The sequence below is a fragment of the Paraburkholderia caffeinilytica genome (assembly GCF_003368325.1).
In the GTDB taxonomy this organism is placed as follows: domain Bacteria; phylum Pseudomonadota; class Gammaproteobacteria; order Burkholderiales; family Burkholderiaceae; genus Paraburkholderia; species Paraburkholderia caffeinilytica.
This window is the reverse complement of sequence record NZ_CP031466.1, coordinates 1,089,057-1,202,757: the sequence shown is the minus strand read 5'-3', so window position 1 is coordinate 1,202,757 and position 113,701 is coordinate 1,089,057. Positions and strand designations below refer to the sequence as shown.

Below are 113,701 nucleotides of genomic sequence, written 5' to 3'. Positions count from 1 at the left end.
CGCTTGCCGAGCTTGCCGGCATCGAACGATTCGCCTTCCTTGCCGGCAATCGTTCCCGAAGAAAGCGCCGCTGCCGCATAGGCCGCCAGATAGCCGAGCTGATTCGGGTCCCACAACTGGAACGCCTTGACGGTCCCGTTCTTCACGAACGCACGCATCTGATTCGGCGTGCCCAAGCCGGTCACCTGCACCTTGCCCTTGCTCGACGACGAAGATATATAACGCGCCGCCGCTGCAATGCCCACTGTCGTCGGCGCCACGATCGCCTTCAGATTCGGATACGCCTGCAGCAAACCCTGCGTCTCGACGAATGACTTCTGGTCGTCATCGTTGCCGTACGCGATTTTCACGAGCTTGATTTTCGAGTACTCGGGCTTTTTCAACTCCTCCTGCATCCACTTGATCCACGTATTCTGATTCGTCGCGTTAGGTGTGGCCGACAGCACGGCGAACTCGCCCTCGCCGCCCATCAGTTTCGCGACCAGCTGGATCTGTCCCCGCCCGATGCCCTCGGCGTTCGCCTGGTTGACGAAAAGCTGACGGCCTTCAGGCGCCGTGTCGGAATCGAAAGTCACGACCTTGATGCCTTGCGACATCGCTTTCTTCAGATAGGGCACGACCGCGTTCGCGTCATTGGCCGCGATCACGATCGCGTCCTGCCGCTGCGTGATCAGCGTGTTGATGTATTGCACTTGCGACGATGCGCCCGCATCCGACGGCCCCACCACCTTGCCCACACCGCTGAACTCCTTGATCGCGGCCAGGCCGCCGTCGTCGGCAATCACTTCATAGGGGTTGTTGATCTGCTTCGGCACGAAGGCAATCTTCAGACCGCTTTTCAGTCCCGCCGCGGACGCGGCGCAACTGATCGCGACTAAGGCAATGCAGAGTGCAGTCTTGCCGGTCTGGCCTAGAGGATTGAACATGAGGTGTCTCCTGACTTGTTGTTGGACGACATGCTGTCCGGGTTGTCGGTATTGGGTGTTGGATATTGGGTATTTCTTGTCGAGCCGGTTTTAAGGGAACGTTATAAAGAAGAAGCGGACTTCGCGATGAAACGCCGGTCGCGCGCCGCACGCCAGCGCGCGACCAGATTGGGAATCAGCACCGATGCCAGCAGCAGCACGCCGGTGACAATCGTCAACGTCTCGCTCGACACATCGTCGAGCGTCAGCGCGTTTTTCAGCACGCCGATAATCAGCAGCGAAAGCAGAACGCCAAACATCGAACCGCGTCCGCCGAAAATACTCACACCGCCGAACAGCACCGCCGCGATCACGGACAATTCGAAGCCTTCGCCGTTGTCGCCGCGCGCGCTGGTGAACCGCAGCGTGTAGACAACGCCCGCCAGCGCGCTCATCGCGCCGGACAGCACGAATAACCGCAGCCTGATCTTCGCGACTTCGATACCGGAGAAAGCCGCCGCCGTCGGATTCGCACCGATTGCATAGAGACTGCGGCCGAATGCGGTGGACTGCAGCAGCACGGTAAACAGCACCGCGCCGACGATCACGATCGCAAAAGGCAAGGGAATGAAGGTCGCGCCGACCGTGTCCATGCCGAAGGCGGTGTACCCCGCCGGAAAATCCGCGACTGCCTGGTCGCCGAGCAGCACATAGGCGAGGCCACGAAACAGCGCCAGCGTGCCGATCGTGACCGCGAGCGAAGGCAGATTGAGCTTGACGATCACGAGGCCGTTCAGCAGCCCCGCCAGCGCACCGGCGATCAACACCAGCACGATCACGACCGGCATCGGCAGGCCCATGTGCCACAGCACGCCCATCAGCGCGCTGGACGCCCCCAACACCGATGCCACCGACAGGTCGATTTCCGCGGCGACGATGATCAGTGTCATGGGCAGTGCCATCAGCGCGATCTCGGTCAGATCGGCGAGGATGTTGCTGACATTCGCACCAGTGAGAAACACCGGCGACAACAAGCGCCCGAGCGCGAGCGACAGAGCCAGCACGACGACCAGCAACACTTCCCATTGCAGCGGCGTTTCGCGTTTGCGCGTGAGCAGCGCGGAATCGGGTTTAGCCATGATCGCGTTTCCTCATCATGCGTTTGGCGACGGAGCGGGCCAGCAAGGTGTCGGCGGTAATCGCGGCGACGATCAGCGCGCCCTGAATCGCCTGCTCCCAGAACGGCGAGACGTGCAACACGACCAGCGCGATACTGATCACGCCCAGCACGAGCGCGCCGAGCGTGGCGCCGAGGATGGTGCCCACACCGCCGGTGATCGCCACGCTGCCCACCACGGCGGCGGCAACGACCTGCAATTCGATGCCCTTCGCGGTGCTGGCATCGACCGTCCCGAAGCGCGCCAGCCACAATGCGCCCGCGAAACCGGCAATCGCACCGGACAGCAGAAAACCCGCCATCACGCGACGTTCGACGTTCACGCCGGCCAGCCGCGCCGCCTCCGGATTCGAGCCGATCGCATAGTGCTCGCGCCCGCCGCGAAACTGCTTCAGATAGACAGCCAGACCGGCCAGCGCGACGATCGCGATCAGCGCGAGCGTCGGTATGCCGAAGAACGTGCCGGTGGCAAGGCGGGAAAACGCATCGGGCAAACTGGTTGCGTTGATCTGGCCGCCGTGCACCCACGCGTAATCCGCGCCGCGAAAAATGTAGAGCGTGGAGAGTGTCGCCACCAGCGACGGCACGCGCCCCACGGCCACGAGCAACGCATTGATGCTGCCCGCAACCAGACCGATCGCCAGACCGGCCAGCAGCGCCACGATCACCGGCATATGCGGAAACGCAACGTACAGACTGCCGACCGCATACGCGCTGATGCCGACGGTCGACCCCACCGACAGATCGATATGCCGCATCAGGATCACCACGGTCATGCCGGCTGTCAGCAAGCTGATGATCGACACATTGAGCAGCACGTCACGCAGATTCTGCAGATTCAGAAACTGCGGTTTCGCGAGCCCCGTGCCCACGATCAGCAGAAGCAGCACGACAAAGAGGGTCGTCTCGCGGCTCTTGGCAATGCCCGCGACAAAGCCGCCCGGTGCGCTGCCTGCGCGCTTGGGGACCGACGCCTGAACCGGCGCGGGATGGGTCGAAGAATGGCGCATCATGCGGCGTTCCCCAACGGTGGAATCGGTTGGCCGAGCGCGGCGCCCATGATGCGCTCTTCGTCGGCTTCGGCGCGCGCTATGTCCGCGCTGATACGTCCCTCGTGCATGACCAGTACCCGATCGGCCATGCCAAGCACTTCCGGCAGTTCGCTCGAAATCATCAGCACGGCCATGCCGTCGCGCACCAGCTCCGCCAGCGCGCCATAGACCTCGGCCTTCGCGCCGACGTCGATGCCGCGCGTGGGTTCGTCGATGATCAGGACCTTTGGATTGGTGGCGAGCCACTTGCCCAGCACGACCTTCTGCTGATTGCCGCCGGAAAGCGTGCCGACCGGCGCATTCGGGTCGCCCGCCTTGAGGCGCAGACGCGTGCCCCACTGATTGGCGAGCTGCGTTTCGCTTCGCGTGGAGATCAGGCCATGTTTGACCAGGCGCCCGAGCACCGTCATCGCGGCATTGCGCGCGATGCTCAACTCCAGTGCCAGCCCTTGCTGGCGGCGGTCCTCCGGCACCAGCGCGAGACCCGCGCGCACCGCGGCGGCCGGACTGCCGGCGGCGAGCCGCTTGCCGCCAATCGAAATCTCCCCCGAGTCGAGCGGGTCGATGCCGAAAATCGCGCGTGCGACCTCGCTGCGGCCCGCGCCGACGAGCCCCGCCAGCGCGACGATCTCGCCGGCGCGGACGTCGAAGGAAATGTCCTTGAAAACGCCCACGCGCGTGAGTCCTCGCACTGACAGGCGCACTTCGCCCGGTGGCCGGTCGGCCTTGGGATAGAACGTTTCCAGATCGCGGCCCACCATCTTCGCGACGACGGATTCGGTGGTGAGATCGGCGGTGAGCCCATCGAAAACTTTTGCGCCGTCGCGCATGATCGTCACGCGCTGCGTCAATGTGAACACTTCGTCGAGACGGTGCGTGATGAACAGAATCGCCACATCGCGTTCGCGCAGCTTGCGCACGATCGCAAAGAGCCGCTCCACCTCGGGCAGCGACAAGGCGGCGGTCGGCTCGTCCATGATCAGCACGTTCGCGTTCAACGACAGCGCCTTCGCAATTTCGATCACCTGCTGATCGGCAATCGACAGACCGCGCACCAGTCGATCGGCGCGCAGATCCACCCCGAGCGAGGCCAGCAAACCGTCCACCTCGCGGCGCATGGCGTCGTACTGAATACGGCCGATCCGGTCGACCGGCTGCCGTCCCATGAAGATGTTCTCCGCGATCGAAAGATCGAAGAACAGCGTCGGCTCCTGATAGATCACCGCCAGGCCCGCGTCGCGCGCTTCGGCCGGCGTTGCGAAGCGGCGCGCCACGCCATCGACCAGCAGCTCGCCGGTATCCGGCTGATGCACGCCCGCGAGGATCTTCACGACCGTCGATTTGCCCGCGCCGTTTTCGCCGAGCAACGCATGCACTTCGCCCGGCCACAACGCGAGATCGCCGTCGGACAATGCACGGACCCGGCCGAATGACTTGCTCGCGTGCCGCAGTTCGAGCCTGGGCACAGCGGATGGGGATTGCTGCACTACGTGTCTCCTTCTTTTTTGCTGTCGGGAATGCCTCAGGTGCGAGATGTCAGATGCGATAGAAGCGCTCCGCGTTACGGCAGAACAGCGCTTCTTTTTCAGCATCGCTCGCGCCGTCGACGATCGACGCATACGCGCGCCACAAATCCTGGTAAGAGCCGAACAACCGATCCACCGGAAAGTTCGACGCGAACATCGCGCGTTCGACGCCAAACGTATCGATCGTCTCAAGCACATACGGCCGCAGGCTTTCGACCGTCCACCGATGATCGAACATGGCGAGTCCGCTGATCTTCACCGCGACGTTCCTGCAACCGGCGAGCATTCGCATGCCGTCACGCCACGCGCGATATCCGGCAACGCTGCTGCGGTCCACGAACATACCCGCATGGTTGACGATGAAAATCGTATCGCCGTGCGCGCGCGCCAACGCAGCCGCCTCCTCCATCTGCGACGGATACAGTTGCAGATCGAACGACATGTCGTAACGCCGCAGCAATGCAAAATGTTCGCGCCACCGTGGCTCGCGCATGAAATGACGGCCCACGTAATCGAACAACGTGTTCTCGTGCACGTTCAGGATCTGCCTGATGCCACGCGTATTGGCAAACGACGCATGCGCCTCGAGCAGTTCCGGTGCGTTCGCCGCGGAGAGGTCCACGCCCGCGACAATCGCATTCGGCATGCCGCGCGACGCCGGACGATCCGCAATGGATTGCAACCAGCGGGTTTCCTCGACCGGATCGGCGGGGTCGTGATTCGCTTCCACGTGCACCAGTTTCAGCACGTCGATATCGCCCGCCTCGCCGAGCAGATCGTCGAGCAGATAGTCGTGCTTCAAATCGCGCGCGTCGCCCACGAACGACACGCCCGGGTTCTCCAGCCACGGATAGCGATGCGTCTTCAGATCCCACAGATGGATATGCGAATCGACAACCTGCATGCGACACCCTCCGCCCATTGGGCAAGCACAGTCAGCAACGTCAGAGCAACATCAGCCGCTCAATGAACCAGGCGAATTCAGATGACTCAGATGAAAGAGCGGCTCCAGCGGTTGCTGAAGCGGCGTATGGTCAGGGGCCGTCTGCATGATGTCGGCCATGTACACCCACCATTTGCGCATCACGTCGAGTTGCGGCAGCGCGTTCATCGTGTGATTCGTGGTCCGCGTCAGAATGGCGAAAAGGTGATGCGATTCGGCGTCGAAGTAGATTCGGTAGTCACGCACGCCGGCGTTGTGCAATGCATCAACCAGCTCGGGCCAGATTTGCGCATGACGTCGTTCGTATTCCTCGCGCATGCCGGGGTTGAGCACCATCCGGAAAGCGATTGTTTCCATTGCGGCCTGTCTCCCGTCGTATCGGAGCGCTTTCCAGAGAAGCGTCTGATACGACTATAATTCCTGCGTCGATAGCATCTCAATCCGTTGTTGGGATTGGGCGATCCACAAACCGAATCGCACTGGAACCATGAGCCAACATTCAGCTGCCGTCGCACTCGTCAACCGGCTCAAGTTCAAACACCTCGCATTGCTCGTCGCGCTCGACGACGCGCGCAATCTCCATCAAGCCGCCGAAGCGATCAACGTCGCGCAACCCAGCGCGAGCCGCATGCTAGGCGACATCGAGGAAGCGTTCGGCTTCCTGCTGTTCGAGCGCAACGCACGCGGCATGACGCCGACGCCGCTCGGCGTGGTCACGCTGGCGTATGCGCGGCGCGCACTCGCCGAGTTGACCCGTTTTGCCGAAGACCTCGACGTCAAACGCCGCGGCGGCCATGGACAGTTGACCGTCGGCGCCATCATGGGCGCCGCCCCCGATCTGCTGGCCATGGCGGTCGCCGCCCTGAAAACCGAAAGCCCTCTGCTGAACGTGCGCATTCTTGGCGAAACCAGCGACCAGGTCGTGCAATTGCTGCATCGCCGCGAGATCGATCTCGCGCTGGGACGACTGACCAGTCCGTTGCAACACAACGATTTCAGTTTCGAGCCGCTCGCACGCGAAACGTTGCTGCTGGTGGTGCGTTCGGTGCATCCGCTGGCGCAGCGCGAGCGCATCACGTTGTGGGAGCTGATCGGCTGGCCGTGGGTGGCGCAGCCGGTTACCAGTCCGGCGCGCGTGCTGTTCGAAGAGGAACTCGCGCGTGCGGGTCTCGCGACGCCGGTCAACCTGACCGAATGCGCGTCGATCTTCGCCACGCTGCAATTGCTCGAGAATTACGACGCCGTGGCCATGCTGCCCGAGTCGGTGGTACGCGATCATGTGCGCGGCAAGCTGCTGGTCGCGCTGCCGCTCGAAATCGGCAAGAGCCTCGCCGGCTTTGGCATTCTCACGCGCAAGGAAGAAGCCCTCGCCGAACCCGCGCTGCGTTTTATCGATTTGCTGCGCGGCTTCTCGCGCAAGCTCGCACGCGACGATTCCGCCTCGATGGCGACAGTGCCTGTGATCGTATCCGCGCCGGTTAGTTGATGGCACCATCGTGACGTAGGCATCGCGCGTTACTGCAAGTTGACGAACAGGCCGCCGTCCACCAGCAGCGCGGCGCCTGTTACATACCGCGCGCGATCGGAGGCAAGGAATACCACACCGTCGGCAACGTCTTCGGGGCGGCCCAGCCTGCCCAACGGAATGCGCTTTTCGAAGTAGGCCTTTTTCGCTTCGTCGGCGAGATCTTCGGCGTTGAGGTCGGTCGCGATCGTGCCGGGCATCACCGAATTGCAGCGAATGCCGTACGGCCCCAACGCCACCGCGCATGACTGCATCAGCGAATGCACACCGGCTTTGGTCGGCGTGTAGTGGGTTTGCATGCCGCCGCCCACCAGGGCGCTGATCGAGCTCGTCGCCACGATCGCGCCACCCGTGCCCTGCGCTTTCATCTGCTGCGCGGCGGCCTGCGTGACATAGAACGCGCCGTTCAGATTGACGGCCACCGTCGACTCCAGTACGTCGGGCGGCATGTCGAGAAACGCGTGAAACGGGCAGATGCCGGCATTGCTCGCGAGCACGTCGACTTTACCGAAGGCTTCGACGGCGTGGCGAACGAGGTCCTGGCCAGTCTCTCGCGCGGCGACGTTGCCCTCGATCGCGATCACGCGCCGCCCCAGCGCCTCGATCTCGGCGACCACTTCCGCGACGGCCGAACGGCGCCCATACGATGCGTCGTTGTCGCCCCAGTAGTTGATCGCCACGTCCGCGCCTTCGGTTGCGCACGCAACGGCTATCGCACGGCCGATGCCACGCGAGCCGCCGGTCACGATCACGACCTTGTCCTTGAGCAGCACGTCATTCTCCTGTTGGCTGGATCGATACGATGTGTTGCGGCTCGAGTCCGCCCTTACCTGACCTTCAAAGCGTATTCAGCGCGGATAAGGCCGCACCAGCGCGCATTCCGGATTGAGCCGCACACCGAAGCCCGGCGTGTCCGGCACTTTCATCCGTCCATTCACGGGAACCGGTTCATCGAGCAGCAGTGGCGTGAACATCGGCACGACTTCATCCGCCTTTGGCGCCATCATCAGAAACTCGGCGAACGGCGAGTTGTGCCGTGTGACGACGAAGTGGTAGCTATACACCGACGAACCGTGCGGCACCACCAACACATTGTGGGCGTCGGCGAGCGCGGAGATCTTGATGAGTTCGGTGATGCCGCCGCACCAGCCCACATCCGGCTGAATCAGATCGCAGCACTGCATCTCCAGCAGCATGCGAAAACCCCAGCGCGTCGCTTCATGCTCGCCGGTCGACACCATCATGCCGCGCGGCACGTTACGGCGCAGTTCGGCGTAACCCCAGTAGTCGTCCGGCGGCAGGCACTCTTCGACCCACTTCAGACCGTATTCGTGCGCCGCCTGCGCGAGCCGAGTTGCATACGGTACGTCGAGACTCATCCAGCAGTCATACATCAGCCAGAAGTCGTCGCCAACACGGCTACGCATCTCGGCGAGCTTCTCCAGATTTTTCCTGAGACCCGCTTCGCCTTCAGCGGGACCATGCTGCAACGGCAATTTGCCGCCGATAAATCCCATGTCCTTCGCGAGATCCGGACGCGCGCCAGTTGCATAGAACACGAGTTCGTCACGCACCGGGCCGCCCAATAGCTGGTACACCGGCTCCTTGCGGACTTTCGCGAGCAAATCCCATAGGGCGAGATCGACGCCCGAGATCGTATTCAGCACCACGCCTTTGCGACCGTAGTACAGCGTCGAGAAATACATCTGATCCCACATCTTCTCGATGTCGGTAACGAGCTGACCTTCGAGAAAGCGTGCGAGATGTTTCTCGACGATGAACGCGCCGATCTCGCCACCCGTCGTCACCGCGAAACCGACCGTGCCGTCGCTCGCTTCGATCTCCACGACCAACGTGCCGAGCACATTGATACCGAACGACTGGCGGCTCTGGCGATACTCCGGATAACGCGCCATCGGCGTGGCAATGTGATCGTCGATCCAGTGTCCGCCGGGTTGATCGTGATAGTCCGCACCGCCGCCGCGGACGATGAAGGCACGCACGTGCCGGATAGTAGGCATGGCCATGAAAAGGGCTCCGTTATGGGTGCATCGAGCGTGCAGCCAGAAATGCGCCTGGCGGGCGCGGTGCGTGGCGACTCAGTAGGTGGCGCGGCCGCCGGACAGATCGAATACTGAACCGGTGCTGAACGCGCAGTCTTCGGAGGAGAGCCAGAGAATCAGCGACGCCGCTTCTTCCGGCAACAGGAACCGGTTCATTGGAATCTTCGAGAGCATGTAGTCGATATGCTGCTGCGACATCGAATCGAAAATCTCCGTTTTGGCCGCTGCGGGCGTGACCGCATTGACGAGGATGTTCTTCGTCGCAAGTTCTTTGCCGAGGGATTTGGTCAAGCCGATAAGCCCGGCTTTGGAGGCGCTGTAGTGCGAGGCGTTCGGGTTGCCCTCCTTGCCCGCCACCGACGCGATATTGACGATCCGGCCATAGCCCCGCTCGAGCATGTGCGGCACGACCGCGCGGCAGGTGAGATACGGGCCGATCAGATTCACGTCGATCACGCGGCGCCAGACTTCGGGGTCCAGTTCCCACGTCGTGCCGTTGCCGCCGGTGATGCCGGCGCAGTTGATCAGCACGTCGATCGCGCCATGGGCGGCGACCGTTTGCGCCACCGCCTGAGCCACTGAGGCTTCCTGGGTGAGTTCGACCGTAACGGCCGTTACCTTGCCCAGTTCGCTGAGTTCGCGCTCGCTGCGCGCGAGGCGCTCGGCATCGATGTCCCATAGCGCGACCGACGCGCCCGAGTTCAACGCCCGTTGAGCCACGGCGTAGCCAATGCCGCGCGCACCGCCGGTAATGGCGACAACGCGCCCCTCCAGATCGATTCGATTCATCGCTGTGCTCCTGTGGCAGGCCGAAGCGGCTTGCCTTTCAGTTGTTGTATTTCTGCTGTCCGTGCTTTCGTTCAGCAAATATACGAGCGGTGCGATGCGCTAACAATCCGTGTATTGGAGGGGTCGATAACAAAAGCGGATCGGCATGCGTGACGCTCGATCGGTTAGCCGGCTGTGGGACTGCGCGATAGACCGGCCTTCAGTCGCTCGACCTCTGTGCCGATATGTTCAATGTGACAAAATGCGCAACCCGTGCCGGTACCGGGCCGGGAGCAGGAGCCGATCGCGCATGGCAGTCGCAGCATCCTCAAGCAACGCCGGCAACCGTCCCTCAAGGGCAATATGAACAACAAGAAATTGCGCAGTATTGGAATGTTTGTCTGCTCGGCGATTCTCGCGTTGTGGCGTTGTCCGGCAACCGCGGCGGAGTCAGACGCCGTAGCGACTGACTTGCATGAGACCGTCGTGGCGGTGCCGATGACGGAGAAAGGATTCTTCGGTACCAGCCAGCGTGACATCGTCGCGACGACCTACATGCCTGATGGCGCCGGCCCGTTTCCCCTCATCGTCCTCAGTCACGGCAACCCACCCAACGCGCATGACCGGGTAAAGGTCGGCCGTTATCGCAAGCTGACGCAGATTCGCGAGTTTGTACGGCTGGGTTTCGCCGTTATCGTTCCGATCCGGCGGGGATATGGTGCGACCGGCGGTGCGTTCGCCGAAGACACGGGCTCATGCAAACGACCTGACTTCGTGGCCGCGGGTAGTGCGGCCGCCGAGGACCTGCTCGCGACGATCGCCTTCGCGGACAAGCTTCCGCAAATCGACAAGGACCGTGTGATCCTGGTGGGTCAATCCGCTGGCGGATTCGCGTCGCTTGCGGCCGCCAGCTACGCTCCCAAGGGCGTCATCGCTGTCGTCAATTTCTCGGGCGGACGTGGCGGACGTCCCGCCACAAACCCGGGCGACCCTTGCGCGCCTGAACGAATGTCCGAAGCGATAGGCCACTTCGCGTCTACCACTCACATTCCGGTCCTTTGGCACTACGTCCAGAACGATATGTATTTTTCCCCGGATGTCGTTCGAACGTGGTTCAGCGCTTTTCAGGCTGCGGGTGGTCAGGGACAACTGGTTATTGAACAGCCGTTTGGACGAGACGGACACGGAATGTTCGCCGTCGACAGTGCAATTCCAATCTGGGAGCCAGGTTTCCAGACTTTTACATCCTCGGTCCTGTATCCAGCGAACGGTGTGAACGAAGGTGCGCAGGGCTCCCCTGCCGTTGCCCGTTAGGCGGACACTGAATGCCATGCTCGGCGGCAAATGGAAGAAAGTAGGCAAGAACCCGCCCTTGAAGTTCGGCGTGACACGCCAGTTCGCGCAGTGGTCCTGCGACCCCCGAGTCACCGCGTCTGCCTCCCCATGCACGCCGATGACTGCGGAAGCGTATGCTTCTTCAAATCATCGGGAGACGACCATGAGCCTTGCTGGCAAGACACTTTTCATGTCCGGTGGCAGTCGCGGCATCGGACTTGCGATTGCACTTAGAGCCGCACGCGACGGCGCAAATGTCGTGATTGCCGCAAAGACGGCCGACCCGGACCCGCGTCTCGAGGGGACGATTTATACGGCGGCTGCCGCTGTTGAAGCTGCGGGTGGCAAAGCGCTCCCGCTCGTCGTGGATATTCGCGACGAAGAGCGTGTGAAAGCGGCCGTTGCCGAGACTGTTGACCGGTTTGGCGGCATCGATATTCTGGTGAACAATGCCAGCGCCATTCGACTGACTGGCACGCTCGACACACCCGTCAAGCGGTATGACCTGATGCACGGGGTCAACGGCAGAGGCACGTTCGTGTGCGCGCAGGCGTGCCTGCCGCACCTCCTCAACTCGCCGAACCCGCACATCCTCACGCTGTCGCCGCCATTGGTCCAGGACGCAAAATGGTTCAGCGACTTTCCGGCATACGCCATTGCAAAATACACGATGAGCCTGTTCACCCTTGCGCTAGCCGGCGAGTTTAAAGAGCGCGGTATCGCCGTCAATTCACTATGGCCTCGAACGGCTATCGCGACCGACGCCGTGCGAAACGAGATTGGCGGTAAGGAAATGATTGCAGCGTGCCGCACGCCCGAGATCGTCGCCGACGCGGCCCACCATATCCTGACGCGCCCTGCCAAAACGTGTTCGGGAAACTTCTTCCTCGACGACGAAGTTCTGCTGGCAGCCGGTGTGCGCGACTTTGCACAGTACGACGTGCAGGCCGGGGCTGCCTTGCAGGCGGACTTCTTCGTGGAGGCCTTGCCGGGCATGTTACCGGCGGACAATATGACGAAGCATGCATCCCGCTCCGCTGAAAGTCAGGATGTGCGGAAACGGACGCACTGACGCCGGACCAATCAAATCGCGGACCGCAAATCATGAATGAAAAACAGGCGGTATTGGCCTGCTCATGATTGCGATCGGGAAATGCAGCGGGTGAAAACCTGAATGGAATACGCCTTAACGTCGGATTAAGTCTCCGGCTGGCGGCCCCGTAAAATTGCAGTCGGGCGTGTGGGTATTTCAATCGGGGGGCAGCGGCGCGGCTGGAGTTCGAGGCGGTGAGTTCTGCTCCCCCACCGCCTGCTGAACCGCGGGTCGGCTATTGGCCAAAATAGATTCTGCATTGCACGCCGGCGGCGCACGGCCGCTCCTGTCGGCCTCCCGCATCCGTCGCGCCTGCCGTCACCCCGCCATAGGAAACGTTCTGCATCGGTTGCCCAGCCGGCATCGCGGTCCGCACGCTGTCACCAAACGACATGTCGGTGGTGTCCTGCACTGATTCGTTTGCGTTCTGCATGAGCGTCCGGCCCGACACGGCGCTCCCCTGCTGGCTGTCCAGTGCGCCGGCCGTGCTCGGCGCCAGAATCAGAGCGGCGCTTGCCAACGCCGTCAATAAACGTAGTTTCATGTCCAGACTCCTCGAATCCGGCGCAGCAGCGCTCATCTCCTTCAAAAAGAAGTAATCCGCGAAAAAACGTCGTGTCATCAAATCGAACTGACGGACGGGCGAATGCCTATGCGGGACTGCTGCGGCGAGTCACCGAACTAAACGAGTAAATAGTTGCCAGCCCTGAAACCGATGTCGGGCGCGCATGGGCGGCTTGCCGGAACCGGTCGCCACCAGGCTGGAAACGCAGATTGTTGCTCTGCTGTTTCGTTATAGGTCGGACGCTCAGGATTTCAATCCCGGCAGTGCGGGCGGCGTGAGCGGAGCCGGTCGCCGCCCGATCCGGACCATGCGGCAACAAAATCACCCGGGCCGGTGCGTGCGTTGCCCGAACAGTGCGCTATGATGCTGACATAACGCACAAAAATCGGCCCCGCGCGAGAAACCGGCGAGAGACGGAGCGTGGTGGACATGAGACCGACTGTTCGCAATCATTGCATTGTCATCACCGTTTTTTCCATTGCGGCCGTAGGGCTTATCCAGCCGTACCTGCCGCGCGGCGGAGCGCTTGAATATTCACTGATTGGCACAGTCAGCCTTATGAGCGGCCTTGTTGGGCATGTGCTGTACTGCAATAGTTGGGGCGACGTTTTTTTGACGCTGTCACTGGAATTTCCTTCGATCAATAACCCTACCGCGAGCGGGCCCCATCGACATGGGTTCAATGCTTTCGCGGCTTCCCCTTGCAATCTGTAATTGACAGAACGCCGGACGCTTTAGAAGGACGAATATCTTATGGACGAAAGGAAGCGAGATAGCATGATTGCGTATCTCCGCCACCGCATGGAAGAGTTTGGTATCAAACCAGAAGACCTCGCCGCCGCGCTGGCGGCCGAACCGAAGGGGCAAAAGGCTGAACGCTACCGCAGCGCAACGGGAGATAGCTGGGATGGCCAGGGTGAAATGCCCCAATGGCTTAAACAGGCAATTAGCGCAGGGCAATCAATCGACCACTTCGAATTATCGGCCACGCCGGCACCCGCCCCGCAGCCGAGAAAACAGGTGGATTGGTTAAACGACCCGTTCGCGGGAAGTCCGCTTGCGCGCTCGAACAACCGCTAAACCGTCTGATTGCCGAACTGCCAGCGTAAAGACATAAACCCAGCCATAAGCCCAGGCATAGCCCCGAGGCTTCACTCCGTACTTTTCTGGTGGCAACAACCGTTTCGACACGTTCGTCGATGCGGGCCCGCACGCGCCGCTCACGCTGGCGAAGGGCACTCGTGCGCCAACGGTTTGCATCCGGACGCCTGAACTCACCGTATATCCGGTCAAGCAACGCAATCACGCGTTGTGTTTGTGGAGACCGGTCATGAAAGGGAAATTGTTTTTTGCCGCCGCGGCTTTGTCGATTGCCGCCTCCTGCGCATTCGCTGCAGGTGAAACGGTCGTCGTCGGCGGACAGGCGATGTACCCCAGCAAGGACATCGTCGACAACGCGGTCAATTCCGCGGATCACACCACGCTCGTCGCCGCGGTCAAAGCGGCGGGCCTCGTCGATACGCTCAAGGGTGCGGGCCCGTTCACCGTTTTCGCGCCGACCAACGAAGCGTTTGCGGCATTGCCGGCCGGCACGGTCGACACGCTCGTCAAGCCTGAAAACAAGGCGACGCTCACCAGCATCCTCACCTATCACGTGCTCCCGGGCCGTTACGACTTCAACAAACTGGACTCGGCGATCAAGGCCGGTGGCGGCAAGGCGTCAATCAGGACCGTCAACGGCGCGATGCTCACCTTCACGGAAAACGGACCGCGCAATATCGTCGTCGCCGACGCGGCGGGCCACACCGCTGACATCTCCACCTACGACGTCTACCAAAGCAACGGCGTGATCATGGTGGTCGACAAGGTGCTGATGCCGAAATAGCGGGCACCGACCTGAATGCCTGATGCACCCGATGCCGTCCAACGGCGCAATGAAGCCCCCGAAAGCCGCGCAGTGAATCGCCCCCCGCATCGCGCGTCAGGCGTCGCTCAGCCGGTTGATGCGCCGGGGGTCATTCACACGTTGCACTGTATGGCAGGGATCGTTTCGCTCATCGATGCGCACGATGCGTCGCCGGTGCGAGCCGGCGGCGCCGCGTACTGCGGCAATTCGATAAACATGCTCACCTGCCGGACGATTTGCCAGAACACCTTTTCAAACAAACGCACTCGCTCCGGCTCGAGCATGCCGTCTGCGAGCGGATCGGCAAAGATCCAGCGACACAACGAAGGTTCTCCGGGAAAGCGCGGCGCATGATGCCCGGCGACGCACTCGTCCATCGCGATGACGAGATCCATGCGCGGCGCCCATTCGCCGGTGAATTCCAGCCAGCTTTTCGGACTGAGCACGCCCAGATCCGAGATACCGGGTTGCAGTTGCGCGATCGCAATGGGATGGACGCGCGTGGCCGGCTCCGGCCCCGCGCTGAACGCTTCGAACCGGTGTCCAGCCAGTTCGCGCAGTAAAGCTTCGGCAATGATGCTGCGTGCTGAATTCTCGCGACAGAGAAACAGCACCTTGTATTTTCTGGTCACGCTCACCCCGTGTTTTTATCGCTTTCTATGCTATCTGCAATTTTGCCGGCCCAGTCTTGCGCCTTGGTGACACTACGATGACGTAATTTGTTGCGCCACAAGAATTTGCACGAGGACCGTCAAGCCACGGGTATCGCGCGCCGAATTGGCGGGAAAGTGTAGCAGCGTCAGGCCAAATCTTTCAACATGCTGACAGCTGGGCCCCGGCGTCTCATCAGACGGAAGCCTGACTGTCGCGCGGCTCGGACACGATCCGGTTCGCGGCGTCGCTCGCACTGCCGGATGCCGCCGGTGAAGTTTCGAACAGCATCGCCGCGGGTTGCGCGCTGATTGCCTTGACGCCGTTCGCAATGCCGGGCGCTGCGACGTACGGGATAAACGCCGCCACCGCAACGACAAAAATGAAAGTAACCATGGCCGTCGTGCCTCTCGGAACTGCAGCGTGGAGGTCAAGCGAAGCGGGTCTTTCGCGGGGAAAGAAAAGTCAGCGACAAGGAGAGGAGCAGCGGGCACACGTGCAAGCCTGTGCCCGACATGCTGATGCGTCCGCCACCCGCAGGCGCGGCAATGAAGAGCCGTCACTTCACTTCGACGCTCGAACGACACATGTCACGGACCTGTTTTGATTCTAGAAGCGGATATCCCCACGCTGAAGGCCGCTCTCTATATCAATTCGGTCTACGTCTCGGGTCTACCGGCCATAACCTTCTGCTCAAAACCGCAAGCCGTTGAGAAACTGGAACCAGAGTCCGCCCAGCACGCCGGCCGGATGCGCGTCGCCGGCACTTTCTTCGCGCTTGCCGGGGTTGCCGGGGTTGCCGTGCTGGCCTGGCGCGCCGTGGCTGGCGGCACCGTTGTTCGCGGTCGCCGCCTCCGCTTTCGCTGAAACGTCGGGGACGTCCACCGCTTCTGTCGCCGCCTCGGCGTCGGCCTCCGCCTTCTCAGCCGCTCGCCGCGACGCCTGCAGGGCCGCGACGCTATCGGCGATCTGCGCGGCCCGCTGCGCCTCGCATCGACGTCCTAGCAGCACACCGAACAGGACGTCGCGATTGTGGCCCTCGTCGGCGAAACGCATGGCGAGCGACACCATCTCGGCATAGGCCGCTTCGTCCGCGGCACGCGCCGCCGCCTCGCGTTCGGCCTGGGCTTTTTGCCGGCGCGCGTGCTGCGCTTCCCAGCCGCGCATCTGCTCGGCATAGACCGCGTCATAGACCTTGCGCTGCGCGGCGTCGGAGAGGATCGCGTACGCGTCCTTGATTTCCTGGAAGGTGGCACGCGCCACTTCCTCGGCGCCGCTGTTGCGATCCGGATGCCATTTCATCGCGGCCTTGCGGTAGGCCCGCTTGATTTCTTCGTCCGTGGCGTGCGTGTGCACGCCGAGCGTGTCATATAGGGTTGCCATTGCTTGTTCGCCTCGCCGTGAATCGCGTCGCGGACCATCGTAGCATGCAACAAACGGCTTGATCGTGAAGCGGCGAGCGCCTGCGCCACTGAAAGGACCAGACGAAAAAAAGGCCCCGCCACTGTCGTAGCGAGGCCGAGTCCCATGTCAAGGAGATGTCATGGAGGAGACGACTCGATCATAGCCGCGTGTCGTCGCGCCCCCAAACAATGGTTCGCCATATGCTTATCCGGCGCCGCCTCAACTGCATTGCACAGGGCGGCCTGCTGGTTTCGAAGGTGTCGAGGGTTTCGAAACATCCGCCGGACAGCCCGCCGGGCCGCCGATAACCTCGCGCGGTTATATCGTTAGAACAAAAAGTCGCTTCGCCCGGGTCGCGGCGGTCATTAAGATGACACTTCAAAGTCCGGTTCGCCCCGGTTCGTCTCTCGCGCAACCCCGCGCCAGCGTTCCGTGAGCCGCTACCGAAGGAGCATTTCGTTGACCAGTTTCGATCATCACCGCCGCCCGCTTGTCATCGGCATCGGCGGCACGACACGCGCGGCCTCGTCGACCGAGCGCGCGCTCGGCTTTGCGCTGCGCGGCGCGGAAGCCGCGGGCGCGACTACCCGGCTGTTCGGCGGCACCTTCCTGCATAGCCTGCCCCACTACGCGCCGGAAAACCCTCAACGCACCGCCGAGCAGCTGGAACTGATCGAGGCCGTGCGCCATGCGGACGCGCTGATCATCGCGACGCCCGGCTATCACGGCGGCGTCTCGGGCCTCGTCAAGAACGCGCTCGACACGCTCGAGGAGCTGCGCGCCGACGAACGGCCGTATCTGGATGGCCGCGCGGTCGGCTGCATCGTCACCGCTTATGGCTGGCAGGCGGCCGGCTCGGTGCTGACTTCGCTGCGCTCGATCGTCCACGCATTGCGCGGCTGGCCGACGCCGTTCGGCGCCGGGATCAACACGCTGGAAACGCGTTTCGACACCGTCGACACCTGTTCCGACGCCAAGGTCGTCGATCAGCTCGCCACGGTCGGCCATCAGGCCGCGCAATTCGCCCTGGCGTTCAACGCGCATCGCACGCCGACGGCCGCGCCGATCGGCAATGCAGTCAAGGAAGCGCAACCCGCCCGATTGCTGCACGCGGTTTAGCGGTTTAGCGGTTAGCGCCTTCGCATACGGCGCCGGGGATCCGCTCTTGCGGTCCCCGACGCACCCGCGCCCGCACAGAGGCGGCAAGCATCCCGCTGCCTCGCCGAACCATCCGGCGCACAGATGCGCCTACCCCGGTTCCGTGTCAACCGCAGCATCCCCGAAAGATACTTTCAAGGCCGACCCAAGCCCCGCCGTGCGCGTTCGAACGCGCTCGCGCGTCCGCTCGCCCAAACCGTGCGCCACACAACAGACCATTCGCCCGCAACGCCGGATAGTGTGTTCGAACGCTGCGACTATGGTCCGATCCGGCCTCCTGAAGACCGTTCCCGAACCTCGCTGATTTGCTTACGACGAAAGATTGGTTCACCCGCTGCGTGGCGCGGCCTACGCTTGATCCTGCCCGCTCACCCACCGGTTGCCCGACGCACAGGGTTGTGTCCCGCGCACCGGCTCTTTAGCAACACACGCGGGCATACTCACTGCCACGATCATGAATCCACATATCCGCTACAAGGGCTACGAAGTCGCACCGGCTGCACAACGACTGCCCAACGGCCTGTTCGCCGCCAACCTGACTATCGAGAAAACGTCTGCAAGCCAGGGCCAGGCCTACTCATTCGACGCACTCGATTACTTCTTCGACGAAGAGCACGCGCTCGCCTATGCGTTCCGTTGGGGACGCATGTGGATCGACAGCCGCAAGTAACGCCGGCAGGCCGGTCCGATCGCGCCCAGGCGGTCACGCCGGTCGCGCGCGCAACGCCCCAACACGCTGATCGCGCTGCGTCGGCAACCCGGCGAACGCGGGCCACCTTGCGCCACCCGGCGTCGATACTTAGGCGGCTGTGCCAGAATAGGCGACACCTCAGCTCAAGGAGACGCCCGCGATGACATGGACCGTCGATCAACAGTTGGCCCTAACCGCAACGGAAGCGGTCGCCGCGATCCAGTCCGGACGCCTCAAGGCCGCCGACTATATGGCCACGCTGCTGGCACGCGCGGCGTCGCTCTCGAGCCTCAATGCGCTCACCACGCTCGACCTCGACGGCGCGCTGGCCGCCGCGCAGCGCATCGATGCGTTGCCGCCCGCAGCAAAAGCGCCATTGCCGCTCGCCGGTTTGCCCATCGTCGTGAAGGACAACATCAACACGGCCGGCTTGCAGACCTCGGCGGGCACGCCTGCTTTGGAAGGTTTCGTGCCGGCGACGAACGCGCCTTCGGTACAACGGCTTCTCGATGCCGGCGCGATCGTCCTCGGCAAAGCCAACATGCACGAACTCGCGTTCGGCATCACCAGCACGAACTTCGCCACGCACGCCGGGCCGGTGCGCAACCCGTACGACCCCACACTGATTCCCGGCGGCTCGTCCGGCGGCACCGCCGCCGCGATCGCCGCGCGCATCGTGCCCGCGGGCCTGGGCACCGACACCGGCGGCTCGACTCGCATTCCGGCCGCGTTGACCGGTATCGCGGGGTTTCGTCCGTCAGTCGGTAACGGTGGCGCCGAACGGCGCTATCACGACCCGGACGCCGTCGTGCCGATCAGCCATACGCGTGACACGGTGGGGCCGATGGCGCGCACGGTCGCCGATATCGCTTTGCTCGACGGCGTGATCACCGGTGCAGGACCGTTACCCGCGCTCGCGCTGAGCGGCTTGCGTATCGGCCTTCCCGAACCGCTCTGGGAAGGCCTCGAAAAGCAGGTCGAAGACGTCGCGCGTGCCGCCTTGCGCCGCCTCGAACAGGCGGGCGTCACCTTCGTGCCGGTCGCGATGAGCGAGCTGGAGACCTTGAACGGACTGGTCGGCGGCCCGATCGCGATCCATGAGGCGCGCGCGGACGTCCTCGCCTGGCTCGTCGCCAACAATGCGCCGGTCAAGACGGTCAGCGAAATGGCGGCCCGCATCGCGAGCCCGGACGTGCGCGCGATCTACGACGACATCCTCGCCGACGTGCTCGGCGCCCAATACGACGCAGCGCTGAAGCAATGGCGGCCGCGCTTGCAGCAGTATGTCGCAGCGACTTTCGCGGATGAGCGTCTGGATGCGCTGCTGTTTCCGACCACGCGCCTCGCCGCGGTGCCGATCGACGACCTGCACGGCTCGTCGACGGTATCGATCGATGGCGCCGCGCCGCTCGATACGATGGAGGCGTTCCTGCGCAATACCGACCCGGCCAGCACGTCCGGCATTCCGGGCTTGTCGCTGGCGGCGGGAATGACCGCTGGCGGCTTGCCGGTCGGGCTGGAACTGGATGGCCCGCTCGGCGAGGACCGGCGGCTGCTGGCGATCGGCGTGGCCGTCGAGCAATTGCTCGGTGTGCTGCCGGCGCCGGTGCTCTGATGGCTTTGGAGATGCCGTTGAGCGTGCATTGAAAGTGCCGCTGAAGATGCATTGAAAGTGCTGTTGAAGACGCCACTAAAGATGCCGTTGAAAACGCCGTTGAACATTACGATAAAAAAGTGCCGATCCGCATGCCGATGAACCTGCTCAAACCCACCCGCCTTCGGCACATGCTCGTGCGCACCGTTGCGGTATTGGCGGTCGCCTTCACCGCCACCTCATGCACGCGCCTTGCCGCAGTCGATTCGAACGCGCTCTGGAAAATCGTCGATGTGCGCTGCGTGCCGTCGCAACAGGCCACCGGCACGCCGGGCCAATGCACGATTGTCGATCTCGACAAACGCTATGCAATCCTGAAGGACATTGTCGGCCGCTCGCAGCATCTGCTGATTCCGACCGACCGCGTCACCGGCATAGAAAGCCCGTTCGTACTGACGCCGAATGCACCAAACTACTGGGACGACGCGTGGGTATCGCGGCTCTATGTGGAGAAGTCGGTCAAGCGCACCCTGCCCGACAACCAACTCGGCCTCGAGATCAACTCGCCATTCCGCCGCACGCAAAACCAGCTGCATATCCATATCGATTGCATGCAAGGCAAGGCGAGCGACGCCCTCGCGCGTCACGCAAAGGACACGCCTGGCGAGTGGCGCTGGGATACGCTCGACGGCCAACGCTACCGGATCATGCGCGTCACCTCGCTCACTCAGGCGAACAATCCGTTTCGCATTGTCGCGCGTGACAACAAAGACGCTGCGGCGATGGCCATGCAAACCATCCTCGTGACCGGTGCGGGACCGTCGGCGGAGAAGGACGGCTGGCTCGTCGTGAATAGCGGCCTCGATGTCGACAACGGCAGCGGTTCGGCGGAGGGCTTGCTCGATCATGCGTGCCGCGTGGCGGATGGAGAATGAGCGTCTGTTGCCGATCAACCGGACAGGATCCGCGAGAATCCTGTAAGGCCGTCTGAACGCCAGGCGACGGCGACCTGTCGCTGCATAAGGGCTGGCGATGTGTCCTCCCGCTTTTGCACCCGCCTTTGCACATACAGGCAGATGCATTGCTGAACAAAATGGTTCTGGTCGGGTGAACGGGTCAGTAGGATCGGTCTAAACCACCATTCCGACCGATCCAGCCGATGGCGATTTACCTCGACGACACGCAACGCAACGCACTCGCTCAACAGGCTGCAAGCTGGACATGGCGCACGCAATGGCCAACGTGGCTGCTGATCGCCACAATCTACGGTGGATGGTTCAGCGTGGCAACACATGCGCGCGTGCTCGGCCTGCCACTGACCACCACGCTGCTGGCGTTGTTCGGCACGTGGTACATGTCCTTGCAACATGAACTGCTGCACGGCCATCCGACGCGTTCGCCGCACTTCAACGCACTGTTGGGATTCGCGCCGCTCGCGGTGTGGTTTCCGTATGGCGTCTATCGTGATTCGCATCTTCAGCATCACGACGATCCGCATCTGACGCTTCCGGAGCGCGATCCCGAGAGCTATTTCGTCAGTCAGCGTGTGTGGCAACGCGCGGGTTTCGCGATGCGCGCGCTGCTGACCTTCCGCAATACGTTTATTGGCCGTCTGCTGGTTGGACCGGCTTTTTCCATCGCGGCAATGAGTGCGGATGCGCTCGACAAATTCAAACGCGGCGATTGGCGCGACGTGCCGGTGTGGCTCGCGCATCTGCCCGCGCTAGTCGCACTGACCGTGTGGCTTCAACGCAGTTGCGGAATTCCGGCGTGGACCTTTATCGTCGGTGCGGGTTATGGGTCGTTGTCGTTGGGCTCGATTCGTTCGTTTCAGGAGCATCGTGCGGCACATGCTCCGGAGCATCGCACTGTCATTAACGAGGCGGCGTGGTTCTGGAGGCTGCTGTTTCTGAACAACAACTATCATCTGGTTCATCATGACTTGCCGCATGTGCCGTGGTTTGCAATTCGGGGGGTCTATGAAACGTCCCGGCAGCAGTACATAGAACGCTCAGGAGGCTTTCTCGTAAAGGGTTATAGCGAATGGCTGAGGCTCTACGCATTCGCCCTGGCCGCCCCTCCGGTTTATAGAGATCTATCCGACTCGACCCAGAGTAATCCACCTGCTTCCGGCAGTTTTGCGGGTAAATTGCGGGTGAAAATCATGTAGTTGTCCGTCGAGGAGAACGCCATGAAGCTAACCTACCCGCTGCTGCTGAACGCCAAACCGCAAGACAAGCCCTATAAGATCCGCGACCGCGACTCCATGTATCTGCGGGTGTCGGTCTCAGGTTCGACGGTGTGGAAATTTGACTACCGGTTGGATGGCAAGGATTGCAGCTATACCCTATCTGGATTTATTCATTTCCCGATTCTACGCGACCACCCTGGTAACGTGACAAAGCCGGCAGCAGGCTTCCTCCAATACTCCATCATCTTTGACGCCTGTTCATGGTCGCCTCCCAAGCTGAACGCAGTGACGCGCCTGCTTACCGTGCTCCCGCTAGTACATTCACACATGAGACAAGTCCCCGACGTTGGGCGGGGACATTGGCGTGAACAACTTACGCGCGGGTCCCGACTTCCGCTTCCTGTGCGGTCCAGCCGGCAACGCGATCGCTGAGCGTCAAGCCGAGCCCCGGGCGCGTCGGCACAATCATCCGGCCATTGCGGGTCTCGAGTCGCTCATTGAACAACGGCTCGAGCCACTCGAAGTGTTCGACCCACGGCTCGCGCGAATAGCAGGCTGCAAGATGCACGTGGAGTTCCATCGCAAAGTGAGGCGCCAGCATCAGTCCCGCGTGGTCGGCTAGAGTCGCTACCTTCAGGAACGGGGTGATACCGCCGACGCGAGGCGCGTCCGGCATCAGATAATCAGCCGAGCGCTGTCGGATGAACTCCCAATGCTCTGAAACGCTGGTCAGCATCTCGCCCGTGGCAATCGGCGTGTCGAACTGCGCGGCGAGCGCCGCGTGGCCCTCGGCGTCGTAGCAATCGAGCGGCTCTTCGATCCATACCAGGTTGTATTGCTCGAATGTGCGGCACATGCGCTGCGCTGTGGGCCGGTCCCATTGCTGATTCGCATCGACCATCAGCGGGAAGGTGTCGCCCAGATGCTTGCGGACAGTTTGCACGCGATGAATGTCCAGCGCACAGTCGGGCTGGCCCACCTTCAGCTTGATGCCGCCAATGCCCTTCTCGCGCGACGCATCCGTATTCGTCAACAACTCGTCGAGCGGCGTGTGGAGAAAGCCACCCGACGTGTTGTAGCAACGCACAGAATCGCGGTGTGCGCCGAGCAGTTTCGCGAGCGACAGGTTTGCCCGCTTTGCTTTCAGATCCCATAGCGCAACATCGAATGCACCGATCGCCTGTGCGGCCATACCGCTGCGTCCAACCGAGGCGCCCGCCCACGCAAGCTTGTCCCACAGCCGGGCGATGTCGCTCGGGTCTTCACCGAGCAATACGGGCGCAATCTCTTTTGCGTGGGCAAACTGACCCGGCCCACCGGCGCGCTTCGAATAACTGAAACCGAGACCGCGATGACCATCGGCCGTTTCGATCTCGACGAACAGGATGACAATTTCCGTCATCGGCTTCTGGCGACCCGTCAAGACCTTGGCATCGCTGATGGGGTTGGCCAACGGGAGAATGGTCGATGCAATACGAATCCATTTGATCTGGTCACTTGAAGCGCCAGAAGCGAGGGAGCTGGTAGCGATCATGAACGTTATCCTTTGCGGGAGAGAGCTTGATTCACGGCGTCAGTTGCCGTGGCGTGGGTTCAAGCCGGTAACAGGCGCACTCTTGGGCGAAGTCCCGTCGGACTCCCCCTCCTCCAGGCGTTTGAGCTTGCCGACAATGAACAGATACGAGAAAGCGCCGAGCAGCGAGAGCGCCGCGACATAGGTGAGTGCGACCTCGAACGAACCCGTGCTCCTGATCATCCAGCCGATGGCCAGTGGCGTAACGATGCTCGCGAGGTTGCCGCAGAGATTGAAGATGCCGCCGCTGATGCCCATCGCGTGTTTCGGCGAGACGTCGCCGACGATGCACCATCCGAGATTGCCAACGCCCTTCGCGAAGAAAGCAAGCGACATCACGAGGATCACAGCCGTGGTCGAGTGGATGTAATTCGCCGCGACGATCGTGCTGGACAACACGAGGCCGGTGATGATCGGCGTCTTTCGCGCTGCCGTAAGACTGAATCCACGCTTGAGCATCCAGTCGGACCACAGTCCACCGATGAGGCCTCCGAGGCACCCAGCCACCGCGGGTATCGCTGCTGCGACGCCGACCTTGAGAATCGACATACCTTTGGCTTCGATGAGGTACGTGGGAAACCATGTCAGGAAGAACCATGTAATCGACGTGAGACAGAACTGACCGATGTAAACCCCGATCATCATGCGGTTGGCCGCAATCGACCTGATCTCGCGCCATTTGAACGGTCGCGGAGTGTCGCCCATGGCTGGAAGCCCGCCACCCGTTGCGATGTATTCCAACTCGGCCGCGTTGACGCGGTGGTCGCGCTGCGGCTCCCGCACAGATTTCAACCACCACAGTCCGATCAGCACGCCGACCGCTCCCGTCGTGAAGAACACGTAGTGCCAGCCCCACTTGCTGACCGTATAGGTCATGACCGGAGTAAAGACAGCCAGTGCGAAATACTGCGCCAACTGGAAGATAGACGTGGCGAGGCCGCGCTCCGCGCTTGGAAACCACATCACCGTGAGACGGCTGTTACACGGAAAGGCCGGCGACTCGGCCACGCCCATCAGGAAACGCAATGCGAACAGCGCAACGAACGCGGACGCGAACAGATGCACGTAGCCCTGCACAAAAGTCAGCGCCGACCAGACGATCAGGCTCAGACCAAGCACGACCCGCGCACCGAATCGGTCCAGGATCAGGCCGCCAGGAATCTGCATGCCCGTGTACGCCCACCCGAACGCGGAAAACGCAATGCCCATGGTGAACGCATCGAAGCCCAACTCGTGGCGCATGCTGGGCGCCGCGATCGATAGCGTTGCCCGGTCCACGTAATTGAACACCGTGACGATGAAAATCATCGCAAGGGTGAACCATCGGACGTTGGTGCGTCTTGCGGTGTTCGGTTCCGTTGCCACTTCTGTCTCCTGGGGTTGTTGAGCTGTTCCGTGCGGTCGCGGACGACTCCTGCCGGCTCTGATTCCGGGCAATGGACTCGATACTACTATGATTGCGCAATCATTCAAGCGAATGATGATTGCGCAATCATCGTGGTTTACACTTAGACAGTGGGACCAGCGCTCACCCTCGGTTGGCCGTGGATCAGGCGCTCATGGTCTAATTCCGGCAGGCTGCGGATGGTCCGCGAGCTTGCAAAGAATTTGAGCTAACCCGTGCGGCTTACGGCACCGCACGACGCGAACGAACCGCCAACAGGGCAAATCGATGACAAAGAGGATTGAGCGGGAGCCGGCGGTGCCAGCGAACCCGGGCGAGAGCGTGACACTGATCGACGTGGCTCGTGTGGCAGGTGTCGCGCCGATGACCGTGTCCCGCGCACTCCATCGACCGGAACTCGTGCGCAGCGATACACAGAAAAAGGTGCTCGATGCGGTTCGCGCGACAGGATACGTGCCCAACATGCTCGCTGGAGGACTTGCCAGCAACAGGAGCAAGCTGGTCGCCATCCTGCTCCCGACGATTGCCAACTCGATCTTTGCGGACACCGTCCAGTCACTGATGGACGGCCTGACGTCTTCGGGCTACCAGACGTTGCTGGGGCTCACCGCCTATTCGACGGCGCGCGAAGAGGCGCTTGTCGAAGCGATCCTTGGCCGACGGCCAGATGGCATCGTGCTCGCCGGCACCCGTCATTCCGATGCGACGGTCGACCGGCTATCGAAAGCAAAAATTCCCGTCGTCGAGATCTGGGACCTCACCGACACGCCGATAGACATGGTGATCGGGTTCTCGCACGAGCAGGTCGGTACAGAGGTGGCCCGACACCTGTTCGACAAAGGCTATCGGAAATTCGGCATCGTCTCCGTAGACGACCCACGCGGCCTGCGCCGCTGCGAAAGCATCAAAAGCGAGTTGGCAAGGCTTGGCGTTGCTGAGCCGGCTTTCGAGGTCCTCCCTGCCCCCGCGACCTTGCAGGCCGGCCGGGAAGGTCTCGGCCGGATCCTGGCCGCCTCGACGCCAGACATAATTGTCTGCAGTTCGGACACGCTGGCTCAGGGCGTGCTCGCTGAAGCGGCAAGCCGTCGGTTAAGTGTGCCGCATGAACTTGCAGTCATGGGCTTCGGCGATCTGAGTACGGCGGCACATGTCTATCCTGCGTTGTCCACGGTTCGCATCGACGGCATAACCATTGGTGCGAAGGCGGCAGAGGCCTTGCTCGCGCGCTTCGCTGCCGTTCCGCGCTCCGAAGTAGTGCGAACCCAGGTGAAAATCGACACCGGCTTTACCATCATCGATCGGCAAAGCACTTGAGCGGCGTTAGGCACTGGCGTGTCTTCTGTGTGCGGTCTATCGGTGAACGCGTCCGATTTGCACGTTCAGCGGTCGCCAGGAATTTTTGCCCCAATGACAGCTCATCGGCCGTGAGCGCGCATTCGCCCCGCTTGCCGGAAAGCTGCCGTTGATGAGTCCAACGGCCGCTCTAGAGAGCGTTCGCCGAGCTGGTGCTATCGGCCAGAAGCCGTCACTCACCGTCTGTTCGCTGGCCCCGCAGCCGCAACGCCCGGTGCGCCAGTGCTCGCCTTGCTTTGTGGCCGAGGGCGCCGCAAAGCGCAAGCGACTCTTCACTCGTGCGGCCAGAAAAGAGACAGCCCTGTACTTCCGTTCGGCTATCATGCCTATCCTCCTCGAAGTAGCTCCTTATGATTTCCGTCCGTAATGTCACGCTGCGCCGTGGCGTCAATGTCGTACTCGACAGCGCGTCCGTCACCTTCACCCCCGGCGAAAAGATTGGCCTTGTCGGCCGCAATGGCGCCGGCAAGTCGTCCTTCTTCGGCCTTCTCAACGGCACGCTGCACGAAGACGGCGGCGAGTTCTCGATTCCCGCTGCATGGAAGATGGGCCAGGTCGCGCAGGAGATGCCGGAGACCGAGCAGAGTGCGACCGACTTCGTCATCGACGGTGACACTGTACTGCTGGCCGCGCAGGCCGAAGTAGCCGCCGCTGAGGCCAGCGACGACGGCATGCGCATGGCACACGCCTACATGGCCCTGCACGACGCCGGTGCACATGATGCCCCCGCACGTGCCCAGGCGCTGATCCTGGGCCTTGGCTTCAGTGCCGCGCAGCTTAGCCAGCCGGTCAACAGTTTCTCCGGCGGCTGGCGCATGCGACTGCAACTGGCGCGCGCGCTCATGTGCCCGTCCGACTTGCTGTTACTCGACGAGCCGACCAATCACCTCGACCTCGACGCCTTGGTCTGGCTGGAAGCGTGGCTCAAGCGCTATCAAGGAACCTTGGTCGTGATCAGCCACGATCGCGAATTCCTCGACGCGGTGACGCAGGTGACGGTGCACGTCGACAACGCCAAGCTGGTGCGTTATGGCGGCAATTACAGCAAGTTCGAAGACATGCGCGCCGAGCAACTCGTGTTGCAGCAGGCCGCGGTGGCCAGGCAGGCGGACAAGATCGCCCACCTGCAGAAATTCATCGACCGTTTCAAGGCCAAGGCCTCGAAGGCGAAGCAGGCGCAGAGCCGGGTCAAGGCGCTCGAACGCATGGAGAAGATCGCACCGGTGCTTGCCGACGCGGAGTTCACCTTCGAGTTCAAGGAGCCGCTCAACGTCCCGAACCCGCTGTTGTCGATGCTGGACGCGAGCTTCGGCTACGCGGCGCCGACCGGCGCACCGCCGGGCACGCCGCCGACGGTTATCGTGCGGGGCATCAACCGATCCGTGCTGGCCGGGCAGCGCATCGGCATTCTCGGTGCCAACGGCCAGGGCAAGTCCACTCTGGTGAAGACGGTGGCACACGAGCTGGCGCCGATTGCCGGCGAAATCAGCGAAGGCAAAGGCCTGAACATCGGCTACTTCGCCCAGCAGGAACTCGACGTGCTGCGTCCTCTCGATACGCCGATGGAACACATGATCCGCCTTGCCAAGGACACGCCGGCGCACATGCGTGCCCCCGGCCAGAGTGGCACCGAACAATCGCTTCGCACCTTCCTCGGCACCTTCAACTTCAGTGGCGACATGGTCCATCAGGCGGTCAGCACGATGAGCGGTGGCGAAAAGGCGCGGCTCGTGTTGTGCATGATCGTGTGGCAGCGCCCCAACCTGCTGCTGCTCGACGAGCCTACCAACCACCTCGACCTGGCCACACGCGAAGCGCTAGGCATGGCACTCAACGAATTCGAAGGCACAGTGATGCTGGTCAGTCACGACCGTTCCCTGCTGCGCGCGGTATGTGACGAGTTCTGGCTCGTCACCAAGGGTGGCGTCGAGCCCTTCGACGGCGATCTGGACGATTACCAGCAGTTCCTGCGCGACGAAGCCCGTCGCATGCGCGAGCAGGCTGCCGGAGAGCAGAAGGTCATCGCCTGAGTTAGCCCTGGCAGCTCACGTGGAGTCCGCCACTTCGCTTCCTCTACCGCGATCGTAAATTGGCACGTGAGTCGATAGACCACATATTGGAATGGCCGTTTGAGCGGGTGGTGATCGCCCGCGGGAACATAATCACTGAGAACGCGCGCGAATCTGTTGGACGTGGTTTCGTCTGGCTGCAAGCGACCTGATAGTCGTTGGCCGCCTACGGAACTGCGTGTACATCCGCCTTGCGACCGGACCCGCGATAGCCGAAGAGAAAAAAACTGCTCCACTGGCGTCGCGCTATGAGCACTACTCGTAAGCCTCTCATACCCACATGAGGGACTCGCCTTCACTCCAACACAATCGGCTGGCCATGCGGTGTGCGTCGAGCGGCAATGTCCCACTCGTTCTGACGCTGCAGAAGCATGTCGCCTGTAAGCAGTCCCTTGAAGTCGCTAATGCGCTCCAATGCCGTCAGCCAATGACTGTAGTAGGTGTTGCCAAGATCCGGGTCGCCGGCGGCCTGCGCATCGCGGATCGCCTGATTCAGAAATAGCGCCCATTCTGTCCACGTAAATTCGCCGCGCTCGTGCAAGATCAGGGTCATCGCGAACACCTGAGCCTCCCACGGCGCCTTGAAGACGGGCCCTGCGTCGTCACATGGCAATGCCGGCAACGCCGCACGCAGTTCGGGAAGATCCGCCGGGGGATGGGTCATCTTAGGCAGGCATAGCGCCTGGATAGTCGAGATAAGGTTCCCAGCAATCGACGCAGACCGATGCCGCAGTCGTATCCGCTCCCCAGAGTTCAGAAGCATCGAAGCGCACCGTGTAGAGCCACTGCGGTCGTTCGCCGAGACCAATCGCATTGGTGTCGGGAAAAACGTGTGCACCGTGGACTGCGATGATGCGTCCTCGTCTGCCTCGGCAATAACGCGGCAGACGAGTGTGGGTGGATGGATTGAACTGACGGGTCAGCACTTCGTCGCCAACGTTAAAGCGGGCCTTGGCGGCCACGGAGCGATCGACGGGGCTGCCTCGCCGCAGGGCGGCAGCGACCTCGTTAGCCATCAACACCCGGGGGACCGGCACCGCCGCATTCCCGGACTCACCGCTGCCGATTTCTTCCGCCGTCACCAAGCCCGTATCCTGCAGCAGCTTTTGCAGTCCTTCGAGCCAGATCTCAAAGTAACTGCTGGCGAGGTATTGCGCAGGCGGCAAACTCTCCCGAGCGGCGCGAGACATGTCGATGTTCCACTTGCCGACTGCGCCCATCGCCAACGTGATCGCCAGCACGCGCCGCTCCCAGTCCGCGTGAAGGACCGGACTGTCGATTTCCGGGCGTATCGGACCGAACGATTGCATGCCACCAAGATCTTGCGCACCGTTCATGGCAACTCCCGTTGCGCTTCTGGCGTCTTCGGCAATCCCGTGCCGATCATCGAGTCACGTGTCACCAGTTCAGCTAGCGCTTCTTCAGAGAAACCCGTGGTTCCGGGAGGCTGCATAGGCAACACCAGATAGCGGACCTCGGAAGTAGAGTCCCAAACGCGAAACTCGGTATCGGCAGGTAATTCGAAGCCGAACTCCTTCAATACGCCGCGCGGATCGATGACCGCTCGAGACCGGTAAGGCGCCGACTTGTACCAGACCGGCGGAAGCCCGAGCACCGGCCACGGATAGCATGAGCACAATGTGCACACCACCATGTTGTGCACGCGAGGCGTGTTTTCCAGCACGACCATGTGTTCACCCTGCCTGCCGCTGTATCCGAGCGAAGCGATTGCTGCAGTAGCGTCTTCGAGTAGCCATTGTCTGTATGCCGGGTCGCGCCATGCCTTCGCGATTACGCGCGCGCCATTGCGCGGCCCGACCTTATGCTCGTATGTCTCGATCAGCGCTTCCAGCGCATGGGGATCGACGTACCCCTTCTCCACCAGCAGGGATTCAAGCGCGCGGACACGCAGATCAGCCTCCGACAGCGCACTGCCGTCGTGATTGTGATCGTCGGGATGCCTGTTCTCCGATCCTTGGAGCTGGGAATCGTTACGGTTCATTGGCGTTCGCCCGTAGATGCACGACGGAGCAAGTATGGTCGGCGCAAGACGCAAATGCAATTCACTCGCGCACGCCACACGTGGAGCCCCGGACGGGTCGACTTCTCTTCACGACAGCGAGGCAAGCATGATCGACAACCTTCTGATATGTGCCTTGAACGCGTCGCTCGCTTCCCGATCGGTTGTCGGATTCAGATGCGAAGTCTCAGCGAGCTGGACTTGCTCATGAAAATCGTTGGCGACCGTGCGTCTTATCTCCGGTGACAACGAGCGTACGATGGAGACCAGTAAAGCCTCTTCGGCATGAATCATGCCCAGAATCGAGTGAGTATCCATGGAAGAAACTCCATTGAAGGCATCGTAAGTACACTCTAGTACACGCCGGTCAATCGTTTCAGGCTACCTGGAAGGTCTCATACTCGTTGCGCCGGAGGGTAAGCGAGTATCACCTGAACGGCGTTTTGAGTAGATTGCAGAAGCCGACACAACCACCTCCGCAGTCAGAGCGGCGCCTGGGCTACCAATCCGACAGCCCATACGGGACAGCAGGAAGTACGACCGGTGCACCGCAGCGAGCCCAATCACGGACGACATCGCTCGCGCCCCAACACTGTTTTCTGGCCGGCAGCTTCGTTGCCTGAATTCGTCCCCGCTGCCCCGTATGCCGCGCAAGAGCCGCGACCGATAGCACAGTTGCATCTACGTGCTTGCGTACTCGTTGACAGACCGATCTTGGCGCGTCCCCATGCGAACTGGTTGCGGTCGCCGACAACACACCGTCGCCTACCGCCGCGACGCGGCCAACGCCATGGGTCCCCGGGTGCAAACGGTTCCGACGGGTAAGCGAAAAGGTGGCTTCCCAAGCCGCTCACGTCCGCATCGCGGAAGAAAGATCTCTTTAGGAAGGCCGACTTTATCTACATCGCAAGAGACGATGTGTATCGGTGCCCCGCTGGCGAGCACGCAATCCATCGATTCACGACCGTCGAACATGGCATGAATCTTCAGGTGTATGGTCAACGTATAGCAACGTCAATCTCTGCGGCGAGGTGCAATGACTAGCTTTCCTCTGAACCACGAGCACGCTAAATCAGAGGTTGTCCGCAAGTAAGGGGCCGAACGGTTGCAGCAAGTTTTGCCTCTGCGCCCACCGTCCTATTGCTTTTCCTTTCTTGTGTCCGCGCCCGCCAATGGGTGCCAACGATCTGGCCCGAACTTCGAACGTCGCCAAATGGCCGATACTGTAGACGGCGACAGCCAATTCGCTTGCTTCGGGCGCCTTATACCAAGCGCTGGAGCGCGGTGCTCAAGTGCTGGGAGAGTTCATGTAGCCGCACGTGCTAACGGAGAAATCGGTTACTTGGGTGGCGGCAGCGAAGAATCGGGCTTCGCCGAATCTCTGACGAGCTGATCCGTCATCGCGGCCGCGACCGGATTCGAACCCGTGCCTGGCGTGAAGCTACGTTGGTCCATGGCGGCGCGAGCGGCCGACATATCCGGCGGAGGCAGCGATGGATCGAGCTTCGCCGATTCCCTGACCAGTTCGTCCGTTTCCGGTGTCGCGCGACGGTCAAGACCGTCTCGTCCACGCAGGGCGCGCTGCGCCGGAACCAACTTCGGCGCACCCGAGTCCTGCACGTTCACCGACGCGACTGCCGTCGACGGCACCTGCTTCGGTTGTGCCTCCGGTTTCAGTTGCGCCGTGACTCGTGCGGAGGCCGGACTGGATGCGGGCGCGGCCGTCATGGACGCAGGTCCTATTGCCAGAGCAGAAGCCGGAGCGGGAACCACCGGTTCCTGAGCGATCGCAGTGCTTTTCGTAATTGCGCCGGACGACTTCGATTGGTCGATGCTGCCTTCCGTCAAGTGACCGCCGACGCGCGAATCGACGACGGGACGGCGTGCGGACTCATCCATGGCTGCCGTGACTTCTGCCATTGAGCGGCGGTCCGCCTGAAGGAGCATCAAGTACGTGGCTCCTGCTGATCCGAGCAGGAACGCTCCAATAATCATCAAAATCTTTCGGGTATTCATCATACTTACTGACTGATCCTGCAAACGACGTGAGCCAGCCATGATAAACGACTGATCACGGCTTTCATCGGACAAATGGCAGCAATGGCGGACCTGACGAGCAGGAATGGGCGAGCGTTGTCCAGAAAATTGCCGTGTCGACTGTCTGCGCAATTACGGTTCGCCAGCGTTCTTACCGTTCGGCAATTTTCGCGCTTGCCGCTCATACGTCGAGCTGAGCAAAGGGTCAGCCCTGGAAGCTGCGCAGCTCAGGCAGATCCGCGCGCGATTTGGGGTGCCCTTCGGCCCGGCGGTTAGCGGCGAACGCGCGCTATCGCCCGATTCTGTTTGAAAAAATTGCTGCATGTCTCTATCGCGAGGTTTTCAGGGATCTTCTAACCCTTCACCGGTGCTCGCGAGCGGCTTGCAGCTCCGCGCCTGAATGTCAAAGACAAACCGCGCTCCAGGGCGCCTACGGCAGTCAAAGCCGCGCCGATCCGCGCCGGATTCAATGACGACTAGCGCAGATTTAACGTCTTGCGACATTGCCACAACGCAAGCAGACTGATAACGCCCAGCACCATCAGATAAAAGGCAGGCGCCTGTTTGCTGCCCGTCGCAAGAATCAGCGAGGTCACGACGAGCGGCGCGAAGCCGCCGAAAATGGTCACGCCGATGTTGTAGCTGAGCGCCATGCCGGTCGCCCGCGTTTCAATCGGGAAAGTCTCGGCCATCAATGCCGGCAAGGCTCCGAAATAGACCGCTTTCAGCAGCCCCACCCACGCCATCATCGCCATGAGGGCGCCAAGACCGGCATGCTCACCCAGACTTTTAAAAATAGGGTAAACAGTCGCCGTAAAAACGATACCGGCCCAGGTCATCATCCGAACCCGGCCGATACGATCGGAGAGATGGCCGACGAACGGCGTGACGAACGTGAGAATGGCTCCCGTGAGCGCCGTAGCGATGAAACCAAAGCTCTCGGGAAGGTGGAGCTGACGGCTTGCGTAGGTCGGAATGTAAAGGATGACGTAACTGGTCCCGGTCGACAGGACCAGTATGCCAATGGCCAGAAGCATGCGGAATTTCTGGTGCGCCAGCACGGTTCTGACCGGCGACTCCTCCGGCTTGGCCTCCAGAAAACTGGGGCTCTCGTGAATATGCTTGCGCAGATAGAAGCCCACAGGTCCGATCAAGATCCCGAATAAAAATGGGAGACGCCAACCCCAGGCATCGAGCGAAGCCTTATCGAGCGTATTCGTCAGGACCGCCCCGAAGCCCGCCGCAAGCAGATAGCTCAGCCCCTGGCTGGCGAACTGGAAGCTGGCAATGAAGCCCTTTCGTTCCGGTGCCTGTTCAACCAGAAACGCCGTTGTGCTGCCAAATTCGCCTCCCGCCGAAAACCCCTGGATCAGGCGTGCGCACACGACTGCAATCGGTGCCGCAATGCCGATACTCGCGTAGCTCGGCATCAGGGCGATGATCGCGGTACCCACCATCATCATGACGATCGACACCATCATCGACGCTTTGCGGCCATGCCGATCCGCGTAGGATCCGAGCACGAGCGCACCAACCGGTCTGACGAGGTATGAAATGCCAAACGTACCGAGCGTCACAAGGAGTGAGATCGTGGCATCCGTTGCCGGGAAAAACGTCTTCGCAATGATGGTGGCGAAAAACCCATAGATAAGTATGTCGAACCATTCAAGCGCATTGCCTATCGATGCGGCCAATATGATCCTGTTGAAGCTCGAAGACTTTGTTTCTATCGAATCGGTTTCACCTACGGTTGCAGCAGTATGCATTTGACTCTCCAGTGGCTGGCGAAGCATTCGATCGAGCAGGAGGATTTACGTCAATTCTCTGGAAGTTTCCCGCCGCATACGGTGGTCTCGAACCGCCGAACCCGTTTCCCCGAGATCCCAGAAGAGACCGGCCATGATCTGCAGTGCCTCGCGCGCAACGCTGACAAGCAGATGTTCATTCGGCGCGTGCTGCGAACAAGCGCCATATGAGTGAGGAATCCAGATCGTTGGCAAGCCGAGAATTTCCGTAAAGACCGTGTTGGGCAGCGACCCGCCCAGGTTAGGCAGCAGGTCGGGCTTCTTTCCAGTCGTTCGCCTGAGCGACCCGAGCGCCCATTCAACCCATGGATCATCAGTGGACACGCGGGTCGCGCCCATCTGTTCGCCGATCTCGACCTCGACATGCTCAAGACCGTGTTCCCTGAAATGGGCTTGCAAGATAGCGCCGATATGCTCGCAGTCGGTGCCCACCACATACCTGAGCTGGCAATGCGCACGAGCGGTTGGCGGAATGGCTCCGACTGGATTGGCGGGATTGCCCGTGGTGAACGCCAGGACCTCCAGTGCGTTCCAGCCATAGACGCGCTCCTGAGGACTCAAGGACGGCTCACCCCAATCAGGATCGATCTCCGGGTCGTTCGGCCCACCGCCGATTGCGATACCTCTTAGCGCCTGACGCACCGCCTCCGGAATACTTCCGGGTTTCAAGGCATCGATCAGTATCCGGCCACGGGCATCGACAATCGACGCAATCGCGCTCGCTAGTACGGTGCCTGGGTTGCGCAGCAATCCGCCCCAGTTGCCGGAATGATGGGCGCCGTCACGCAGGTTCACCGAGAGCGTAAAGTTGACGAATCCGCGCGAACCGAGAAAGACGCAGGGCGTGGCGGCACTGGCACGCGGGCCATCGGAAGCGATCAGGAGATCTGCGGCGAGGAAGTCCTTATTCTGTTCGCAAATCGCCTCGAGTCCCGGGGACCCCACCTCTTCACCCATCTCGATGAGCAGCTTGACATTGAAACCGAGCCTCTGCTTTCGCACGGTCAAGACCTGTTCCAGCGCAGCCAGGTTAATCGTATGTTGGCCCTTGTTATCCGCGGTCCCCCTCCCATACCAGCGGTCGCCTTCTATGGTGATGTCCCATGGGCGCATCTGATTCTTCCATTGGTTCTCCTGTCCCCGCACGACGTCGCCATGCCCATACATGAGGACGGTGGGCAGAACCGGGTCTTCGATACGGGTCGCAAGCAGGAACGGACCACCGCCTTCGAACGGATTCTCCACGACGCGCGATTTGAATCCGAGTCGCTCCACCAAAGGCGTGAGCTCGTGACCCAGATAGTTCCAGAGTGTGGGCATAGCCGAGGCTTCCTGACTCTCGGTTGCCATACGGACCCGGCGTCTCAGATCCTGAAGAAACTCACCCGAATCGAAATATGAAATGGCGTTGTCGATCGCTTTGTCACGTGTCATCATGTTCGTCGCCTGTAGGGTTCTACGGTGCTCGCGATTTCTTCGATGGATCAAGCGTACGAACCCAAAAGTCAGACCACAATTGACTTATTTGCGGCCTCCCATTTCCAAAAGTGCAAACCCAGCGGGGCCTCCATGCACAGCGTTTCTCTTCGTTACTTCCTGGCCGTTGCGAATACGGGTTCATTGGGAGAGGCGTCTGAGAAATTGCACGTAACGATCTCGGCGATCAGCCGGCAGATCGCGAAACTGGAAGACGAGGTCGGGTATCCGCTATTCGAAAGGCAACCGCGCGGCATGGCGCTAACCAAGGCCGGCGAGCTGCTGGCCGCTCATGTACGCAGAACCCTGCTTGAAGGCGAGCAGGTGCTCGACGAAATCAACGCGCTCGCCTCATTTGACCGAAGCACGATTCGTATCGCCTCATCGGAGGCTTTCGCACGGGACATACTGCCCCGCGCGATCGCACGCTATCTGGAGAAATCACCCGGCACGCGTTTCGAACTGAGCGTGACAGCCCCCCAGGACGTGACACTACGCGTATGCAACGGCGATGCCGATATCGGATTGACCTTCAGTGTCTTGCGCGACCCGGAGATTTGCGTGGAGTACACGCGCAGCTCGCCGATCTATGCGTTGATGCGGCGCAATCATGATCTTGCTGCGCGCAGCAAGGTATCGCTCTCCGACCTGCAGCACTTTCCCATTGCGCTGCTCGATCCGGGCACGACGATCCGGCAGATGTTCGACATGGCGTCCAGTTTCGATGGGCTGCTGTTCGATCCGGTCCTGACCTGCAATAACTCAAGTACCTTGCACGTCTTTACACAGATCTCCGGCGCCGTGTCCCTGACGAGCCGCTTTGCGGTGCGGGCGCAGCTCACCAAGGATGGACTCGTTGCGATACCGATCGACCATCCCGCCATGGCACTGCGCAGCGTGCAGATCCAGACGTTGTCCGGGCGCATGCTGTCGGCTACGCTGAAGGGATTCCTTGCGCAGTTGATCGAGCTACTGGAAGTCGAGTAACGCTGACGGCATCACACCGGGCGCTTCAACGTACCCGTCGGGATCAGGAAAAGTCGATTGTGGCGGGCAATGCGCACTGAAGTCCTGATCAACCGGCATCGCGCAATGCGATATCGCGTGTAGCGAACAACGCGTCGACCTCGCCTTCGGCAATCTGCCGGGCGATCGCCGGCAGGTCACCCGAGTCCGGCTGGCCGATCAACGCGTACGAAAGTTCATTGCGCCGCCAGCTCACGACGGTCATGCCGTGCGACTGCCGTTGCGCGATCGGCTGATCCGGCCTTGAATCCTTCATCACGCACAACGCGACGGGCGTGCCATGGCCCGGCAGATAGACGATCTGAACGAGCGGCTTGCCGTTGTAACGCAGACGCTCGACTGATTTGAACGACAACCCGACCCGCTGCAGATCCGGCATGCGCAAAGGGATGCCGTCGACCTTGCGAATCGCCGCAACGGTATCGGCCGACACCGCCGGATCAGGCGACACATACGCGACGGTTTCGCGCGAGTACATCTGCTGATAATCCAGCGCGGCATCGACCCACGGCCGGGGAGCAGTCACGGAGACGCTCGCCGCACCGTTGCCGGACGCGCCGGGCCAGATCCCGCCGAACCACTGCACGAGGCCCGCGCTGAATGCGCCCGCGACAAACGCGGCAATGAGCCATGCGCGCGGCCGCGAGTGCTGCGCCGACTGCGCGGGCATCTGATCGCCCTGCTGCTGCATCGAGGCGCTCGCAAGCGCTTCGATGCAGCGCCGGAGTTCGTCCGGCAACGGCGGCAGCGTCTGCGCCGCGAACGCTTCGCGATACGGAAGACGCGACGCGCGCAGCCATTCGACGCTTTGCCGCAGATCGGGCGACCCAACCAGCACGCGCTCCACCGACGCCGCCTCGGCCGCGCCGAGTTCGCCGTCGGCATAGGCGATCAGTTGGCTGTCGTCGGGGGCCATGGAATGCAAGCCAAGGCGGCCGGATCAGGAACGGGGAACATCGCCATCCATGCCGATGCCGCTGATGCTGGTCGTGACCTCGCCTTTGTAGAGCTCCTTGCCGAGCGCGTCGAGATCGACACTGCCGTGCTCGCCGATCAGCGCGTAGCCAAGCTGCCCGCGCCGCCATGCGACCACGTCCATGCCCTGTACATTGCCGGCTGACGGCGCCGCGTCGGCCTTCGCTTCTTTCAGCACACACAACGCGACCGGCTTACCGTTCTCCGGCAAATAGACGATTTGCACCAGCGGCTTGTCATGGAAGCGCAAGCGCTGCACGCGCTTGAACGTGAGGCCCTGGCGGCGCAGATCGGGAATCTCCATTGCAATGTCGTCGACATGGCGAATGTCTCCGAGAATAGCGGCCGTCGTCTTCGTGTCGGGTTGCAGCAGCGCGACCGTGTCGCGCGTATAGAGCTGCTGATAACCCGCGGCCGCCTTGATCCACGGCGTCATGCCGGAATCGTTCGACGCGGTGCTGAACGTGCCGCTGCCGCCCGCCAGTTGCGGCACCAGCCGCAACGCGAGGCCGCAGCAGAATGCGCCCGCGACGAATGCGACCGCGAGCTTCGGCCACGACAGCCCCGGCAGCGCCTTGGCGCGCGACTTCGACTTCAGGCGATGTACGTTCGTGCCGAGCAACGCTTCCGGTTCGTCTCCAGCAGTGGCAGCGGCGGGAACCGTGGATTCGGCGGCATGTTGCGCGGAGGCCTTCGCGGCGTGCTGACGAATCAGTTCTTCGACACTTCGGGTCAGCGATTCGGGCACGGGCGGCAACGACTGCTGGTCGAACGCGTCCTTATAGGGCAGTTGCGACGCGCGCAGCATCGACACCCGCGACGCGACCTCGGCGGAATCGTGGATCAAACGCTCGACTTTCGCGCACTCGTCGCTCGGCAGATCGCCGTCGACGTAGGCCAGCAGGATGGCGTCATCAATATTCATCGCTCCCCTCCCTGACTGCCGCCGGCCGAACGCGCTTCACGCGGCGCACCCTCGCCGAATTGCGCACCGATCGTCTGCCGCGCGCGCGACAGCCGGCTCATGATCGTGCCGATCGGCACGCCGAGCGTGTCGGCCGCTTCCGCGTAGCTCAACCCTTCGACCGCCACCAGCAGCATCACGATCCGTTGTGCCTCCGGCAGACGCTCGACGGCCGCGATGATCTCGCCGCTCAGCATGGTCGCTTCCGGATTCCGTGCACCGGGGTCTGCCACGGTCTCGAGAAAGTTGTCGTCCCATTCCATGCTTGAACGGCTGCGCACGTTACGCGCACGCAGCTCATTGATCCACGTGGAGTGGACAATGGAAAACATCCAGCTCAGGGGTGACGTGCCCGGCTGCAATTGGCTGGCACGCTCGAGCCCACGCACGCAGGCACGCTGAAGTACATCCTCGGCGTCGTGCTGGTTCCCGCACAAGCGCAGGGAGAAAGCCCACAGCCTCGGCAGCATGGCCGGCAGCAAACTGGGCAGATTCTCGGCATCTGCTGTTGACATGATTGACTGGCTGAAAGCAGGGGTTGCGGGCAGGCGAGGCGGCCAAAAAACCTGCCATTGCCGGTGGGCCCGCCGATTCTACAACGTTAGCCCAACCACCGCCGCCGCACGCCCACAGAAAATAGCGAAGCGCGCAAGAACGCCTGCCGGCACGCCCATGCAGGCGCAAATCCAGTGTGGCATCTGCCTGTGCGCGGAATGCGGCTATCCCGCGCATAGCCTCGACATTGTAAGTGAATGCTCAAGACCACCGATAGAAAACGTAGGTCGCAAGATACGGCGAGTGACCGGCCTGGCCTTGTGTCGTGCACGACGACGCCGGCATCGCAGCGCCAACTGTTTGACCCCGCTGCACGTATCGAACGTCCGACGTCTCCGGTGCCGGTTTAGACGCGCTCGAAATTGGCCGATGCGAACGCCCAGTTCAACTGACGCGAAACGGTGGCCACCAGGTAGTCCGGACGGCGATTCTGATAGTCGAGGTAGTACGCGTGTTCCCAAACGTCGACCGTGAGGAGCGGCGCAAGGCCGGCCGTGAACGGCGTTTCCGCATTGCCCGTCTTGACGACCGCCAGTTCGCCACGATCGACGACCAACCATCCCCAGCCGCTGCCGAATTGCGACGCCGACGTCGCGACGAGCGCTTTCGACAGCGCTTCCATGGACCCGAACTTGCGTTCGATAGCCGCCTGCAATTTCGCGCTCGGCGCCGTCGCGGTGGGACTCAGAGAATTCCAGTAGAAGTTGTGATTCCACGCTTGCGCCGCGTTGTTGAACACGTCAGCCAGCGCCGGCTGATTGTGCGACTGCACGATGATCTGTTCGAGCGACGCCTGTTCGAGCGGCGTGCCGGCCAGCAGCTTGTGCAAATTGTCGAAATAGGCCCGATGGTGCTTGCCGTAGTGAATGCCGACTGTGCGCGCGGAGATGGTCGGTTCGAGTGCGTTCTCCGCATAAGGCAATGGTGGCAGCGTTTGGGGCGATGCGCCAAGGTAAGCAGGCACGACGCTGAGCGTGGGCTTCGTGCCGGCAGGCGTTTGACTCGACGAGGTGCCGGCCGTCTGGCCGAAAGCGAATCGGGAAAGCGAGACACCGATCGAAGCCAGCGAGCCGGTTGCAATCAGACGACGCCGGGAGATGAGCGAGTTCAGCATGATGGTTACCGTCAGTGTGGGGTCAGCGCGGCCACCGTCCGACTCCCAGTCAGTCGTAGCCACCTTCACAGAACAGCCGGGACACGGTGGCTATTCCATCGCCAATCACTTTTTTTTCGCCAACATGCAAGCCGTAAGCATCGCTCGATTCGTTGCGATAGCGGTGTGGCCGACGCGTTCGACACAGCAGGCAATGTCGTCAACCGCATCGCCACCGCGGTCACGCTGAATCGTTGTCACCGGCATCGGACCGTTAGTGCTGCACGCCCCACCGGCGAACGGTCACGCGCTCGAGCGTATCGAACACCAGATGCTCGATCAGCAAGCCAATCACGATGACCGCGGCCAGCCCTGCGAAAACGCGATCCGTGTACAACTCGTTGCGATTCTGGAAGATGTACCAGCCAAGCCCGCCGCTGCCGGAACTCGCACCGAATACGAGTTCCGCGGCGATCAGCGTGCGCCACGCAAAGGCCCAGCCCACGCGCAACCCAGCCAGGATCGACGGCAAGGCGGCCGGCACCAGGATCAACAGCACATGGCGCATGCCGGTAAGGCCGTAGTTACGCCCTGTCATACGCAGCGTCGCCGGCACCGATTGAAAACCCGAGTAGGTATTGAGCGCGAGCGGCCACAGCACCGCGTGCACCAACACGAACAGCAGGCTGCCGGTACCCAGACCGAACCAGAGCAAAGCGAGCGGCAACAGCGCGATGGAAGGCAACGGGTTGAACATCGCCGTCAGCATCGACAGAACATCACGCCCCAGGCGCGTCGACACGGCGAGCGAGGTCAGCACGAACGCGAGTGCGGCGCCGAGCAGATAGCCGCGCAATAGCACGGACATCGATACAGCCGTTTTCCGCAGCAGCTCGCCGGACCACACGCCCTGGACGAACGCGCTGAACGTTGCCCCAAACGTGGGCAGCAGCAGATCGTTGTCGATCGCGCGCGCGGCGATTTCCCAGATGGCGATCAACACCAGCGCTATCAGCGTCTTGCGCAACCAGCCTTGCGCGAAGATGCGCTTGCCGAGCGGCAACGGCGCCTCAAGCACGAGCTCGCCGAGCGGTTCGAGCGGACGCTCGTACTCCTCGCGAACCGGCGGCAACAAGGTGGCGGGTGAACTCATTGCACGGCCTCCGTCTGCTCGAACAACAGGCGATGGATACGCGCAACGCTGTGCAGAAAATCGCTGCGTCCAAAACTATCCTGCGAATACTGATGGCTGTTCAGTTCGGCACGCACGCGCCCCGGATGCGGCGACAACAACAGGATACGGTTGCCGACCACCAATGCCTCCTCGATCGAGTGCGTCACGAACAGCAGCGTGAAGTTGACTTCTTCCCACAGACGCAGCAGTTCTTCCTGCATCTTGCGGCGCGTGAGCGCATCGAGCGCGGCGAACGGCTCGTCCATCAGCAGCACGCGCGGTTGCATCGCCAGCGCGCGGGCAATCGCGACGCGCTGCTTCATACCGCCCGACAACGTATGCGGATAAGCGTTGGCAAACGAAGCAAGCCCCACCTTGTCGAGATAGTGCAGCGCGCGTTCTTTGGCTTCGGCACGCGAAAGCTTCTTCGCCACGCGCAGCGGGAACGCAACGTTCTGCAAAACCGTTTTCCACGGCGGCAACTGGTCGAATTCCTGAAACACGACGATACGATCGGCGCCGGGACCTCGCACGGCAACGCCTTCAAGCGCGATACTGCCGGACGTCGGCTGGATGAACCCGGCCACGGCTTTGAGCAAGGTCGACTTGCCGCAACCCGACGGACCCAGCAGCACAAAGCGGTCGCCGCCATAGACATCGAAACTCACGTCATGGGTTGCGCGAACGATCCGCTCGCGCGTGCGGTATTCGAGGTTGACATGCTCGACCGCAAGCAGCCTTTCGCTGGTCGCGGTAGCAGCCTGCCCGACACCCTCCGGAAACAGCACGGTAGGATTTGCCACCATCAGATTGCTCCCTGTAACGCGACCGCGCGGGTCGATGCATAGCCGGCGAAGCCCGGGAAGAAGATCACGCTCAACTTCCCGCCGCGGTTGCCGGATCGTCGAAGAAATAGTCCTTCCATGACTTCGGCTCGTTCTTGATGACGCCGACGCGATACATGAACTGCGCGAGTCCGAAGGTGTTCTGCGGTGCGACCTTGAATTGCACCTGGGGATCCTTGATGACCTTCAGCAGCAGATTGCGGTCGATCTTCGACTGATTCGTGCGGACGTAGATATCGGCTGCGGCGTCGGGATTCGCCGAGATGAAGCGTGCGGCATCCGCCAGCGCATCGACAAATGCGCGGTAGGTCTTCGGATTGTTGTCGCGGAATTTTTCCGTCGCATACAGGACGGTCGCCGAGCTCGGGCCACCCAGCACGTCGTATGAATTCAGCACGATGTGCGCCTTCGGATTGCCGGCAAGTTCCTGCTCCTGAAACGGCGGATTGCCGAAGTGTCCGGTGATTTCCGTGCCGCCCGCGATGATCGCCGCGGCCGCGTCGGGATGCGGCAGCGCCTGCGTGAACTTGTCAAGGCGGTTGTAATCCTTGTCGCCCCAGCGCTTCGCCGCCGCGTATTGCAGCACGCGCGATTGCACCGACACATTGACAGCCGGCAACGCGATACGGTCTTTCTCGGTGAAGTCGGCAATCGTCTTGACGTTGGGATTGTTGCTGACGAGGTAATACGGCAGATTGCCGAGCGACGCCACGCCCTTCACGTTCTGCTTGCCGTGCGTGCGGTCCCAGATCGTCAGCAAGGGGCCGACACCGGCACCGGCGATATCCACCGCGCCGGACAGCAGGGCGTCGTTGACCGCGGCGCCGCCGGAGAGCTTCACCCAGTCGACCTTGATATCGAGGCCCTGCTTACGTCCTTCTTTCTCGACAAATTGCTGGTCGCGCGCCACGTTCAGCAGCAGATAGACGATACCGAACTGTTCGGCGATGCGGATCTGCCCTTCGGCATGCGCGGGTACGGCTGCGCCGAAGCCCGCCACACCCATCGATACAGTCAGCAGCGCCGCGGTCAAGCGGCGCGCAAAGAACGACCGCGCGGCGGTCGGGCGAAATCGGGCAAGCATCGGAACTCCGGTCAGCATGTGAGTGGGGTCAAGGCGGGCGGCGTTGCCGTCAGAACGGCACGTCGCCTTCAATCGTCGTGCGATACAGCTTGCGGCGCAGATGATCCGGCGTGCCGGCCGCAAGATGCATCAATGAGCGGTTGTCCCAGAACACCATGTCGTGTTCGGCCCATTGATGCCGGTACAGATGCTCGGGGCACACGCTGTGCGCGAAAATTTCCTCGAGTAGCGACTTGCTCTCGTCTTCCGGCAAGCCGATCACACGGGTCGTGAAATGCTCGCTGACGAAGAGCGCGCGGCGCCCGGTCTCGGGATGCGTGCGCACGATCGGCTGCACGACCGGCTTCACCTCTGCGATCTGCTCCGCCGACAGATTCGGCCGCCACGGGCTGCGTTTCTGCAATTCCGCGTATTTCGCGAGATACGTGTGCTCCGCCGAACGCCCTTCCACTGCGCTGCGCAGGTGCGCCGGCAACGTTTCCCACGCGAGGTGCATGTTGGCGAACAGCGTGTCGCCACCTTCCGAAGGCAGCTCCTGCGCATGCAGCAGCGAGCCGAGGCTCGGCTTCTCCTTGTACGACAGATCGGAATGCCAGTAGTGACCAGCGTCGCCGAGACCGATCGGCTGGCCGTTCTCGACGATGTTCGAGACGACCAGCACCTCCGGATAGCCCGGCAACTGGAATTGATGCAGCACGTGAATCTGCAGCGGGCCGAAACGGCGGCTGAACGCTATCTGCTGATCCGGCGTGATGCGTTGATCGCGAAACACCAGTACGTGATGGTCCAGATGCGCACGATGGATGCGCGCGAAATCGTCCTGGCCCAGCGGCTTGCTGAGATCGAGACCCAACACTTCCGCGCCGGCGGGGCCGTCGAAGGCGCGAATTTCGATGTGCCGGGCTTGGTTGACATCGCCAGCGACGCCGGCGGCGGTGGGTACAAAGGCAGTCGTCACAGGAAACTCTTCGTCGAATCTGTTCGAAAGACGCCGGCAAGGGCGTAACCCGACGAATTTACCGGCGCAGGCGCGCCACGACAACGAAGCAAATCCGATACGGTTATCTGCTGGAGTGATAAACCCGATGCCGTAACGCGCCGCCCGCCCAGCAGCAACCATCCGGCCGACGCTAGCCCTCCACCGGCGATTCAAGCCTTTTTCTGATCACATCGATCAGCGCGCGCACCTTCGCCGTCGGATAACGGGTAGGCGGAAACACCGCATAAATGCCCTTGGGCTTGCCGGCCCAGTCAGGCAACAGGCGGACCAGCCGGCCCGCCGCCACGTCAGCCGTGATCGAAAAATCAGTCAGCAATCCGAAGCCACCGCCCGCGAGCGTCGCGGCGCGTGCAGCATCGGCTGTATTCACCCGCATTGCGTTCTCGCAGCGCACGCTTTGTCTTGCGCCTTTTGCACGCTGCAGATCGAGCGTCAGCGGATGCGGCAACACGGACAATGCGACATGCGGCATGGCGGCGAGCGCGGCCGGCGCCTTCGGCTTACCCCACGTGTCGATGAATGCCGGACTCGCGACGATCCATTTGACGAAACCGCCGAGCTTCACCGCGCGGTAGCCCGAGTCGGCAAGTTGCCCCAGACGGATTGCCACGTCGATGCCCTCCGCGATCAGGTCCACGTAGTGATCGTTGCTGACCAGTTCGATGTCGAGCTCTGGATACGCACGACGCATCTCGACCAGCGCGGGCGCCACCACCAAGGCCCCATAGTCGATCGGCGCACTCACGCGCAGCGTGCCTCGCAACGGCGCCGATTCCCCCGACACCGCCGATAGCGCTTCCTCGGCTGCCTGCAAGATCTTGCAACTTGCCTCGTAGAAGGCACGCCCGCTTTCGGTCACGCTGAGCCGCCTCGTCGTTCGGACCAGCAGGCCCGCGCCGATCTCGCGCTCGAGCCGCTGCAGATGCGTGCTGACCATTGTTTTCGTGAGGCCGAGACGCGCCGCCGCCGCGGTGAAGGAGCCCGCTTCCACCACCGCGACAAAAATCGCAAGGCGGTTCAGATTGACATCCCGTATGTCTGCCATTCGCCGATTGTCCATCTTCGATTGATTATGTTTTCTAGCTTAGCAGGCTTCTGCGCCGCGCCGCGAGCGGGTACGCTGACTTCATTCCAGCCGACGATTGTCGGCTTTCCCGCATCAGGAGCGTTCCATGTCTGCCGCCAAGCCCGCCCAGCCGATCCGCCTTTACACCACGCTGCTTTCGGGGCACGGACACCGCGTCAAGTTGTTCCTGAGCCTGCTCGATCTGCCTTTTGAAGTCGTCGAGCTGAACATGCGCGCCGGCGACAATCGCCGCCCGGAATACCTGAAGCTCAACCCGTTCGGCCAGGTGCCGACCATCGAAGACGGCGAGACGGTGCTGTTCGATTCCAACGCGATCCTCGTCTATCTGGCCAAACGCTATGGCGATCCGTCATGGCTGCCGGAAGACGCGCTCGGCGCCGCCGCCGTGCAGCGCTGGCTCTCGCTCGCAGCCGGGCAGATCGCTTACGGACCGTGTGCGGCCCGGCTCGTCACGGTGTTCGGCGCGCCGCTCAATCTCGAGACCGCGCAGAAGATTGCCCTCAAGCTGTTCGACGTGCTCGACGCGGAACTCGCCGGCAAAAATTTCGCCGCCGGTGATCGCGTGAGCATCGCCGACATCGCCGCGCATACATACATTGCCCATGCGCCGGAAGGCGGCGTCTCGCTCGAGCCGTACCCCAACATCCGGGCATGGCTGCGTCGCGTCGAAGCGCTGCCACGCTTCATCGCGATGCCCACCACGAAAGCGGGATTGCTCGCCGCGTAATTCGGGCAAACGTACACGCCATAACAGGCAGGGACCGCTATGTCTGAACTTTCTCCCAGCGCGCCGCGCGGTTGGGACGCCGCCGAGTCGCCCTTTCACAGCGCCGAACGCATGGTGCAGCGGCGGGCGGGCGTGAACGAGGAGGCGGAGTCGAGCGGTCGCCGAGGTATCCGCCGGTATATGCCGGATCAGCATCGGAAGTTTTTCTCCGAGCAGCCATTCATGGTGTTCGGCGGACTCGACGCAAACGGTCAGCCGTGGGCAACCCTGCGCGCGGCCGAACCGGGCTTTGTATCGTCCCCTGACCCGCGCACTCTGCGGATCGACGGCGGCGTTTTACCGGGCGATCCACTGGCTGGCAGCTGGCAGCGAGGCACGATGATCGGCGGCCTGGGCCTGCAGCCGCAGACACGCCGGCGCAATCGCGTCAACGGCGTGGTGTCGTCGGTGGATGGCGATACGGTCATGCTCGACGTGATGCAAAGCTTCGGCAACTGCGCAAAATATATTCAAAGCCGTACGCCGACATTCGTTGCGCGCAGCGAAGCCGGGGTGCGCACACCCGTTGAAACGGCGACCCAGTTGAGCGACGCAGACCGCGCGTTGCTGGCCGGCGCGGATACTTTTTTTATCGCCAGCGCGAACGTCGGCGAAGAAGCCGGCCCGGCTCGCGGCGCCGACGTGTCGCATCGCGGCGGCATGCCGGGCTTCGTGCGCATTGACGACGCCATCACGCTGACAACGCCCGATTTCAAGGGCAATCGCTTCTTCAACACGCTGGGCAACCTGCTCCACGATCCGCGCGCCGGCTTGCTGTTCGTCGACTTCGCGAGCGGCGACCTGCTGTACGTCGCGGCTCGCGCAGAGATCGTCTGGGACGGTTCGGAACTGGCCGAGTTTCCGTTGGCCGAGCGGCTGGTGCGCTTTCACATCACCGAGGTGCGGCGCAGCCGCAAGGCGTTACCGTTTCTTTGGTCTGAAGTCGCTTATGCGCCGCAGTTCGTGACGCCGGCTTCGGTGCCCGGGTCACGGGCGGCTTTGGTGCCGGATTCACTGCCTGACTCACTGCCGGATTCACTGCCGAATTCACTGCCTGATTCACCGCCCGCTCTGCCGTAGGCATGAACGTCGCTGTGACGGACGGCCTGCCGCTGGAGCGCCGAACGACAACTCCGGCGTCCTGGCGCAAAACCGGATTACGCATGCGGCCACGTGGATGAATACTGTTTCCGACCGGTAAGATGAGGCGTGTGCCGGGCATTTTTATAGCAAATGCCGGTTTTCCCACATACCGTAAGCTTACGGCCAGTCATCCTGATGACTCAGGCGTGCGGCGGGAGGTTGTCATGTCGGTATATGTCGATGAAGGATTCAGGCCCTGCGTCACGGAATGCGCAACCGTCGCCTTCCGCGTCTGTTATGACGATCGGGTGCAGGTCTTCGAGGTCAGCGCCGAGGCGTTGATGACCTATTGCGGGGCCGCGAGCAAGCGGCGCAAGGATTTGCTCGTCGCGTTCGAGGATTCGCAACTGGAAATATTGAAGGTGGTGGAATGCAAGTGGCCGTTCAAGGAGACCGAGCCCATACGCCTCGGGCTCGACGAATTTCGAATGGTCAGACATTAGGTATGCCAGAATCGCGTCCATGACCTGGATCGCCGCCCTGCCGATGTACAACGTGACGCCCGCGCTTGCCACTGTGTGGCGCGAGTGGCTGGACGACGTCTTGCGCATGGTGAGCCCGGCATGCCGTATCGTCGAGCCCGACGAGGAATTGCATGGCTTCTGGCGGCGCCCCAACGTACTGCTCTCGCAAACCTGCGGCTATCCGTTGATGCATGGCTTGAACGAGCAGGTTCAGGTGGTCGCCACGCCGCAATTCGATGCGCCGGGCTGCGCAGGCGCGGATTATTCGAGCGTGCTGGTCACGCGAGCAGAAGCGCGCTTCGATTCGCTTGCGGCGTGCCGCGGCGCGCGTGCCGCCTACAATCAGGACGATTCGAATAGCGGCATGAATGTGTTTCGCCACGCGGTGGCGCCGCTCGCGCGCAACAACGCTTTTTTCAGCGCGGTCCTGCGCACCGGTTCGCATCTCGGATCGTTGCGTGCGGTGGTCGACAATCGCGCGGACGTCGCCGCCATCGACTGCGTGACGTTCGCGTTTGTCTGCGACGAATTGCCGGAACTGGCGCAAAAGGTCCGGCAAATCGGCGTGACGGCGGCATCGCCCGGATTGCCTTTGATTGCCTCCAACAACGTGCCGGCCGCGACGATCGAGACGCTGCGCGACGCACTGAACGAAGCACACCGCGCACAGCCCGAGCGTGCCAGACGCCTGCGTTTGAAGGGTTTTTCCGCGTTGCCGCTCACCGACTACGAGCGCATCGAGCAACTCGAAAACGAAGCGCGCGCCGCCGGGTACACGCGCCTCGCTTAAACACTGGCGCTACGTCATACCGTCAGCCCACCTCCAGCACCAGAAGCTGCGCGCCATCGGCGACCTGATCGCCAACCGCATACAGCACGTCCCTTACCGTGCCTGCCGCCGGCGCGCCGATGGTATGTTCCATCTTCATCGCTTCCATGACGATCAGCGGCGTGCCCTTCTCCACCACCGCGCCCGGTTCGACCAGCACGGCGATCACCTTGCCCGGCATCGGCGCGGTCAAGCGGCCTTCGCCGCCTTCAGCATCCGCGGCGTGGGCGAGCAGATTCTGCCATTCGAACGCCAAGGCCTCGCCGAGGCAGAACACGTGAAACGTATCGCCGTCGATGAAAACACGCCCGGTTACGCGCGCATCGCCGATCGTCGCGCGGTATTCGTGCCGGCCGTTGCCTTCCGACCAGCTGAAGCCTTCGCGCACACCGTCGTGTTCGAGCGTTTGCGTGATGCCGTCGCGGGCGAACGTGACCGTGAAAACGCTTTCGCTTTCGTTTCCGCCGCTGTTGTCGATACTGCGCCAGCCGAGCGTCTGCGTGTAGCCGCCGTTCAGGCGCCAGTGCGATAGTGCATCCCACGGCGACGCGCCATGCGCCGTGCCGCCTTCACGCGTCAACAATGCCGCGCAAGCGAGCGCCAGCGCTTCCCTGAAGGGCTTTTTCACGGGCGCGAACAAGGCATCGTGATGACGCTCGATCAACCCCGTATCGAGATCGCCGGTCGCAAACGGTTCGCTCGCGACGATGCGTTGCAGGAACTCGACGTTGGTGTGCGGCCCGACCACCTCGCAGGCACGCAGCGCACGACTCATGCGCGCGAGCGCCTCTTCACGCGTCGCGCCGTGAACGATCAGCTTGGCGATCATCGGATCGTAGAACGGCGTGATGGCGTCGCCTTCGCGCACGCCGCTGTCGATACGCACCGGCGCCTTGCGGTCCGGCTCGCCGATGGAGAATTCGACGCCTTCGGGCATGCGCAAATGCTTGAGCGTGCCCGTCGACGGCAGGAAGCCGCGTGCCGGATGCTCGGCGTAAATCCGCGCCTCGAGCGCGTGGCCGTCGGTTTTCAGTTGTTGCTGCGTGAGCGGCAGCGGTTCGTCGGCGGCGACGCGCAGTTGCCATTCCACCAGGTCCTGCCCCGTCACCATTTCCGTGACCGGATGCTCGACCTGCAGGCGCGTGTTCATCTCCATGAAGTAGAAGTCGCCCGTGGCGGTCATGATGAACTCGACTGTGCCCGCGCCCACGTAATTCACCGCACGCGCGGCGGCCACGGCCGCTTCGCCCATCTCGCGCTTCACTTCCGCCGACAACCCCGGCGCCGGCGCTTCTTCCAGCACCTTCTGGTGACGCCGCTGCACCGAGCAGTCGCGGTCGAACAGATACACCGCGCCGCCGTGACGATCCGCGAATACCTGCACTTCCACGTGACGCGGCCGCGTCAGATACTTTTCGATCAGCACGCGATCATTGCCGAAACTGCTGGCCGCTTCGCGTTTGCAAGAAGCCAATGCCGCTGCGAAATCTTCCGTGCGCTCGACCACGCGCATGCCTTTGCCGCCACCGCCCGCGCTCGCTTTCAGCAGGACCGGATAACCGATCGTATCGGCTTCGCGATGCAGCAACTGCGGATCCTGATTGTCGCCGTGATAACCCGGCACGAGCGGCACGGCGGCCGCGTGCATCAGCGCCTTGGCCGCCGCCTTCGAGCCCATCGCGGCGATCGCTTCGACCGGCGGTCCGATGAAAACGATGCCGGCCGCTTCGCACGCATGCGCGAAATCTTCGTTTTCCGACAGGAAGCCGTAACCCGGATGCACCGCCTGCGCGCCGGTCGCACGCGCGGCTTCGATGATGCGCTCGACCCGCAGATAGCTTTCCGCCGCGGTCGATCCGCCTATATGCACCGCCTCGTCGCACGCGGCCACGTGTTTTGCGTTGGCGTCCGCGTCCGAATACACGGCCACGCTCGCGATGCCGAGCCGCTTGCAGGTCGCGGCGACGCGGCACGCAATCTCGCCGCGGTTGGCAATCAGGATCTTGTTGAACATGAAGTGTCTCGGTGAATGTCCCGCTCGGGGCCGTTATTCTGAAGAGGGCCGGCAAGCGCCCCGGAATGTCTGCTTGTTTGCGCTTCGGTTGTGCTTCGGTTGTGCTTCAGTTGCGCCAGGAAGGCGTGCGCTTTTCGAGGAACGACGCGACGCCCTCACGGCCTTCCGCACCGGCTCGCGTGCGCGCGATGCGCGCCGCCGTGTCTTCGATGACGGCCTCGTTCAGCTCGCGACCGGCGATATCCTGCACCAGTTGCTTGCAGGCCCGCACCGCTTGCGGACCGTTCGCGCACAGCGTTTCTGCAATCTGCTGCACGGTCGCGTCGAGCTGCTCCATGCCCACCGCTTCGCTCACAAGGCCGAGGCGAAACGCTGTGGCGCAGTCGAACTGCTCGGCCGTCGTGAAGTAGCGGCGCGACGCCTGCTCGCCCAAGGCACGGATCACGTACGGCGCGATGGTCGCCGGGATCAGACCAAGACGCGCTTCCGAGAGACAAAAACGCGCGCTCTCCACCGCGACGACAATATCGCACGCCGAAATCAGCCCCATGCCGCCCGCGTACGCGTCGCCGTTCACGCGCGCGATCACCGGCTTGTTGCAGCGATAGATCGACGACAGCATGTTTGCCAGCAGCATCGCGTCGGCACGGTTCTCCTCGTCCGAGTAGCCGGCCATCTTCTTCATCCAGTTCAGGTCGGCGCCCGCGCAGAACGCCTTGCCGTTCGCGGCGAGAACCACCGCGCGTACGTCGTCGCGTTCGTTCAACGCCGTGAAGGCCGAGGTCACCTCGGCGATCATCGTTTCGTTGAACGCGTTGCGCACGTCAGGCCGATTCAGCGTGACCGTGGCGATCTGCCCAGCAAACGCGACATTCAGCGTTTCGTATTGCATCGTTGCAGCTCCTCTCGCGCAGCGCGCCGTCACATTCTGAACACGCCGAATTGCGTGTCTTCGATCGGCGCATTCATGGTCGCCGAGAGGCCGAGGCCCAGCACGTCGCGCGTTTGCGCCGGGTCGATCACGCCGTCGTCCCACAGCCGCGCGCTCGCGTAGTACGGGTGACCCTGGTGCTCGTATTGATCGCGGATCGGCTGCTTGAACGCTTCTTCCTCTTCGGCGCTCCACGACCCGCCCTTGCCTTCGATACCGTCGCGCTTGACCGTGGCCAGCACCGACGCCGCCTGCTCGCCGCCCATCACCGAGATGCGCGCGTTCGGCCACATCCACAGAAAGCGCGGCGAATACGCGCGGCCGCACATGCCGTAGTTGCCCGCCCCGAACGAACCGCCGATGATCACCGTGAACTTCGGCACCTTCGCCGTGGCCACGGCCGTCACCATCTTCGCGCCGTTACGCGCGATCCCTTCGTTTTCGTACTTGCGCCCCACCATGAACCCGGTGATGTTCTGCAGGAACACCAGCGGAATCTTGCGCTGGCAGCACAGTTCGATGAAGTGCGCGCCCTTGAGCGCCGACTCCGAAAACAGAATGCCGTTGTTCGCGACGATGCCGACCGGATGCCCCCAGATATGCGCGAAGCCGCACACGAGCGTGGTGCCGTAGCGGGCCTTGAATTCGTCGAAAGCAGAATCGTCGACGATGCGCGCGATCACCTCGCGGATATCGAAGGGCTTGCGCGTATCGACGGGAATCACGCCGTACATGCTCTTCACGTCATAGCGCGGCGGCTTCGGCTCTTGCAACGTCACCGGCACCTGCTTCGTGCGATTCAGATTGCCGACGATGCTGCGCGCGATCCCCAGCGCATGCGCGTCGTTCTGCGCGAGATGATCGACCACGCCCGACAAACGCGTATGCACGTCGCCGCCGCCGAGGTCTTCCGCGCTCACCACTTCACCCGTTGCAGCTTTGACGAGCGGCGGACCGCCGAGGAAAATGGTCCCCTGATTCTTGACGATGATCGATTCATCGCTCATGGCGGGCACATACGCGCCGCCCGCCGTGCACGAGCCCATCACGACGGCGATTTGCGGAATGCCTGCCGCGGACAGATTCGCCTGATTGAAGAAGATGCGGCCGAAGTGATCGCGATCGGGGAACACGTCGTCCTGATTCGGCAGATTCGCGCCGCCCGAGTCGACCAGGTAGACGCATGGCAAATGATTTTCGGCGGCGATTTCCTGGGCCCGCACGTGCTTTTTCACGGTGACGGGATAGTAGGTGCCGCCTTTGACCGTCGCGTCATTGCAGACGATCACGCACTCCTGCCCCGCGATGCGGCCAATACCCGTGATCACACCGGCGCCCGGCGCATCGTTGTGATACATGCCGTAGGCCGCGAGTTGCGAGAACTCGAGAAACGGCGTGCCCGGATCGAGCAGTTTCTCGATGCGCTCACGCGGCAGCAGTTTGCCGCGACTCGTATGCTTATCGCGCGCCGCTTGCCCGCCGCCCAGCGCGAGTTTCTCGACCTTCGCACGAAGATCGGCGACCAGCGCTTCGAGTGCCGCCGCATTGGTGCGGAAGTCATCCGAGCGCGGATTCAGCTTTGATTCGATGATCGGCATTACGTGGCGTCTCCTGTGTCGATCAGAGTTAGCGCTTTAGCGCCTACTCTGATCCCATGCAAAGCTGTCGACCCGAGTTAGCGCTTTAGCGCCTACTCGGGTCCCATGCAAAGTGTCGTGCAAACTGTGACTCAAGCCGTTTCGGCGAACAGTTCGCGGCCAATCAGCATGCGACGGATTTCGCTCGTGCCCGCGCCGATTTCATAGAGCTTGGCATCGCGCCACAGACGGCCGACCGGATACTCGTTGATATAGCCATTGCCGCCGAGAATCTGGATCGCCTCGCCGGCCATCCAGGTGGCTTTTTCAGCGGTGTAGAGAATCACGCCCGCACAGTCCTTGCGCACCTGGCGCACGTGTTCCTTGCCGAGCGTGTCGAGCTGCCGGCCCACCGCGTAGAGATATGCGCGGCACGCTTGCAGCGTGGTGTACAGATCGGCGACTTTGCCTTGAATCAGTTGAAATTCGCCGATCGACTGGCCGAACTGCTTGCGATCGTGGATATACGGCACGACTGCGTCCATGACCGCGACCATGATGCCGGTCGGGCCGCCGGCGAGCACGGCGCGTTCGTAATCGAGGCCGCTCATCAGCACCTTCACGCCGCCGTTCAGCTGACCGAGGATATTTTCCTCAGGCACTTCCACGTTCTCGAACACCAGTTCGCCGGTGTGCGAACCGCGCATGCCGAGCTTGTCGAGCTTTTGCGCGACCGAGAAACCCTTCATGCCCTTCTCGACGATAAACGCGGTAATGCCCCGCGAATTCGCTTCGAGATCGGTTTTCGCATAGACGACCAGCGTGTCGCAATCCGGGCCGTTGGTGATCCACATTTTCGTGCCGTTCAGCACATAGTGATCGCCTTTCTTGTCCGCGCGCAGCTTCATGCTGACGACGTCCGACCCCGCGTTCGGTTCGCTCATGGCGAGCGCGCCGATGTGTTCGCCGGAGACCAGCTTGGGGAGATATTTTTCCTTTTGCGCCGCCGTGCCGTTGCGATGAATCTGGTTGACGCACAGATTCGAGTGCGCGCCGTACGAGAGACCGACCGATGCCGACGCGCGCGAGATTTCTTCCATCGCGATCATATGCGCCGTGTAGCCCATATTCGCGCCGCCATATTCCTCCGAGACCGTCATGCCGAGCACGCCCAGGTCGCCGAATTTGCGCCACAAGTCCATGGGGAACTGATCCGAGCGATCGATTTCCGCGGCGCGCGGGGCGATCTCCTTGGCAGCGAATCCGCTGATGCTGTCGCGCAGCATTTCGATTTCTTCGCCAAGCGGGAATTGCAAACCGGGCAGGTTGCTCATTGCAGTGTCTCCTGAGTTCGTTGGCAGGCCGGTTGGCCTGGGTAGGCGCCGGCTCGTCTGAGTGCGGCTCAGCGGACGGCGGCGGCCTTATGGGCTGCCTTCTCCACCCCGCATGAGGCGCGAAACGTTCAAGGCGCATTTCACGCCAGATTTACGTAAGCGTCAAGTAGTATTTTTGAGTATGACTCAGAAACTGATTGGCACGCTTCTGGAGCCGCTATACAGTGATGGGATCGGCGTCACCGAGGCAACTTGCCTCACAAATCTGAACTGGACTCATATGACGGTTGCCTTGAAGGCCGAGTTACCTGTTTCGCGTCGCCAGCCGGCCGGGCGCAAGTCGCAGCAGCGCGTGCGGGAGATATTGCAGGCGGGCCGCGACGTGTTCTCCGAGAAGGGTTACGAGCGCGCGACGACGGCTGAGATTGCGCAGCGCCTGGGCATTTCCGAGGCGACCGTGTTCAGTTATTTCCGCGGCAAGCGCGAGTTGTGCGCGCGGGTGATCGGCGACTGGTACGACGAGATCATTGAAGCGATCGAGTCCGGGTTGCCGCGTGACGGCAATGTGCGGCAGCAGTTTGCTTTCATTGTGCGCACGCATTTGCGGCTGATGCTGGTCAACGGCACTGACCTGTGTGCGTTGGTCTTGTCCGAGGGCCGGGCTCGGCATCATGAGTTGAGCGAGGCGCTGACCGAAATGCAGCGGCGGTATACGGCGCCGTTGATGCGGGTGTTGGCGCAGGGTCAGGAGACTGGGCAGATTCGGGCCGATATGCCGCTGAGGTTACTGCGCTCGATGGTGTTCGGGCCGATGGAGCATGTGCTGTGGGACGCCACGCTGGCGAACCGGCATATCGATATCGACGCTACCGCGGATCAGTTGATCGATGTGTTGTGGGCGGCGCTTATGCCGCCGGATTTGGCGGTGAGCGCTTTGCAGCAGTTCAGGGCCGAGGTGGCTGAGGCGAGCCGGCGGTTTGAGGCGGCGGCGCGGAATGTGGAAGGGGCGCCTGGCGGCGGATAGTGGTTTTGGTTTTTTTTGCCTGCGCGGCGCTTTTTTGTCTGTGGGCTTGTGGTTTTGGGCTTTCCTTGATCTGGGGTTTGGGTCCTGTGCTCGCGGTGTTGGCCTTTCCTTGAATTGTTTGTGGTCTATTAGCGTTCGCCCCTGTGCGGGGCAGGCACTTACTTCTCTTTGCCGCCGCAAAGAGAAGTAAGCAAGAGAAAGCGGCTCACACCGATCATGCTAAGCGGGCGCCATGGTTTGCACATGGTAGTGGTGCATCTGGAATCCGTGCCCTCGCACCTTCACGCGCCAGTGACAAAGGACTCATCAGCTCCCACTCCGCACTGCGTGCGTCGCGGACGGGGCTGCCAGGGAAACCAGTGGCTTCGTTTGAGTGCGGTGGGAGCCATCGGCTTCGCCTCGGCGAGGCGCCTCCGCATTCACCTGGCTCCCACTTCAATAATATGTCGGTGTACTGTAAATCCCGATCTCAGGCACAGGCATAGTTGCAGTTGCTATTCAGATCACAATCTCGATGGCGGTGGCAGTGCAATGACGAGCCACTGCACGATGGCGAAACGCGAGCATCAAAAAGTAGCGGGTGGTTTTAAGAAGTGCTCTTCGGCGCGCGCAGCGCCGCCGGAAGTATGACGCCCTTGTCACACGCACAGGCAGGGGCACGAACACAGATTCCAGATGCACCACTACCGGTTGCGAACCACGGTGCCCACTTAGCATTGGCGGTGTGAGCCGCTTTCTTTGCCTACTTTCTTTGCGGCGGCAAAGAAAGTAGGTGCCCGCCCCGCACAGGGGCGAACGCTAATAGACCACTAGCAATTCAAGAAAAGCCCAACACCATAAGCACACGTACAATAAGCGCCGCGCAGGCAAAAAAACCCCAACCAAAAATCCGCTAACCTACCCCTCCCGGCAAAGCCACCCAAAAGAGGCACAAAAAATGCCATCCCCGAAAACCGGCAAAATCCGAATCGGCATAGGCGGCTGGACCTATGCACCGTGGCGAGGCACGTTCTACCCTTCAACCCTCACGCAAAACCGCGAGCTCCAACACGCGAGTCAAAACCTCACATCGATAGAAATCAACGGCACCTTCTACGGCTTGCAGAAACCGGCAAGCTACGAAAAGTGGTATCAGGAGACCCCGGACGATTTCGTCTTCTCGCTCAAAGCCCCCCGCTACGCAACCAACAGAAAAGTCCTAGCGGACGCCCATGAAACCATCGAACGTTTCTTCGCCAGCGGCGTGCTGCTGCTAAAACAGAAGCTAGGCCCGATCAACTGGCAATTCGCGACCACCAAAAAGTTCGACCCGGAAGACTTCGAAGCCTTCCTGAAGCTGCTGCCCGCCAGCATCGAAGGCCAAAAACTACGGCACGCGGTCGAAGTCCGCAACGACTCGTTCAAGACCCCCGAATTCATCGCGCTAGCCAGAAAGTACAAAGTCGCCATCGTGCTCGCAGCCGACAGTGACTACCCGCAGATCGCCGACATCACCGCGCCATTCGTCTACGCCCGCATCATGGGCACAAGCGACAAGGAGGCCAAGGGCTATTCGACCCCCGCCCTCGGCGCCTGGGTCGAACGCGTCCGCCAGCTTGCCGCCGGCACGACACCGGACGACCTGGAAACCGCCGCCGCGGCCCCCGCAAAAACCACGGCGCGCGACGTCTACCTCTACATCATCAGCGGCTTCAAGGAACGCAATCCGGCCGCCGCCATGGCGCTGATCGAACGGCTCGCATAACGGTCATCCGGCCCGCACGCGCGAGTGTCATAATCCCGCCAGCGAACCAACGCATCGACACTCATCCGTTCAGGCGGTGAGACCACCCCAACATCCAAGGTCCGGGAGACTATTTTGAGCGCCATCGACAATCCTTTGCACGATCAGGAAGTCGGCTCGGCCGACGCCACCCAGGACACCACGCGCATCGACGACGTTCGTATCGGCGCGGTACGTCCGCTGATTTCCCCCGCCCTGCTGCAGGACGAATTGCCTGTGCCGCCGTCGGTACAGACGCTCGTCGAAAAGACCCGCACGGAAATCGCCGACATTCTGCACGACCGTGACGACCGTCTCGTGATGATCGTCGGCCCGTGTTCGATTCACGATCACGACCAGGCGATCGAATACGCCCGCAAGCTCAAGGTCGCGGCGCACACCTACAAGGACGATCTGCTGATCGTCATGCGCGTGTACTTCGAAAAACCGCGCACAACGGTTGGCTGGAAAGGCTATATCAACGACCCGCGTCTCGATGGCAGCTTCCGCATCAACGAGGGGCTGCGCCTCGCACGGCAACTGCTGCTCGACATCAACGGTCTCGGCCTGCCCACGGCCACCGAATTCCTCGATCTGCTGAGTCCTCAATACATCGCGGATCTGATCGCGTGGGGGGCGATCGGCGCGCGCACGACGGAGAGCCAGAGTCACCGGCAACTCGCGTCCGGGCTGAGCTGCCCGATCGGCTTCAAGAACGGCACGGACGGCGGCGTGCAGATCGCATCGGACGCGATCGTTGCGGCGCGCGCGAGTCATGCGTTCATGGGGATGACCAAGATGGGTATGGCGGCCATCTTCGAGACCCGTGGCAACGACGACGCGCACGTTATCCTGCGCGGCGGCAAGAAAGGTCCGAATTACGACAGTGCGTCCGTCGAGGCAACCTGCGCAGTGCTCAAATCGGCCGGTCTGCGTGAGCAGGTCATGGTCGACTGTTCGCATGCGAACTCAGGCAAATCGCATTTGCGTCAACTGGAGGTGGTGCAGGATCTGGCGCAGCAACTCTCGCAGCGCGAGCGCCGCATTATCGGCGTCATGCTCGAAAGTCATCTGGAAGAGGGCCGTCAGGATCTGAAAGCCGGTGTGCCGCTGCGTTACGGCGTATCGATTACGGACGCCTGCGTAAGCTGGGCGCAAACCGAACCGGTGCTCGACACGCTGGCCGAAGCAACCCGGAAACGACGCGCGGGCTGAACCCGCCAACGCCGCCTGCACGCTCTCGCGCAACCAGCAACCGTAGCCAACGGCCGGCAGGCGAGCGTGCATGAGACAAAACCAGAAGCAAACAACGGCGGTGTCAGCACCAACCTGGCGCCAACCTGACGCCAATCCGGCACCAACGCACACCACACGCGCCGCGCCAACCGCGGATTCAACACCCTCACCGGGGTTGGGCGGCGCGTGATACCTCACGCCCGATGCATCGATCGCCGCGCGCGACAGCAGCGCGCGTGGATGCTCCGGCGCGAGGCGCGTTGCATTACGACGCGTTGACGGCTTCCTTGAATGCCTTGCCGGCGGTGAACTTCACCGTCTTGGCTGCCGCGATCTGGATCTCGGCACCGGTCGACGGATTGCGGCCAACGCGTGCTGCGCGCGCGCCGGTCGAGAAAGAACCGAAACCGACCAGTTGCACCGTATCGCCACCCACCACGGCTTTGGTCACCGCTTCGACGATAGCGTCGATGGTTTGGCCGGTGGCCGCTTTGCTTTCGCCCGTCGCTGCGGCGACTGCATCAATCAGTTCCTGTTTGTTCATAGCACTTCCCGTATGGTAATCATGGAACCGGCGCCACATCTGTTGCGCCGGGACCGACACACTAACGCATAGGCGCATATTCGCGCAAACGTTGGATGTAAGCCTTGTATCGCCCGCCCAGCGGCAATTTGACGTTTTTTTGTCGCAAAGTGCCATAAGAATCGCGAGCTTACCCATTTCTCCCGCTTTACGGCTCTCCGCGGCGTATCACAATCCGTTGCAATTTCAGTGATTTAGCGGCGGCAAAGCGGCTGCAGCCATGCTCTTTCACTATGTTATGGCGGTTTGGAAAGGTTCGGCATTCCACTCCGCGCCGTGCCCGGCATTTAAGAATCCAGTAAGAATAAAACAATGAAAATTCGCGATATTGCAACATGCGAGACGCCAGCCGCAGGGACTTGCGCGGCCGCGGCGGCCGGCAAAATCGCCTGAACGACGTCGTTCGGCGCTGCGCCGTGGCGCAAAAATCACGCAGGACCCGCTAGCGGCGCTGCCTTCGCCGTTGGAAAACAAGGACGTCATAACCGCGCTTGACGCTTCCAGACCGCGAATTGACGAACCTCGCGCAAGCGGGCGCGGCACAAATGACGCATCGCCGACGATCTCGCAGGGCGGATTTACCGCTCGTTCGACACGCCTGCTTTATTTCCACTGATAATTCCCTCAAGGTCTCACCGGCGTTGCCGTTATACCAAGCTGCGTGTGCGGCGCAAACGTTACAAGGACGGGAATGGTTCGGTTAGCCAAATTAAGGGAAGCGCTGTCTGTCGCGGAAGGCGACCCGGAACTCGTGCGCTCGCAACTCCAGGCATTCGGCCGCCAGATACCGTTGCTCTATTTCATCCTGATCGTCAACACGATGGCCGTGGCTGTCACGCATCTGGGATCGGCGCCGGCATGGTTGTCCCTCTACTTGCCGGGCGCGCTCTGCACGCTGTGCGTCATTCGTTGCATGTGCTGGTGGCGCATCCGGCACCGGGTTCTGACGCACGACAAGGCCGTGCCCGAGCTGCGCAAGGTAATCTGGCTCGCGAGCATCTTCGCCGTTGCCTTCAGCAGCTGGTCACTCTTACTGTTTCCCTATGGCTCGGCCTATGAGCAGGCCCAGGTCGCGTTTTACATGGCGACGACGCTGGTCGGTTGCGTGTTCTGCCTGATGCATCTGCGGGCGGCGGCGCTGCTGCTTCTGTCGATCGTCATCCTAAGCTTTTCGACGTATCTGGTTTTCACGCGTTCGTCTGTTTTCATCGCGATGGCCATCGACATGACGCTGGTCGGTGTCGCGCTCGCCTTCATCATCGAACTGTATTACCGGACGTTTGCCGGCGTCGTGCATGCGCAGCGCGAATTGCAGGTGAGCCAGCAGAAAACGCAAAGACTCAGCGACGACAACTTCAGGCTCGCGAGCATCGACAGCCTGACCGACCTGCCCAACCGGCGAAGCTTCTTTGCCTCGCTGCGCGCGCTATCGGAACAGACGCCCGGCGCCGGCGGCGGCTTCAATGTCGGGTTGATCGACCTCGACGGCTTCAAACAGGTCAACGATATCTACGGACACGCGAGCGGCGACCTCGTGCTGCAGGAAGTCGGCGTGCGGCTGCTGGCGCTCGCCGAGCCCGGCATCTTCTTCGCGCGCCTGGGGGGCGACGAATTCGGCGTGCTGGCGCAGCACAAACTGGCAAACGAGACGCTCATCGAGTTGGGCGAGCGTATCTGCGAAGCGCTCAGCCAGCCCTACCGGGTGGCCGGCAATGTCGCCGAGCTGACCGGCACGATCGGCTGGGCCGCCTTTCCGGAAGCCGGCACGACAGTCCAGCAGGTGTTCGAACGCGCCGACGCCGCCTTGTACGTCGGCAAGGAAGGCCGCCGCGGCACGCCGGTGATCTTCTCGACGGAACATGAGACGCGGATCCGGCGCTCGAGTCTCGTCGCGCAGGAACTCCGCCATGCGGACCTCGAGTCCGAACTGTTCCTCGAGTTTCAACCGATTTACGATGTGCTCACGCAACGCACCATCGGCATGGAGGCGCTCGGGCGCTGGCACAACGAGCGGCTGGGCGCAGTCAGGCCGGAGGAATTCATTCGGATTGCCGAGCGTACCGACCTGATACTGCGCGTCACTGAAGTGCTGCTGCGCAAGGCGCTCGAGGAAGTATCGCGCTGGCCGTCCGATCTCTATCTGTCGTTCAATCTCTCCGCAGTCGACATTTCGACTTCGGCGCGCGCTCGCCGCCTGGTCGATATCGTGCTGGGCAGCGGCATGCCCGCGCATCGCGTGAACTTCGAAATCACGGAAACCGCGGTCACGCGCGATTTCGAACAGGCTCACAGTTCGCTCACGATGATCAAGCAAGCCGGCTGCCGTGTCTCGCTCGACGATTTCGGCACGGGTTATTCGAGCCTCAGCTATGTGCATCGCCTGCCCTTCGATACGATCAAGATCGACCGCAGCTTCATGACCGACGTGGATTCCAACAGCGCATCGAAGAAGATCGTCAAGTCGGTGCTCGATCTGTGCAGAAACCTCGGACTCGAATGCATCGTGGAAGGACTCGAAACGTCATCGCAAGCCGACGCCGTCAAGGCGCTGGGCGCCCGTGCGCTACAGGGCTATCTGTTCGGCAGACCGATGCGGGCCAGCGCCGTCCCGGCCTACCTGCAGACGGCGCTCGGAGAGGGATACGTCGTCGAGACGTAAGCGTAGGCGCCCCTCCCCCGCCTCCCGCGAATCGGCGCGACAGGTACAAGGCATGCGAACAACGCACGCGTGCTTCACACCGCACGGCTAACGCGGCACCGTGTCGTATTCCAGCTTCGGATACCAGTCGGTGCCGCGACCGCCGGGCGTCATATCGAGCACCGTCCAGATCGGCATCACATCGGGTGCGCCGCGCGGGTCCTGACCCGGGTCCGCAGTCGACGGCCCCATTTCCTCGGCCCAGAAGTGCCGCACCGTATCGCCTGAGCGCGTGAACACGTTGAAGGCCGGATGATCGTCGCCATCCGGATCTTCAGCGGCGTAGTCGCGGTTGAAGGTGTTGCCGCCCGACGAATACAGCCGAAGATGCCGCCAGCCGCGCTCTTTCTTGAACGCCACCAGCTTGTCGATCGACGAACGGCCGATCACGGCAAAGGCCACGCGTTGCAATATGTCGGGCATTTCACCGTCGTAAGCGCTCAGGAGCGAGGTGCACATCGGACAGGGCCGCGCGCGCTGCGGGCCGAACATCCAGTTGTAGGTGACGAGGGTGTCATGCGCGCCGAACATTTCCGACAGCGTCACCGGGCCCGCTTCGCCCTCGAAGCGATAGTCCTGCGGCACGACGCCGCCGGGCGGCAGCATGCGGCGCTGCGCGGCCACGCGTTCGATATGACGGCGCAACTCGATTTCCTCGGCCAGCAGATCGTTGCGCGCGCTGCGATATGCCGCGCTCTCGCCTGGAAACCGGCTAGGCGAGTCGGCGAGCAGCCGGGCCGGTTTCAACGTTTGTGCGAACGGGTCTACGTCAGTCATCAGCCACCTCCTGTTGCGGTAACAAGGATTAAGGGCGTGATAGCGGCACGGCGCAACCGTGAGCGTATTTTTTTGCCCCATATAGCCACGACGAACGGCGTGCCGGCAAATCGACAACGCCGGTGAATTATTTTGCGCTCCGTACGCAGTGAAATTCGCGCGTTTCCGTTCGACATGCGGACAAGACGTGGACCATCAGTGGACCACCCACGACCAACCCGCGGAAGACAATCGGAACCGCATTGCAAGGTATCCTTTCCCGAAACAGCATGCGCGCGCCGGCGCGCTATTGCACCGTCACGGCGCCCGCCGCGCCGCCCTTGAGGATGCACCATGCCGCTTCGTCTGCCACCGCTGCCCGCGCTTCGTTTTTTCGAAGCCGCCGGCAGGCATCAGAGTTTCAAGCTCGCCGCCGCGGAACTGAACGTCACGCCGAGCGCGATTAGCCACGGCATTGTCGGCCTCGAGCAGTCGCTCGGCGTCGAACTGTTCGTGCGCGAGCCGCGCGGAATTTCGCTTACGGCAGCGGGCGCCGATTATCTGTCGTACGTATCCGAAGCGTTTTCGCTGATCGCGATCGGCACGCAGCGCCTGCCCAATCACCGCGCGAATCGCCCGATCGCGCTGAGTTGCGCGCCCACGCTCGCCTCGCGCTGGCTGCTGCCGCGCCTCGCCGCCTTTCGCGCGCGCTGGCCGGACGCGAACGTCACCGTCGATACGTCGCACCGTCACGTCGGCTTTCCCGTCGACGGCTTCGATTTCGCCATTCGCCTGAGCCGTGCACCGGTCGCCGGGACCGCGTGGACGCGTCTGTTCGGCGAACGCCTGGTGCCGGTGTGCAGCCCCGCGTACCTGGCCAACCTGCGCGACGCGCACGGCGGCATCGATCTGCGGCGCGCGACGCTCATTCACGTGAACTCGGCCAGCGAGGACTGGCAGGCGTGGCTCGACGGGGTCGCCTTAGACGGGGTCGCCTTAGACGGGGTCGCCTTAGACGGAGTCGCCAAGGACGGAACCGCCATCGACCTGAACGACGGATTGCGCGTCGACACGATCCAGCTGGCGTTCGAAGCCGCGAGCATGGGCCTCGGCGTCGCGCTCGGCAGGCGGCCGCTGGTGGATTGCGATCTCGCGAGCGGCGCGCTCGTCGAAGCCTGCCCCCAAACGATCGCCTCCTCCACCGCGTACTGGCTGGTGAGCGCCCCCAATACGGATAGCGCGGAGAATCGCCCGGAACTGTTCGACTTCAAACGGTGGCTGCTCAGCGAGGCTGAGCCCTTCGCCAGGCCATCCGATGTAGCCGACGCGGGATCGCATCGCGCCGGCCACTGAGCCCGGCACTCCTTCTGAACAGGTGAGCCCCACTCACCTGTCGTCAAAAACTTATCTTTTGCCGCTTCTGACGCTCGCTGCGACCATGGTGTCCAAGGAGATCAGAACCATGTCCACCGCCAATCGCCAACGCTTCGCCTTGCCGTTCCGTCAAACGACGCTCGTGATCATCGCCGGCGCGCTGATTCTGAGCGCCGCCATGGGCATCCGGCAGACCTTCGGCCTCTTCATCGGGCCGTTCTCGTTCGACCGCGGCCTGCCCGTCACGTTGATCGCTTTCGCCATCGCGCTGCACAACCTGGTGTGGGGTTTCGCGCAACCGTTCGCGGGCGCGGCGGCGGACCGCTATGGCTCGGCGCCGGTGGTCGCGTTCGGCGCGACGACTTTCGCGGCAGGTCTGGGCGTCGCGGCGGTCGCGCCGTCCGGCCCGCTGCTGATCGTCGGCATGGGTCTGCTGGTCGGCATCGGTGTGAGTTGCACGACCTTCGGCGTGGTGTTGCCGGCGGTCGGCCGCATCGCTTCGCCGGAAAAGCGCAGCATGGCGATGGGTCTCGTTAGCGCAGGCGGCTCGGCCGGACAGGTGTTGATGGTCCCGCTCGTGCAGGGCATTCGACTCAGCTCGGGCATCGCCACGTCGCTCTTCGCCCTGGCCTTCCTGATGTTGCTGATCGCGCCGCTCGGCATGGTGCTGGACCGGCGCGCGAGTGTCGGCATGCAGGTCCCGGCGGCGCCCGCCGAGCCGCTTCGCAAGGTCTTCGCCCAGGCGGCCCGGCATCGCGGCTATCGACTCCTGACGCTCGGCTTCTTCACGTGTGGCTTTCAACTCGCGTTCATCGCGACCCATCTGCCTGAATATCTGACGCTCTGCCATATGCCCGTCGGCCTGGGTGCTACCGCGCTCGCGCTGATCGGCCTGTTCAACATGGCGGGCAGTTGGGGATGCGGCTGGCTGGGCGGCCGGTTCCGGCAGCACCATGTGCTCGGCTGGCTTTACCTCGTTCGAAGCGCGACGATCGGCGCCTTCTTCCTGCTGCCGAAGAGCCCGGCTTCAGTCGTCATCTTCGCGGCGGTAATGGGGTTGACCTGGCTCGGGACCGTGCCGCTGACGAGCGGACTCGTGGCGAAAGTGTTCGGCACGAGGCATCTCGGCAGCCTTTTTGGCGTGTGCTTCCTGAGCCACCAGATCGGCTCGTTTCTCGGCGCATGGCTAGGCGGCCTCGTGTTCGACCTGACCGGATCGTATTCGCTGCTGTGGGAAGCCACGGTCGCAGCCGGACTCATCGCCGCGATGCTGCACTTCCCGATCGACGACCAGGCCGTCAGCACGCCCGCCATCCGCTCCGAACCGGCGGGTGCGTGAGGGTTCGGGGGCTATTGCCGCGGTGCGTCCGGCGCTGCTTTCGGCACGCGCCCCATCAGATAGAACTCGTCGTTCGGGCGCATTGAAACGACGTTGGCCATCCGGTTCGGCAAACCGAAAAATGCGGTGATGGCCGCGATGTCCCACACGTCCTCGTCTGAAAACTGGATCTCGATTCGCCCACGCCGCGGCATCCCGGGTTGCTGAAGCGGCCGATTGTCGTCTACTGCGTCTGTCCCAACGAAGCGACGGCCAAACGGATCGCCGATCATCTGCCTCAAAAACCGCTTGCGCATTGCCCCTAATGTGTGCACTATGCATATATGCACGTTGCACACATTGAGATGCCACCATGACGCAGCGCACGGAAAACCTGCTTGGCGTGCTCGCCCTGCTGATCACGGACGAGATGAACGCGCAACCTGCCGTGGCCGCGCTCGCGGGTCCCACTGCCCGCGCCATGCTCAACGCGGTCGGTCAATATCCCGATTCATCCATTGAAGTATTGCGCGAGGCGGTCGATCTTTCGCATCCGGCCGCCGTGCGCGCCGTGGCGGGTCTGGTGGAAGCGGGTCTCGTCGAAAAGAAATCCGGCGCCGATAAACGTTCCGTCGCGCTCGCCCTGACCGCTTCCGGCAAGCGTGAAGCCAAACGCCTGCAAACGGCACGCGACAGGATGCTGCAACGCATCGTCGGGCAACTCGACGAACCCGAGCGCGAGGTGCTCGAAAGCCTGTTGATCAAGATCCTGTGGAACGAAACCCGCGATCCGGCGCACGCCATGCAACTGTGCCGCCTTTGCGACGACGGTCCCTGCCTGAAAGCCGGCTGCCCGGTCGAATGCCGCGAACAGGGTCTGCCGATGCCCGCGCGGAGCGGCGCATGAATCCCGCCGCGCCGGTGCGCTGGCCGGCAATCGCCGCATTGACCGCGGTCTCGGCGCTCTCGCAGATCGGCCAGTTCGGCATCGGCTTCATGGTGCTGCCGGTGTGGCTGGCGCAGCGCGGTCTCGACGCACCGCGCGCCGGCCTGTTCTCCGCTTCGCAATGGAGCGGCATGCTGGCCGGCCTGTTGATCGCGCCGTGGCTGGTGGAACGGATCGGGGCGAAGCGCACGGTATCGCTCGGCCTCGCCGCCACGGTTGTGGCATTCGCGACGATGCATGCGTTGTGGTGGCCGCTGTGGCTCATGCCCGGCCTGCTGACCGGACTCGGCATCGGTTTGCGCTGGATCGCCAATGAAACGTGGCTCTACCGGCTTGTGCCGGCTGAGTCGAGCGGACGTGTGGTGGGCGTGCATGAAGCGCTGATTGCCACCGCCGGCGTCATCGGGCCGGCATTGGCGGCGTGGTGCGCGGTCGACGGACGCATCACGTTCGCGGCCGGTGCGGCCTTCACGTTCGCGGCGGCCCTTCCGCTGTGGCTGACTGCGTCGGACGATAAGCGGCCCGCGGTTAAATCGGCACGGCCCGCGCGTACTGCCAACATCGGGAAAAGCGCTCCGATCGGCCCTATTGGCCCGATCGGCCCGATCGGCCCATTAGTCAGCCTCGGCATGGTGGTCGTCGCGGCAGGCGGCATCGGCGATGGCGCGCTCTATGGGCTCTTCCCGCTCTTTGCCGATGCCCACGGCCTCAGCACCACGCAAACGGCCACGCTGCTCACGCTATTCGGTGCCGGCGGCATGGCGCTGCAATTTCCGGTCGGCTGGTTTGCCGATCGCGTGGGTCTGGCCGCCACGGTGATCGTCTGCGCCGCGCTCAGCACGCTGGCGATCTGCGGCTTCGCACTCGCCCCGCCCGCCTCGTGGCTCGCCGGCGCGAGCGCATTGCTGCTCGGCGGCATGAACAGCGCGTACATCACACTCGGCATGGTCGCGGCGGCATGCAGCGAGAAGGCCGCACTCACGCGCAACATGCGGCTGGTGTCGCTCACCTTCACCGCAAGTTCGATCGTGGGGCCGCTCATCGCCGGTTTCGCCATGAAAGCACGCGGCAGCGACATGCTGATGTGGCAACTGGCGATCATGAGCGGCGCGCTCGTTGCCTACACGCTGGGCTTGCGCGAAGGCCGGCGTCAGCCCGATCGATCGTCGTCGATGGGCTGAGCCTGGACTGTGCGGCTTGTGTGCCGCTTATGTGCCGCTTATGTGCCGCTTATGTGCCGGTCGTGTGCCGCTTGTGTTTCAGGACGGCGGAATGGGCCTAGCGTTCGGCCACTTTCCGCTGCCGCCAAAGGCACAACAGATCGCACGCGATATGCGCGGCGGCAATCGCCGTGATCTCGCTCTGGTCATAAGCGGGCGCCACTTCCACCACATCCGCGCCCACCAGGTTCAGCGCGCCGAGCCCACGCACGATAGCCAGCCCCTGCGCCGACGACAGACCGCCCGCCACCGGCGTACCCGTGCCCGGCGCGAATGCCGGATCGAGACAGTCGATATCGAAGGTCAGATACGCGGGCCGCTCGCCGACGATCGACGCGATCCGCTCCACCGCCGCCCGCGCGCCATGATCGTGAACCCATGCGGCGTCGAGGATGTTGATCCCCATGAAATCGTCATTCCAGGTGCGGATGCCGACCTGCACCGAAGTCTTGGGATCGATCAAGCCGTCTTTCACCGCCTTGTAGAACATCGAGCCGTGATTCAGGCTGTCCGGGCTGTCGTCGGCCCAGGTATCGCAGTGGGCGTCGAAATGGATCAGCGAAAGCGGCTTGCCGTACTTCTCCGCATGCGCGATCAGCAGCGGATAGGTGATGTAGTGATCGCCGCCGAGGGTCAGCATTTTCGCGTCCGAACGCAGGATCGTGCGTGCATGCTCGACGATCGATTCCTTGATCGTCATGGGGTTGTGCGCGTCGAACCAGCAGTCGCCGTAATCGGTCACGGCGAGATCGTCGAACGGATTGAAGCCCCACGGATACGGATGCAGCTCCGACAACTGCACGCTCGCCGCGCGCACCGCCGCCGGGCCGAGACGCGCGCCCGAACGGAAGGTGGTGGCCAGATCGAGCGGCACGCCGGAGACCACGACGTCGACGCCGTCGAGTTCACGGGTGTACTTGCGGCGCATGAACGACAACACACCCGCATAGGTGTTTTCGATCGACGAGCCATAAAGCGACGGACGACGGATCGCACCGTCGCCATAGATGAGTTCAGTCATGGATGACCTGATACCTGATAAACATGCCGGCGTTGCACGCGGGGCTTCCAGGTGATGCGTGCGACGTCCGGCCTCGGATTCATTGGGAACGCGGCAGTGCCTTTTCAAGCGCGCTGCCGCGCTGGCTTGGCGAACTTTAGCGCAGCCGCACCAGCGTGGACTTCAGCTCGGTGTACTTCTCCAGCGCGTGCAACGACTTGTCGCGGCCGTTGCCCGATTGCTTGTAACCGCCGAACGGGAAATTCATGTCGCCGCCTTCGTCGTAGCAATTGACCCAAACCGTACCGGCACGCAGCTTGCGCGACACTTCATGCGCGGTGGTGAGGTTCGAGGTCCAGACGGCGGCGGCGAGACCGTATTCGCTGTCATTAGCGATCCTGACCGCTTCTTCAACCGTATCGAACGTAATCACCGACAGGACCGGCCCGAAGATTTCCTCGCGCGCAACCTTCGCGCCGGCAGCCGGAATCTCGAAGATGGTCGGCTCGATATAGAAGCCGCCTGTTTCCTGCTTGACGCGCGACCCGCCTAACAGCAGCTTCGCTTCGGCGCGGCCCGCTTCGATATAACCGAGCACGCGTTCGAGCTGCACGTTGTCGACGATCGCGCCCATCGAGGTTTGCGGATCGAGCGGATTGCCCGGTGTATAGCTGCGCGCGGCGGCAATCAGCTTGTCGAGGAACACGTCCTTGATGTCTTTATGCACGAGCAGGCGTGAACCGGCGGTACACATTTCGCCCATGTTGTAGAAGATCGCGCCGGCCGCCGCGTTCGCCGCACGGTCGAGATCGGGGCAATCCGGCATCACGATGTTCGGCGACTTGCCGCCGAGTTCGAGCCAGACGCGCTTCAAATTCGATTGACCGGCGTATTGCATGATCAGCTTGCCGACGTTGGTCGAGCCGGTGAAGGCTAGACAGTCCACGTCCTGATGCAACGCCAGCAGCTTGCCCGGTTCACCCGCGCCCGGCACCACGTTGAACACGCCGGCGGGGATGCCCGCGTCCAGCGCGAGTTGCGCGAGGCGGATCGCGGTGAGCGGTGACTTCTCCGAAGGCTTCAAAACCACGCTGTTACCCGCCGCCAAAGCCGGGCCGAATTTCCACGACGCCATCAGGATCGGGAAATTCCACGGCACGACGGCCGCCACCACACCGATCGGCTCGCGCGTGACGAGACCCACCAGATGATGATCGGCAGGCGCGACTTCACCGCCAACTTTGTCGATCGCTTCAGCGAACCACTCGACGCAATAGGCCGCGCCCGGCACGTCCACCGAGGTGGTGTCGGCGATCGGCTTGCCGGCGTCCAGCGTTTCGAGCAGCGCGAGTTCGTCCATATGCTCGCGGATCGACGCGGCCCAGCGCAGGAGAATCGCCTTGCGCTTGCGCGGATTGAGGCCGGACCACGCGCCGGAATCGAACGCGCGGCGTGCGGCTGCCACGGCGGCGTCGACCTCCGCCGCGCCACTGTCGGCAACCTTGGCGAGCAGCTTGCCGTCGATCGGGCTCAGGCAGTCGAACGTGCGGCCGCCTGCGGCGTCACGGTACTCGCCGTCGATAAACGCGCGACCTTCGATCGAAAGCGTAGCGGCTTTGTCTTGCCAGAATGCGAGAGATTTCTTGTCCATCAGGATGCCTCAATGTTATGCGCTCGACGCACGCCGGCATCGGCTTCAGGCGGCTTGGAACTGCGTCGCGGCGCGTTGGCGCGGAGTCTTTAGAACGTGGGCGGCGAATTGGCCGACACGATCTCGCAGAGATGCTCCGCGCTGGGATTGCGAAAACGATGCGGTAGACGGCTCTCGAAGTAATAGCTGTCACCGGGGTCGAGCAGCCACGTGACACCGTCCACCGTCAGTTCGATCTGACCGCTGACCACCACCCCGCCCTCGTGCCCCGCGTGCTCCAGCATCTCCGGCCCGGTATCCGACAGCGGCTGGTAGACCTCGCGCAGAATGCCCATGTTGCGGTCTTTCACACTGGAACCGGCGAGATAGAACTCGATCGACTCGTTGCCGAGATTCGGCATGTCGGCGCGGCGCGATACGACGGAGCGCTCCACCTCGACTTCAAACGTGAAGAACTCGGCAAGACTCATCGGTATGCATTCGAGCAGTTTCTTCAACGACCCAACCGAGGGACTCACGCGGTTCTGTTCGATCAGCGAGATCGTGCCGTTCGTCACCCCCGCCCGTTTCGCCAGCTCACGCTGCGACAGGCCATTCTTCTTACGGATGTACTGCAGGCGGGTCGCTACTTCTATGGACATCGCTAGGTTCTCTGACATAGGAAACGATCGGGCGCGTGGACTCGGGCAACGTGCGCCCGTGAGTGTTGAATATTCTAATCACTTTAATCGTTGCGCCGCTGGGGAAAACCCTGAAAGGATTCCGAAATATGACTTGCGCAACGATTGTTCCCACCGGCCGGGATTCTGGCGACACCCTCGGGAAAGCCCTGATAATTCTTTTATAAAAATGATTTGACGGCATTATTGGCTCGTATACGATGGTTCTCAGGCGATCGTCATGCCGACGTCACGAAGCACGAAACGGTGTTTTTTGACGCAGCGAACCCTGTTCGCGCCGGGCAGAGGCGATCATCCCAGCGTCATGTTTCTTTAAACGCCCAGTGCGTTTTTCGAGCAAGCGTTCAATACTTTCAACGTCGCTAGTCGAGTGTAATCGTGAGAGTCCGAGGCCCTTTGGTGAGATGGAATCGAAGTCAGGCGAGTTGTCCTCGCGCTGACGGCGCCATCGCCGACGGCAGCAGCGGCAGCCTTGCGTTCCGCCGCTTTCTGTCCGTCTTCACGATCCTGTCCCGCCGTTCAGTTCGACGTCACAACTCCATCTCCGCGCGCGCCTTCATTGCTGTGCGCACGGACGAAGTCGCCTCGCTGCTGCCGTAGCGCCTCCCCTTTTTTCGCCGTTCGATTCGTCCGTTTGCGTGAGCGTGCTCTCTCGAGCCATGCGTTCGTGCGTGTGCGGCGCCGTCTGCCGCCTATACGCTTCATGCGGATCAGATCAGTTGCGCACCGCAGCGGACCGAATCGAACGGCACATCTGATTACCACGCGCGGCGCGTCCCGCTGACGACGACCGCCTGCACGACCCGGTGGCCTGACGCCTTGCGTCCGGCTGCGGAATGTTGCCGCGCCGTGTTTAACGTTGTTCATGCCGCGTCCCGCGGGGAACATACACGTCTATCTGATATGCGAAACAAACCTCTCGTCGGCATCAGCGCCGACAGAACGATGATGGGAGTCCACCCGTCGCACGTGACCGGCGAGAAGTACATCGCCGCGATCGTGGACGGCTCGCAGGCGCTGGCCATGTTGCTGCCGGCGCTCGGCGAGCGTCAGTCCACCGAAGACGTGCTGGCTGCTGTCGACGGCTTGCTGTTCACCGGCAGCTATTCGAATGTCGAGCCGCACCGCTACGGCGGCCATCCCAGCGCGCCGGGCACGCTGCACGACGCCGCACGCGATGCGACGACGCTGCCGCTGCTGCGCGCCGCGATCGCAGCAGGCGTGCCGGTGCTGGCGGTATGCCGGGGTTTCCAGGAAATGAACGTGGTGTTCGGCGGGACGTTGCATCAAAGCGTTCACGCGGTGGCCGGCTTGAACGACCATCGCGAGAACAAGGAAGACGACCTCGACGTGCAATACGCACCGTCGCATTCGATCACGCTGACGCAGGGCGGCTTGTTGCAGCGCCTCGCGGGCGGCACGAATGAAGCGCGTGTGAATTCATTGCACGGTCAGGGCGTCGAGCGGCTAGGCGCGGGACTGGTGGCTGAAGCCACCGCCCCGGACGGATTGATCGAAGCGGTGAGCGTGAAAGATGCGCGTGCCTTCGCGCTGGGTGTGCAGTGGCACCCGGAATGGAAGCATGCCGACGACGCGCTTTCCACCGCGATCTTTCGCGCCTTCGGCGACGCCTGCCGCGATCGAATGCGCACCAAGGCCGGCTATGGCGCGGCATCCGCCGCCGCCACGCATGCCTGAGCCGGTCGCGCACCAAAACTGAGAGAATAATCATGCATGAAATCGACGACTTCCTGAAGCAGAACCGCGTCACCGAAATCGAAGCAATCATTCCGGATATGGCCGGGATCGCACGCGGCAAGATCATTCCGCGCAGCAAGTTCGAATCCGGCGAATCCATGCGCTTGCCGCAGGCGGTGATGATCCAGACCGTCACAGGGGACTATCCGGAAGACGGCACGCTCACCGGCGTCACCGACCCGGACATGGTCTGCGTGCCCGACGCCAGCACCATCCGCATGATTCCGTGGGCCGTCGATCCGACCGCCCAGGTGATCCACGATTGCGTTCACTTCGACGGCACGCCCGTCGCAATCTCGCCGCGCCGTGTGCTGCGCCGCGTGCTCGAGCTGTATAAGGCCAAAGGCTGGAAGCCAGTTATCGCGCCCGAGCTCGAGTTCTACCTGGTCGACATGAACAAGGACCCGGACCTGCCGCTGCAACCGCCGATCGGCCGTACGGGCCGTCCGGAGACCGGACGTCAGGCGTACTCGATCGAAGCCGTCAACGAATTCGATCCGCTGTTCGAAGACATCTATGAATACTGTGAAGTGCAGGAACTGGAAGTCGACACGCTGATTCACGAAGTCGGCGCCGCGCAGATGGAAATCAATTTCATGCACGGCGATCCGCTCAAGCTCGCCGACAGCGTGTTCCTGTTCAAGCGCACGGTGCGTGAAGCCGCGCTGCGTCACAAGATGTACGCAACCTTCATGGCCAAGCCGATGGAAGGCGAACCGGGCTCGGCGATGCACATGCACCAGAGCCTAGTCGATGAAGAAACCGGCCACAACCTGTTCACCGGTGCGGACGGCAAGCCCACCTCCTTGTTTACGGGCTATATCGCGGGCCTGCAGAAATACACGCCGGCGCTGATGCCGATTTTCGCGCCGTACATCAACTCGTATCGCCGCCTGTCGCGCTTCATGGCCGCACCGATCAACGTGGCATGGGGTTACGACAACCGCACGGTGGGGTTCCGGATTCCGCATTCGGGACCGGCCGCGCGCCGCATCGAGAACCGCATTCCGGGCGTAGACTGCAATCCGTATCTGGCGATTGCCGCAACGCTCGCCGCCGGCTATCTCGGCATGACGCAAAACCTCGAAGCCACCGAGCCGCTGCTCAGTGACGGCTACGAATTGCCGTACCAGTTGCCGCGCAACCTCGAAGAGGGGCTGACGCTGATGGGCGCCTGCGAGCCGATCGCCGAAGTACTCGGCGAGAAATTCGTCAAGGCTTACCTCGCACTGAAAGAAACCGAATACGAAGCGTTTTTCCGCGTGATCAGTTCGTGGGAACGCCGGCATTTGCTGCTGCACGTCTAAGGCTTTTATCGACGACGTCGCCCGCAAACGCAAAAAAATTGGAGGCAGTATGAGCTATAGAACAGAAGAAGTCGCTTACGTGCAACCGGCCATTCAACCCAGCGCCGCTGCAGGCGCACAGGCCACGCAACAACGCAGCACCGCCGAATACCGCGCGCTCGACGCCGCGCACCACATCCATCCGTTTTCGGATATGGGTTCGCTCAATCGCGCCGGCAGCCGCGTGATCGTCAAGGCGCAAGGCGTGTACCTGTGGGATTCGGACGGCAACAAGATCATCGACGGCATGGCCGGTTTGTGGTGCGTGAACGTCGGGTATGGCCGCAAGGAACTGGCCGACGCAGCGTACCGCCAGATGCAGGAACTGCCCTTCTACAACACCTTCTTCAAGACCACGCACCCGCCGGTAATCGAACTGTCAGCCTTGCTTGCCGAGCTCGCACCGGAACCGTTCAATCACTTCTTCTATTGCAACAGCGGCTCCGAAGGCAACGACACCGTCCTGCGCATCGTCCATCAATACTGGGCGACGCAAGGCAAGCATTCGAAGAAGTTCGTCATTTCGCGCAAGAACGGCTATCACGGCTCGACGATCGCCGGCGGCACGCTGGGCGGCATGGGCTACATGCACGAACAGATGCCCTCGAAAGTCGAGAACATCGTGCATATCGACCAGCCGTACTTCTTCGGCGAAGCAGAAGGCAATCTGACGCCGGAAGAATTCGCTCTGGCCCGCGCGCAGCAACTCGAAGCGAAGATTCTCGAAATCGGCCCGGACAACGTGGCTGCCTTTATCGGTGAGCCTTTCCAGGGCGCGGGCGGCGTGATCTTCCCGGCTTCGACGTACTGGCCGGAAATCCAGCGCATCTGCCGCAAGTACGACATCCTGCTGGTCGCCGACGAAGTGATCGGCGGCTTCGGCCGGACCGGCGAATGGTTCGCGCATCAGCACTTCGGTTTCGAGCCGGATCTGATCACGCTGGCCAAGGGCCTGACAAGCGGCTATGTGCCGATGGGCGCGGTCGGTCTGCACGATCGCGTCGCCAAGGCGATCATCGAGAACGGCGACTTCAATCATGGCCTCACCTACTCCGGCCATCCGGTGGCCGCGGCGGTGGCGCTCGCCAATCTGAAACTGCTGCGCGACGAAAAGATCGTCGAGCGCGTCAAGACCGACACGGGTCCGTACTTCCAGAAGAAGCTGCGCGACACCTTCGCCAATCACCCGATCATCGGCGAAATCTCCGGTGCGGGCCTGGTGGCCGGCCTGCAACTCGCCGAAGACCCGAAAGCGCGCAAGCGCTTCGCCAATGGCGGTGAAGTCGGCACGATCTGCCGCGACTTCTGCTTCAACGGCAACCTGATCATGCGCGCCACCGGCGACCGGATGCTGCTCTCGCCGCCGCTCGTGATCAACAAGCTGGAAATCGACGAGATCGTTTCGAAGGCCAAATACGCCATCGACGCGACCGCACAACAACTCGGAATTTCGTAACGGCAGTTCGTTCCGGCATGGGCACACCCACGATACGCGCTCATGCCGGTTCTTCACATCAAGGGAAAAAACCATGAGCGTTTGTCATCTTCGTCATGCGGTCGCGGGGGCCGCGCTTCTCGCCTTCACGGGTTTTGCGGCGTTGTCGGTCACGCCGGCCCTTGCGGCCGACACGGAACTGAATGTCTACAACTGGTCGGACTACATCGCGAAGGACACGATTCCGAACTTCGAGAAGCAGCAAAGCATCCACGTCAAGTACGACAACTACGATAGCGACGACACGTTGCAGGCCAAGCTGCTCGCGGGCAGTTCCGGTTACGACATCGTGGTGCCGACATCGAACTACATGGCCAAGCAGATTCAGGCCGGCGTGTACATGAAGCTCGACAAGTCGAAACTGCCGAACCTGTCGAACCTCGACCCTGTATTGATGAAGATGATTTCCGACGCCGATCCGGGCAACCAGTACGGTGTGCCCTGGGCCTACGGCACCGACGGTATCGGCTACAACGTGCAGGCCGTGCAGAAAGCACTCGGCGCCAATGCCCCGGTGGATAGCTGGGCGCTCGTGTTCGACCCGGCCAATCTGTCGAAGCTGAAGGGCTGCGGCGTGTCGTTCCTCGACCAGGCGGTCGACGTGTTTGCCGCCACCCTGCAATACATGCATAAGGACCCGAACAGCACGAACCCCGCCGACTATCAGGCCGCGTTCGAAGTGCTGAAGAAAGTCCGCCCGTATATCACCCAATTCAATTCGTCCGGCTACATCAACGACCTTGCTAACAACGACATCTGCGTCGCGGTGGCGTGGTCCGGCGACGTCGGCATCGCGAGCCGCCGTACCGCTGAAGCCAAGCGTTCGTATCAGGTGAAATTCTCGAACGTCAAGGAAGGCGGCCTGCTGTGGTTCGACGTGATGGTGATCCCGAAAGACGCACCGCATCCGGAAGCCGCGCTGAAGTGGATCAATTACATCGAAGATCCGAAGGTCAACGCCGCGATCACCAATGAAGTGTTCTATCCGACTGCGAACAAGGCCGCGCGCCAGTTCGTCGTACCGGGTGTCGCACAGGATGCAACGGTTTATCCGGGCGACGAAGTGTTGAGCAAAATGACGCTCATGAAGCCAATGCCCACCGACATTCTGCGCCTTGAAAATCGTCTTTGGGCGCAGCTTAAAACCGGCCATTAATAAAGCCAAACCAAAAAGAATCGATCCCGCGCTCAGGGATCGCTCGAACCCTGAGCGCATGAATGGCAGTAACGGCAGTCAGCCTGCGCTTTAGGGTTCCACCTGCGCAGTCCCATGTTTTCCGATCGCAGCGCATCTTGCGAGCCGCTCTTTGCGACTCGTACGGAGACACTTGCGCTCGCGATCCGCAAGGAATGGTTACATCATGAACTCGACGACATTACCTAGCGTAGCCGGCGCCACCCAGATGGCCCGCCCCGCACACACGACAAAATCGAAATCGGACGAATTCGTTCGCATTGAAAATGTCGTGAAGAAATTCGGCGACAGCACCGCTGTCGACAACGTCAATCTGAGCATTGCGAAGAACGAACTGTTCGCGCTGCTCGGCAGCTCCGGCTGCGGCAAGTCCACGCTCCTGCGCATGCTCGCGGGGCTCGAGACGGTGACTTCCGGACGCATTTTCGTCGACGGCGAAGATCTCGCCGCGATGCCGCCGTACAAGCGGCCGGTCAACATGATGTTCCAGTCGTATGCACTGTTCCCGCACATGAGCGTCGAAGCGAATATCGCCTTCGGCCTCAAGCAGGAAGGCACGCCGAAGAACGAGATCAAGGAACGCGTTGCCGACGCGCTCAATCTCGTGCAGATGAGCAAATACGCGCAACGCAAACCGCATCAGTTGTCCGGCGGACAGCAGCAGCGTGTGGCGCTGGCCCGCTCGCTCGTCAAGCGCCCCAAGCTGCTGCTGCTCGACGAACCGATGTCGGCGCTCGACAAGAAGATCCGCCAGAAAACCCAGCTCGAACTGGTCAACATCATCGAGAAGGTCGACGTGACCTGCGTGATGGTGACGCACGATCAGGAAGAGGCGATGACGATGGCAGGCCGCCTCGCCGTGATGAGCGAAGGCCGCATCGTGCAGATCGGCTCGCCCAGCCAGGTGTACGAGTTCCCGAATAGCCGCTTCTCGGCCGAGTTCATCGGCTCGACCAATCTGTTCGAAGGCACCGTGGTCGCGGATGAGCCGGACCACATCTTCGTGGAAAGCGAAGACCTCGAGTCGCGCATTTACGTGAGCCACGGCATTACCGGCCCGCTCGGCATGCCGGTGGGCATCTCGGTGCGTCCGGAACGCGTGAAGGTTTCGCTCGACAAGCCTTCCACACCGCACAACTGGGCGCGCGGCGTGGTCTCGGACGTCGCGTACATGGGCAGCTATTCGCTGTATCACGTGCGCCTGCCGAGCGGCAAGACGGTCGTGTCGAATCTCTCCAGCTCGCACCTGATGAGCGAAGGTGCGCCGTCCTATAACGACGACGTGTTCGTCTACTGGTCGCCCGCCAGCGGCGTGGTGCTGACGCAATGAGCCATCCCACTACCTCCTCCCCCGCGGCGCTCGGCGCGCCGTCCGGCAGCCGCCTGCTCGGCTCGCTGAAAAAACGCCTCTCGATACTGGTGCCGTCAGGCCGCACGACCGTGATCGGCGTGCCGTTCATGTGGCTCTTCGTGTTCTTCGCGTTGCCGTTCGTGCTGGTGCTGAAGATCAGTTTCGCCGATCTGCGTCTGGGCATCCCGCCGTACACGGATCTCGTGACAGTCAAGGACGGCATGGTGCACTTCGCCATGCAGCTCAGCCACTACGCCTTCCTGCTGCAGGACGATCTGTACGTCGCGACGTATATCAGCTCGCTGAAGATGGCCGGAATCTCGACCTTCTTCTGCCTGTTGATCGGCTACCCGATTGCGTATTACATCGCCCGCTCGGAGCCGACCAAACGCAACCTGCTGATGATGGGCGTGATGCTGCCGTTCTGGACGTCGTTCCTGATCCGCGTCTACGCCTGGATCGGCATTCTGAAGGACGACGGCCTGCTCAATCACACGCTGATGTCCATCGGCATGATTCATTCACCGTTGCGCCTCTACCACACGGATATTGGCGTTTATATCGGCATGGTTTATTCGTATCTTCCGTTCATGGTGATGCCGCTGTATGCCCACCTGGTGAAGATGGATCTGACGCTGCTCGAAGCCGCTTACGACCTCGGTTGCAAGCCGTGGACCGCGTTCACGCGCATCACCTTGCCGCTGTCGAAGAACGGCATCATCGCCGGCAGCCTGCTGGTGTTCATTCCGGCGGTGGGCGAGTACGTGATTCCTGAACTGCTCGGCGGCGCCGATACGCTGATGATCGGCCGCGTGATGTGGGATGAATTCTTCAACGATATGGACTGGCCGATGGCATCCGCTGTCACCGTCGCGATGGTTCTACTGCTGCTCGTGCCGATGGCCGTGTTCCAGTACTACCAGGTCAAGGAACTGGAGGACGCGAAATGATCAAGCCAAATAGAACGCTGTCCAATAGCGTACTGACGGTCGGGTTTCTGTTTCTGTATATCCCGATCATCAGCCTGGTGGTGTATTCGTTCAACGAGTCGAAGCTCGTCACGGTCTGGTCCGGCTTTTCGCTCAAATGGTATGGGGCCTTGCTGCAAGACGGCGAACTGCTCAGTGCAGCGTGGCTGTCGCTGAAAATCGGTCTGCTGACCGCGTGTGCATCGGTGGTGATCGGTACGTGGGCAGGTTTCGTGCTCGCCCGCTTCGGACGCTTTCGCGGCTTCACGCTGTTCGCCGGCATGATCAACGCGCCGCTGGTGATTCCTGAAGTGATTCAGGGCATCTCGCTGTTGCTGCTGTTCGTCGCGCTCGAACAGATGCTCGGCTGGCCGAAGGGCCGTGGCCTCTTCACGATCTGGATCGGCCACGTGATGCTGTGCGTATCGTACGTGGCGATCATCGTGCAATCGCGGGTGAAGGAGCTCAACAAGTCGCTCGAAGAAGCCGCGCTCGATCTCGGCGCCACGCCGTTCAAGGTGTTCTTCCTGATCACGCTGCCGCTGATCTCGCAGGCTCTGATGTCCGGCTGGCTGCTGTCGTTCACGCTGTCTTTCGACGATCTCGTGCTCTCGGCGTTCCTGTCCGGTCCTGGCTCGACCACGCTGCCGCTCGTGGTGTTCTCGCGTGTGCGCCTCGGTCTGAATCCGGAAATGAACGCGCTCGCCACGATCTTCATCACCACGGTGACGATCGGCGTGATCGCCGTCAACCGCTGGATGCAGGTGCGCGAGCGCAAGCGCAACCGCGACATGCAGATGGCGTTCGCGCTCGCCGAAGCCGCGGACCCGTTGCCGTCAGCACCACAACAAGCCGCCGTACGGAAATCGCTCGATACGGCAAGCGCATAAGAAGTCCTTTTGCAATACGACCAATAAGGAGAATTTGCATGAGAAAGAAGCTCATCTGTCTGTTGGTGGCGGGGAGTTTGCCAGGCTTTGCCATGGCGGACGCCACCAGCGACCAGATCAAGGCGCTACAGGCCCAGCTCAACGCGCTGCAAAAGGAGGTGAAGCAGTTGCGTGCCGAGGTGGCGTCCAAGCCGAAGGCGGTGGCAGCGGCACCGGCTCCGGCGCCGGCCGTGGTGGCGGCGCCGGTCGACATCTCCTCGCCGGACTACGGCAAGGCGCAGGCGACGCTGACCAACGATCAGGTCGATTCGATGAAGCAGCAGATCGCCAATCAGCAGCTGAAGGTCGATTCGCTGGTGGACGCGGCGAACACGGGGCCGATCGCCGGCCTGTCGGTGACCGGTTATATCGATCCGACCTACATCTATAACCGTGCGCAGAGCAGCTCGTCGTTCCTGTTCGCGAACCACGAAAGCGCCTACAACTACTTCAACAGTACGTTCGGCGATCTGTACCTCGACATCAAGAAGACCTTCGGTGTAGGCCCGATGGCGCCGTCGGCCGAAATCACCTTGATGCCGAACCGCGGCAACGGTATTACGCTGCTGACGAACGAGCATGGCAACATCGGCAACAACATCCTCAACACGGCAGTCGTCAATGTGCCGCTCACGGCGACGACGACGCTCGTCGCCGGTTTGATTCCGAGCTTCGGCGGTTATGAAGTGCAGCAGTCGAACCAGATGCTCACGCTCACGCACAACCTGCTGTATGACTTCTCGGATCCGGGCAGCTACATCGGGATCGGTGCGAACTACACGACGGGTAACTGGGCGTGGAAGTTCTTCCTCGGCAACGAGCAGTACCGCACGTACGGCGCGACGACGCAGGTCGGCACCAACGCACTTGGCGATCCGATCACGACCAGCAACAAGATCCCGACGTTCACGGCGCGTACCGACTACACGTGGTCGAGCGCGCTGGATGTCGGCGGGTCGTTCAATATCGGCCGTCAGACGCTGCCTAGCGCCATTGATGCGAACACCGGCGCGGTCTCGTACGGCGTAGGCGGTCAATCGCCTAGCGCGGGCGGCACGTTCTTCTTCACCGAAGCCGACCTGACCTACACCCTCGCCGACGTGCAGTACAACGCCGAAATCGACTACGGCCAGCAGCAGAACGCGGCGTACAACGGCGGTCAGGCGCAGTGGTACGGCCTCTCGCTGCTCGCGCACCGCAAGTTCAACCTGCCGGTGGTGGGCCGCATGGGCGCGACGGTGCGCTATGACCTGCTCGTCGACAGCAAGAACGGCGGTGGCGGCGGTGGCATCGCGCTGAATTCGAACGGCATGGATACGGCGGACGGCTTCGGTATCGGCGCGGACTGCCTCGCCAATTCGAAGGCGAACGGCGGTCTCGGCTTCGAGTGCAAGGGCGCCACCCGTCAGGACGTGTCGCTCGACCTGCTGTTCTATCCGACCCAGCAGATCACGGTCAAGGTGGAATACCGCCACGACTGGGCGAACAAACAGGTGTTCCTGAAGAACGACGGCTCGTACGGCAAGTCCAACGACCTGCTCGCGACGCAGTTCATCTACTCGTTCTAACACGACCCGCCTCATCGCGTGGCCCGGCTTGACCGCGGGCCACGCGTCAGGGCCTCTTCCGCATGCTCTGCCTATGCTCCGTTTCTCAAACCAGCCTCACGTCGCCTCGTATTACGCAGCAACCGCCAACGACACCACCCGCCATCCCCCGCTCGAAGAAACGCTCAATGTCGACGTCTGCGTGATCGGCGCGGGACTCACCGGCATCTCGACCGCGTTGAATCTCGCCGAACGCGGTCACTCGGTCGCGGTGCTCGAAGCATCGAAAGTCGGATGGGCCGCGAGCGGCCGCAATGGCGGCCAGTTGATCGGCGGCTTTGCCTGCGATATCGATACATTCGCGAAGTTCATGCCCGCGGATGACGTGAAGCGTGTTTGGGACATGGGGCTCGAAACCCTGGATATCGTCAAGGAACGCGTCGCGAAGCATCAGATCGACTGCGACCTGACCATCGGTTACCTGACCGCGGCGAACAAGCCGCGCGATACGGACGCGCTGCAAAAATGGCGCGACGAAGCGCAACGGCGCTTCGGCTACGACCGCTTCAGCTATGTCGACGCCGACGGCGTCGGCAGCTATGTTCAATCGCAACGCTACCTCGGCGGATTGTTCGATGCGGACAGCGGCCATCTGCATCCGTTGAATTACACGCTCGGTCTGGCGCGCGCGGCACGCGAGGCCGGCGTACGGATTTTCGAAGACAGTTGCGTCACCGCGCTGCGCGAGGAAAACGGCCGGCATGTGGCCGAAACGGCGCGCGGCAAGGTAAATGCGCAATTTGTCGTGCTCGCCTGCAATACCTATCTCGGACAACTCGCGCCGGATCTCGCCAGCAAGATCATGCCGGTCGGCACCTACGTGATCGCCACCGAACCGCTCGACCCCGATCGCGCCGAAGCGCTGATGCCGGCGAAAGCGGCCGTGTGCGACAGCCGCTTCGTGCTGGACTATTTCCGGCCCGCCCCCGACAATCGTTTGCTGTGGGGCGGCAAAGTCAGCTATTCGACGTTCGCGCCGCGCAATCTCGGTGAAGCGATGCGCCGCGATATGCTGAAAACTTTCCCGCAACTCGACGATGTCAAAATCGACTATGCGTGGGGCGGCTTCGTCGACATCACGATGAATCGCGCGCCGCATTTCGGGCGGCTATCGCCCACCGTGTATTTCGCGCAAGGTTTCTCCGGCCATGGCGTGAACACCACCGGGCTCGCGGGCAAGCTGATCGCCGAAGCGATCGACGGCCAGGCCTCGCGCTTCGACTTGTTCGGCAAGATTCGTCACCGCGACTTCCCCGGCGGCGCTACACTGCGCACCCCCGCCCTCGTGCTCGCGATGGCCTGGTATCGAATGAAGGACCTGCTTTGATGAATGCTCCAACGCCTGGCTTTAACACCCTCGACCGCCGCGCCGATGCGCTGATCGCCAACTCCTACTACGAGGCGAGCGCCGCGCGTCCGCCAGCCGACGATCCGATGCTCGACGGCACGCTGGAGGCCGACGTCTGTGTGATCGGCGCGGGCTTCTCCGGGTTGTCGGTGGCGCTGGAATGCCGGGCGCGCGGCTTGTCGGTGATCGTGCTCGATGCGCATCGTCCCGGTTGGGGCGCGTCGGGGCGCAACGGCGGACAGACGCTGGTCGGTTTCGCGAAAGACGAGATCATCGAACGCCAACTCGGGCTCGACGGTGCGCGCGCCGCGTGGGCGATGTCGGTGGAAGGCGTGGCTTTGGTGCGCGAACGCATCGAACGCTACGGCATCGACTGCGATTTCACCTCCGGCTATCTGACGGTGGCCACCAAACCGAAGCGTGTGCCGGATTTGCGTTCGTGGATGGAGTCGGCCTCGCAACGCTGGGGCTATACGAAACTGTCGTGGCTCGATACCGATGAAGTGCGTTCACGCGTCGCGTCGCAACGCTATCTGGCAGGCGTCTACGATCCGTTTTCCGGCCATCTGCATCCGCTCAAATACTGCCTCGGTCTTGCCGATGCGGCACGTCGTGAAGGTGCCCAATTGTTTGCGCATTCGCCGGTGACCGAAGTCGTGCGCGGCACCCGGCCTATCGTGCGCACCGCTCGCGGCGAGGTGCGCTGCCGCTTCGTCGCGGCATGCGGCAACGCCACGATCGGCGACGTGTTGCCCGCACCGGTGGCCGCGCGCATCGCGCCGATCGCTTCCTACATTGTCGCCACGGAACCGCTCGGTCAGGCACGCGCCGACGCGCTGATCAAAGGGCGCGAGGCGATTTGCGACAACAACTTCTTCCTCGATTACTTCCGCTTGTCGGCCGATCATCGCGTGCTGTTCGGCGGGCGCGCGAGTTCGACTGGTGCTTCGCCTGTCCAGCTCGGCGAAGAGATTCGCAAACGCATGATCGGCGTGTTCCCGCAGCTAGGCGATGTGCGAATCGACTATGCGTGGGGCGGTTTTGTCGACGTGACGCGCAACCGTGCGCCCGATTTCGGCTCGATCGATCCGAACTACTTCTACGTGCAGGGCTTTTCGGGTCACGGCGTGGCGCTGACCGGCATTGCCGGACGCGTGATTGCTAAAGCCATGGCCGGTGAGACGGCCGCCTTCGATCTGTTCGCGCAGTTGCGGCATGCACGCTTTCCGGGCGGCCCGGCATTGCGTGGACCGGCGCTGGAACTCGGGATGATGTATCACCGGATTCTGGAGTTGTTCTAGGCGTGTCTTGCACCGGCGGAACTACGCGCGGGAGCCCACCGTAAAGATGGAAACAGCCTCGTCGAGGCGCGTCACCTGTTCGTCGAGCGACTGCGCGGCGGCCGCCGCCTCTTCGACCAGCGCCGCATTCTGCTGGGTAACCTGATCGATCTGGCCGATCGCCACGTTGACCTCCTCGATGCCGTGACCCTGCAGATCCGACGCCGTAGCAATCTCTTCGACAATACCCGCGACCCGGCGTATCGCCTGCTGCACCTCCGCGGTCGCGCGGCCCGCCTCCTGCGCCTGTTGCGAGCCCGATCGAATCGTGGCGACCGATTGCTCGATCAGATCCTTGATCTCCTTCGCAGCAGACGAAGAACGTTGCGCAAGACTACGCACCTCCGCCGCGACCACCGCGAAGCCTCGCCCTTCCTCGCCCGCCCGCGCCGCCTCGACCGCTGCGTTCAGTGCAAGAATGTTGGTCTGGAATGCGACGCCTTCGATCATCGATATGATTTCCGCGATTCGCGAGGAGCTCGCCGCGATTTCGCTCATCGTGCCGACCATCCGTTCGACCGCCCGATTTCCTTCATCGGAAATTCGCGTCGTGCTGACAGCAAGCGCGTTGGCCTGTCGCGCGGCGTCGGCGTTCTGCTGCACGGTTGCAGTGAGCTCGCCGAGGTTGCCGGCCGTCTGTTGCAGCGATGCAGCCTGCTGTTCGGTACGCGACGACAAATCGAGGTTGCCGGCAGCAATCTGTTTCGACGCCGCACCGACCGCATCGCTCGATGAGCGCACCTCGGCGACCACCGCGGCCATCTGCTCGAGCAGGCTGTTTAGTGCGGTTGCCGTGTGACCGATCTCGTCCATTCGCACAACGCTTGCGCGCTGCGAAAGATCCAGTGACCGGCTGACACGCTCCAAAGTGTCCTGCATCTGACGCATACCCCGGCTGATAATTGCATAGAGGCGGCTCCCCAGTATCCCGGTCACCACGAGCGCCGCGCCGGCGATCGCGAGCATCAGGCTGAACGCGAGCCGGTAGGCGTTTGCATTTTCCTCTCGCACCACGTTGCTGCGAGCGATGTTCTCGCTCAGATGCTCGTGAAGCCCATCGTTCAGCGCCAGCGCAGCGTTATGAACGGCGCCGCCGTCGTGAAGCATCGCGAGTGCGCCATCGCGGTCGCCCGCCTGCATCTTGTCGAAGAACGCCTGACGGGCGTCGCGATACGTGCCCATGCGGGCACGATCCGCCTCGAACAGTTTTCGATCGGTGTCGTCAGAGAGTTCGTGAGCCAGCGCGCCAGCAATTACTTCGTCAAACTGACGATCTGACTCGGCAATGTCCCGTTTCATACCCGAACGGCTGGCATCGTCGACACCATCGACCACGTAGCGGTAAACGGCCAGCCGCATTGCGGCCACTTTATCGAGTGCGGCCGATATCGATTTCAGGCTCGGTATCGTGCGCGTCTCCAAGCCTTCGATGCGCTGATAGGATGCGTGAAGTTGCGCCAATCCGTAGCCGCTGACCACTGCCAGCGCGAGCAGCGCGCCACCGAGTGTCATGGCGAGCCAGCGAGCGATCGTGATGTTTTTCATTGTCTTTGCGCCCCTTCTTTTCTGTCCAGTCCTGCCACCGTCGCCATGCCGATCGCACACGGCCGGTCGATCTTGAGTTCATCGACAGGCACGCGCTTCAAATACGAGTGCGACGAATGCCCGGCACCGGGATCGTCGGCGGACAGGCGGCTGACATCAGCCGGAAAATCTTCCCCGTTTTCACCTTTATGTAATATAGAAGTGGGTGAACGGACTCAATAACAACGTGGCGTGCGGGCCTTCAGTGCTTCCCGTGAGCTTCCCTGTATAACGGCGTGCCCCGGGCGATTATTCAGCGCTGTCGGCATCAAATTAATCAAAAGGTGCGATAGATAAAAGTTATGTGTCGCGCAATACGCGCTGCGGATCCGTATCCCTGCTTCCGTCAGATCGACTGGACCACCATGACTCGCTCTCTTCTTCTCTCCAACGTCCGGCTGGCTGACGGCCAGCCGGTCTCCGTATCCATCGCCGACGGCCGCATCGCGGCGCTCGGGCCGCATGTCGACGCGCAACCCGGCGCGTTGGCCGAAGACGGCTGCGGCGCGTTGCTGTTGCCGGGTTTCGTCGAAGGTCACACGCACCTCGACAAAAGCCACTGGGGCCGGTCGTGGTATCGCAACGAGGTCGGACCCGCCCTCACCGACCGGATCAGCAACGAGCGCGAATGGCGCAGGACGTCGGGACACGATGCGGCCAGCCAGTCGCTGGCGCTGGCGCGGGCATTCGTGCAGGCAGGCACGACACGCCTGCGCACTCATGCCGATGTGGATACCGGCGCGGGAATACGCTATGTCGAAGGCGTGCTCGGCACGCGGCAGACCATGCGCGATGTGCTGGACATGCAGATCGTCGCGTTTCCCCAGTCGGGCATGTTGATCCGTCCCGGCACGGTCGAACTGCTGGGCAACGCGCTCGCCGCCGGCGCCGACGTACTCGGCGCGCTCGATCCTGCCTTGATCGACGGCGATCCCGTTGCGTCATTGAACGCGACCTTCGCGCTGGCGGAACGCTACCGCAAGCCGATCGATATCCATCTGCACGAACCCGGCGAGGTCGGCGCATTCACGCTGAAACTGCTGCTCGATCGGGTCGAGGCGATGGGCATGCAGGGGCAGGTTGTCGTGAGCCATGCGTTTTGCCTCGGCGCATTGCCTGAACGCGAGCGCGACGCGCTGCTCGAACGGATCGCGCATCTGCGCGTGGCGCTTCTCACCAGCGCGCCGGCGTCTTGCCCCGTTCCGCCGCTCAAGGTTTGCCGGGACAAAGGCATCACGATCTTCGGCGGCAACGACGGCATTCGCGACACCTGGTCGCCGTACGGCGTACCGGACATGCTCGAGCGCGCGATGCTGATCGGCATGCGCTACGACTTGCGGCGCGACGACGACCTCGCGATTGCCTTCGACTGCGTGAGCGACGCTGCCGCGCGAGGTTGCGGATTCGCCGACTATGGCCTGCGCGTCGGCGCACGCGCGGACCTTGTACTGGTCGACGCGGAATGCGTCGCGCATGCCGTGGTGGCCCGGCCCAGGCGCAAGCTGGTCATCGCAAACGGGCGCATCGTCGCGCGCGAAGGCGAGTTGGTCGACGCTGCGTAATCAGGCGCGCGGCTAAAAGCCACGCAACCCCATGAAGTCACCGGCCAGGCCCGGGCGCCGTGACCTTGAACAGCACGCGGGACGAATCGCCCCAGAATTGCCCGCTTCGGACGATGGCGCGATCGGCCGGCGCAGCCGCCACGGCGGCAGCGGCGTTCGGCGCTTTCACGACGACGAAGGTCGCCTCATTGCCCACCCGCAGCCCGTAGCCGCTTTTCTCCAGCACGGCGGCGCCCGCTTCCGTCGCCATGTGCAACGCAACGCGCAGTGCTTCGTCGGTATAGAAACCGGAGCGGTAACCGATCAGCATGGCTCGCTGCAACATGTCGCCATTGCCATACGGCCACCAAGAGTCCTGAATATTGTCGTTACCGGTGAACACACGTACACCCGCTGCGCGCAGTGGCAGGATCGGCGGGAACGCGCGGTCGCCTGGCGCATTCGTCATGATCGATACGCCGGCTTCCGCAAGCGCAACAGCCACACGCTCGACCACCTCGGGCGCGACGTCGCCAAGCCCGTAGGCGTGGCTCACCGATACCCGGCCGTTCAACCCCGACGCCCGGGTGCGCGCGGCAATGCGGTGTAGTTGATCGATTCCCTGCTGCCCCGGCTCGTGGAGGTGAATATCGATCTTCACAGCGCGCTTTTCAGCAATGCCAAACACAATATCGAGCTGGCCTTCAGCGTCGCCATCCAGCGTTGTCGGGTCGATACCGCCCACCACCTGCGCGCCTTCACGAGCCGCCGCATCGAGCATCGCCGCCGTGCCCGGACACGACACGACGCCCGCCTGCGGAAACGCGACGAGATCGATATCCACGACACCACGCCATTTCTCGCGCGCTTCCATGACGGCATGCAGATGGGTCAGCCCCGTCGTGGCGTCGACGTCGACATGACTGCGCATCGCAATGGTGCCGAACGACGCAGCCTGGCGGATCAACGCGTCGGCGCGTTCGACGATGGGCGCGGCGCTCGCCAGTTCCTGCTTTTCGACGGCGAGGCGCTCACGCAGGCTCGCGACATGACGATGAGGACGCCAGCGATCGCCAACGAAGCTTTTATCGAGGTGAATATGTCCGTCGACGAAGCCGGGCAGCACCAGGTGCCCTGCCAGATCGACGACCTCCGCGCCGCCGGTGCCTGGACGTTCCGGACCGATGGCGACAAAGCGCCCCTCATGCACGGCGAGGTTGAGCGGATTGCCGTCGGCGTCCACGGCATTGACGAATACGCGGTCGAACATGATTCTGCCTCTGCAAATCAGGACTCGAGGACGCACCCAACGCGCCCTGAGCGGGTTGCGTTCGGTGCGCGGCAGGGTCCTGTGTGGGATGGATCATGGCACCCTATCGGACCTCGGACCGCCAACATATTCACAGATTTAATGCTGGAATGGCGTGATCGAGGCGCAATCGCCGGCTGCTTTACTATTGCGGGTCATCACTATCATACTGTTATACCTGTTTGTGTTCCGCTTTCGAGGAAACGCCGATGACTGTCCAACTCACGCCTGAATTCGCGTCCAGATTCGCCAATCTCGCCCTGGCCCACCTCACGCGCGAGTATCCGAACAAGCTGACGCACTCGCTCGCCGGTCCGCAAGACGTGCAAGGTCCGCGGGCCTTGCATCCGATTTTCTACGGCAGCTACGACTGGCATTCGTGCGTGCACGGCTATTGGCTGATCCTGCATCTGCTCGACCGCTTTCCCGATCTGCCTGAAGCGGCGCGCATCATCGCGGTGGTCGACGAGCATTTCACCGAAGCGAATGTGGCTGGCGAGCTGGCGTATCTCGACCTGTCGCACAATCGCGGTTTCGAGCGCCCGTATGGATGGGCGTGGCTGCTCGCGCTGAGCGCCCAACTCAATTCGCTAAAGCTCTCGGAAGCCGCGCACTGGTCCAAGGTTTTTGCGCCGCTTACCCAGACCTTTGTCGAGCGTTTCGAGGAATTTCTGCCGAAAGCGACCTACCCGCTGCGCGTCGGCACGCACTTCAACATGGCATTCGCGCTTGCGCTCACGCTCGATTTCGCGCGGCAGACTTCGCGTGAATCGCTCGAGGCGTTACTGGTGAATACAGCGGAGCGCTGGTTCCTGAACGACGTCGCCTGTCAGGCGTGGGAACCCGCCGGCGACGAGTTTCTGTCGCCTTCGCTGATGGAAGCGGAGTTGATGCGGCGCGTGTTGCCGCCCGCGCAATTCGTCGAATGGTTCAGGCGCTTTCTGCCGGATCTCGGCGCAAGGAAACCCGCCACGCTGTTCGAACCCGTTATCGTGACCGACCGTACCGATGGCAAGATTGCCCACCTGGACGGTCTGAATCTGAGCCGCGCATGGTGCCAGCGGTCGCTGGCGCGCGCGCTGCCCGCCGGCGACGTGTGCCGGACGATATTGTTCGAATCGGCCGAACGGCATCTTCAGAGCGCGCTGCCGCATGTGGCGGGCGACTATATGGGCGAACACTGGCTGGGCACGTTCGCCACGCTCGCCCTCGAAGCGTGAACGATGGCCCGAAGGGGCCGCACTGAAAGCAGAAACGGCGCCTCAAGCGTGAATCGGTTTGGCCCAGCTACCGATTCGCGCCGCGAGCGCCGTCTTCGTTTACCGCGTGATTCAGGAGCCGTTCAGGAGCACCCTGGTACGGCCCAGCCGCTGAATCCACCAGCTTGATGCATTACTGGCCGGTCAGCTTTTTAGGCTTCGGCGGCGCCTGAACCTTGTTGTACTGAAACTCGGGTGTCGCTTTCAACGCGTCTTTCGTCGCGCCGGCCAGATAGAAATTCCCCGAGCGAATATCCAGCGCAGCGATAGGCACCGCTACGTCATGCGACGCCACGCCCAGGAATCCGCCGGCAGAGACAATGGCAGCGGACAACGAGCCGTCAGGCGCGACCACCAGATCGCGAATCGAACCGATCTTCTCATTCTGGTCGTTGTAGACCGTCTTGCCGAGAATGCTCTTCTTCACACTCCAGCCGCTCAGCAGCGCATTGGACTGCTCGACCGTGACGCTTAAGGGTTGCGTGCCGGCGACTTGCGCCTGGGCACCAAAACTGGTTGCAGCTACCGCGACCACAACAACAAGCTTGCTCAACGTCATATCGCTCACTCCGTTCTTAGTAGACTTGACTGGCGCATGGCCTGCGCCGAAGGAATCGCTGCAAAACGATCATACAGACTACGCGGCGCATCTGCATCCAAACGCGCAGTACGAACGACCAACCCCCATCGCTGCCACGAAAGCGGCGGGGGCGCGGCGCAAAGCGCGTAGCGGTAAAATCGAGCCAGGCGATGACGCCCGTTTAGAGGTGGAAGTTTGACTGAGCTTGAACAGGGTTTCATTTTGACCCGACACTGGCGGGATACACCCGCCGGCACTGAAGTGGATTTCTGGCTGGCAACAGACGGCGGGCCTCGTCACATCCGTCTGCGCCCTCAGCCTTCGGTGGCGTTCATTCCGGCCGCGCACCGCGAGCGCGCGGAAACGATCCTGCGCCGCGAAGCGCCGCTCGATCTGCGCCCGCTCGAACTGTGCGACTTTCAGCATCGGCCGGTGATGGGACTGTACTGCCCGCAGTACCGGCAATTGACGGGTTTCGAGAAACGCCTGAAACAAGGCGGCGTGGATGTCTACGAGGCCGACATCTTTCCGCCCGAGCGCTACATGATGGAGCGCTTCATCACCGCGCCGGTATGGTTCGGCGGCCATGCGCAGAACGGCGGCCCGCTTCTGAACGGCGAATTGAAGCCGGCGACGAACTACCGGCCTTCATTGAAGCTGGTGTCGCTCGATATCGAAACCAGCGCGCACGCCGAGCTCTATTCGATCGCGCTCGAAGGTTGCGGGCAGCGTCAGGTCTATATGCTGGGACCGCCGAACGGCGACGCCGGCGGTATCGACTTCGACCTCGAATACTGCGAAACCCGCGCGCAGTTGCTCGAAAAACTGAACGCATGGCTGGAACGACACGACCCCGACGCGATCATCGGCTGGAACCTCGTGCAGTTCGATCTGCGTGTGCTGCAGCAGCATGCGGAGCAATATCGCGTCCCGCTGCGACTCGGCCGCGGCGGCGCGGTGATGGAATGGCGCGAGCACGGTCACAAACAGAACCATTTCTTCGCGGGCGCCGCGGGAAGATTGATCATCGACGGCATCGAAGCGCTGCGCTCCGCCACGTGGAGTTTCCCTTCGTTCAGCCTCGAACATGTCGCGCGCTCGGTGTTGGGCGAAGGCAAGTCGATCGACAATCCGTATCAGCGCATGGATGAAATCCAGCGTCGCTTCGACGAGGACAAGCCCGCACTCGCGCAGTACAACCTCAAAGATTGCGAGCTGGTCACGCGCATCTTTGCGAAGACCGAGTTGCTGCCGTTTCTGCTGGAACGCGCGACGGTTACCGGCCTGCCCGCGGATCGAAGCGGCGGATCGGTCGCGGCGTTCACGCATCTGTATATGCCGCGCATGCATCGGCAAGGCTATGTCGCGCCGAATCTCGGTGACGTGGCCGGTGCCGCGAGCCCCGGTGGTTTCGTGATGGATTCGCGGCCGGGCCTTTACGACTCCGTCCTGGTGCTCGACTACAAGAGCCTGTACCCGTCGATCATCCGCACGTTTCTGATCGACCCGGTGGGGCTCGTGGAAGGCATGCGCAATCCCGGCGACGAACAGTCGGTGCCGGGTTTTCTCGGCGCACGCTTCTCGCGCACACGCCATTGTTTGCCGTCGATTGTCGGTCAGGTGTGGCAAGGGCGCGAAACCGCCAAGCGCGAGCACAACAAGCCGCTTTCACAGGCGTTGAAGATCATCATGAACGCCTTTTACGGCGTGCTCGGATCGACCGGCTGCCGGTTCTTCGACCCGCGCCTCGCGTCGTCGATCACCATGCGCGGCCATGAAATCATGCACACCACGCGCGAGTTGATCGTGGCGCAAGGCTACGAGGTCATTTACGGCGACACGGATTCGACTTTCGTGTGGCTGAAGCACGCGCACGGTGAAGAAGAAGCGAGCCGCATCGGCCGGGGGCTGGTGGAGCATATCAACGCCTGGTGGCGGCAGAACCTGCAGGAACGTTTCGGGCTGGAGAGCGCACTCGAACTGCAATTCGAGCGGCACTACAAGCGCTTTTTCATGCCGACGATTCGCGGCGCCGAGGAAGGCAGCAAGAAACGCTATGCCGGTCTGACCGTGTTGCCGGACGGCAGCGAGGATATCGTCTACAAGGGGCTTGAAACGGTACGAACCGATTGGACGCCGCTTGCCCAACAGTTTCAGCAGGAACTCTATCGGCGAATCTTCAGGCAACAGCCGTATCAGGATTACGTGCGCGACTACGTGCGCGAGACGTTGAACGGGAAACTGGACGATCAGCTCGTGTACCGCAAGCGGCTGCGCAGGCCGCTCGGCGATTACGAGCGCAACGTGCCGCCGCATGTGCGCGCGGCACGCGTGGCCGACGAGTTCAACCGGCAACAGGGGCGCCCGTTGCAATACCAGAACGGCGGCTGGATCAGCTATGTGATGACGACCGCCGGACCGGAACCGCTCGAAACCTTGCGCTCGGCAATCGACTACGAACACTATCTGACACGGCAGCTGCAACCGGTCGCCGACGCGATCCTGCCGCTATTGCGCGATGACTTTACGACTTTGGTGTCGGGGCAGAGGCAGTTGTTCTGAAGGCGGCTTTGGCAAGTTTCGCCAAAGCCGCGTGGCAATACTGCCTGAATAACCGCCGTCGCTTCTCGTTCAGAAGCTGGTGCGCAAGCCAATGCGCGCAAGCGTCTGAGACCGGTTGCTTGCCGCGCCGTCCGGCTGTAACAAACCGTTGATCCACGCCCGCGTGACTGCAGCATCGCCGCTCGCACGCTGATAAATCGCTTCGATATATCCCGTGGTGCGCTTCGAGAAGCTGTATTGCAGCGCCGTGGTGATCTGCTGCGCCTTGTTGTCCAGCAGCACGTCGTTGCCTTTCATGTACGCGTAGTCGAGGCCGAGAGTCCAGGCCCCGGAGATCGTCCACGACGCGCCACCCTTGTAGACATCGATCTTCGCGCCGCTCGCGGTATTTTTCGTGTTGGTGTACAGCAGCATGGCCAGCACGCTGCCGAAGTTATAGTGCGCACCCACACCAAAATTGCGAATGCCGTCGTGACCGTTGCCCAGTTGCGGATACTTCACGTCGACATAGGCCGCCCCCACACCGAATGGACCGTTCGCATAGTTCGCACCGAAGCTCATTGTCGAGTCTTCGGAAAACGAGCCCGGCACGCCGCCAAAGCCGTAGAGCGCGCCGAACGTGAAGCCCGAGATATCCGGGCTGCGATACTTGACCGAGTTCGCCACGCGCGTTGCGCCGGCCATCCGGTCGAAGTCGAACGAGCCGGTTGGATTGTTCGGCACGCCCAACGCGGTAAACGGCCCCTGGCGAAAATCGTAGATGCCGCCGAACAGGAACGCGCCGTCATACAGTCCTAGCGTCAGCGTCTCGAACATGAAGTCGTACTGATTGCCGAACGTCAGCGAGCCGAAGCGGTCGTTGGTGAGTCCGACAAGCGCTGTGCGGTTGAAAAGCTGCCCCGCGCCGGGAATCGTCGCGCCGCTGCCCAGATCGAACTGCGACGTGAGTTCGAAGATCGCCTTATTGCCGCCGCCCAGATCCTCGCTACCTTTGAAGGTCAGCAAATCCGGCGACAGCACGCCGCTGTCGAACAGCGTCGCGGCGCCGCCATGCTGGTTGTTCACATAGGTGACGCCCGCATCGATCACGCCTTGCAGGGTCACGCTGCTTTGCGCGGCTGCGAAACCCGGCGCCATCAAAGCGACCGTGCAACCTGCTATCGAAAAGCGTTTCGATTTCGTCTTTTTCATGCCTGTCTCCTGTAGTCGTCGTTGAATATGTTTCGCTGCTCAATACGGATGACAACGCGCGTGAGCGCCGCGCCCTGACACGGGCCGTCGATGCACTGCCCGTCTTCGAAACGGAACATCGCGCTGTGATGCGCGCACATCAGCAATTCGGCGTCGTAGGCCCAGAACGTATTCGGCTCGTAGTTCAACGGAATCGAGAAGTGCGGGCAGACGTTGCGATAGGCCCAGGCGTTGTCGCCTCGGCGCACTACGACGATGCCCGGTACGCCGGCTTGCTCAGGGGCAATTTCCAGCGCGCCGCCGTCCGGAATATCGTCGAGCGTGCACAGAAAACCCGCTTGAGATTCGGGACTCGCCGCATTCATGACGTGCCCTCCTCATGCAAGTCGCCGGCTCAGCACGAAGTCGCGCTGGACTTCGAAGAACGGGCTCGGCAAGTCCCATTCCTTTGCGGCGGCTGCGCTGTGGTTCGGCACGTAATCGATCACGAGCGACGGCTTGGCGCCGAACACGGCGTCGGATTCGACATACGGGTCACCGGCGGAATACAGCGCGGTGGTGAGCGTCTCGTAGCCGGGTGCCTCGATCAGGAAGTGGATATGCGCGGGCCGCATCGGATGACGTCCGGTTGCGAGCAGCATCTGTCCGACCGGGCCATCGGTCGGAATCGGATAACTGGTCGGCTTGATGGTTCTGAACGCGTATTCGCCGTTCGGTCCGGAACGGAATCTGCCGCGCAGATTGCTCTCGGGCTGATCGGGGTCCTGGCCTTCGTACATGCCGTTATTGGCCGTTTCCCACACCTCGATTAATGCGCCCGGCACCGGCGCACCACGTTCGTCGACGAGGCAACCGTGAATCAGTGTCGGTTCGCCTTCGGTGCGGGCGATGTTGGCGCCGAAGGCTTCATCCCGGGCTCCCTCGCGGTAGAACGGGCCGAGCAGGCTGCTCTCGGTCGTGTCGCCTGCGCGTTCGTGATTGATCGCGTCGACCATGATCGACAGGCCGAGCGTGTCCGAGAGCAGGATGAACTCCTGGCGAATGCCGCTGCACTTGTTGCCGGTCGCCGTCAGGAATTCGATACCGCGTCGCCATTCGTCGCCGGTCAGTTCGACCTCGCTGGCAAACGCATGCAGATGCTTGACCAGCGCGGTCATGATCTGCTTGAGACGCGGATCCGTGCAACCGGCAAACGTCCTGAGCACGTTCTGCGTCAAAGGATGGATGGTTTCGTCGTTCATTGTCGACCTCATGCGCTTCATGTACGGTAGGGAGCCGACGGCGTCTCGACGGAATCCGTCGATGCACCGTGCGGCGAAGCTTGCTGTGAAGCTTGCTGTGAATCGTGCTGTAAAGCGCCGTCATCGACGAACACGACGCGCCGTCCCACGGGGAACAATTGCAGTCCGTAGCGGCGCGATACGAAGCCCCACAGTCCTTGCGGAAAGAACATCGTCACGACGATCGCCAGCGCGCCGAGTCCGATCAGATACCAGGTGCCGAAGTCGGACAGAAACTGATTCAGCACGAAGAAAATCAACGCGCCGACAATCGGTCCTTCGAGCGTGCCCAGGCCGCCGATCATCACGATAAAAATACCGAATGCGGTCCAGTTCACCGAGAACGCGGCATCGGGCGAAATGCGCAGGTTGCCGACGAAATACAGGCCGCCGGCGAGAGCCGTGCCGCACGCGGAGACCAGATAGACGAGCAGCCGTGCACGCTTCACGTCGACGCCCTGACTGCTGGCCGCCACGGCGTTGTCTCGCATCGCGGTCAAGGCGAGACCGGCTTTGGAACGCAGGAACAGATACAGCAGACCGATCGCCGCCGCGACGATAACGAGCGCAAGCCATAGCGTCAGCGATTCGCGCAGCGCACGCGGCGCGTCCTGCAGCGCGGTGAGGCTGGTGCCCGACCCGCCGCCGAGCACCGACACGTTCGCCACCGTCAAGCGGAACACTTCGGCGATCACCCACGTGCCGATCGCGAAGTAGCCGCCTTCCAGCCGGAACGCCACCATCGATACGGGAATGGCGACGACCGTTGCGATTCCCGCCGCGATCGGCGCAGCGACGAACGGCGAGACTCCGCAATAGTTAGCGAGAATCAGCATCCCATAGCCGCCGATGCCGAAGAACGCCTGCTGCCCGATCGACACCATCCCGCCATAGCCCGCCAGCAGATTCCACATCAACGCGAACACCAGATACGACGCGAGCTGCACGAAGTCGCGCATCGCATCGCGCCCCGCCCACCATGGCGCGCTCGCCACCGCCAGCGCGACGATCAGCAGCACGATCATCGCCACACGGCTCGCGCGGGTCGCGCGCCGCACTTCGAAGCCCCCTGCGGGCCGGTTCATATGCATCGTCATGTCGAGCCTCTATGCGGTTTTGGGCAGCAAGCCCTGCGGCCGGGCCACCAGCACGCCGAGAAACACCACGTGGCCAAGCCAGATACCCCAGCCGGGATCGAAGTAAAAGCCCACCTGCTGCGCAATGCCGAGCGCCATGCCGCCGACGAAAGTCCCCCAGAACGAGCCCATCCCGCCGATGATCACGGCTTCGAACGCGTACAGCAGCAACGCCGGGCCATCGGTTGGCGACACTGCCGTGCGCATCGAATACAGCGCGGCGGCAACCGCGATCAGCACGAACGCGATTCCCATCGCCAACGCATAGGTGCGGCGGTAGGAGACGCCCATCAGTTGCACGATTTCGCGATCGTCCGAGGTGGCGCGGAACGCGCGGCCGAGCGGCGTGCGGCCGAACAGCCACTGCATCGCAAAGGCCAAAGCGGTGGTCACGACCAGCGTGACAAGCGGCAAATAGCCCAGCGTGATGCCGCCGGCGAGCGTGATGCTCTTCGACTCGAAGCTGCCCGTTGCAATCGAACGCGGGTCCGCGGAGAACACCTGTTGCAATACGTTCTGGATCACGATCGACAAGCCGAACGTAACGATCAGCGACGGCAGCGGATCGCGGCTGCTGACCCGGTTGAGAACCGCGTACTGCACCGCGTAACCGGCACCGAATGCGATCACGAGCAGCAGAAACAGCGACACGGCGAGCGGCAGATGCGCGTAGTTCGTGAGTGCAAACAGCACGAACACCAGCATCACGATGAAATCGCCATGCGCGGTGTTGGTCAGCCGCATCACGCCGAACACCAGCGATTGCCCCATCGCGAAGAGCCCATACAGCGCACCGAGCAGCACGCCCTGTACGACGATATTGATGAACGTGTTCATGCGACCGCTCCAAAATAAGCCTGCGTGATCGCCTCGTCCGACACCTCGGCCGATACGCCCGCCAGCGACACACGCCCTTCCTGGAAGCAATAGAAACGCGACGACACGCGGCGCGCCAGTTGCACGTCCTGTTCGACGACGATCGCGCTCATGCCACCGGCAACAATCTCAGGCAACGCCGCATAGATCTCGCGCACGATGACCGGTGCGAGGCCGAGTGAAAGTTCGTCGCACATCAGCAGATCGGGATTGCTCATCAGCGCGCGACCGATCGCGACCATCTGCTGCTGACCACCCGACAAGGCAGTGGCCGCAAAGTGACGGCGCTCCCGCAACGCCGGAAACAGCGAGTAGACGCTTTGCAGGTTCCAGCGGCCGGGCCGTTTGGAAAATGCGCCGAGCAGCAGGTTTTCTTCGACGCTCAGGCTCGCGAACAGACGCCGCCCTTCCGGCACCAGCGCAATGCCCTTGCCGACAATGCTCGCCGCAGCCGCACCGCCGACCGGCTCGCCGCGATACAGGATCTGATCGGCGGCACGGGGGCGCAGCAAACCCGCCACTGATTTCAGAAAGGTCGACTTACCCGCGCCGTTCGAGCCGATTAGCGCAATCACCTCGCCGGGCGCGACCGTCACGTCGATGCCGAACAGCGCCTGGAAGTCGCCGTAAAACGCGCTCAACGCGCGAGTCTCCAGCAATGCCGACATGGTCATGCCTCCAGTCCGAGGTACACGCGCCGCACTTCCGGGTCGTCCATCACGGCGGCGGGCAGGCCTTCAGCGAGCCGCTTGCCGAAGTTGATGACGAGCAGCCGGTCAGCCACCGCGAGCAGTGCATGCACGACGTGTTCGATCCACACGATCGTCACGCCCGCCTCTTTCACGCGGCGAATCTCGTCGACGAGTTCGTGCGTTTCGGGCTCGGTCAGACCGCCGGCAATCTCATCGAGCAGCAGCAGTTGCGGCTGCGTGGCCAACGCGCGGGCCAGTTCGAGGCGCTTGCGGTCCAGCAAGCCTAGCGTGCCGGCCAACTGGTTGGCGCGCGCTTTGAGACCGGTGCGTTCGAGCACATCCATGCAGACGTCGTAGGCGGCGTGCTCGGCCAGTTCACCGCCGAAGGTCGCGCCGACCAGCAGGTTTTCGAACACCGTCATGCCGCCGAACGGACGCGGCACCTGATACGAGCGGCCGATCCCCGCCGCGCACCGGCGATGGGGCAGTAAGTGGTTCACGTCCGCGCCTTCGAATTCGACGCTGCCCTGATCGGGCCGCACGTCGCCGCTGACGAGGTTGAACAGCGTGGTCTTGCCGGCGCCATTCGGGCCGAGAATGCCGTACGTCTCGCCGCGTTCGACCGCAAAGCTGATGTCGTCGGTCACCTGCAGCGCGCCGTAACGCTTCGACACGCCGGTTAATCTGAGAACTGGGTTCATCGCCGCTCTCCGCTATGCATTCACGCGATCAGCTTGAGCGGGCCGGACAGTGGCACGTTCGGCGCGAGCTGGTTGTTGACGATGGCGAGATCGAAACGATGCTTTTGCCCAGATCCTTGCGCACTGCGCCATTGGCCGCCGACCAACGGCGTCTTCGCCACGTTCTTCACCGGCCCGCTGCCCCACGCGACATGACCGACCAGCGTGTCGAGCTTCGTCGCCGCCACGGCGTCGCGGATCGCTTCATTCGAATCGATATCTTTCGCGCGCTTCAGCGAATCGACGGCGATTTCGAACAACGCATGCGCGAAGCCAATCGGTTGCGTCCATTGCTTCGACGTGACGCGCTCGTAGTCGTCCGCGACTTGCCGCGCGCTTTGTCCCGTCAACGACGACTTGAACGGATGCGACGGCGACCACCACACCTCGGTGGAGAGGCCATCGCCGAGATCGCCGAGCGCTTCGATCGAAGTGGGAAACAGCAGTGCCTTGCCGATCGAAATAACTTTGGGCTTCAGACCTTGCTGACGCGCCTGAACGAGGAAGTTCTTCGCGTCGGGTGGAATCACGACACCGGTGACGATCTGCGCATTCGCCTGCTTGAACGACGAAATCTGCGCGGAGAAGTCCTGCGTCATGCTCTGAAAACGGCCTGGGTCCTTCAGCGTGAAGCCCTTTTGTGCGAGCACCGGCGGGAAGCCGAGCTTCGCATCGCCCCAGGCGTTGCCGTCGCCGTCGTTCGGAAACAGGCCGCCGACACTGTGATTGGTCTGCACCGACTGCCACATGCCGGTGTAGACGGTGATCACGTCCTCGAGCCCCCAGAAGAAGTGATAGGTAAAGCGGAAACCCTTCTTCGGATCGCCCTTTCTGCCGAAGAACCACGGCTGCCACGGCACGACCGTCGACACGCACGGCATCTCGTTCAGTTCGCACGCATCGCTGACCGGATTCGCCGTCTCGGGCGTGCCGGAGACGAGCATGATGTCGATCTTGTCCTTCAGGATCAGATCGTTGGCGACTTCGCCGGCGCGATTCGGATTCGACTGGCTGTCCTTGACGACAATCGACACCGGATAAGTTTTGCCGCCGATTACGATGCCGTTTTTTAGCGCCGTCTGCATCTGCTGAATCGTGAAGCGGTCGGCCTCGCCGAACGGCGCGAGCGGCCCGGTTTGCGGCGATACGTAGCCGATTTTCAGCGTGCGCGGGCTCGCGGCGAAAACGAGCGGCGAGAACGCCGAGGTTGACGCGGCCAGCGCGCCGCCTGCGGCGAGTGTGACGAAGCGGCGACGCTTCGCATCGAAGGAATGGGCGTCCATGGTTGTCTCCAGAATTTTTTGTATGAGTGAGGGCGTTTGCGCTAATTCGGCCGTCGGCCTTCGAAGGCCGCTTCCAGCAGCGCGCGTAGCGGCGTTCGTTCGACCGGCCGAGGATTCCAGTACGGATTCTTCAGCGCGAGATCGAGTGCGACGTCGAGATCGGTTGCGCTCAAACCGATGTCTTTCAGCGCGGTCGGCGCGCCATGATCGCGTGCGAGATCGAATACGCCTTGCGCGGCGTCGTCGGCATGCAGCGCGCGTGAAATACGCCTCATCGCCTCAGGCGCGGCCTCGCGGTTATAGGCGAGCACGTGCGGCAACACGATCGTGTGCGTCTCCGCATGAGGCAGATTGAACGTGCCGCCGAGCGTATGGCACAGCTTGTGATGCAACGCCATGCCGACGCTGCCGAGCACCGCACCGCACAGCCATGCGCCATAGAGGCAGTCGCCACGTGCAGCGAGATCGTCCGTTTTCAGCATCACCCGAGGCAGACCTTGGCCGAGCGCACGGATACCCTCTTCCGCCATCAAATCGATGATCGGATTCGTGTCCTGCGCGTAGAGCCCTTCGGCCGCGTGAGCGATTGCGTTGATGCCGCTCGTCAGCGATAACGCGGATGGCAGCGACGTCGTCAGCGAAGGGTCGTAGATCACCGTTTTCGGCAACACCCGCAGATCGCGGCCGGTCTTTTTGACACCGGCTTCGGTGAGGCCGTAAATCGGCGTCATTTCGGAGCCTGCGTAGGTAGTCGGAATCGCGATGATCGGCAACGAGGTTTCGAGCGCGATGGCTTTGCCGAGACCGGTCGTCGAGCCGCCGCCTATCGCGATCGCACAATCCGCGCCGGCCTGTGCGGCGAAGTCGCGAGCCGCGCGAGCGGTTTCGATCGGCACGTGCATCACGGCTTCGGCGTAGACGCCCGCCGCCCGCGAGCCGAGGCTTGCCGCCAGCGCTTCGGCCTGGGCACGCTGTTGCGGCGTGGACAGCACGATCGCCCGCGTGGCGCCGAGCAAACCGATCTCACGATCGAGCTGGTCGAGACTGCCCGCGCCGAAGATCACGCGTGACGCCAGGCCGTTATAGACGAACGATTCCATGGCGGTTCAGCGCGGATAGTAAGGTGGAATCTGCGCATCCACGTTGACCCAGACCGACTTGGGCTGCGTGTATTCGCGCATCGCTTCGAAACCCATCTCGCGGCCGTAGCCGCTCGCGCCGACACCGCCGAAGGGCGATGCGGGGCTCACGCGCTTGTAGCAGTTGATCCACACCATGCCGGCGCGAATCTCGCGCGCCACCAGGTGCGCGCGTTGCAGGTCGCGTGTCCAGAGGCCTGCGCCGAGACCGTATTCGGTGCCGTTCGCGATCGCGAGCGCTTCTTCGTCGGTGCGGAATGTCGTGACCGTCATGAACGGTCCGAACACTTCTTCCTGCGATACCCGATGTTCCGGCAGCGCTTGAACGATGGTCGGCTCGACATAGCAGCCATTGGCCAGCGCGGCGGCGTCCGGCGCCTTGCCGCCCGCCAGCACGCGGCCACCCTGTTCGCGTGCGACGTCGACGAACGACAGCACGCGGTCGCGATGCTGACGCGAGGTAAGCGGGCCCATTTCGGTCAGTGGATCGAGCGGATTGCCGATCTTGATCGTGCGGCTCAACGCGGTGAATTTCTCGAGCACTTCGTCGGCAATCGATTCATGCACGATCATCCGCGAACCGGCGATGCACGCCTGCCCCTGGTTATGGAAGATCGCGAACGCGGAGCCTTGCACAACGGCGTCGATATTGGCGTCGCCGAACACGATGTTCGCGCCTTTGCCGCCGAGTTCGAGCTGCACCTTCTTCAGATTGCCGCTCGAGGCCTGCACGATCTTGCGGCCCACTGCCGTCGAACCCGTGAAGGCGACCTTGCTGATCTCCGGATGCTCGGCAATGTATTGACCCGCCACATGGCCCAGGCCCGGCAAGATATTGACGACACCCTCCGGAAATCCAACCTCCGCCATCAGTTCGGCGATGGCGAGACTCGACAGCGGCGTGAGTTCAGCGGGCTTCATGATCACGCAGTTACCCGCGGCAAGCGCGGGCGCCATCTTCCAGCTCGTGAACATCAGCGGGAAGTTCCACGGCACCACTTGCCCGACAATGCCGACCGGCTCACGCGTCATGTAGTTCAGAAAGCCTTGCTCGACAGGAATCACCGAGCCTTCGAACTTGTCGGCCATGCCGCCGAAATAGCGGAACGTGGCCGCGGTGCGCGGCACGTCGAGATTGCGCGTGTCGCGAATCGGATGCCCGGTATCGAGCGATTCGAGACGCGCGAGCTTGTCGGCGTTCGCTTCGATCGAGTCGGCGAGTTTGAGCAGCAAGCGCCCCCGCTCCATCGCGGCGAGATTGCTCCACTTCGGAAACGCCGCTTTCGCCGCCGCCACGGCGCGGTCGACATCGGCGGGTCCAGCCATCGCGACGTCGGCAATCACCGAGTTGTCGTGCGGGTTAAGGGAGGCGAGCGTTTCGCCGTTTGCAGCCGGCACAAAGCGGCCGCCGATGAAGAGTTGCGTTTGCATGTCAGTCCCGCGCAAGTAAAACTTTGGACGTGACAATCCCCGCGGCGCCAGCGGTCTGGCGCCGTTCGATCGACGATCGGGGGGAATGTCTGAGAGTTACATCTGGATCGGATACGGCGGCAGTTCGCCGCTTTCGTAACGCTTGGGCAGATCGGGCGTGGCGTTCTCCCACACTAGCAACATCGAACGCTTCTGCGAGTAGCCCTTGTGGCGGATGTCGGCCGGCATGGCGGCGATATCGCCCGCGTTCATCGTGATGCGGGCACGCGGCTCGCCGCTGTTTTTATCGGCGACGTCCCAGATGATCTGGTCGGACAGTTGCAGGAACCACTCGACGCGGTCGTTGCCATGAAACACCGGCAGCACGAATTCCTCGGTGGTCGGACAGAACAGGCTCTGCTGGCAGACCGACGTGACCGACGGATTCCATGTCACGTCCGAACGCGACAGGTACTTGAAGAGGCTGAACGCATGCAACGCGCCCTCAAAACCGGGCTCTGCGTGAATCTCGGGTTCATCCTGAACCACATCGGCGAACTGACGATTGACCGGCAAGTCGTCGCGCAACGGCGAGTCGCCTTCGAGGCCCGGCATGCGCCTGGTAGCGATCCGCGTGCGCTCGATCGCGGCGATGTTGTCGCCATGCTTCGTGCCGAACGCCGAACCGGTTTCTTCGGGCGCGGCGAACGGATCGAAGCCTTCATTGACCCAGTCGCGCAGAATCGCCTTGAAGGTCGCCATGATGAGCGGTGTATCGAACTGCTGCATATGATCGACGCCTGCTTCCTTGAAACTCGCGTTGTACGCACCGGCGTACATATCGACCTTGCCGTAGTGATTGCGCGTGCCGATCACTTCGTCGAAGTTGACCCAGCCGTAGAAGAAGCCCCACGCAACGTCTCGCATCATGGCGCGCAGGAAGTCGTCGGCATGCATCTGGTGCGAGCGGATCTGGCCTTTCGCGGGCCATTTGACGGTGACGAAATAAGCGTCGCGGCTGAATTCGAAATCGCCGAGGTGGAACGTGCGATAACCGGTCACCGCGTCGGCCTCGCTCGCGGTGACGCTTTGCAGGGTGCTGGTTTTGTCCATGATGGGCTCCAGGAGAAGATCGATCGTGTAGAGGGAATCAGTGGATGCAGATGTCGGCCCACTTCTCGACCGAATAGCGCCCGAGGATCGTCTGCACGAGCAGCACGCCCTTTGTCCTCGCTTCGAAGCGATACGCGGCGCCCGCGGGCAGCAGCGCCTGGTGGCCGCGACGCAGCCGCACATAACCCATCGACTGGCCCGACGGCTGACCGTCGAGCCGCACGCTGCCTTCGGTCTGCGCGTCGACCAATGGGCCGTGCGAGGGTTTGATGAAATAGACGTCGATCTCGCCGTCGAGCACGACCGCGAATTCGTCGTGCGACGCAGCAAACCACGGCGACGAGCCTTCCGCACGCAGCGTCTCGATCACGTACTTGAGATTCTTGCCAACGACGACTTTTTCGTAGGGCTCTGCGCGGCTCGCCACGTCGAACACATTCGACATCGCGTAGTGCTCCGGTTTGCCCTTGATGATTTCGATGGAGCCTTTGCGGAAATTGTCCAGGCTGCCGAACCAGGTCTGTTGCATGTCTTCCTCCAGTTATCTACGAATCCGCGAATGCGTTGCTTGGATCGAAGATTAAGTGGCGGCAGGCGCAACAGCAATGTTCCGAGGGTCGGGAAACGCGAACCATGGGTACTTCAAAATCGCGCCAGGGAAACTACCTGGTGGAGAACCCGGGGCGGCCTCCGGTGGCGCTCAGTCTTCGGCCAACTCCTCGCCGACGCTCTTCGTCTCGTCGTCCGGCGGCGCAATGCCCAGCGCCCTGTCCCACTGCGGTTCGCGCAGATAGCGGGCGCGCAGGAAGTCGACGAAAGCCTTGACCTTGGTGGTCGAGCGATGCGAGGCGGGATAGACCGCCGAGAGCCACAGCGGCGGCGCCGCGTACTCCGGCAGCACGCGTTCAAGGCGCCGTTCGAGCAGATCAGCCGCGGCAACCATCGTCGGCAGATAGACGACACCCGCACCGGCCCGCGCGAACTCGAGCAGCAGATGCACGCTATTGGTTTTCAGCACCGGATTCAGCGCGATTTCAAAGCACTCGTTGCCGCGCATCAGCGGCCACTTGTCGCCCCACGGATAGTACGAATAACGGGCAAAATCGTGCCGCAGCAGGTCGAGCGGTGTCTCGATCACCGGCTCTTCCTTCAGATAGCCGGGCGCCGCGCACAGCACGCCACGCACGGGAAACAAACGACGCTCCACCAGCAGGTTGGAAGCGGGCGGATAGATCTGCAAGGCCAGATCGAAGCCTTCCTGCACCGGATCGATCACCCGGTCGTTGACGGTCACGACGAACTCGACGCGTGGGTAAGCGGCGCGGAATTCGATCAGTGTTTGCGAAAAATGCCCCAGCGCGAAGCCCGGCAGAACGTGAATATTGAGCGTGCCGGCGAGCGCCTGCGGATCGCCGCGCGAGCGTCCGGACAGATCGTGGACTTTGTTGACCAGTTCGGCGCACTCGCGGTAGTACGTCTCGCCGAGTTCCGACAGGCGCACCGCCCGCGTGGAACGATGAAAGAGCGGCACGCCGAAATGGTCCTCGAGCTGCTTGACGCGCGAGGTCACCACCGATTTGGCGACGCCCAGTTGGCGCGCGGCACCGGCAAAGCTCTGCGCTTCCGCCGCCCGCACGAACGCTTCCATCGACATGAACAGGTCCATGCTGTCTCCCTTTTTGTCACTGCGGTCACCACGGCCACCACGGTCACCGCTGTCGTCGCGGTCACCGCGGCCCGTAGCCCGCCTTGCTAACGGCAAGTGTAGTCTGCTTCGGGAACCAGGGCGCGGAAGCGGCGGCGAGTTGCCTTTATCGCGAGGGGCCTGCACTCATTCGTGCGAACCGAGCGTGAAGACAGTGCGGGCAAGGCTATCGCTGCCTCCCCAATGCAGGTTCAGGTCCGCAAGCGGCACGGCCTCTGTTGCGATCTGAAGTCCTGCGGGTACGGCTGCATTGAGCACCTCTTTTACCGCATGCAGGAGGCGAGGCAAAGCAACGCTGCCGATTCCGCTGCCCAACAGCGTGATCGCGGTCGCGCGCAGCACGGCTCCCGGCAACTGGATATCGGCGCCGCCAATCGAGCCGATCTGGACAAAGCGAACGGGATAAGCTCCGGCCGACGCCTTTGCCGCGGCGATCAACAACGACCGTGCGCTGGGTCCCCACAAGTAATCCAGTACGACGTCCACCCCTTGATGAAAATGCGATTCGAAGGCCCTGCTCAGGCTGTTTTCGTCCTGCTCCAGCGAAATCGTGATATCGGCGCCGACACGTTTGAGCGATTCGAGACCGGCCGGATTGCGACCTGTCGCGATGATTTTTCCGGCGCCGAGATACTTCGCGATCTGAACGGCAAGTCGTCCGGAGGCGCCCGTTGCGCCGTTGACCAGCACCGTCTCGCCTTGAACGAATCGCGCCCGTTCGGTGAGCGCCGCCCACGACGACATGCCGGGAATCGCAATGGCCGCAGCCGTAATGTCGTCGAGCGCATCGGGTAGCGGAATGCAGTTTGTCACGGGCACGAGGCTGCGTTCCGCGAGCGCGCCGAACGGGGCGTGCGGCGCGAAGAAGTAGACACGCTGGCCGTCTTCGAGACGCCCGGCGCCATCGACACCCGCCACGAACGGGAAGGCGTCCGACGACGAGTAATGCGCGCCCGATGCCCTGCTGCGGGTAACCTGGCTTAACGCCGACGCAGCGACGTCGATCAGATGATGACCAGCCAGTGCTTCGGGGTGGTCGAAGTTTTCATAAACGGGGGGCTGCCCCGCACCTTTGACAACTGCAGCTTTCATGACGATTCCTCGCAGATAAAATTAAACCGGCGTCCCGATCAACGCGCGTCGACCCACTTGCGCAGCGACACATCGCGGATCTCGAACACATCGAAGACCGCGAGCGCGCGCAACGCGGGCAGCGCCTCGACGATGTCGGCCTCGGCCTGCGCGCGTGCCGCTTCGCTGGCGCCCGCATCGGTCCAGATGCGCGCATTGGCGAGGAAAGCCGCGACGGTGCCCTTCCTGACCGTCGTGCCGTTGAAGTCGGCCTGATTGATGTGATCGGGAAGAACCTGGTCTGCTCGCATGGCGTTGCACTCCTTTCGTAATAAGAACGAAATCAGTGTAGTGGTGCAAAGACGGCCCGTCTCCGGTATAAAGGCCATTCCATACGGTGTTCCGGCCATGCCTTCTTACCTCATTCGTCCCGATCTCGTGACCTCGCCAGACGGTCCGTACCTCGCCGCGGTCGAGCTGACACAAAGCGAAGCGCGCGAGACGCCGTCGCATAGCCATGCGCGCGGACAGCTCATGGGCGCGCTGAGCGGCCTCGTTTCGGTCGGACTCGACAAGCAGCATTGGGTCGTGCCCGCGATCCATGCGATCTGGATTCCGCCGCATTGCGTCCACTCCATCCGTTCTTTTGGCCCGTTCTCAGGGTGGAGCGTGTTTATCGCTGAGGAAAGGTGTGCACCGTTACCGCGGGAGCCTCGCGCGATCAGAACGGCCCCGTTGTTACGCGAGGCCGTGCGGCGCGCCGCGACCTGGGCGGGCGTCGAACTCGACGAGGCTAGGACGCGCATTGCGGACGTCATCCTCGACGAACTTGTCGCGGCAAAAGAGGAAGCGTTAGGTCTCCCGCGCCCCGAAGATCCAAGACTCGTGCGGATCACGGACGCGTTGGCCGGCGATCTGTCGGACAACCGCCGCCTCGAGGAATGGGCCACGTGGGCCGGTGTCGCGCCGCGTACGCTGAGCCGCCGTTTCGTGGCGGAGACCGGCTTGACGTTCGCGCAATGGCGTCAGCAGGCGCGCCTGCTTCGCGCGCTCGAGCTTGTCGCGGACGGCCTGCCCGTCACGACGATGGCGCTTGAACTCGGGTACGACAACGTCAGCGCGTTTATCGACATGTTTCGCCGGGCCATGGGAACGACGCCGGGGCGATACATCACCGCTACCAATCCGGACAACCGGGCGACGCTCTGATTCGGACCGGCGTCCGCATGGCATCGCTCGCCACGACACAAACTTCGTTCAGCTTTTCAACGCGGCGTTGAACACCGGCGCGAGCCCCGTGCTGTCCAGCAAGCGGCTGAATTCACCGAGCCGTTTGTGCAGATACGCCGGCACGTCGACATCCGCGTAATCGTAGAAGCCACGCGCATCGCGCAGGCCATCGCGGCCTTCCCGCATGTTGTCGCTGACGATCGCGGCGGGCAGGAAGCGCGGATCGATCGCCCGCGCCAGATAGTGCGACGCATAGTAGAGAATGTCGCAGCCGCCCCAGTCGATAAATTCGAGCAGGCCCAGCACGGAAAACCGCAGACCGAAACCGGTACGAATAGCCGTATCGATGTCTTCCGCGCTGGCCACGCCCTCCTCGACCATGCGCGCGGCCTCGTTCATCGCCAGCGCCTGGATGCGCGGCACGATGTATCCCGCCGACGGCGCGCACACCACCGGCACCTTGCCCACCCGGCGCAGCAAGGCGACCACGCGCTCCACGGTTTCTCCGGCCGTGATGTCGCTGCGGCTGATCTCGACGAGCGGCATCAGGTGAGCCGGGTTGAGCCAGTGCGCGTTGAGAAGTCGCCCGGGATGCACGACCACCTGCTGAAGCTCGGTCACGAGAAACGTCGAGGTAGTCGAGGCAAACAACACGTCGGCCCCGGCGTGCTCACCTAGCCAGGCGAACGCGGCCTGTTTGGCCTCCATCACTTCCGGCACGGCCTCGAATACGATCTCGCCTTCAGCAAGCCCTTCTCGCGCGCCCTCGCGATCCACGATGACGATGCGCGCCATCGTCTCCGCTGCCTGCGCCTCGGTAATGCGGCCGACCACCACCTGCGTCTGCAACTGCCTCGCGATCTCGCCACGCGCGGCCACCGCAAAGGCGCTATGGGCTGCCGGGTCGCGCTCCTTGAAGTCGATCAGCGTCGCGCGCAAGCCTGCATAAGCAAACGCCAGCGCAATGCCTTGCCCCATTCGCCCCGCACCGAGGATATGAACGTGCTGGATTTCGACGGCGGCGCTCATTGATCAAAGCCCCGTTCGAGCAAGGCCGTCATCGCCTCACGCGAAAGCGACGCGAGGCCCAGTCGCTCGAACGTGCGGCCTTCGCCATACAGGTCGCGCTCCGACACCGCACTCGCTATGTGCAGCAGACCTTCGGCGATGGGCGTCGGCACTCCGGCCCAGCGTCCCGCCGAAACCAGAAACGACAAACCGAGCCGCGTATCTTCGAGCATATAGCGGTGCGTTTTCAGATCGATGTCTTCGCGCCAGTCGCCGCTATCGGTCAGCTTGCCATGCGCGCCGCGGCCATACATCCACTCGTCGCCCTCGCTCGCGTAGTGGTCCGCAAGCGGAAAATGCGGCGCGCCGTAGCCGAGGGCCTCGCGTACCGCCATACGCTCGGCGTCAAGCGCACTCGTCACGCGGCGGATCGACGGCTGCGTGCCTTCGTTGTGGATGTCCCACGCGTCGAAGTGCTCGAGCGGTCCGGCGTTCATCATGATCAATGGCGGGTGGATCACCGGTCCCGCGTTCATCAGCGCGCCGCTCAACGCGTCCTCGATCGGTTCAACCGATGGATACGCCTCCTGCAGCACCGGAACCGCCCACGTCGAAAGCCGTGCGGGAAAAACGCCGCTCGGCAGGCGCGTGGCGTACGCGCTCACCACCACATTGTCTTCGCCATGTTTGCGCGCGAGGTACGGCAGCGTGCCGGTCTCCGCGAACGCCACCTCGCGCGTGTTGCCCGCCTCGTGCATCGCCCTCGCGAACACATAGCTGCCGAAAGTGCCGGGCGGCAGGAACACCACCTGACGGTCGGCGAGAAAGGGTGCCAGTTGCGCCGCCAGCGCTTCGTGCGTCGTGGAAGGCAGCGGGATCACGATGAGCCGTGCGCCCTCCACCGCTTGCGCGAGGTCGTCGACGACGCGGATCGCGCCCGGCTGCGCGCCGATCGGCACCCGCCGCTCGCCGCGAAAGTCCTTGACCTTGAGCGCGCCGAGTTCGCGCAGCCGGGCTGCTGCGACCGTATCGCGGCGCCACCATGTCACCTTATGGCCTTTTTCCAGCATGTCGATCACGGCCGCATAGCAGCCGTGGCCCCCGCCCAGTACGCTGACATTCATCACACATCTCCTTGTTCGATGATCGTCAGACTACGGGGTCGCCGGCACCTGGACGCTTCACGCCGCGCAAGCCGCATTCAAATCCGGCAACTCAATGAGGGCGCCGTCGCGCGCCTGGTGAGTCATCGCGCTATCCGGGTCGATCCGTTCTTGCGCGAAAAAAATGGCCACCGCATGATGAGCGCGCTCCCCGCTTCACGCTCCCCGTTTCGAGGCCCATGAATGGAAATCGCGATTTCACGCCGAAACCGTAACCGTTTGATCGCATCGCATGCCCGCGAGGACATCGAGCGGGAAGTGTCACAGGTGCTGTGCCCGCACAAAATGGAAGTCGCCCACCGTGGCCCGCTCAACGCCGAGCTATACGGCGTCGCGCTCCATCAGGCGATGCTCCTCGAACTCCACTACGGCAGCGAAACCCACATCGACGCCGGCGACATCGGCAATCACTACCTGTTTCGCACCACGCTGAGCGGCCAATGCGCGCTGGAATCGGGTGGCGAACGCGTTTCGCTGCGGGCCGGGAGCCTGAGCGTGTCGTCGCCCGCGCGGATGAGCCGCATCGTCACGGATCGCGAATGCCGCAACCTGCTATTGCGGATCGACCGGCAGGCGCTCGAGGTCAAGCTTGCCGAGATGCTGAACGACAGCGTCAAACAACCGCTCGTGTTCGATCTCGCTTTCGACAGCGCGCACACAGGCACCACGGTTTTCCTGTCGACGCTGCGCTACCTGTGCAATCTGTGCGACCAGTTCGACGAGCCCGCGCAAGAGCGGATCTTCGGCCGCGATCTCACGCAGTGGCTGATGACCGTTCTGCTCAGCCAGTTGCCGCATTCGTACAGCGCGACGCTGGCGCGCGCTTCCTCGGTGCCGCTGCCAGTCCATGTGCGCCGCGCACGCGACTATATCGACGCCCACCTCGACGAGCCGCTGCGGATGGACGCGTTGGCGCGCGCAGCCGGTGTTTCGACGCGCACGTTGCAGAACGGCTTCAGCCAGTTCCTCAATACGTCGCCCGGGAGCTATATCCGCGAACGGCGGCTCGAGGCCGTGCACCGCGCACTCCAGACGCAGCCCGAGCGCTCGGTGACCGATATTTTCATCGAGCATGGCGTGCACAGCTTTGGACATTTCGCCAAGGCGTACGCGCGGCGCTTTGGTTGCCTGCCGTCGGCCACCGCGAAACGCAGGGTGTGCAACTGACTCTCCATGCAGACCGATCCCACTGAATCCACCGGCTCCGTTCCGCACGAACACGACCAGCCGCCCCTGACGGAGGCCGCCGGCGCTCCACGCGTGCAGGACCTCGACCTGAACCTGCTGAAGGCATTTCACGCGGTGTACATCGAGAAAAATGTCGGCCGCGCGGCGGTGCGGCTGGGTATCACGCAGCCTTCCGTGAGCCACGCGCTGGCCCGCCTGCGGCTCGTGTTTCGCGACGCGCTGTTCGTGCGCACGCCCGGCGGTGTCGAAGCGACGCCGCGCGCGCAGCGCCTCGCGATTTCAATCGATCGCGTGCTGCACATCCTGCAGGACATGCTCGATGAAGGCGCACAGTTCCGCGCGGCCACGTCGCGCCGCGTGTTCCGGCTGCATATGAGCGACTTCGCCGAAAGCGCGTTTCTGCCGACGTTGATGCGCGAACTCGATATGCGTGCGCCCGGTGTGGTGATCGAAACCCATCATATCGACGAGAGCCAGTTCAACGTCGCGCTCGAATCGGGCCGCATCGACTTTGCGCTCGGGCACTTCCCGCACGCATCGAGCCACTTTCACCATAGCGAACTGCTGCAGGAGCGTTATGTGATGCTGATGGCGCGGCGCGTGGCGGAGCAATTCGACCTGCGGGAAGGTTATACCCTGAATGCGAATGTGCCCGCGGGGTTGCACTTCATTGCGGTGACTTCGCATCCGCAATCGATCGAATTGCTCGAACGCCATGGGCTCACCTCGCGCGTGCGGATTGCGGTGCCGAACTTCATGGTGGTGCCGGCCATCCTGAGCCGTTGCGATTACGCGCTGATCCTGCCGCGCACCGTTGCGCGCGCGTTCTCCACGCTCGGCGAATCGGTCGTGTTCGAGATCGACGATGCGCTCACGTGGCCCGTGAACGCCTACTGGCATCGCCGTTTCGATGCCGATCCCGGCCACCGCTGGCTGCGCGGCCTGCTCATGGAACTGTTCCGGATCGGCGCCCGTGAGCCGTTCGACAGCTGGCTCGGCGCGCCGCTCGATCTCAATCCGGAAGGCGTGCGCAGCGCCTGAACGCGTCAGAAACCGACGCGCCGGTTCATCAGCGGGTCCGGTCGACCCGCCGCCTAGAAGGCGGTCATGATGCCGGCCACCACCGAGCTGGCGGTCGCGCCAGCCTTCGCCACCGACACGCCGCCACCCGCCGCGCCGTTGACCGTGAAGTTCGCGTGCGCGCCGTTGCGGATCATCGCCGCGCCCGTATAAAGCACGGTGCGCTTCGAAAGCGGATAGTCGCAGCGCACGCCGAACGAATCCGCATTGCCTTCGCTGTCGGCCACTTTCCGGTAATGGCCGTAGCTCAGCAATACCAGCGCGCGGCCAACCGGCACGGTGGCGTCGAGTTCGAACAGATCGTTGTGCGGGTTCGAACTGGCGGCGTTCACGCTCGTCGCGACGTCCGGCCCGCCGCGATGACGTAAATAGATGAAAGCCGGTTTGACGAAGCCGAAATCGTACGAGATCGCGCCAAGCGCGTAATTGCCCGCTGCGGTCGGACTGCTCGCGTTCAGTGCCGCCGCGCTCACCGGACTAAAGGTCTGCTGCATATAGTCGGCGTCGATCGACAGATTGCCGTTGACGTAGTTGAGCGACGCGCCGTACGTGTCGCCCAGCGTCGACGGCAGGTTCGATGCGCCGTTCCCGCCGCGCGCGGCGATTGCCCTCACCAGCACACCGCCTATACGCGGAGAGGAATAGCGTATCGAGTTGTTCACGCGAAGAAACGCGGGGCCGACGAAGTTATTCGCCGCATTGCCCCATGCAAGCCCCGCGCCGTCTCCCGGCAGGCTGTAAGTCACGAACGACGTATGCAGCACCGTGTAGTTAACGCCGGCCTGCATCGCGCCAAATGGACCCGAGAGTCCGACCCACGCCTCGCGTCC

104 protein-coding genes and 4 pseudogenes (2 of these 108 only partly in view) are annotated in these 113,701 nt (G+C 62.5%); 45 read left to right on the top strand and 63 right to left on the bottom strand.

What is annotated here, in order from left to right; translation table 11 throughout:
* The 6 genes from rhaS to DSC91_RS05435 all read right to left on the bottom strand — a co-directional run.
* A protein-coding gene (gene rhaS / locus DSC91_RS05460) for a rhamnose ABC transporter substrate-binding protein (protein WP_115777185.1) crosses the window boundary here: on the bottom strand, positions 1–926 show its 5' portion. Its footprint begins 82 nt before the window's first position; only the first 926 of its 1,008 coding nucleotides appear in the window; it begins with the start codon at positions 924–926; its stop codon lies off the left edge, out of view.
* Between the two features lie 101 nt (positions 927–1,027).
* A complete protein-coding gene (locus tag DSC91_RS05455) occupies positions 1,028–2,044 on the bottom strand; it encodes an ABC transporter permease (RefSeq protein WP_115777184.1) in 1,017 nt (338 codons plus the stop codon).
* Positions 2,037–3,095 carry an ABC transporter permease gene (locus DSC91_RS05450; protein WP_115777183.1) on the bottom strand — a complete coding sequence of 353 codons (1,059 nt, stop codon included), beginning with the start codon at positions 3,093–3,095 and terminating at the stop codon, positions 2,037–2,039. Before DSC91_RS05450 ends, DSC91_RS05455 begins: the two co-directional genes overlap by 8 nt.
* Positions 3,092–4,621, bottom strand: coding sequence for a sugar ABC transporter ATP-binding protein (locus tag DSC91_RS05445; protein ID WP_115777182.1), 1,530 nt, complete (start codon positions 4,619–4,621; stop codon positions 3,092–3,094). The genes DSC91_RS05450 and DSC91_RS05445 overlap by 4 nt, the downstream gene beginning before the upstream one ends.
* Before the next feature lie 49 nt (positions 4,622–4,670).
* Positions 4,671–5,564: an amidohydrolase family protein gene (locus DSC91_RS05440; RefSeq protein WP_115777181.1), complete on the bottom strand. Its 894-nt coding sequence runs from the start codon at positions 5,562–5,564 to the stop codon at positions 4,671–4,673.
* Positions 5,565–5,615: 51 nt separating this feature from the next.
* Complete coding sequence (locus DSC91_RS05435) at positions 5,616–5,960, bottom strand: L-rhamnose mutarotase (protein ID WP_115777180.1); 345 nt, start codon at positions 5,958–5,960, stop codon at positions 5,616–5,618.
* 130 nt (positions 5,961–6,090) lie between these two features.
* On the opposite strand from DSC91_RS05435, the gene DSC91_RS05430 reads away from it, so the two are divergent.
* Positions 6,091–7,089 (top strand): LysR family transcriptional regulator, encoded by a 999-nt coding sequence (locus DSC91_RS05430; RefSeq protein WP_115777179.1) that lies wholly within the window; start codon positions 6,091–6,093, stop codon positions 7,087–7,089.
* A gap of 29 nt (positions 7,090–7,118) precedes the next feature.
* On the opposite strand, the gene lra1 is transcribed toward DSC91_RS05430, so the two are convergent.
* The 3 genes from lra1 to DSC91_RS05415 form a co-directional block, all read right to left on the bottom strand.
* Positions 7,119–7,901, bottom strand: a complete 783-nt coding sequence (gene lra1 / locus DSC91_RS05425) for an L-rhamnose 1-dehydrogenase Lra1 (protein ID WP_115777178.1) — start codon at positions 7,899–7,901, stop codon at positions 7,119–7,121.
* Positions 7,902–7,976: 75 nt separating this feature from the next.
* Positions 7,977–9,155, bottom strand: a complete 1,179-nt coding sequence (gene rhmD / locus DSC91_RS05420) for an L-rhamnonate dehydratase (protein WP_115777177.1) — start codon at positions 9,153–9,155, stop codon at positions 7,977–7,979.
* A gap of 72 nt (positions 9,156–9,227) precedes the next feature.
* Complete coding sequence (locus tag DSC91_RS05415; protein ID WP_115777176.1) at positions 9,228–9,980, bottom strand: SDR family NAD(P)-dependent oxidoreductase; 753 nt, start codon at positions 9,978–9,980, stop codon at positions 9,228–9,230.
* A 342-nt stretch (positions 9,981–10,322) separates the two neighbouring features.
* Here DSC91_RS05415 and DSC91_RS05410 point away from each other — a divergent pair, with 342 nt between their 5' ends.
* Both DSC91_RS05410 and DSC91_RS05405 read left to right on the top strand, forming a co-directional pair.
* A complete protein-coding gene (locus tag DSC91_RS05410) occupies positions 10,323–11,273 on the top strand; it encodes an alpha/beta hydrolase family protein (protein ID WP_162831341.1) in 951 nt (316 codons plus the stop codon).
* Positions 11,274–11,457: 184 nt separating this feature from the next.
* The gene (locus DSC91_RS05405) at positions 11,458–12,366 is read left to right on the top strand and encodes an SDR family oxidoreductase (protein WP_115777174.1); all 909 of its coding nucleotides are present in this window, start codon (positions 11,458–11,460) and stop codon (positions 12,364–12,366) included.
* A gap of 256 nt (positions 12,367–12,622) precedes the next feature.
* Here DSC91_RS05405 and DSC91_RS05400 read toward each other — a convergent pair whose 3' ends face one another.
* Positions 12,623–12,931 carry a hypothetical protein gene (locus tag DSC91_RS05400; protein ID WP_115777173.1) on the bottom strand — a complete coding sequence of 103 codons (309 nt, stop codon included), beginning with the start codon at positions 12,929–12,931 and terminating at the stop codon, positions 12,623–12,625.
* A 774-nt stretch (positions 12,932–13,705) separates the two neighbouring features.
* Between DSC91_RS05400 and DSC91_RS05395 the strand changes: the two genes are divergently transcribed.
* Together DSC91_RS05395 and DSC91_RS05390 are read left to right on the top strand one after the other, a co-directional pair.
* A complete protein-coding gene (locus tag DSC91_RS05395) occupies positions 13,706–14,032 on the top strand; it encodes an H-NS family nucleoid-associated regulatory protein (RefSeq protein ID WP_115777172.1) in 327 nt (108 codons plus the stop codon).
* 250 nt (positions 14,033–14,282) lie between these two features.
* Positions 14,283–14,837 carry a fasciclin domain-containing protein gene (locus tag DSC91_RS05390; RefSeq protein WP_115777171.1) on the top strand — a complete coding sequence of 185 codons (555 nt, stop codon included), beginning with the start codon at positions 14,283–14,285 and terminating at the stop codon, positions 14,835–14,837.
* A 134-nt stretch (positions 14,838–14,971) separates the two neighbouring features.
* On the opposite strand, the gene DSC91_RS05385 is transcribed toward DSC91_RS05390, so the two are convergent.
* From DSC91_RS05385 to DSC91_RS05375, 3 genes are all read right to left on the bottom strand, one after another.
* On the bottom strand, positions 14,972–15,490 hold the full coding sequence (locus DSC91_RS05385; RefSeq protein ID WP_115779703.1) for an arsenate reductase/protein-tyrosine-phosphatase family protein: 519 nt from the start codon (positions 15,488–15,490) through the stop codon (positions 14,972–14,974).
* 214 nt (positions 15,491–15,704) lie between these two features.
* Positions 15,705–15,905, bottom strand: coding sequence for a hypothetical protein (locus DSC91_RS05380; RefSeq protein WP_115777170.1), 201 nt, complete (start codon positions 15,903–15,905; stop codon positions 15,705–15,707).
* Positions 15,906–16,202: 297 nt separating this feature from the next.
* Positions 16,203–16,892 carry a J domain-containing protein gene (locus DSC91_RS05375; RefSeq protein ID WP_115777169.1) on the bottom strand — a complete coding sequence of 230 codons (690 nt, stop codon included), beginning with the start codon at positions 16,890–16,892 and terminating at the stop codon, positions 16,203–16,205.
* A gap of 480 nt (positions 16,893–17,372) precedes the next feature.
* Here DSC91_RS05375 and DSC91_RS05370 point away from each other — a divergent pair, with 480 nt between their 5' ends.
* From DSC91_RS05370 to DSC91_RS37365, 6 genes are all read left to right on the top strand, one after another.
* A complete protein-coding gene (locus tag DSC91_RS05370) occupies positions 17,373–18,032 on the top strand; it encodes an NADPH-dependent FMN reductase (protein ID WP_115777168.1) in 660 nt (219 codons plus the stop codon).
* Positions 18,033–18,525: 493 nt separating this feature from the next.
* On the top strand, positions 18,526–18,741 hold the full coding sequence (locus DSC91_RS05365) for a transcriptional regulator (protein WP_115777167.1): 216 nt from the start codon (positions 18,526–18,528) through the stop codon (positions 18,739–18,741).
* A 181-nt stretch (positions 18,742–18,922) separates the two neighbouring features.
* Positions 18,923–20,377, top strand: a complete 1,455-nt coding sequence (gene iaaH / locus DSC91_RS05360) for an indoleacetamide hydrolase (protein ID WP_115777166.1) — start codon at positions 18,923–18,925, stop codon at positions 20,375–20,377.
* 170 nt (positions 20,378–20,547) lie between these two features.
* Positions 20,548–21,291: a CDP-diacylglycerol diphosphatase gene (locus DSC91_RS05355; protein WP_229758248.1), complete on the top strand. Its 744-nt coding sequence runs from the start codon at positions 20,548–20,550 to the stop codon at positions 21,289–21,291.
* Between the two features lie 224 nt (positions 21,292–21,515).
* Complete coding sequence (locus DSC91_RS05350; RefSeq protein ID WP_115777165.1) at positions 21,516–22,526, top strand: fatty acid desaturase; 1,011 nt, start codon at positions 21,516–21,518, stop codon at positions 22,524–22,526.
* 21 nt (positions 22,527–22,547) lie between these two features.
* On the top strand, positions 22,548–22,979 hold the full coding sequence (locus DSC91_RS37365; RefSeq protein ID WP_162831340.1) for an Arm DNA-binding domain-containing protein: 432 nt from the start codon (positions 22,548–22,550) through the stop codon (positions 22,977–22,979).
* Here the strand turns inward: DSC91_RS37365 and DSC91_RS05345 are convergent.
* On the bottom strand, positions 22,921–24,081 hold the full coding sequence (locus tag DSC91_RS05345) for an L-talarate/galactarate dehydratase (protein ID WP_115777164.1): 1,161 nt from the start codon (positions 24,079–24,081) through the stop codon (positions 22,921–22,923). The two genes, DSC91_RS37365 and DSC91_RS05345, sit on opposite strands and share 59 nt — an antisense overlap.
* A 39-nt stretch (positions 24,082–24,120) precedes the next feature.
* Entirely contained in the window at positions 24,121–25,428 is a 1,308-nt protein-coding gene (locus DSC91_RS05340) for an MFS transporter (RefSeq protein WP_115779701.1), read from the bottom strand.
* 364 nt (positions 25,429–25,792) lie between these two features.
* Between DSC91_RS05340 and DSC91_RS05335 the strand changes: the two genes are divergently transcribed.
* Both DSC91_RS05335 and DSC91_RS05330 read left to right on the top strand, forming a co-directional pair.
* Positions 25,793–26,839, top strand: a complete 1,047-nt coding sequence (locus DSC91_RS05335; protein WP_115777163.1) for a LacI family DNA-binding transcriptional regulator — start codon at positions 25,793–25,795, stop codon at positions 26,837–26,839.
* Between the two features lie 389 nt (positions 26,840–27,228).
* Positions 27,229–28,908: an ABC-F family ATP-binding cassette domain-containing protein gene (locus tag DSC91_RS05330; protein WP_115777162.1), complete on the top strand. Its 1,680-nt coding sequence runs from the start codon at positions 27,229–27,231 to the stop codon at positions 28,906–28,908.
* A 334-nt stretch (positions 28,909–29,242) separates the two neighbouring features.
* Here DSC91_RS05330 and DSC91_RS05325 read toward each other — a convergent pair whose 3' ends face one another.
* From DSC91_RS05325 to DSC91_RS05310, 4 genes are all read right to left on the bottom strand, one after another.
* Complete coding sequence (locus DSC91_RS05325) at positions 29,243–29,611, bottom strand: nitrile hydratase accessory protein (RefSeq protein WP_115777161.1); 369 nt, start codon at positions 29,609–29,611, stop codon at positions 29,243–29,245.
* Between the two features lies 1 nt (position 29,612).
* Positions 29,613–30,284 (bottom strand): nitrile hydratase subunit beta, encoded by a 672-nt coding sequence (nthB, locus tag DSC91_RS05320; protein ID WP_115777160.1) that lies wholly within the window; start codon positions 30,282–30,284, stop codon positions 29,613–29,615.
* Positions 30,281–30,949, bottom strand: a complete 669-nt coding sequence (gene nthA / locus DSC91_RS05315; protein ID WP_115777159.1) for a nitrile hydratase subunit alpha — start codon at positions 30,947–30,949, stop codon at positions 30,281–30,283. Before nthA ends, nthB begins: the two co-directional genes overlap by 4 nt.
* Positions 30,950–31,057: 108 nt before the next feature.
* Positions 31,058–31,285, bottom strand: coding sequence for a hypothetical protein (locus tag DSC91_RS05310; RefSeq protein ID WP_115777158.1), 228 nt, complete (start codon positions 31,283–31,285; stop codon positions 31,058–31,060).
* 510 nt (positions 31,286–31,795) lie between these two features.
* Between DSC91_RS05310 and DSC91_RS05305 the strand changes: the two are divergent.
* Positions 31,796–31,963 (top strand): annotated as a pseudogene (locus DSC91_RS05305) (IS5/IS1182 family transposase); the annotation flags it as partial.
* Positions 31,964–32,305: 342 nt separating this feature from the next.
* On the opposite strand, the gene DSC91_RS05300 reads toward DSC91_RS05305, so the two are convergent.
* The 3 genes from DSC91_RS05300 to DSC91_RS05290 all read right to left on the bottom strand — a co-directional run bounded on the left by DSC91_RS05300 (position 32,306) and on the right by DSC91_RS05290 (position 36,243).
* A complete protein-coding gene (locus tag DSC91_RS05300) occupies positions 32,306–32,887 on the bottom strand; it encodes a hypothetical protein (protein ID WP_229758234.1) in 582 nt (193 codons plus the stop codon).
* A 593-nt stretch (positions 32,888–33,480) separates the two neighbouring features.
* A complete protein-coding gene (locus DSC91_RS05295) occupies positions 33,481–34,770 on the bottom strand; it encodes an MFS transporter (RefSeq protein WP_115777156.1) in 1,290 nt (429 codons plus the stop codon).
* Positions 34,771–34,815: 45 nt separating this feature from the next.
* Positions 34,816–36,243 (bottom strand): M20 family metallopeptidase, encoded by a 1,428-nt coding sequence (locus tag DSC91_RS05290; protein ID WP_115779700.1) that lies wholly within the window; start codon positions 36,241–36,243, stop codon positions 34,816–34,818.
* Between the two features lie 135 nt (positions 36,244–36,378).
* Between DSC91_RS05290 and DSC91_RS05285 the strand changes: the two genes are divergently transcribed.
* Entirely contained in the window at positions 36,379–37,272 is an 894-nt protein-coding gene (locus DSC91_RS05285) for a LysR family transcriptional regulator (protein ID WP_115777155.1), read from the top strand.
* A gap of 88 nt (positions 37,273–37,360) precedes the next feature.
* On the opposite strand, the gene DSC91_RS05280 is transcribed toward DSC91_RS05285, so the two are convergent.
* The 10 genes from DSC91_RS05280 to DSC91_RS05235 all read right to left on the bottom strand — a co-directional run bounded on the left by DSC91_RS05280 (position 37,361) and on the right by DSC91_RS05235 (position 46,046).
* Positions 37,361–38,227, bottom strand: a complete 867-nt coding sequence (locus tag DSC91_RS05280; RefSeq protein WP_115777154.1) for an anti-sigma factor family protein — start codon at positions 38,225–38,227, stop codon at positions 37,361–37,363.
* 24 nt (positions 38,228–38,251) lie between these two features.
* Positions 38,252–39,211 (bottom strand): anti-sigma factor, encoded by a 960-nt coding sequence (locus tag DSC91_RS05275; protein WP_115777153.1) that lies wholly within the window; start codon positions 39,209–39,211, stop codon positions 38,252–38,254.
* Entirely contained in the window at positions 39,208–39,765 is a 558-nt protein-coding gene (locus DSC91_RS05270) for an RNA polymerase sigma factor (RefSeq protein ID WP_115777152.1), read from the bottom strand. Before DSC91_RS05270 ends, DSC91_RS05275 begins: the two co-directional genes overlap by 4 nt.
* A gap of 241 nt (positions 39,766–40,006) precedes the next feature.
* Positions 40,007–40,168, bottom strand: coding sequence for a DUF3455 domain-containing protein (locus tag DSC91_RS05265; RefSeq protein ID WP_115777151.1), 162 nt, complete (start codon positions 40,166–40,168; stop codon positions 40,007–40,009).
* Positions 40,152–40,769 carry a superoxide dismutase gene (locus DSC91_RS05260; RefSeq protein ID WP_229758250.1) on the bottom strand — a complete coding sequence of 206 codons (618 nt, stop codon included), beginning with the start codon at positions 40,767–40,769 and terminating at the stop codon, positions 40,152–40,154. Before DSC91_RS05260 ends, DSC91_RS05265 begins: the two co-directional genes overlap by 17 nt.
* A 403-nt stretch (positions 40,770–41,172) precedes the next feature.
* Positions 41,173–42,051, bottom strand: coding sequence for an ABC transporter permease (locus DSC91_RS05255; protein WP_115777149.1), 879 nt, complete (start codon positions 42,049–42,051; stop codon positions 41,173–41,175).
* The gene (locus DSC91_RS05250; protein WP_115777148.1) at positions 42,048–42,878 is read right to left on the bottom strand and encodes an ABC transporter ATP-binding protein; all 831 of its coding nucleotides are present in this window, start codon (positions 42,876–42,878) and stop codon (positions 42,048–42,050) included. Before DSC91_RS05250 ends, DSC91_RS05255 begins: the two co-directional genes overlap by 4 nt.
* A 70-nt stretch (positions 42,879–42,948) precedes the next feature.
* Positions 42,949–44,001: an ABC transporter substrate-binding protein gene (locus DSC91_RS05245; protein WP_115777147.1), complete on the bottom strand. Its 1,053-nt coding sequence runs from the start codon at positions 43,999–44,001 to the stop codon at positions 42,949–42,951.
* 49 nt (positions 44,002–44,050) lie between these two features.
* Positions 44,051–44,959: a TauD/TfdA dioxygenase family protein gene (locus DSC91_RS05240; RefSeq protein ID WP_115777146.1), complete on the bottom strand. Its 909-nt coding sequence runs from the start codon at positions 44,957–44,959 to the stop codon at positions 44,051–44,053.
* Between the two features lie 172 nt (positions 44,960–45,131).
* Complete coding sequence (locus DSC91_RS05235) at positions 45,132–46,046, bottom strand: LysR family transcriptional regulator (RefSeq protein WP_115777145.1); 915 nt, start codon at positions 46,044–46,046, stop codon at positions 45,132–45,134.
* Positions 46,047–46,173: 127 nt separating this feature from the next.
* Between DSC91_RS05235 and DSC91_RS05230 the strand changes: the two genes are divergently transcribed.
* From DSC91_RS05230 to DSC91_RS05215, 4 genes and pseudogenes are all read left to right on the top strand, one after another.
* Complete coding sequence (locus tag DSC91_RS05230; protein WP_115777144.1) at positions 46,174–46,815, top strand: glutathione S-transferase family protein; 642 nt, start codon at positions 46,174–46,176, stop codon at positions 46,813–46,815.
* A 39-nt stretch (positions 46,816–46,854) separates the two neighbouring features.
* A pseudogene (locus tag DSC91_RS05225) lies at positions 46,855–47,817 on the top strand (pyridoxamine 5'-phosphate oxidase family protein); the annotation flags it as partial.
* A gap of 344 nt (positions 47,818–48,161) precedes the next feature.
* Complete coding sequence (locus DSC91_RS05220; RefSeq protein ID WP_115777142.1) at positions 48,162–48,440, top strand: DUF1488 family protein; 279 nt, start codon at positions 48,162–48,164, stop codon at positions 48,438–48,440.
* A gap of 19 nt (positions 48,441–48,459) precedes the next feature.
* A complete protein-coding gene (locus DSC91_RS05215) occupies positions 48,460–49,251 on the top strand; it encodes a phosphate/phosphite/phosphonate ABC transporter substrate-binding protein (protein ID WP_115777141.1) in 792 nt (263 codons plus the stop codon).
* A 22-nt stretch (positions 49,252–49,273) separates the two neighbouring features.
* Here DSC91_RS05215 and DSC91_RS05210 read toward each other — a convergent pair whose 3' ends face one another.
* From DSC91_RS05210 to DSC91_RS05195, 4 genes are all read right to left on the bottom strand, one after another.
* The gene (locus DSC91_RS05210) at positions 49,274–51,304 is read right to left on the bottom strand and encodes an acetyl/propionyl/methylcrotonyl-CoA carboxylase subunit alpha (RefSeq protein WP_115777140.1); all 2,031 of its coding nucleotides are present in this window, start codon (positions 51,302–51,304) and stop codon (positions 49,274–49,276) included.
* A 106-nt stretch (positions 51,305–51,410) separates the two neighbouring features.
* A complete protein-coding gene (locus tag DSC91_RS05205; RefSeq protein ID WP_115777139.1) occupies positions 51,411–52,196 on the bottom strand; it encodes an enoyl-CoA hydratase/isomerase family protein in 786 nt (261 codons plus the stop codon).
* 29 nt (positions 52,197–52,225) lie between these two features.
* Entirely contained in the window at positions 52,226–53,833 is a 1,608-nt protein-coding gene (locus tag DSC91_RS05200; RefSeq protein ID WP_115777138.1) for a carboxyl transferase domain-containing protein, read from the bottom strand.
* Positions 53,834–53,964: 131 nt separating this feature from the next.
* Positions 53,965–55,146: an isovaleryl-CoA dehydrogenase gene (locus DSC91_RS05195; RefSeq protein ID WP_115777137.1), complete on the bottom strand. Its 1,182-nt coding sequence runs from the start codon at positions 55,144–55,146 to the stop codon at positions 53,965–53,967.
* A gap of 280 nt (positions 55,147–55,426) precedes the next feature.
* Here DSC91_RS05195 and DSC91_RS05190 point away from each other — a divergent pair, with 280 nt between their 5' ends.
* The 3 genes from DSC91_RS05190 (at position 55,427) to DSC91_RS05180 (ending at position 59,147) form a co-directional block, all read left to right on the top strand.
* Positions 55,427–56,170: a TetR/AcrR family transcriptional regulator gene (locus DSC91_RS05190; RefSeq protein ID WP_115779699.1), complete on the top strand. Its 744-nt coding sequence runs from the start codon at positions 55,427–55,429 to the stop codon at positions 56,168–56,170.
* A gap of 937 nt (positions 56,171–57,107) precedes the next feature.
* Positions 57,108–57,914, top strand: a complete 807-nt coding sequence (locus tag DSC91_RS05185; protein ID WP_115777136.1) for a DUF72 domain-containing protein — start codon at positions 57,108–57,110, stop codon at positions 57,912–57,914.
* 114 nt (positions 57,915–58,028) lie between these two features.
* Positions 58,029–59,147 (top strand): 3-deoxy-7-phosphoheptulonate synthase, encoded by a 1,119-nt coding sequence (locus DSC91_RS05180; protein WP_115777135.1) that lies wholly within the window; start codon positions 58,029–58,031, stop codon positions 59,145–59,147.
* Positions 59,148–59,433: 286 nt separating this feature from the next.
* Here DSC91_RS05180 and DSC91_RS05175 read toward each other — a convergent pair whose 3' ends face one another.
* Positions 59,434–59,712: an HU family DNA-binding protein gene (locus tag DSC91_RS05175; protein ID WP_006049832.1), complete on the bottom strand. Its 279-nt coding sequence runs from the start codon at positions 59,710–59,712 to the stop codon at positions 59,434–59,436.
* Between the two features lie 730 nt (positions 59,713–60,442).
* Between DSC91_RS05175 and DSC91_RS05170 the strand changes: the two genes are divergently transcribed.
* On the top strand, positions 60,443–62,410 hold the full coding sequence (locus DSC91_RS05170; RefSeq protein WP_115777134.1) for a putative bifunctional diguanylate cyclase/phosphodiesterase: 1,968 nt from the start codon (positions 60,443–60,445) through the stop codon (positions 62,408–62,410).
* Positions 62,411–62,497: 87 nt separating this feature from the next.
* Here the strand turns inward: DSC91_RS05170 and DSC91_RS05165 are convergent, their stop codons facing one another.
* Positions 62,498–63,226, bottom strand: a complete 729-nt coding sequence (locus DSC91_RS05165; protein ID WP_115777133.1) for a DUF899 family protein — start codon at positions 63,224–63,226, stop codon at positions 62,498–62,500.
* A gap of 333 nt (positions 63,227–63,559) precedes the next feature.
* Here DSC91_RS05165 and DSC91_RS05160 point away from each other — a divergent pair, with 333 nt between their 5' ends.
* Both DSC91_RS05160 and DSC91_RS05155 read left to right on the top strand, forming a co-directional pair.
* On the top strand, positions 63,560–64,558 hold the full coding sequence (locus tag DSC91_RS05160) for a LysR substrate-binding domain-containing protein (protein ID WP_115777132.1): 999 nt from the start codon (positions 63,560–63,562) through the stop codon (positions 64,556–64,558).
* A 109-nt stretch (positions 64,559–64,667) separates the two neighbouring features.
* Complete coding sequence (locus DSC91_RS05155) at positions 64,668–65,918, top strand: MFS transporter (RefSeq protein WP_115777131.1); 1,251 nt, start codon at positions 64,668–64,670, stop codon at positions 65,916–65,918.
* 11 nt (positions 65,919–65,929) lie between these two features.
* On the opposite strand, the pseudogene DSC91_RS05150 reads toward DSC91_RS05155, so the two are convergent.
* Positions 65,930–66,082 (bottom strand): annotated as a pseudogene (locus DSC91_RS05150) (peroxidase-related enzyme); the annotation flags it as partial.
* Here DSC91_RS05150 and DSC91_RS05145 point away from each other — a divergent pair.
* From DSC91_RS05145 to DSC91_RS05135, 3 genes and pseudogenes are all read left to right on the top strand, one after another.
* Positions 66,083–66,214: pseudogene (locus DSC91_RS05145) on the top strand (cytochrome P460); the annotation flags it as partial.
* A 56-nt stretch (positions 66,215–66,270) separates the two neighbouring features.
* Positions 66,271–66,804 (top strand): MarR family winged helix-turn-helix transcriptional regulator, encoded by a 534-nt coding sequence (locus tag DSC91_RS05140; RefSeq protein WP_115777130.1) that lies wholly within the window; start codon positions 66,271–66,273, stop codon positions 66,802–66,804.
* Entirely contained in the window at positions 66,801–68,024 is a 1,224-nt protein-coding gene (locus DSC91_RS05135; protein ID WP_115777129.1) for an MFS transporter, read from the top strand. Before DSC91_RS05140 ends, DSC91_RS05135 begins: the two co-directional genes overlap by 4 nt.
* Before the next feature lie 97 nt (positions 68,025–68,121).
* Here DSC91_RS05135 and speB read toward each other — a convergent pair whose 3' ends face one another.
* From speB to DSC91_RS05120, 3 genes are all read right to left on the bottom strand, one after another.
* Positions 68,122–69,084: an agmatinase gene (gene speB / locus DSC91_RS05130; RefSeq protein WP_115777128.1), complete on the bottom strand. Its 963-nt coding sequence runs from the start codon at positions 69,082–69,084 to the stop codon at positions 68,122–68,124.
* A gap of 136 nt (positions 69,085–69,220) precedes the next feature.
* Positions 69,221–70,714, bottom strand: coding sequence for an aldehyde dehydrogenase (locus DSC91_RS05125; RefSeq protein ID WP_115777127.1), 1,494 nt, complete (start codon positions 70,712–70,714; stop codon positions 69,221–69,223).
* A gap of 89 nt (positions 70,715–70,803) precedes the next feature.
* Positions 70,804–71,355 carry a cupin domain-containing protein gene (locus DSC91_RS05120; RefSeq protein WP_115777126.1) on the bottom strand — a complete coding sequence of 184 codons (552 nt, stop codon included), beginning with the start codon at positions 71,353–71,355 and terminating at the stop codon, positions 70,804–70,806.
* Between the two features lie 417 nt (positions 71,356–71,772).
* Here DSC91_RS05120 and DSC91_RS38165 point away from each other — a divergent pair, with 417 nt between their 5' ends.
* From DSC91_RS38165 to DSC91_RS05065, 11 genes are all read left to right on the top strand, one after another.
* Positions 71,773–71,994 (top strand): hypothetical protein, encoded by a 222-nt coding sequence (locus tag DSC91_RS38165; protein WP_370577238.1) that lies wholly within the window; start codon positions 71,773–71,775, stop codon positions 71,992–71,994.
* Between the two features lie 303 nt (positions 71,995–72,297).
* On the top strand, positions 72,298–73,092 hold the full coding sequence (locus DSC91_RS05110) for a gamma-glutamyl-gamma-aminobutyrate hydrolase family protein (protein ID WP_115777125.1): 795 nt from the start codon (positions 72,298–72,300) through the stop codon (positions 73,090–73,092).
* Positions 73,093–73,124: 32 nt separating this feature from the next.
* The gene (locus tag DSC91_RS05105; RefSeq protein ID WP_115777124.1) at positions 73,125–74,459 is read left to right on the top strand and encodes a glutamine synthetase family protein; all 1,335 of its coding nucleotides are present in this window, start codon (positions 73,125–73,127) and stop codon (positions 74,457–74,459) included.
* Between the two features lie 49 nt (positions 74,460–74,508).
* Positions 74,509–75,954 carry an aspartate aminotransferase family protein gene (locus DSC91_RS05100; protein WP_115777123.1) on the top strand — a complete coding sequence of 482 codons (1,446 nt, stop codon included), beginning with the start codon at positions 74,509–74,511 and terminating at the stop codon, positions 75,952–75,954.
* 73 nt (positions 75,955–76,027) lie between these two features.
* Positions 76,028–77,149 carry a polyamine ABC transporter substrate-binding protein gene (locus DSC91_RS05095; protein WP_115777122.1) on the top strand — a complete coding sequence of 374 codons (1,122 nt, stop codon included), beginning with the start codon at positions 76,028–76,030 and terminating at the stop codon, positions 77,147–77,149.
* A gap of 205 nt (positions 77,150–77,354) precedes the next feature.
* Positions 77,355–78,518 (top strand): ABC transporter ATP-binding protein, encoded by a 1,164-nt coding sequence (locus DSC91_RS05090; protein WP_115777121.1) that lies wholly within the window; start codon positions 77,355–77,357, stop codon positions 78,516–78,518.
* Positions 78,515–79,489, top strand: a complete 975-nt coding sequence (locus tag DSC91_RS05085; protein ID WP_115777120.1) for an ABC transporter permease subunit — start codon at positions 78,515–78,517, stop codon at positions 79,487–79,489. The genes DSC91_RS05090 and DSC91_RS05085 overlap by 4 nt, the downstream gene beginning before the upstream one ends.
* Positions 79,486–80,397 carry an ABC transporter permease subunit gene (locus DSC91_RS05080; protein WP_115777119.1) on the top strand — a complete coding sequence of 304 codons (912 nt, stop codon included), beginning with the start codon at positions 79,486–79,488 and terminating at the stop codon, positions 80,395–80,397. The genes DSC91_RS05085 and DSC91_RS05080 overlap by 4 nt, the downstream gene beginning before the upstream one ends.
* Before the next feature lie 38 nt (positions 80,398–80,435).
* Positions 80,436–82,004 carry a DUF3138 family protein gene (locus DSC91_RS05075; RefSeq protein ID WP_115777118.1) on the top strand — a complete coding sequence of 523 codons (1,569 nt, stop codon included), beginning with the start codon at positions 80,436–80,438 and terminating at the stop codon, positions 82,002–82,004.
* Positions 82,005–82,077: 73 nt separating this feature from the next.
* The gene (locus tag DSC91_RS05070; protein ID WP_115777117.1) at positions 82,078–83,370 is read left to right on the top strand and encodes an NAD(P)/FAD-dependent oxidoreductase; all 1,293 of its coding nucleotides are present in this window, start codon (positions 82,078–82,080) and stop codon (positions 83,368–83,370) included.
* Positions 83,370–84,692 (top strand): NAD(P)/FAD-dependent oxidoreductase, encoded by a 1,323-nt coding sequence (locus DSC91_RS05065; RefSeq protein WP_115777116.1) that lies wholly within the window; start codon positions 83,370–83,372, stop codon positions 84,690–84,692. The genes DSC91_RS05070 and DSC91_RS05065 overlap by 1 nt, the downstream gene beginning before the upstream one ends.
* 21 nt (positions 84,693–84,713) lie before the next feature.
* Here the strand turns inward: DSC91_RS05065 and DSC91_RS05060 are convergent, their stop codons facing one another.
* Positions 84,714–86,276 (bottom strand): methyl-accepting chemotaxis protein, encoded by a 1,563-nt coding sequence (locus DSC91_RS05060; RefSeq protein ID WP_229758236.1) that lies wholly within the window; start codon positions 86,274–86,276, stop codon positions 84,714–84,716.
* A 404-nt stretch (positions 86,277–86,680) separates the two neighbouring features.
* Here DSC91_RS05060 and DSC91_RS05050 point away from each other — a divergent pair, with 404 nt between their 5' ends.
* A complete protein-coding gene (locus DSC91_RS05050; RefSeq protein WP_115777115.1) occupies positions 86,681–87,877 on the top strand; it encodes an amidohydrolase family protein in 1,197 nt (398 codons plus the stop codon).
* A gap of 37 nt (positions 87,878–87,914) precedes the next feature.
* Here DSC91_RS05050 and DSC91_RS05045 read toward each other — a convergent pair whose 3' ends face one another.
* Positions 87,915–89,126 carry an amidohydrolase family protein gene (locus tag DSC91_RS05045; RefSeq protein WP_115777114.1) on the bottom strand — a complete coding sequence of 404 codons (1,212 nt, stop codon included), beginning with the start codon at positions 89,124–89,126 and terminating at the stop codon, positions 87,915–87,917.
* Positions 89,127–89,374: 248 nt separating this feature from the next.
* Here DSC91_RS05045 and DSC91_RS05040 point away from each other — a divergent pair, with 248 nt between their 5' ends.
* Positions 89,375–90,385, top strand: coding sequence for a DUF2891 domain-containing protein (locus DSC91_RS05040; RefSeq protein ID WP_115777113.1), 1,011 nt, complete (start codon positions 89,375–89,377; stop codon positions 90,383–90,385).
* Positions 90,386–90,557: 172 nt separating this feature from the next.
* On the opposite strand, the gene DSC91_RS05035 is transcribed toward DSC91_RS05040, so the two are convergent.
* Entirely contained in the window at positions 90,558–90,983 is a 426-nt protein-coding gene (locus DSC91_RS05035; RefSeq protein WP_097396170.1) for a PRC-barrel domain-containing protein, read from the bottom strand.
* Between the two features lie 216 nt (positions 90,984–91,199).
* Here DSC91_RS05035 and DSC91_RS05030 point away from each other — a divergent pair, with 216 nt between their 5' ends.
* A complete protein-coding gene (locus DSC91_RS05030; RefSeq protein WP_115777112.1) occupies positions 91,200–93,566 on the top strand; it encodes a DNA polymerase II in 2,367 nt (788 codons plus the stop codon).
* A gap of 69 nt (positions 93,567–93,635) precedes the next feature.
* Here DSC91_RS05030 and DSC91_RS05025 read toward each other — a convergent pair whose 3' ends face one another.
* From DSC91_RS05025 to DSC91_RS04955, 15 genes are all read right to left on the bottom strand, one after another.
* Positions 93,636–94,757, bottom strand: a complete 1,122-nt coding sequence (locus tag DSC91_RS05025; RefSeq protein WP_115777111.1) for a porin — start codon at positions 94,755–94,757, stop codon at positions 93,636–93,638.
* A complete protein-coding gene (locus tag DSC91_RS05020; protein WP_115777110.1) occupies positions 94,754–95,122 on the bottom strand; it encodes a Rieske (2Fe-2S) protein in 369 nt (122 codons plus the stop codon). The genes DSC91_RS05025 and DSC91_RS05020 overlap by 4 nt, the downstream gene beginning before the upstream one ends.
* Before the next feature lie 12 nt (positions 95,123–95,134).
* A complete protein-coding gene (locus tag DSC91_RS05015; RefSeq protein ID WP_229758237.1) occupies positions 95,135–95,998 on the bottom strand; it encodes an intradiol ring-cleavage dioxygenase in 864 nt (287 codons plus the stop codon).
* A 17-nt stretch (positions 95,999–96,015) separates the two neighbouring features.
* Positions 96,016–97,134, bottom strand: coding sequence for a branched-chain amino acid ABC transporter permease (locus DSC91_RS05010; protein WP_229758238.1), 1,119 nt, complete (start codon positions 97,132–97,134; stop codon positions 96,016–96,018).
* A 9-nt stretch (positions 97,135–97,143) separates the two neighbouring features.
* Positions 97,144–98,010, bottom strand: a complete 867-nt coding sequence (locus DSC91_RS05005) for a branched-chain amino acid ABC transporter permease (protein WP_115777109.1) — start codon at positions 98,008–98,010, stop codon at positions 97,144–97,146.
* Positions 98,007–98,717 carry an ABC transporter ATP-binding protein gene (locus DSC91_RS05000; protein WP_115777108.1) on the bottom strand — a complete coding sequence of 237 codons (711 nt, stop codon included), beginning with the start codon at positions 98,715–98,717 and terminating at the stop codon, positions 98,007–98,009. The genes DSC91_RS05005 and DSC91_RS05000 overlap by 4 nt, the downstream gene beginning before the upstream one ends.
* Before the next feature lie 2 nt (positions 98,718–98,719).
* A complete protein-coding gene (locus tag DSC91_RS04995) occupies positions 98,720–99,442 on the bottom strand; it encodes an ABC transporter ATP-binding protein (protein WP_115777107.1) in 723 nt (240 codons plus the stop codon).
* Positions 99,443–99,462: 20 nt separating this feature from the next.
* Positions 99,463–100,764 (bottom strand): ABC transporter substrate-binding protein, encoded by a 1,302-nt coding sequence (locus tag DSC91_RS04990; RefSeq protein ID WP_115777106.1) that lies wholly within the window; start codon positions 100,762–100,764, stop codon positions 99,463–99,465.
* 41 nt (positions 100,765–100,805) lie between these two features.
* The gene (locus tag DSC91_RS04985; RefSeq protein ID WP_115777105.1) at positions 100,806–101,864 is read right to left on the bottom strand and encodes a maleylacetate reductase; all 1,059 of its coding nucleotides are present in this window, start codon (positions 101,862–101,864) and stop codon (positions 100,806–100,808) included.
* 6 nt (positions 101,865–101,870) lie between these two features.
* The gene (locus DSC91_RS04980) at positions 101,871–103,334 is read right to left on the bottom strand and encodes an aldehyde dehydrogenase family protein (protein ID WP_115777104.1); all 1,464 of its coding nucleotides are present in this window, start codon (positions 103,332–103,334) and stop codon (positions 101,871–101,873) included.
* Between the two features lie 96 nt (positions 103,335–103,430).
* Positions 103,431–104,426 (bottom strand): hydroxyquinol 1,2-dioxygenase, encoded by a 996-nt coding sequence (locus tag DSC91_RS04975; protein ID WP_115777103.1) that lies wholly within the window; start codon positions 104,424–104,426, stop codon positions 103,431–103,433.
* Between the two features lie 37 nt (positions 104,427–104,463).
* Positions 104,464–104,955 (bottom strand): cupin domain-containing protein, encoded by a 492-nt coding sequence (locus DSC91_RS04970; RefSeq protein ID WP_115777102.1) that lies wholly within the window; start codon positions 104,953–104,955, stop codon positions 104,464–104,466.
* 171 nt (positions 104,956–105,126) lie between these two features.
* Entirely contained in the window at positions 105,127–106,092 is a 966-nt protein-coding gene (locus DSC91_RS04965; RefSeq protein WP_115777101.1) for a LysR family transcriptional regulator, read from the bottom strand.
* A gap of 165 nt (positions 106,093–106,257) precedes the next feature.
* Positions 106,258–107,223, bottom strand: a complete 966-nt coding sequence (locus DSC91_RS04960) for a quinone oxidoreductase family protein (RefSeq protein ID WP_115777100.1) — start codon at positions 107,221–107,223, stop codon at positions 106,258–106,260.
* Between the two features lie 38 nt (positions 107,224–107,261).
* Complete coding sequence (locus DSC91_RS04955) at positions 107,262–107,513, bottom strand: hypothetical protein (protein WP_115777099.1); 252 nt, start codon at positions 107,511–107,513, stop codon at positions 107,262–107,264.
* Between the two features lie 97 nt (positions 107,514–107,610).
* On the opposite strand from DSC91_RS04955, the gene DSC91_RS04950 reads away from it, so the two are divergent.
* Positions 107,611–108,411: an AraC family transcriptional regulator gene (locus tag DSC91_RS04950; protein ID WP_115777098.1), complete on the top strand. Its 801-nt coding sequence runs from the start codon at positions 107,611–107,613 to the stop codon at positions 108,409–108,411.
* A gap of 48 nt (positions 108,412–108,459) precedes the next feature.
* Here DSC91_RS04950 and DSC91_RS04945 read toward each other — a convergent pair whose 3' ends face one another.
* Together DSC91_RS04945 and DSC91_RS04940 are read right to left on the bottom strand one after the other, a co-directional pair.
* Positions 108,460–109,461, bottom strand: a complete 1,002-nt coding sequence (locus DSC91_RS04945) for a 3-hydroxybutyryl-CoA dehydrogenase (RefSeq protein ID WP_115777097.1) — start codon at positions 109,459–109,461, stop codon at positions 108,460–108,462.
* A complete protein-coding gene (locus tag DSC91_RS04940) occupies positions 109,458–110,564 on the bottom strand; it encodes an NAD/NADP-dependent octopine/nopaline dehydrogenase family protein (protein WP_115777096.1) in 1,107 nt (368 codons plus the stop codon). Before DSC91_RS04940 ends, DSC91_RS04945 begins: the two co-directional genes overlap by 4 nt.
* Positions 110,565–110,786: 222 nt before the next feature.
* On the opposite strand from DSC91_RS04940, the gene DSC91_RS04935 reads away from it, so the two are divergent.
* Positions 110,787–111,770 carry an AraC family transcriptional regulator gene (locus tag DSC91_RS04935; protein WP_115777095.1) on the top strand — a complete coding sequence of 328 codons (984 nt, stop codon included), beginning with the start codon at positions 110,787–110,789 and terminating at the stop codon, positions 111,768–111,770.
* 6 nt (positions 111,771–111,776) lie between these two features.
* Entirely contained in the window at positions 111,777–112,832 is a 1,056-nt protein-coding gene (locus DSC91_RS04930; protein ID WP_115777094.1) for a LysR family transcriptional regulator, read from the top strand.
* A gap of 53 nt (positions 112,833–112,885) precedes the next feature.
* Here DSC91_RS04930 and DSC91_RS04925 read toward each other — a convergent pair whose 3' ends face one another.
* On the bottom strand, positions 112,886–113,701 hold the 3' portion of the coding sequence (locus DSC91_RS04925) for a porin (protein WP_115777093.1). The gene runs 279 nt beyond the window's last position; only the last 816 of its 1,095 coding nucleotides appear in the window; its start codon lies off the right edge, out of view; the stop codon is at positions 112,886–112,888.

What these genes read in the sequence shown, in the direction of transcription:
- DSC91_RS05310 (WP_115777158.1), bottom strand. Translation starts at nt 31,285, where the DNA reads ATGGATACTCACTCGATTCTGGGCATGATTCATGCCGAAGAGGCTTTA.
- DSC91_RS05040 (WP_115777113.1), top strand. Translation starts at nt 89,375, where the DNA reads ATGACTGTCCAACTCACGCCTGAATTCGCGTCCAGATTCGCCAATCTC.
- DSC91_RS05405 (WP_115777174.1), top strand. Translation starts at nt 11,458, where the DNA reads ATGAGCCTTGCTGGCAAGACACTTTTCATGTCCGGTGGCAGTCGCGGC.
- DSC91_RS05345 (WP_115777164.1), bottom strand. Translation starts at nt 24,081, where the DNA reads ATGATCGCTACCAGCTCCCTCGCTTCTGGCGCTTCAAGTGACCAGATC.
- DSC91_RS05200 (WP_115777138.1), bottom strand. Translation starts at nt 53,833, where the DNA reads ATGCCGATCATCGAATCAAAGCTGAATCCGCGCTCGGATGACTTCCGC.
- nthA (WP_115777159.1), bottom strand. Translation starts at nt 30,949, where the DNA reads ATGAACCGTAACGATTCCCAGCTCCAAGGATCGGAGAACAGGCATCCC.
- speB (WP_115777128.1), bottom strand. Translation starts at nt 69,084, where the DNA reads ATGACTGAACTCATCTATGGCGACGGTGCGATCCGTCGTCCGTCGCTT.
- DSC91_RS05215 (WP_115777141.1), top strand. Translation starts at nt 48,460, where the DNA reads ATGACCTGGATCGCCGCCCTGCCGATGTACAACGTGACGCCCGCGCTT.
- DSC91_RS05410 (WP_162831341.1), top strand. Translation starts at nt 10,323, where the DNA reads ATGAACAACAAGAAATTGCGCAGTATTGGAATGTTTGTCTGCTCGGCG.
- DSC91_RS05340 (WP_115779701.1), bottom strand. Translation starts at nt 25,428, where the DNA reads ATGATTTTCATCGTCACGGTGTTCAATTACGTGGACCGGGCAACGCTA.
- DSC91_RS05335 (WP_115777163.1), top strand. Translation starts at nt 25,793, where the DNA reads ATGACAAAGAGGATTGAGCGGGAGCCGGCGGTGCCAGCGAACCCGGGC.
- DSC91_RS05330 (WP_115777162.1), top strand. Translation starts at nt 27,229, where the DNA reads ATGATTTCCGTCCGTAATGTCACGCTGCGCCGTGGCGTCAATGTCGTA.
- DSC91_RS05295 (WP_115777156.1), bottom strand. Translation starts at nt 34,770, where the DNA reads ATGCATACTGCTGCAACCGTAGGTGAAACCGATTCGATAGAAACAAAG.
- DSC91_RS05035 (WP_097396170.1), bottom strand. Translation starts at nt 90,983, where the DNA reads ATGACGTTGAGCAAGCTTGTTGTTGTGGTCGCGGTAGCTGCAACCAGT.
- iaaH (WP_115777166.1), top strand. Translation starts at nt 18,923, where the DNA reads ATGACATGGACCGTCGATCAACAGTTGGCCCTAACCGCAACGGAAGCG.
- DSC91_RS05285 (WP_115777155.1), top strand. Translation starts at nt 36,379, where the DNA reads ATGCACAGCGTTTCTCTTCGTTACTTCCTGGCCGTTGCGAATACGGGT.
- DSC91_RS05065 (WP_115777116.1), top strand. Translation starts at nt 83,370, where the DNA reads ATGAATGCTCCAACGCCTGGCTTTAACACCCTCGACCGCCGCGCCGAT.
- DSC91_RS05185 (WP_115777136.1), top strand. Translation starts at nt 57,108, where the DNA reads ATGCCATCCCCGAAAACCGGCAAAATCCGAATCGGCATAGGCGGCTGG.
- DSC91_RS05010 (WP_229758238.1), bottom strand. Translation starts at nt 97,134, where the DNA reads ATGACGATGCATATGAACCGGCCCGCAGGGGGCTTCGAAGTGCGGCGC.
- DSC91_RS05390 (WP_115777171.1), top strand. Translation starts at nt 14,283, where the DNA reads ATGAAAGGGAAATTGTTTTTTGCCGCCGCGGCTTTGTCGATTGCCGCC.
- DSC91_RS05205 (WP_115777139.1), bottom strand. Translation starts at nt 52,196, where the DNA reads ATGCAATACGAAACGCTGAATGTCGCGTTTGCTGGGCAGATCGCCACG.
- DSC91_RS05135 (WP_115777129.1), top strand. Translation starts at nt 66,801, where the DNA reads ATGAATCCCGCCGCGCCGGTGCGCTGGCCGGCAATCGCCGCATTGACC.
- DSC91_RS05325 (WP_115777161.1), bottom strand. Translation starts at nt 29,611, where the DNA reads ATGACCCATCCCCCGGCGGATCTTCCCGAACTGCGTGCGGCGTTGCCG.
- DSC91_RS05060 (WP_229758236.1), bottom strand. Translation starts at nt 86,276, where the DNA reads ATGAAAAACATCACGATCGCTCGCTGGCTCGCCATGACACTCGGTGGC.
- DSC91_RS04960 (WP_115777100.1), bottom strand. Translation starts at nt 107,223, where the DNA reads ATGAAAGCTGCAGTTGTCAAAGGTGCGGGGCAGCCCCCCGTTTATGAA.
- DSC91_RS05170 (WP_115777134.1), top strand. Translation starts at nt 60,443, where the DNA reads ATGGTTCGGTTAGCCAAATTAAGGGAAGCGCTGTCTGTCGCGGAAGGC.
- DSC91_RS05175 (WP_006049832.1), bottom strand. Translation starts at nt 59,712, where the DNA reads ATGAACAAACAGGAACTGATTGATGCAGTCGCCGCAGCGACGGGCGAA.
- DSC91_RS05190 (WP_115779699.1), top strand. Translation starts at nt 55,427, where the DNA reads ATGACGGTTGCCTTGAAGGCCGAGTTACCTGTTTCGCGTCGCCAGCCG.
- DSC91_RS05000 (WP_115777108.1), bottom strand. Translation starts at nt 98,717, where the DNA reads ATGTCGGCATTGCTGGAGACTCGCGCGTTGAGCGCGTTTTACGGCGAC.
- DSC91_RS04985 (WP_115777105.1), bottom strand. Translation starts at nt 101,864, where the DNA reads ATGGAATCGTTCGTCTATAACGGCCTGGCGTCACGCGTGATCTTCGGC.
- DSC91_RS04945 (WP_115777097.1), bottom strand. Translation starts at nt 109,461, where the DNA reads ATGAGCGCCGCCGTCGAAATCCAGCACGTTCATATCCTCGGTGCGGGG.
- DSC91_RS05450 (WP_115777183.1), bottom strand. Translation starts at nt 3,095, where the DNA reads ATGATGCGCCATTCTTCGACCCATCCCGCGCCGGTTCAGGCGTCGGTC.
- DSC91_RS05290 (WP_115779700.1), bottom strand. Translation starts at nt 36,243, where the DNA reads ATGACACGTGACAAAGCGATCGACAACGCCATTTCATATTTCGATTCG.
- DSC91_RS05100 (WP_115777123.1), top strand. Translation starts at nt 74,509, where the DNA reads ATGAGCTATAGAACAGAAGAAGTCGCTTACGTGCAACCGGCCATTCAA.
- DSC91_RS37365 (WP_162831340.1), top strand. Translation starts at nt 22,548, where the DNA reads ATGAAGCTAACCTACCCGCTGCTGCTGAACGCCAAACCGCAAGACAAG.
- DSC91_RS05015 (WP_229758237.1), bottom strand. Translation starts at nt 95,998, where the DNA reads ATGAACGACGAAACCATCCATCCTTTGACGCAGAACGTGCTCAGGACG.
- DSC91_RS05095 (WP_115777122.1), top strand. Translation starts at nt 76,028, where the DNA reads ATGAGCGTTTGTCATCTTCGTCATGCGGTCGCGGGGGCCGCGCTTCTC.
- DSC91_RS05280 (WP_115777154.1), bottom strand. Translation starts at nt 38,227, where the DNA reads ATGGCCCCCGACGACAGCCAACTGATCGCCTATGCCGACGGCGAACTC.
- DSC91_RS05230 (WP_115777144.1), top strand. Translation starts at nt 46,174, where the DNA reads ATGTCTGCCGCCAAGCCCGCCCAGCCGATCCGCCTTTACACCACGCTG.
- DSC91_RS05025 (WP_115777111.1), bottom strand. Translation starts at nt 94,757, where the DNA reads ATGAAAAAGACGAAATCGAAACGCTTTTCGATAGCAGGTTGCACGGTC.
- DSC91_RS05085 (WP_115777120.1), top strand. Translation starts at nt 78,515, where the DNA reads ATGAGCCATCCCACTACCTCCTCCCCCGCGGCGCTCGGCGCGCCGTCC.
- DSC91_RS05045 (WP_115777114.1), bottom strand. Translation starts at nt 89,126, where the DNA reads ATGTTCGACCGCGTATTCGTCAATGCCGTGGACGCCGACGGCAATCCG.
- DSC91_RS05070 (WP_115777117.1), top strand. Translation starts at nt 82,078, where the DNA reads ATGCTCCGTTTCTCAAACCAGCCTCACGTCGCCTCGTATTACGCAGCA.
- DSC91_RS05300 (WP_229758234.1), bottom strand. Translation starts at nt 32,887, where the DNA reads ATGGCAGAAGTCACGGCAGCCATGGATGAGTCCGCACGCCGTCCCGTC.
- DSC91_RS04970 (WP_115777102.1), bottom strand. Translation starts at nt 104,955, where the DNA reads ATGCAACAGACCTGGTTCGGCAGCCTGGACAATTTCCGCAAAGGCTCC.
- DSC91_RS05120 (WP_115777126.1), bottom strand. Translation starts at nt 71,355, where the DNA reads ATGTCCATAGAAGTAGCGACCCGCCTGCAGTACATCCGTAAGAAGAAT.
- DSC91_RS05395 (WP_115777172.1), top strand. Translation starts at nt 13,706, where the DNA reads ATGGACGAAAGGAAGCGAGATAGCATGATTGCGTATCTCCGCCACCGC.
- DSC91_RS05275 (WP_115777153.1), bottom strand. Translation starts at nt 39,211, where the DNA reads ATGAATATTGATGACGCCATCCTGCTGGCCTACGTCGACGGCGATCTG.
- rhmD (WP_115777177.1), bottom strand. Translation starts at nt 9,155, where the DNA reads ATGGCCATGCCTACTATCCGGCACGTGCGTGCCTTCATCGTCCGCGGC.
- DSC91_RS05245 (WP_115777147.1), bottom strand. Translation starts at nt 44,001, where the DNA reads ATGCTTGCCCGATTTCGCCCGACCGCCGCGCGGTCGTTCTTTGCGCGC.
- DSC91_RS04940 (WP_115777096.1), bottom strand. Translation starts at nt 110,564, where the DNA reads ATGAATGTCAGCGTACTGGGCGGGGGCCACGGCTGCTATGCGGCCGTG.
- DSC91_RS05075 (WP_115777118.1), top strand. Translation starts at nt 80,436, where the DNA reads ATGAGAAAGAAGCTCATCTGTCTGTTGGTGGCGGGGAGTTTGCCAGGC.
- DSC91_RS05380 (WP_115777170.1), bottom strand. Translation starts at nt 15,905, where the DNA reads ATGGTTACTTTCATTTTTGTCGTTGCGGTGGCGGCGTTTATCCCGTAC.
- DSC91_RS05090 (WP_115777121.1), top strand. Translation starts at nt 77,355, where the DNA reads ATGAACTCGACGACATTACCTAGCGTAGCCGGCGCCACCCAGATGGCC.
- DSC91_RS05435 (WP_115777180.1), bottom strand. Translation starts at nt 5,960, where the DNA reads ATGGAAACAATCGCTTTCCGGATGGTGCTCAACCCCGGCATGCGCGAG.
- DSC91_RS05155 (WP_115777131.1), top strand. Translation starts at nt 64,668, where the DNA reads ATGTCCACCGCCAATCGCCAACGCTTCGCCTTGCCGTTCCGTCAAACG.
- DSC91_RS05270 (WP_115777152.1), bottom strand. Translation starts at nt 39,765, where the DNA reads ATGTCAACAGCAGATGCCGAGAATCTGCCCAGTTTGCTGCCGGCCATG.
- DSC91_RS05020 (WP_115777110.1), bottom strand. Translation starts at nt 95,122, where the DNA reads ATGAATGCGGCGAGTCCCGAATCTCAAGCGGGTTTTCTGTGCACGCTC.
- DSC91_RS05415 (WP_115777176.1), bottom strand. Translation starts at nt 9,980, where the DNA reads ATGAATCGAATCGATCTGGAGGGGCGCGTTGTCGCCATTACCGGCGGT.
- DSC91_RS05195 (WP_115777137.1), bottom strand. Translation starts at nt 55,146, where the DNA reads ATGAGCAACCTGCCCGGTTTGCAATTCCCGCTTGGCGAAGAAATCGAA.
- DSC91_RS05455 (WP_115777184.1), bottom strand. Translation starts at nt 2,044, where the DNA reads ATGGCTAAACCCGATTCCGCGCTGCTCACGCGCAAACGCGAAACGCCG.
- DSC91_RS05355 (WP_229758248.1), top strand. Translation starts at nt 20,548, where the DNA reads ATGCTCGTGCGCACCGTTGCGGTATTGGCGGTCGCCTTCACCGCCACC.
- DSC91_RS04935 (WP_115777095.1), top strand. Translation starts at nt 110,787, where the DNA reads ATGGAAATCGCGATTTCACGCCGAAACCGTAACCGTTTGATCGCATCG.
- DSC91_RS05005 (WP_115777109.1), bottom strand. Translation starts at nt 98,010, where the DNA reads ATGAACACGTTCATCAATATCGTCGTACAGGGCGTGCTGCTCGGTGCG.
- DSC91_RS05110 (WP_115777125.1), top strand. Translation starts at nt 72,298, where the DNA reads ATGCGAAACAAACCTCTCGTCGGCATCAGCGCCGACAGAACGATGATG.
- DSC91_RS05350 (WP_115777165.1), top strand. Translation starts at nt 21,516, where the DNA reads ATGGCGATTTACCTCGACGACACGCAACGCAACGCACTCGCTCAACAG.
- DSC91_RS04930 (WP_115777094.1), top strand. Translation starts at nt 111,777, where the DNA reads ATGCAGACCGATCCCACTGAATCCACCGGCTCCGTTCCGCACGAACAC.
- DSC91_RS05125 (WP_115777127.1), bottom strand. Translation starts at nt 70,714, where the DNA reads ATGGACAAGAAATCTCTCGCATTCTGGCAAGACAAAGCCGCTACGCTT.
- DSC91_RS05375 (WP_115777169.1), bottom strand. Translation starts at nt 16,892, where the DNA reads ATGGCAACCCTATATGACACGCTCGGCGTGCACACGCACGCCACGGAC.
- DSC91_RS05050 (WP_115777115.1), top strand. Translation starts at nt 86,681, where the DNA reads ATGACTCGCTCTCTTCTTCTCTCCAACGTCCGGCTGGCTGACGGCCAG.
- DSC91_RS04975 (WP_115777103.1), bottom strand. Translation starts at nt 104,426, where the DNA reads ATGGACAAAACCAGCACCCTGCAAAGCGTCACCGCGAGCGAGGCCGAC.
- DSC91_RS04965 (WP_115777101.1), bottom strand. Translation starts at nt 106,092, where the DNA reads ATGGACCTGTTCATGTCGATGGAAGCGTTCGTGCGGGCGGCGGAAGCG.
- DSC91_RS04955 (WP_115777099.1), bottom strand. Translation starts at nt 107,513, where the DNA reads ATGCGAGCAGACCAGGTTCTTCCCGATCACATCAATCAGGCCGACTTC.
- DSC91_RS05165 (WP_115777133.1), bottom strand. Translation starts at nt 63,226, where the DNA reads ATGACTGACGTAGACCCGTTCGCACAAACGTTGAAACCGGCCCGGCTG.
- DSC91_RS05440 (WP_115777181.1), bottom strand. Translation starts at nt 5,564, where the DNA reads ATGCAGGTTGTCGATTCGCATATCCATCTGTGGGATCTGAAGACGCAT.
- DSC91_RS05235 (WP_115777145.1), bottom strand. Translation starts at nt 46,046, where the DNA reads ATGGCAGACATACGGGATGTCAATCTGAACCGCCTTGCGATTTTTGTC.
- DSC91_RS04995 (WP_115777107.1), bottom strand. Translation starts at nt 99,442, where the DNA reads ATGAACCCAGTTCTCAGATTAACCGGCGTGTCGAAGCGTTACGGCGCG.
- DSC91_RS05250 (WP_115777148.1), bottom strand. Translation starts at nt 42,878, where the DNA reads ATGGTGGCAAATCCTACCGTGCTGTTTCCGGAGGGTGTCGGGCAGGCT.
- nthB (WP_115777160.1), bottom strand. Translation starts at nt 30,284, where the DNA reads ATGAACGGTGCGCAAGATCTTGGTGGCATGCAATCGTTCGGTCCGATA.
- DSC91_RS05430 (WP_115777179.1), top strand. Translation starts at nt 6,091, where the DNA reads ATGAGCCAACATTCAGCTGCCGTCGCACTCGTCAACCGGCTCAAGTTC.
- DSC91_RS05160 (WP_115777132.1), top strand. Translation starts at nt 63,560, where the DNA reads ATGCCGCTTCGTCTGCCACCGCTGCCCGCGCTTCGTTTTTTCGAAGCC.
- DSC91_RS04990 (WP_115777106.1), bottom strand. Translation starts at nt 100,764, where the DNA reads ATGGACGCCCATTCCTTCGATGCGAAGCGTCGCCGCTTCGTCACACTC.
- DSC91_RS05140 (WP_115777130.1), top strand. Translation starts at nt 66,271, where the DNA reads ATGACGCAGCGCACGGAAAACCTGCTTGGCGTGCTCGCCCTGCTGATC.
- DSC91_RS05400 (WP_115777173.1), bottom strand. Translation starts at nt 12,931, where the DNA reads ATGAAACTACGTTTATTGACGGCGTTGGCAAGCGCCGCTCTGATTCTG.
- DSC91_RS04950 (WP_115777098.1), top strand. Translation starts at nt 107,611, where the DNA reads ATGCCTTCTTACCTCATTCGTCCCGATCTCGTGACCTCGCCAGACGGT.
- DSC91_RS04980 (WP_115777104.1), bottom strand. Translation starts at nt 103,334, where the DNA reads ATGCAAACGCAACTCTTCATCGGCGGCCGCTTTGTGCCGGCTGCAAAC.
- DSC91_RS05365 (WP_115777167.1), top strand. Translation starts at nt 18,526, where the DNA reads ATGAATCCACATATCCGCTACAAGGGCTACGAAGTCGCACCGGCTGCA.
- DSC91_RS05255 (WP_115777149.1), bottom strand. Translation starts at nt 42,051, where the DNA reads ATGAGTTCACCCGCCACCTTGTTGCCGCCGGTTCGCGAGGAGTACGAG.
- DSC91_RS05220 (WP_115777142.1), top strand. Translation starts at nt 48,162, where the DNA reads ATGTCGGTATATGTCGATGAAGGATTCAGGCCCTGCGTCACGGAATGC.
- DSC91_RS05210 (WP_115777140.1), bottom strand. Translation starts at nt 51,304, where the DNA reads ATGTTCAACAAGATCCTGATTGCCAACCGCGGCGAGATTGCGTGCCGC.
- DSC91_RS05105 (WP_115777124.1), top strand. Translation starts at nt 73,125, where the DNA reads ATGCATGAAATCGACGACTTCCTGAAGCAGAACCGCGTCACCGAAATC.
- DSC91_RS05080 (WP_115777119.1), top strand. Translation starts at nt 79,486, where the DNA reads ATGATCAAGCCAAATAGAACGCTGTCCAATAGCGTACTGACGGTCGGG.